Source organism: Janibacter sp. Y6, from assembly GCF_040900765.1.
Lineage (GTDB): Bacteria > Actinomycetota > Actinomycetes > Actinomycetales > Dermatophilaceae > Marihabitans > Marihabitans melonis.
On record NZ_JAKLYZ010000004.1, the window covers coordinates 55548 to 167645 of the forward strand.

General features: G+C 73.2%; 104 protein-coding genes, 1 tRNA gene and 1 pseudogene (2 of these 106 running past the window's edge). 76 read left to right on the forward strand and 30 right to left on the reverse strand.

Annotated features, from left to right (window positions below; all coding sequences use genetic code 11):
* From L6241_RS10550 to L6241_RS10560, 3 genes are all read right to left on the reverse strand, one after another.
* On the reverse strand, positions 1–177 hold the beginning of the coding sequence (locus L6241_RS10550; protein ID WP_368246155.1) for a DUF1304 domain-containing protein. The gene continues 213 nt to the left of window position 1, outside the view; the window shows 177 of its 390 coding nt (coding positions 1–177); the start codon lies at positions 175–177; its stop codon lies off the left edge, out of view.
* A 103-nt stretch (positions 178–280) separates the two neighbouring features.
* Positions 281–3865: a TM0106 family RecB-like putative nuclease gene (locus L6241_RS10555; protein ID WP_368246157.1), complete on the reverse strand. Its 3585-nt coding sequence runs from the start codon at positions 3863–3865 to the stop codon at positions 281–283.
* Between the two features lie 30 nt (positions 3866–3895).
* Positions 3896–5530 (reverse strand): dolichyl-phosphate-mannose--protein mannosyltransferase, encoded by a 1635-nt coding sequence (locus tag L6241_RS10560; RefSeq protein ID WP_368246158.1) that lies wholly within the window; start codon positions 5528–5530, stop codon positions 3896–3898.
* 84 nt (positions 5531–5614) lie between these two features.
* Here L6241_RS10560 and rsmI point away from each other — a divergent pair, with 84 nt between their 5' ends.
* On the forward strand, positions 5615–6439 hold the full coding sequence (gene rsmI / locus L6241_RS10565; RefSeq protein ID WP_368246159.1) for a 16S rRNA (cytidine(1402)-2'-O)-methyltransferase: 825 nt from the start codon (positions 5615–5617) through the stop codon (positions 6437–6439).
* 60 nt (positions 6440–6499) lie between these two features.
* Here the strand turns inward: rsmI and L6241_RS10570 are convergent, their stop codons facing one another.
* Complete coding sequence (locus L6241_RS10570; protein WP_368246160.1) at positions 6500–6943, reverse strand: VOC family protein; 444 nt, start codon at positions 6941–6943, stop codon at positions 6500–6502.
* 198 nt (positions 6944–7141) lie between these two features.
* Here L6241_RS10570 and L6241_RS10575 point away from each other — a divergent pair, with 198 nt between their 5' ends.
* From L6241_RS10575 to L6241_RS10605, 7 genes are all read left to right on the forward strand, one after another.
* Positions 7142–7951, forward strand: a complete 810-nt coding sequence (locus L6241_RS10575; protein ID WP_368246161.1) for a histidine phosphatase family protein — start codon at positions 7142–7144, stop codon at positions 7949–7951.
* Positions 7948–8559, forward strand: coding sequence for a TlpA disulfide reductase family protein (locus L6241_RS10580; protein WP_251718337.1), 612 nt, complete (start codon positions 7948–7950; stop codon positions 8557–8559). Before L6241_RS10575 ends, L6241_RS10580 begins: the two co-directional genes overlap by 4 nt.
* A 7-nt stretch (positions 8560–8566) precedes the next feature.
* Positions 8567–9307: a cytochrome c biogenesis CcdA family protein gene (locus L6241_RS10585; RefSeq protein ID WP_368246162.1), complete on the forward strand. Its 741-nt coding sequence runs from the start codon at positions 8567–8569 to the stop codon at positions 9305–9307.
* On the forward strand, positions 9304–10944 hold the full coding sequence (locus tag L6241_RS10590) for a cytochrome c biogenesis protein ResB (RefSeq protein WP_368246164.1): 1641 nt from the start codon (positions 9304–9306) through the stop codon (positions 10942–10944). Before L6241_RS10585 ends, L6241_RS10590 begins: the two co-directional genes overlap by 4 nt.
* Positions 10941–11981: a c-type cytochrome biogenesis protein CcsB gene (gene ccsB, locus L6241_RS10595; RefSeq protein ID WP_368246165.1), complete on the forward strand. Its 1041-nt coding sequence runs from the start codon at positions 10941–10943 to the stop codon at positions 11979–11981. Before L6241_RS10590 ends, ccsB begins: the two co-directional genes overlap by 4 nt.
* The gene (locus tag L6241_RS10600; protein WP_191563896.1) at positions 11981–12280 is read left to right on the forward strand and encodes a DUF4229 domain-containing protein; all 300 of its coding nucleotides are present in this window, start codon (positions 11981–11983) and stop codon (positions 12278–12280) included. Before ccsB ends, L6241_RS10600 begins: the two co-directional genes overlap by 1 nt.
* 307 nt (positions 12281–12587) lie before the next feature.
* A complete protein-coding gene (locus tag L6241_RS10605; protein WP_368246166.1) occupies positions 12588–13298 on the forward strand; it encodes a DUF6226 family protein in 711 nt (236 codons plus the stop codon).
* 54 nt (positions 13299–13352) lie between these two features.
* Here L6241_RS10605 and L6241_RS10610 read toward each other — a convergent pair whose 3' ends face one another.
* From L6241_RS10610 to menE, 3 genes are read right to left on the reverse strand one after another with little or no spacing between them, the layout of a single operon-like run.
* Positions 13353–14612 carry a sorbosone dehydrogenase family protein gene (locus L6241_RS10610; RefSeq protein WP_368246168.1) on the reverse strand — a complete coding sequence of 420 codons (1260 nt, stop codon included), beginning with the start codon at positions 14610–14612 and terminating at the stop codon, positions 13353–13355.
* An 18-nt stretch (positions 14613–14630) separates the two neighbouring features.
* Complete coding sequence (locus L6241_RS10615; RefSeq protein WP_123092314.1) at positions 14631–15500, reverse strand: 1,4-dihydroxy-2-naphthoate polyprenyltransferase; 870 nt, start codon at positions 15498–15500, stop codon at positions 14631–14633.
* 38 nt (positions 15501–15538) lie between these two features.
* A complete protein-coding gene (menE, locus tag L6241_RS10620; RefSeq protein WP_368246169.1) occupies positions 15539–16723 on the reverse strand; it encodes an o-succinylbenzoate--CoA ligase in 1185 nt (394 codons plus the stop codon).
* Between the two features lie 82 nt (positions 16724–16805).
* Here menE and L6241_RS10625 point away from each other — a divergent pair, with 82 nt between their 5' ends.
* Complete coding sequence (locus L6241_RS10625; RefSeq protein ID WP_368246170.1) at positions 16806–17138, forward strand: DoxX family protein; 333 nt, start codon at positions 16806–16808, stop codon at positions 17136–17138.
* A gap of 64 nt (positions 17139–17202) precedes the next feature.
* Here the strand turns inward: L6241_RS10625 and L6241_RS10630 are convergent, their stop codons facing one another.
* From L6241_RS10630 to L6241_RS10640, 3 genes are all read right to left on the reverse strand, one after another.
* Positions 17203–18615, reverse strand: a complete 1413-nt coding sequence (locus L6241_RS10630; protein ID WP_068276804.1) for a GntP family permease — start codon at positions 18613–18615, stop codon at positions 17203–17205.
* A gap of 67 nt (positions 18616–18682) precedes the next feature.
* Positions 18683–19264: a TMEM165/GDT1 family protein gene (locus L6241_RS10635; RefSeq protein WP_368246171.1), complete on the reverse strand. Its 582-nt coding sequence runs from the start codon at positions 19262–19264 to the stop codon at positions 18683–18685.
* A 285-nt stretch (positions 19265–19549) separates the two neighbouring features.
* A complete protein-coding gene (locus tag L6241_RS10640) occupies positions 19550–20497 on the reverse strand; it encodes a 1,4-dihydroxy-2-naphthoyl-CoA synthase (protein ID WP_368246172.1) in 948 nt (315 codons plus the stop codon).
* Between the two features lie 143 nt (positions 20498–20640).
* On the opposite strand from L6241_RS10640, the gene L6241_RS10645 reads away from it, so the two are divergent.
* Entirely contained in the window at positions 20641–21606 is a 966-nt protein-coding gene (locus tag L6241_RS10645; RefSeq protein WP_368246173.1) for a hypothetical protein, read from the forward strand.
* On the opposite strand, the gene L6241_RS10650 is transcribed toward L6241_RS10645, so the two are convergent.
* A complete protein-coding gene (locus L6241_RS10650) occupies positions 21549–22964 on the reverse strand; it encodes an MFS transporter (RefSeq protein WP_368246174.1) in 1416 nt (471 codons plus the stop codon). The genes L6241_RS10645 and L6241_RS10650 overlap by 58 nt on opposite strands.
* 33 nt (positions 22965–22997) lie before the next feature.
* On the opposite strand from L6241_RS10650, the gene L6241_RS10655 reads away from it, so the two are divergent.
* The 6 genes and pseudogenes from L6241_RS10655 to L6241_RS10680 all read left to right on the forward strand — a co-directional run.
* On the forward strand, positions 22998–23339 hold the full coding sequence (locus L6241_RS10655) for a DUF2200 domain-containing protein (RefSeq protein ID WP_068276815.1): 342 nt from the start codon (positions 22998–23000) through the stop codon (positions 23337–23339).
* Between the two features lie 29 nt (positions 23340–23368).
* On the forward strand, positions 23369–23776 hold the full coding sequence (locus L6241_RS10660) for a VOC family protein (protein ID WP_252974593.1): 408 nt from the start codon (positions 23369–23371) through the stop codon (positions 23774–23776).
* Entirely contained in the window at positions 23773–24762 is a 990-nt protein-coding gene (locus L6241_RS10665; protein ID WP_368246176.1) for an o-succinylbenzoate synthase, read from the forward strand. The genes L6241_RS10660 and L6241_RS10665 overlap by 4 nt, the downstream gene beginning before the upstream one ends.
* 96 nt (positions 24763–24858) lie before the next feature.
* Entirely contained in the window at positions 24859–25200 is a 342-nt protein-coding gene (locus tag L6241_RS10670; RefSeq protein WP_368246177.1) for a hypothetical protein, read from the forward strand.
* Positions 25197–26771, forward strand: coding sequence for a hypothetical protein (locus L6241_RS10675; RefSeq protein WP_368246179.1), 1575 nt, complete (start codon positions 25197–25199; stop codon positions 26769–26771). The genes L6241_RS10670 and L6241_RS10675 overlap by 4 nt, the downstream gene beginning before the upstream one ends.
* A 111-nt stretch (positions 26772–26882) precedes the next feature.
* A pseudogene (locus L6241_RS10680) lies at positions 26883–27332 on the forward strand (DNA-formamidopyrimidine glycosylase family protein); the annotation flags it as partial.
* 201 nt (positions 27333–27533) lie between these two features.
* On the opposite strand, the gene L6241_RS10685 reads toward L6241_RS10680, so the two are convergent.
* Entirely contained in the window at positions 27534–27680 is a 147-nt protein-coding gene (locus L6241_RS10685) for a hypothetical protein (protein ID WP_252974814.1), read from the reverse strand.
* Positions 27681–27700: 20 nt separating this feature from the next.
* Between L6241_RS10685 and menD the strand changes: the two genes are divergently transcribed.
* The 4 genes from menD (at position 27701) to L6241_RS10705 (ending at position 32904) form a co-directional block, all read left to right on the forward strand.
* Positions 27701–29431, forward strand: a complete 1731-nt coding sequence (gene menD / locus L6241_RS10690) for a 2-succinyl-5-enolpyruvyl-6-hydroxy-3-cyclohexene-1-carboxylic-acid synthase (protein WP_368246181.1) — start codon at positions 27701–27703, stop codon at positions 29429–29431.
* Positions 29432–29641: 210 nt separating this feature from the next.
* Positions 29642–30973 (forward strand): ABC transporter substrate-binding protein, encoded by a 1332-nt coding sequence (locus L6241_RS10695; protein WP_368246183.1) that lies wholly within the window; start codon positions 29642–29644, stop codon positions 30971–30973.
* An 87-nt stretch (positions 30974–31060) separates the two neighbouring features.
* A complete protein-coding gene (locus tag L6241_RS10700; protein WP_368246184.1) occupies positions 31061–31981 on the forward strand; it encodes a carbohydrate ABC transporter permease in 921 nt (306 codons plus the stop codon).
* The gene (locus tag L6241_RS10705) at positions 31981–32904 is read left to right on the forward strand and encodes a carbohydrate ABC transporter permease (RefSeq protein ID WP_368246186.1); all 924 of its coding nucleotides are present in this window, start codon (positions 31981–31983) and stop codon (positions 32902–32904) included. Before L6241_RS10700 ends, L6241_RS10705 begins: the two co-directional genes overlap by 1 nt.
* Positions 32905–33074: 170 nt before the next feature.
* Here the strand turns inward: L6241_RS10705 and eis are convergent, their stop codons facing one another.
* Together eis and L6241_RS10715 are read right to left on the reverse strand one after the other, a co-directional pair.
* Positions 33075–34334: an enhanced intracellular survival protein Eis gene (gene eis, locus L6241_RS10710; RefSeq protein WP_368246188.1), complete on the reverse strand. Its 1260-nt coding sequence runs from the start codon at positions 34332–34334 to the stop codon at positions 33075–33077.
* A gap of 47 nt (positions 34335–34381) precedes the next feature.
* Positions 34382–35707 (reverse strand): isochorismate synthase MenF, encoded by a 1326-nt coding sequence (locus tag L6241_RS10715; protein WP_368246190.1) that lies wholly within the window; start codon positions 35705–35707, stop codon positions 34382–34384.
* Between the two features lie 97 nt (positions 35708–35804).
* Between L6241_RS10715 and L6241_RS10720 the strand changes: the two genes are divergently transcribed.
* The 17 genes from L6241_RS10720 (at position 35805) to L6241_RS10800 (ending at position 55135) form a co-directional block, all read left to right on the forward strand.
* Entirely contained in the window at positions 35805–36500 is a 696-nt protein-coding gene (locus L6241_RS10720) for a demethylmenaquinone methyltransferase (RefSeq protein WP_368246191.1), read from the forward strand.
* A gap of 111 nt (positions 36501–36611) precedes the next feature.
* A complete protein-coding gene (locus tag L6241_RS10725; RefSeq protein WP_068276846.1) occupies positions 36612–37937 on the forward strand; it encodes a geranylgeranyl reductase family protein in 1326 nt (441 codons plus the stop codon).
* Between the two features lie 75 nt (positions 37938–38012).
* Complete coding sequence (locus L6241_RS10730; RefSeq protein ID WP_068276849.1) at positions 38013–38372, forward strand: NADH-quinone oxidoreductase subunit A; 360 nt, start codon at positions 38013–38015, stop codon at positions 38370–38372.
* A gap of 19 nt (positions 38373–38391) precedes the next feature.
* Positions 38392–38979, forward strand: a complete 588-nt coding sequence (locus tag L6241_RS10735) for an NADH-quinone oxidoreductase subunit B family protein (RefSeq protein ID WP_123092298.1) — start codon at positions 38392–38394, stop codon at positions 38977–38979.
* Positions 38976–39860: an NADH-quinone oxidoreductase subunit C gene (locus L6241_RS10740; protein ID WP_368246193.1), complete on the forward strand. Its 885-nt coding sequence runs from the start codon at positions 38976–38978 to the stop codon at positions 39858–39860. Before L6241_RS10735 ends, L6241_RS10740 begins: the two co-directional genes overlap by 4 nt.
* Positions 39860–41200 (forward strand): NADH-quinone oxidoreductase subunit D, encoded by a 1341-nt coding sequence (locus tag L6241_RS10745; RefSeq protein WP_068276855.1) that lies wholly within the window; start codon positions 39860–39862, stop codon positions 41198–41200. Before L6241_RS10740 ends, L6241_RS10745 begins: the two co-directional genes overlap by 1 nt.
* On the forward strand, positions 41200–42093 hold the full coding sequence (nuoE, locus tag L6241_RS10750; protein WP_251718360.1) for an NADH-quinone oxidoreductase subunit NuoE: 894 nt from the start codon (positions 41200–41202) through the stop codon (positions 42091–42093). The genes L6241_RS10745 and nuoE overlap by 1 nt, the downstream gene beginning before the upstream one ends.
* A gap of 3 nt (positions 42094–42096) precedes the next feature.
* Positions 42097–43422, forward strand: coding sequence for an NADH-quinone oxidoreductase subunit NuoF (gene nuoF, locus L6241_RS10755; protein ID WP_068276861.1), 1326 nt, complete (start codon positions 42097–42099; stop codon positions 43420–43422).
* Positions 43419–45893 carry an NADH-quinone oxidoreductase subunit G gene (locus L6241_RS10760; protein WP_368246195.1) on the forward strand — a complete coding sequence of 825 codons (2475 nt, stop codon included), beginning with the start codon at positions 43419–43421 and terminating at the stop codon, positions 45891–45893. The genes nuoF and L6241_RS10760 overlap by 4 nt, the downstream gene beginning before the upstream one ends.
* Positions 45890–47296: an NADH-quinone oxidoreductase subunit NuoH gene (nuoH, locus tag L6241_RS10765; RefSeq protein WP_191681622.1), complete on the forward strand. Its 1407-nt coding sequence runs from the start codon at positions 45890–45892 to the stop codon at positions 47294–47296. Before L6241_RS10760 ends, nuoH (L6241_RS10765) begins: the two co-directional genes overlap by 4 nt.
* Positions 47289–47897: an NADH-quinone oxidoreductase subunit NuoI gene (gene nuoI, locus L6241_RS10770; RefSeq protein ID WP_201467669.1), complete on the forward strand. Its 609-nt coding sequence runs from the start codon at positions 47289–47291 to the stop codon at positions 47895–47897. The genes nuoH (L6241_RS10765) and nuoI overlap by 8 nt, the downstream gene beginning before the upstream one ends.
* On the forward strand, positions 47894–48667 hold the full coding sequence (locus tag L6241_RS10775) for an NADH-quinone oxidoreductase subunit J (RefSeq protein WP_251718363.1): 774 nt from the start codon (positions 47894–47896) through the stop codon (positions 48665–48667). Before nuoI ends, L6241_RS10775 begins: the two co-directional genes overlap by 4 nt.
* On the forward strand, positions 48664–48963 hold the full coding sequence (gene nuoK / locus L6241_RS10780) for an NADH-quinone oxidoreductase subunit NuoK (RefSeq protein ID WP_068276877.1): 300 nt from the start codon (positions 48664–48666) through the stop codon (positions 48961–48963). Before L6241_RS10775 ends, nuoK (L6241_RS10780) begins: the two co-directional genes overlap by 4 nt.
* Before the next feature lie 10 nt (positions 48964–48973).
* On the forward strand, positions 48974–50914 hold the full coding sequence (nuoL, locus tag L6241_RS10785) for an NADH-quinone oxidoreductase subunit L (RefSeq protein WP_268884187.1): 1941 nt from the start codon (positions 48974–48976) through the stop codon (positions 50912–50914).
* Entirely contained in the window at positions 50914–52545 is a 1632-nt protein-coding gene (locus tag L6241_RS10790; protein WP_368246197.1) for an NADH-quinone oxidoreductase subunit M, read from the forward strand. The genes nuoL and L6241_RS10790 overlap by 1 nt, the downstream gene beginning before the upstream one ends.
* On the forward strand, positions 52545–54125 hold the full coding sequence (gene nuoN / locus L6241_RS10795; RefSeq protein WP_191564417.1) for an NADH-quinone oxidoreductase subunit NuoN: 1581 nt from the start codon (positions 52545–52547) through the stop codon (positions 54123–54125). Before L6241_RS10790 ends, nuoN begins: the two co-directional genes overlap by 1 nt.
* 5 nt (positions 54126–54130) lie before the next feature.
* Complete coding sequence (locus tag L6241_RS10800) at positions 54131–55135, forward strand: polyprenyl synthetase family protein (RefSeq protein WP_123092388.1); 1005 nt, start codon at positions 54131–54133, stop codon at positions 55133–55135.
* Here the strand turns inward: L6241_RS10800 and rarD are convergent.
* The 4 genes from rarD to L6241_RS10820 form a co-directional block, all read right to left on the reverse strand.
* A complete protein-coding gene (gene rarD / locus L6241_RS10805; RefSeq protein ID WP_068276890.1) occupies positions 55119–56048 on the reverse strand; it encodes an EamA family transporter RarD in 930 nt (309 codons plus the stop codon). The genes L6241_RS10800 and rarD overlap by 17 nt on opposite strands.
* Before the next feature lie 77 nt (positions 56049–56125).
* Positions 56126–58201 carry a PhoX family phosphatase gene (locus L6241_RS10810; protein WP_368246198.1) on the reverse strand — a complete coding sequence of 692 codons (2076 nt, stop codon included), beginning with the start codon at positions 58199–58201 and terminating at the stop codon, positions 56126–56128.
* A 162-nt stretch (positions 58202–58363) separates the two neighbouring features.
* Positions 58364–59515 (reverse strand): 2-oxoacid:ferredoxin oxidoreductase subunit beta, encoded by a 1152-nt coding sequence (locus L6241_RS10815; RefSeq protein ID WP_368246199.1) that lies wholly within the window; start codon positions 59513–59515, stop codon positions 58364–58366.
* Positions 59516–59517: 2 nt separating this feature from the next.
* Positions 59518–61386: a 2-oxoacid:acceptor oxidoreductase subunit alpha gene (locus L6241_RS10820; RefSeq protein WP_368246200.1), complete on the reverse strand. Its 1869-nt coding sequence runs from the start codon at positions 61384–61386 to the stop codon at positions 59518–59520.
* A gap of 209 nt (positions 61387–61595) precedes the next feature.
* Here L6241_RS10820 and L6241_RS10825 point away from each other — a divergent pair, with 209 nt between their 5' ends.
* Positions 61596–62414, forward strand: coding sequence for a crotonase/enoyl-CoA hydratase family protein (locus tag L6241_RS10825; RefSeq protein ID WP_368246202.1), 819 nt, complete (start codon positions 61596–61598; stop codon positions 62412–62414).
* Between the two features lie 65 nt (positions 62415–62479).
* Here the strand turns inward: L6241_RS10825 and L6241_RS10830 are convergent, their stop codons facing one another.
* From L6241_RS10830 to L6241_RS10840, 3 genes are all read right to left on the reverse strand, one after another.
* Positions 62480–64138, reverse strand: a complete 1659-nt coding sequence (locus L6241_RS10830; protein WP_368246204.1) for a hypothetical protein — start codon at positions 64136–64138, stop codon at positions 62480–62482.
* A 785-nt stretch (positions 64139–64923) separates the two neighbouring features.
* Positions 64924–65397 carry a hypothetical protein gene (locus L6241_RS10835; protein WP_251718370.1) on the reverse strand — a complete coding sequence of 158 codons (474 nt, stop codon included), beginning with the start codon at positions 65395–65397 and terminating at the stop codon, positions 64924–64926.
* A gap of 26 nt (positions 65398–65423) precedes the next feature.
* Positions 65424–65978: a DUF4870 domain-containing protein gene (locus L6241_RS10840; RefSeq protein ID WP_368246205.1), complete on the reverse strand. Its 555-nt coding sequence runs from the start codon at positions 65976–65978 to the stop codon at positions 65424–65426.
* Between the two features lie 181 nt (positions 65979–66159).
* On the opposite strand from L6241_RS10840, the gene L6241_RS10845 reads away from it, so the two are divergent.
* Genes L6241_RS10845 through L6241_RS10890 form a run of 10 tightly spaced genes read left to right on the forward strand, consistent with a single transcriptional unit; the run spans position 66160 to position 74730 of the window.
* A complete protein-coding gene (locus L6241_RS10845; protein WP_123092385.1) occupies positions 66160–66516 on the forward strand; it encodes an NADH-quinone oxidoreductase subunit A in 357 nt (118 codons plus the stop codon).
* A complete protein-coding gene (locus tag L6241_RS10850; protein ID WP_368246206.1) occupies positions 66516–67136 on the forward strand; it encodes an NADH-quinone oxidoreductase subunit B in 621 nt (206 codons plus the stop codon). The genes L6241_RS10845 and L6241_RS10850 overlap by 1 nt, the downstream gene beginning before the upstream one ends.
* A complete protein-coding gene (locus L6241_RS10855; RefSeq protein ID WP_368246208.1) occupies positions 67129–67659 on the forward strand; it encodes an NADH-quinone oxidoreductase subunit C in 531 nt (176 codons plus the stop codon). The genes L6241_RS10850 and L6241_RS10855 overlap by 8 nt, the downstream gene beginning before the upstream one ends.
* Positions 67652–68617 (forward strand): NADH-quinone oxidoreductase subunit NuoH, encoded by a 966-nt coding sequence (gene nuoH, locus L6241_RS10860; protein ID WP_368246209.1) that lies wholly within the window; start codon positions 67652–67654, stop codon positions 68615–68617. Before L6241_RS10855 ends, nuoH (L6241_RS10860) begins: the two co-directional genes overlap by 8 nt.
* Positions 68614–69153, forward strand: coding sequence for a 4Fe-4S binding protein (locus L6241_RS10865; RefSeq protein WP_191562904.1), 540 nt, complete (start codon positions 68614–68616; stop codon positions 69151–69153). The genes nuoH (L6241_RS10860) and L6241_RS10865 overlap by 4 nt, the downstream gene beginning before the upstream one ends.
* A complete protein-coding gene (locus L6241_RS10870; protein WP_368246210.1) occupies positions 69146–69661 on the forward strand; it encodes an NADH-quinone oxidoreductase subunit J in 516 nt (171 codons plus the stop codon). Before L6241_RS10865 ends, L6241_RS10870 begins: the two co-directional genes overlap by 8 nt.
* Positions 69658–69966, forward strand: a complete 309-nt coding sequence (nuoK, locus tag L6241_RS10875) for an NADH-quinone oxidoreductase subunit NuoK (RefSeq protein WP_251718375.1) — start codon at positions 69658–69660, stop codon at positions 69964–69966. Before L6241_RS10870 ends, nuoK (L6241_RS10875) begins: the two co-directional genes overlap by 4 nt.
* Positions 69963–71720: an NADH-quinone oxidoreductase subunit L gene (locus tag L6241_RS10880; RefSeq protein ID WP_368246211.1), complete on the forward strand. Its 1758-nt coding sequence runs from the start codon at positions 69963–69965 to the stop codon at positions 71718–71720. The genes nuoK (L6241_RS10875) and L6241_RS10880 overlap by 4 nt, the downstream gene beginning before the upstream one ends.
* Entirely contained in the window at positions 71717–73231 is a 1515-nt protein-coding gene (locus L6241_RS10885) for a NuoM family protein (protein ID WP_252974614.1), read from the forward strand. Before L6241_RS10880 ends, L6241_RS10885 begins: the two co-directional genes overlap by 4 nt.
* Positions 73228–74730, forward strand: a complete 1503-nt coding sequence (locus L6241_RS10890) for a proton-conducting transporter membrane subunit (protein WP_252974615.1) — start codon at positions 73228–73230, stop codon at positions 74728–74730. Before L6241_RS10885 ends, L6241_RS10890 begins: the two co-directional genes overlap by 4 nt.
* Before the next feature lie 68 nt (positions 74731–74798).
* Here L6241_RS10890 and L6241_RS10895 read toward each other — a convergent pair whose 3' ends face one another.
* Positions 74799–76322, reverse strand: a complete 1524-nt coding sequence (locus tag L6241_RS10895; protein ID WP_368246213.1) for a M28 family metallopeptidase — start codon at positions 76320–76322, stop codon at positions 74799–74801.
* A gap of 166 nt (positions 76323–76488) precedes the next feature.
* Here L6241_RS10895 and htpX point away from each other — a divergent pair, with 166 nt between their 5' ends.
* The 3 genes from htpX to pepN are packed head-to-tail and all read left to right on the forward strand — an operon-like array spanning position 76489 to position 80477.
* Entirely contained in the window at positions 76489–77355 is an 867-nt protein-coding gene (gene htpX / locus L6241_RS10900) for a zinc metalloprotease HtpX (RefSeq protein WP_251718380.1), read from the forward strand.
* Complete coding sequence (locus tag L6241_RS10905) at positions 77355–77984, forward strand: class I SAM-dependent methyltransferase (protein ID WP_251718381.1); 630 nt, start codon at positions 77355–77357, stop codon at positions 77982–77984. The genes htpX and L6241_RS10905 overlap by 1 nt, the downstream gene beginning before the upstream one ends.
* 27 nt (positions 77985–78011) lie before the next feature.
* Positions 78012–80477, forward strand: a complete 2466-nt coding sequence (pepN, locus tag L6241_RS10910) for an aminopeptidase N (protein ID WP_368246216.1) — start codon at positions 78012–78014, stop codon at positions 80475–80477.
* A gap of 6 nt (positions 80478–80483) precedes the next feature.
* Here the strand turns inward: pepN and L6241_RS10915 are convergent, their stop codons facing one another.
* A complete protein-coding gene (locus L6241_RS10915; protein ID WP_368246217.1) occupies positions 80484–81473 on the reverse strand; it encodes an NADPH:quinone oxidoreductase family protein in 990 nt (329 codons plus the stop codon).
* A 99-nt stretch (positions 81474–81572) separates the two neighbouring features.
* On the opposite strand from L6241_RS10915, the gene L6241_RS10920 reads away from it, so the two are divergent.
* Genes L6241_RS10920 through L6241_RS10930 form a run of 3 tightly spaced genes read left to right on the forward strand, consistent with a single transcriptional unit; the run spans position 81573 to position 83157 of the window.
* The gene (locus L6241_RS10920; protein ID WP_251718384.1) at positions 81573–82112 is read left to right on the forward strand and encodes a methylated-DNA--[protein]-cysteine S-methyltransferase; all 540 of its coding nucleotides are present in this window, start codon (positions 81573–81575) and stop codon (positions 82110–82112) included.
* A 2-nt stretch (positions 82113–82114) separates the two neighbouring features.
* Positions 82115–82579: an RNA polymerase sigma factor gene (locus L6241_RS10925; protein ID WP_123092274.1), complete on the forward strand. Its 465-nt coding sequence runs from the start codon at positions 82115–82117 to the stop codon at positions 82577–82579.
* Positions 82576–83157, forward strand: coding sequence for a methylated-DNA--[protein]-cysteine S-methyltransferase (locus L6241_RS10930; protein ID WP_368246219.1), 582 nt, complete (start codon positions 82576–82578; stop codon positions 83155–83157). The genes L6241_RS10925 and L6241_RS10930 overlap by 4 nt, the downstream gene beginning before the upstream one ends.
* A gap of 3 nt (positions 83158–83160) precedes the next feature.
* Here the strand turns inward: L6241_RS10930 and L6241_RS10935 are convergent, their stop codons facing one another.
* Complete coding sequence (locus L6241_RS10935) at positions 83161–83976, reverse strand: enoyl-CoA hydratase-related protein (RefSeq protein WP_368246220.1); 816 nt, start codon at positions 83974–83976, stop codon at positions 83161–83163.
* On the reverse strand, positions 83973–85361 hold the full coding sequence (locus L6241_RS10940; RefSeq protein ID WP_318240766.1) for an MFS transporter: 1389 nt from the start codon (positions 85359–85361) through the stop codon (positions 83973–83975). The genes L6241_RS10935 and L6241_RS10940 overlap by 4 nt, the downstream gene beginning before the upstream one ends.
* A 72-nt stretch (positions 85362–85433) precedes the next feature.
* On the opposite strand from L6241_RS10940, the gene L6241_RS10945 reads away from it, so the two are divergent.
* From L6241_RS10945 to L6241_RS10960, 4 genes are read left to right on the forward strand one after another with little or no spacing between them, the layout of a single operon-like run.
* A complete protein-coding gene (locus L6241_RS10945; protein ID WP_368246221.1) occupies positions 85434–86108 on the forward strand; it encodes an HAD family hydrolase in 675 nt (224 codons plus the stop codon).
* A 56-nt stretch (positions 86109–86164) separates the two neighbouring features.
* A complete protein-coding gene (locus tag L6241_RS10950; RefSeq protein ID WP_368246223.1) occupies positions 86165–87388 on the forward strand; it encodes an acyl-CoA dehydrogenase family protein in 1224 nt (407 codons plus the stop codon).
* 22 nt (positions 87389–87410) lie between these two features.
* Positions 87411–88442, forward strand: coding sequence for a phosphotransferase family protein (locus L6241_RS10955; protein WP_368246224.1), 1032 nt, complete (start codon positions 87411–87413; stop codon positions 88440–88442).
* A gap of 10 nt (positions 88443–88452) precedes the next feature.
* On the forward strand, positions 88453–89130 hold the full coding sequence (locus L6241_RS10960) for a TetR/AcrR family transcriptional regulator (RefSeq protein ID WP_191562917.1): 678 nt from the start codon (positions 88453–88455) through the stop codon (positions 89128–89130).
* A gap of 333 nt (positions 89131–89463) precedes the next feature.
* Here the strand turns inward: L6241_RS10960 and L6241_RS10965 are convergent, their stop codons facing one another.
* Positions 89464–90246, reverse strand: a complete 783-nt coding sequence (locus L6241_RS10965; protein ID WP_123092270.1) for an SDR family oxidoreductase — start codon at positions 90244–90246, stop codon at positions 89464–89466.
* 161 nt (positions 90247–90407) lie between these two features.
* Here L6241_RS10965 and L6241_RS10970 point away from each other — a divergent pair, with 161 nt between their 5' ends.
* Genes L6241_RS10970 through L6241_RS10980 form a run of 3 tightly spaced genes read left to right on the forward strand, consistent with a single transcriptional unit; the run spans position 90408 to position 92897 of the window.
* On the forward strand, positions 90408–91409 hold the full coding sequence (locus L6241_RS10970; RefSeq protein WP_368246225.1) for an NADP-dependent oxidoreductase: 1002 nt from the start codon (positions 90408–90410) through the stop codon (positions 91407–91409).
* Positions 91410–91443: 34 nt separating this feature from the next.
* Positions 91444–92394 (forward strand): NADPH:quinone oxidoreductase family protein, encoded by a 951-nt coding sequence (locus tag L6241_RS10975; protein ID WP_368246226.1) that lies wholly within the window; start codon positions 91444–91446, stop codon positions 92392–92394.
* The gene (locus tag L6241_RS10980) at positions 92391–92897 is read left to right on the forward strand and encodes a thioesterase family protein (protein WP_123092267.1); all 507 of its coding nucleotides are present in this window, start codon (positions 92391–92393) and stop codon (positions 92895–92897) included. Before L6241_RS10975 ends, L6241_RS10980 begins: the two co-directional genes overlap by 4 nt.
* Here the strand turns inward: L6241_RS10980 and L6241_RS10985 are convergent.
* Positions 92887–93357 carry a MaoC family dehydratase gene (locus tag L6241_RS10985; protein WP_368246228.1) on the reverse strand — a complete coding sequence of 157 codons (471 nt, stop codon included), beginning with the start codon at positions 93355–93357 and terminating at the stop codon, positions 92887–92889. The genes L6241_RS10980 and L6241_RS10985 overlap by 11 nt on opposite strands.
* Before the next feature lie 114 nt (positions 93358–93471).
* Between L6241_RS10985 and fabG the strand changes: the two genes are divergently transcribed.
* The 11 genes from fabG to L6241_RS11040 all read left to right on the forward strand — a co-directional run bounded on the left by fabG (position 93472) and on the right by L6241_RS11040 (position 108633).
* Positions 93472–94233 carry a 3-oxoacyl-ACP reductase FabG gene (gene fabG / locus L6241_RS10990; RefSeq protein WP_368246229.1) on the forward strand — a complete coding sequence of 254 codons (762 nt, stop codon included), beginning with the start codon at positions 93472–93474 and terminating at the stop codon, positions 94231–94233.
* Positions 94234–94247: 14 nt separating this feature from the next.
* Positions 94248–95066 (forward strand): SDR family NAD(P)-dependent oxidoreductase, encoded by an 819-nt coding sequence (locus L6241_RS10995; protein ID WP_368246230.1) that lies wholly within the window; start codon positions 94248–94250, stop codon positions 95064–95066.
* Positions 95063–96595 carry a class I adenylate-forming enzyme family protein gene (locus tag L6241_RS11000; protein ID WP_368246231.1) on the forward strand — a complete coding sequence of 511 codons (1533 nt, stop codon included), beginning with the start codon at positions 95063–95065 and terminating at the stop codon, positions 96593–96595. Before L6241_RS10995 ends, L6241_RS11000 begins: the two co-directional genes overlap by 4 nt.
* A gap of 19 nt (positions 96596–96614) precedes the next feature.
* Positions 96615–97832, forward strand: coding sequence for an acyl-CoA dehydrogenase family protein (locus L6241_RS11005; protein WP_368246233.1), 1218 nt, complete (start codon positions 96615–96617; stop codon positions 97830–97832).
* Complete coding sequence (locus L6241_RS11010; protein WP_368246234.1) at positions 97825–98994, forward strand: acyl-CoA dehydrogenase family protein; 1170 nt, start codon at positions 97825–97827, stop codon at positions 98992–98994. Before L6241_RS11005 ends, L6241_RS11010 begins: the two co-directional genes overlap by 8 nt.
* Positions 98991–100073: an acyl-CoA dehydrogenase family protein gene (locus L6241_RS11015; protein ID WP_354587215.1), complete on the forward strand. Its 1083-nt coding sequence runs from the start codon at positions 98991–98993 to the stop codon at positions 100071–100073. The genes L6241_RS11010 and L6241_RS11015 overlap by 4 nt, the downstream gene beginning before the upstream one ends.
* Before the next feature lie 45 nt (positions 100074–100118).
* Positions 100119–101315, forward strand: coding sequence for an acetyl-CoA C-acyltransferase (locus tag L6241_RS11020; protein ID WP_191562924.1), 1197 nt, complete (start codon positions 100119–100121; stop codon positions 101313–101315).
* A 29-nt stretch (positions 101316–101344) separates the two neighbouring features.
* The gene (locus L6241_RS11025) at positions 101345–104536 is read left to right on the forward strand and encodes a carboxyl transferase domain-containing protein (RefSeq protein WP_368246236.1); all 3192 of its coding nucleotides are present in this window, start codon (positions 101345–101347) and stop codon (positions 104534–104536) included.
* A 14-nt stretch (positions 104537–104550) separates the two neighbouring features.
* Positions 104551–106221 (forward strand): AMP-binding protein, encoded by a 1671-nt coding sequence (locus L6241_RS11030; protein WP_368246237.1) that lies wholly within the window; start codon positions 104551–104553, stop codon positions 106219–106221.
* Between the two features lie 126 nt (positions 106222–106347).
* The gene (locus L6241_RS11035) at positions 106348–107694 is read left to right on the forward strand and encodes an MFS transporter (RefSeq protein WP_368246239.1); all 1347 of its coding nucleotides are present in this window, start codon (positions 106348–106350) and stop codon (positions 107692–107694) included.
* 117 nt (positions 107695–107811) lie between these two features.
* Entirely contained in the window at positions 107812–108633 is an 822-nt protein-coding gene (locus L6241_RS11040) for a hypothetical protein (protein WP_123092256.1), read from the forward strand.
* Here the strand turns inward: L6241_RS11040 and L6241_RS11045 are convergent.
* Together L6241_RS11045 and gntA are read right to left on the reverse strand one after the other, a co-directional pair.
* Positions 108630–109301 carry a DUF1989 domain-containing protein gene (locus tag L6241_RS11045; protein WP_083968997.1) on the reverse strand — a complete coding sequence of 224 codons (672 nt, stop codon included), beginning with the start codon at positions 109299–109301 and terminating at the stop codon, positions 108630–108632. The two genes, L6241_RS11040 and L6241_RS11045, sit on opposite strands and share 4 nt — an antisense overlap.
* A complete protein-coding gene (gntA, locus tag L6241_RS11050; RefSeq protein ID WP_368246241.1) occupies positions 109301–110026 on the reverse strand; it encodes a guanitoxin biosynthesis heme-dependent pre-guanitoxin N-hydroxylase GntA in 726 nt (241 codons plus the stop codon). Before gntA ends, L6241_RS11045 begins: the two co-directional genes overlap by 1 nt.
* A gap of 99 nt (positions 110027–110125) precedes the next feature.
* Here gntA and L6241_RS11055 point away from each other — a divergent pair, with 99 nt between their 5' ends.
* Positions 110126–110791 carry a hypothetical protein gene (locus L6241_RS11055; RefSeq protein ID WP_368246243.1) on the forward strand — a complete coding sequence of 222 codons (666 nt, stop codon included), beginning with the start codon at positions 110126–110128 and terminating at the stop codon, positions 110789–110791.
* On the opposite strand, the gene L6241_RS11060 is transcribed toward L6241_RS11055, so the two are convergent.
* The gene (locus L6241_RS11060; RefSeq protein WP_068277021.1) at positions 110782–111276 is read right to left on the reverse strand and encodes a YajQ family cyclic di-GMP-binding protein; all 495 of its coding nucleotides are present in this window, start codon (positions 111274–111276) and stop codon (positions 110782–110784) included. The two genes, L6241_RS11055 and L6241_RS11060, sit on opposite strands and share 10 nt — an antisense overlap.
* 89 nt (positions 111277–111365) lie before the next feature.
* Between L6241_RS11060 and L6241_RS11065 the strand changes: the two genes are divergently transcribed.
* The 3 genes from L6241_RS11065 to L6241_RS11075 form a co-directional block, all read left to right on the forward strand.
* Positions 111366–111446 (forward strand) — tRNA-Tyr (locus tag L6241_RS11065).
* An 81-nt stretch (positions 111447–111527) separates the two neighbouring features.
* Complete coding sequence (locus tag L6241_RS11070; protein ID WP_368246245.1) at positions 111528–111959, forward strand: hypothetical protein; 432 nt, start codon at positions 111528–111530, stop codon at positions 111957–111959.
* Positions 111956–112098, forward strand: the 5' end (the start) of a protein-coding gene (locus tag L6241_RS11075) for a DNA-3-methyladenine glycosylase I (protein WP_318183097.1). It continues 466 nt past the right edge of the window; only the first 143 of its 609 coding nucleotides appear in the window; it begins with the start codon at positions 111956–111958; the stop codon falls past the right edge of the window. The genes L6241_RS11070 and L6241_RS11075 overlap by 4 nt, the downstream gene beginning before the upstream one ends.

The following is a 112098-nucleotide window of genomic DNA, read 5'->3' on the forward strand; positions in this document are numbered from 1 at the left end:
GAGGTTGTAGAAGCCCTGGTTGTAGGCCAGCGGCTTGGTGATCTCGGCGACCTGGGGGCTCTCGATGCCGAAGGTGCGCCGCGCTGCGTCACCGGTCCACTGCAGGGACTCGAGGACGAAGATGTAGACGTGGATGAGGGCGGCGACCGCACCGAGCACGAGTCCGATGGCGAGCACGGGGCATCCCTTCGTCGACGGCCCGGCCGGCCCGGGTCCGCTCGAAGCGTCCCACGACCGTCGGTGGACCGCTCCCGGACGCGCGGGCGGCCGAGCCCTGCGCTCAGACGGCGAGCGCTCGGCGGCTGCCGGCCTGCACCAGACCCATGAAGGCTCCGAGCGAGCGCAGCTCGCCTGGTGTGCGCGGCGCGGCGTCGAGCAGGCGCGGCGACAGCACGACGTACGCGGCGTGCTGCCCGCGCGAGATCGCGACGTTGAGGCGGTGCCGGTCGAGCACGAAGCGCAGGCCGCGGCTCACGTCGTGCGCTGACGACGCCGCCATCGACAGCACCGCGACCGGGGCCTCCTGGCCTTGGAACTTGTCGACCGTCCCGACCTCGACCTCGGCCATGCCGGCCGTCTCGAGGGCGCCGCGCAGGGTGCGCACCTGGTGGTTGTAGGGCGTGACGACGATGACGTCGCGCGCGGTGAGCGCCCGGGTGCCGTGCTCGTCGGTCCAGGCCCGCCCGGCGAGGGAGCGGACGAGGTCGACGACCGCCGCGGCCTCCTCGGGCGAGCTCGTGCGGCGCGCGAGGTGGTCGACCTCGACGACGTGGAGACCGGGCTCCACGCCCTCGAGCGAGCGGGCCGTCGTCACCGCCTCGTGGGAGCCGAGCTGGTCGTCGTAGGCGAGCCGCGAGACGTGCTCGGTGAGCTCGGGATGCATCCGCCAGGTCGTCGCGAGGAAGTACCCGTGCTCAGCGGGGATCGTCGCGCGGTCGCCGAGGAGCCAGCCCAGGGCGGAGCGGTCGACCGGCTCGGGGTGCGAGCCCTGGCTGACCTGACCGAGCTGCTGCGGGTCGCCGAGGAGCAGCAGCCGCGCACCGGCTGCCGAGCACGCGATGGTCGGCGCGAGCGCGAACTGCCCGGCCTCGTCGACGACGACGAGGTCGAGCTGGCCGCGCTCGACGCGCTTGGTGTTCGTGAGGTCCCACGTCGTCCCGCCGATGACGTAGCCCCGCCCGGCGGCTGCGTGAGCGGCGGCGAAGGCCGCGTGCCCGTCCTTGGGGAGCGCGGTGTGGCTCGGCTCCTCGCCCTGGGCGGCCCTGCCCCCCTGCGCAGCCTTGCCCACCTGGTCGCGGGGCACCCCCGCGGCGACGACGCAGCCGAGCAGGTGCTCGACCGCGGCATGGCTCTGGGCGACGACCCCGACGCGCCATCCGTGCTCGAGCACGAGGTCGCGCACGACGCGGCTGCCGACGTAGGTCTTGCCGGTGCCGGGAGGGCCCTGGACGGCGAGGTAGGAGTCGTCCATCGCGAGCAGGGCGTCGCGGATGTCGGTGATCGGGGTGCCGCCGGCGGGCAGGGCCGAGCCGTCGCGCAGCCGCGGCGGGCGCCGCAGCAGCAGGTCGAGTGCCGAGCGCCCGAGGGTCGGCGTCGTCGTGTCGTCACCCGCGCCCGTGCCGACGCCGCCGGCGGCGAGCACGCCCTGGCCCACCTCGGCGATCGCCGCGGCGATGGTGGCCGTGCCGGGGGGCGCGGACGGGCCGAGACCGATCGGCAGGTCGTCGTAGGGGTCGGCGTCCTTGGGCAGGACCTCGACGAGGACGAGCTCGAGGAGCACCTCGCCGGTCTCGGGGTCGACCCGCTCGTCCTGGGCGAGCACCGTCATGTCGCGACACCCGTGCGGCAGGTCCTCCTTGGCGAGGCACTCGGGACGGTCCGGCCCGTAGACGGCGAGGACCTTGCTGCCGACCCCGGCGCGCATGCCGCTGCCCTCACCGAGCACGCGGACCGTGCGCCGGGGGTTGCCGCTCGTGCCCTGGGCCCAGCCGGTGACCGTCTCGGCCTCGCGGACGACGACGACGTCGGTGCCACGAGCCCACTGCTCCGGCGGGGACTCGAGCCGGTCGAAGTGGCCCCACCAGTAGGGCTTGTCCTCGCGACGGTGGTACTGGACGGCGGCCGAGAGCATGGCGACGGCCTGCTGCTCCGGCGTGCGCTGCTCGGGCGGGGTGTCGCCGGCGAGCTCGCGGAGCGCGACCTCGAGCGGGTTGACGGGCTGGACCGCGGTGTCCGGGTCGGGCTTCGCACGCCCGGGCTGGGGCTCGACGTGGTGCTCCCGCGCCTGCCGGAGCAGCCAGTCGCGCAGCCGCAACGTCGAGAGGCAGTCGTACTCGTTGTACTGGCGGATGTCCTCGAGCCGGCTCGCGGCGAGCGCGGTGTCGCCGTCGAGGACGGCCTGGGCGTAGCGGTGGTACTCGACGATGGAGTCCGCACCCCCGGTCACGCCCTCGCGGTCGCGGTCCTCGTCGCGCTCCATGTAGAGCGGCTCGAGCCGCTTGATCGAGTAGGACGAGGATCCGACTCGCACGGCGGCACGCACGACCGGGTAGAGGTCGACGAGGACCCCGTCGGCGAGCAGACCGTCGACGACCTCCTGGCCGACGGCATGCCGGGCGGACAGACGCAGCAGGGCTGCCCGCTCGTAGTCGGCGTAGTGGTAGACGTGCAGCTGCGGCCAGGTCCGGCGACGCTCCTGCAGCCAGTCGAGGAAGTCGAGCAGCGCCTGGCGCTCGCTCACGCGGTCGTGGGCCCAGAAGCCGCGGTAGCGCTCGACCCCGTCCTCGACCCACAGGCACCCGAAGAGGTACTCGAGCCCCCAGTCGCCCGACCCGGGGACGTGCCACATCGGGTCGCCCTCGAAGTCGAAGAAGACGTCGCCGTCGCTCTCCGTGCGCAGGGCGGCCAGGCCCTGCGGGTGGTGCACCGCGAAGGGGAGGTCGCCCCCTTCGGCCGCCACCCGCTGCAGCTGCGCCTGCTCGCGCAGGGCGTCGAGACGCTCGGGTCGCATGCCCGGCACGACGGTGCCCTGAGGCAGGTCGGCGAGGTCAGCGACGGTGCGCACACCGGCCGCGAGGAGCCGGCCGTGCTGCTCGACGTGGACCCCGGCGACGAGGAGCACGTCGTCGCGGGCCTCGAGCTCGGCGGTGCAGTGCTCGCAGCGCAGGCAGGCCTCCCAGCGCTCGTCGCCCCACCGCACCGGGCCGTCGTCGCGCAGGTGGGCGCCGACGACGTCCGCGAGCCGCTCGCGCCGTGCACGGACGACGGGCAGCAGGTCGGCGAGCCGGGTGTCGCTCACCTCGTCGTCGCCGAGGACGAGCCGGACGAAGGGGGCCAGCCGCACCCCGTCGAGCGCGGCGACGGCCTCGCCGAGGACCTCGGCGTAGGCGCCGGTCTGGAGCAGGGCGGTGACGGACTCGCTGCGGGCGAGCTTCGCGTCGACGACGACCCAGGACCCGTCGTCCTCACGGATGAGGAAGTCGACGAAGCCGAGGAAGTCGCCGTCGTAGACGCAGGCCTGGTGGATGACGCGCACGGCGGGGTCGGCCATGAGCTGCAGCGTCTGCTGCATCCCGGCGGCGTAGCCGGCGGGGGTGCGCTCCGGGGCGGTCGCGCCCCGCACCGCACCGGGGTGGGCCCGGCTCAGCGCGGCGAGGTGGCGCTGCTCGTGGGCGGTGCCGAGCTCGGCCGCGCGCTCGACGACCGGGTCGACCTCGTGGGGGACCTCGGGGGAGCGGCCGGCGCGCACGTCGAGCTCGGCGAGCAGGGCGTGCTCGCAGGCCGTCGCGGCGCGCAGGTCCGAGGCCGAGAGCACGACGTGCTGCGGGGCGTCGGTGCCGGTGGCGTCACGGTCGATGAGGAGCATGCCGCCAGGCTACGAGCGAGGTCTGACACCTCAGACCCAGCTGGGGAACCACATCCGCCACTGCCAGTGCTCGTAGGGGATGACCTGGGCGGTCCACACCGGCCAGTAGAAGGCGAAGTTCGCGAGCACGAGCAGGGCGTAGGCGCCGACGAGGGCGTACCCGACCTGCCGACGCCGCTCGCTCGCCCCGGCGGGCGGCACGAGCATCGCGAGCAGGTAGACGACCGCGAGCACGACGAAGGGCTCGAAGGAGATCGTGTAGAAGGTGAAGATCGTGCGGTGCTGGATGAAGAACCACGGGAACCAGCCCCCGACGAAGCCCGCGAGGATCGCGCCGGCCCGCCAGTCCCGTCGCATCGCCCAGGCGACGACGAGCACGAGGAGCGCGGCGGTCGCGACCCACCAGATCGAGATGGAGCCGAGCGAGGTGATCGCCTTCGAGCACTTCTCGACCTCGCAGCCGATGTCTCCCGCCCCCTTCGACTCGTAGAAGAAGGAGGTGGGGCGCGACTGCACCATCCACGACCACGGGTTGCTCTCGTACGTGTGCGGAGAGGTGAGCCCGTTGTGGAAGGTGAGGATCTCGTGGTGGTAGTGCAGCAGCGAGCGCAGCGACTCCGGCAGCCACGTCACGCCCTGGCCGGGGTTGTCGGCCGCCCAGTGCCGCCCGTAGCTGACGTCGCTGCGGAACCACCCGACGAAGCTCGCGAGATAGGTCGCGAGGACGACGAGCGTCATCGAGACGCCGGCGAGGACGCCGTCCTTGAGCACCCCGCCGGCCATCCAGTGCCGCACGCCGACGGTGCGGCGGGCGCCGATGTCCCAGAAGAGCGTCATGAGGCCGAAGGCGGCGAAGACGTACAGGCCAGACCACTTCGTGCCGGTCGCCAGGCCGAGCATGAGGGCCGCGACGAGCCGCCACGGGCGCCACCACAGCATCGGCCCCAGCCGCCACCGGGTGCCGGCGGGTGCCGACGCGACCACCCTGGCGAGTCTCTCGCGTGACCAGTCGCGGTCGAGCAGCAGCGCCCCGAAGGCCGCGAGCACGAAGAACATGAGGACGATGTCGAGCAGCGCCGTGCGGCTGTGGACGAAGTGGTGCCCCTCGAAGGCGGTGAGGAAGGCCGCCGCCGTCCCGAGGAAGCTGCTCGCGAAGAGGCGCCGCGCGATCCGCCCGATCATGACGATCGAGATCGTGCCGAGCAGGGCGACGGAGAAGCGCCAGCCCCACGAGCTCGTCGAGCCGAAGATCCACTCGCCGAAGGCGATGACCCACTTGCCCACCGGCGGGTGGACGACCATGTCGCCCTCGGTCGAGCGGAAGACGTCGAGGGTGCCGGCCGTGAAGAGCGGGTCGACGACGTCGCCCTCGCCCTTCCAGCGCATCTCGGTGCCGTACTGCAGCATCGAGACGCCCTGCTTGACGTAGTACGTCTCGTCGAAGACGAGCTGGTGGGGACGGTCGAGCCGCCAGAAGCGCAGGATGCCGCCGAGGACGGCGAAGGTCAGCGGCCCCCACCAGCCGAGCAGCCGCTCGCGGCGCGAGTCCCAGGTGGGCAGCCGGCCGAGCAGGCGGGTGCGCAGGTCCTCGAGACGGGCGGCGTCAGGCCCGGGTCGACCCGCGGAGGAGGCGCGTCGACCCGCGACAGAGCCGACGCGATCCATGGGCCGCATCGTAGGCGAGCCGCCTGCGGTGGTTGAGGTGCGAGCGTGCGAGCCTCGAAACCCCCGGCCTGACACCATGACCGCATGCCCCTGATCCTCGCTGCGACCCCGATCGGCGACCCGCGCGACGCCGCGCCCCGCCTCGCTGAGGAGCTCGCGGGCGCGGACGTCGTCGCCGCGGAGGACACCCGCCGGCTGCGTCGGCTGTGCGCGGCCCTCGACGTCACCCCGCGCGGCCGGGTCGTCAGCTATCACGAGCACAACGAGGCGTCGCGGACCCAGGACCTGCTCGACGCGGTGGCGAAGGGGGAGCGCGTCGTCCTCGTCACCGACGCGGGCATGCCCTCCGTCTCCGACCCCGGGTACCGGGTCGTCGCGGCGTGCGCCGCCGCCGACCTGCCGGTCACCTGCGTCCCCGGGCCGAGCGCGGTCCTCATGGCGCTCGCCGTGTCGGGGCTGCCGGTCGACCGCTTCTGCTTCGAGGGCTTCCTCCCGCGCAAGGAGGGCGAGCGGCGCCGCATGCTCTCCGAGCTGCAGACCGAACGCCGCACGATGGTCTTCTTCGAGGCGCCCCACCGGCTCGCCGCGACCCTGACGACGATGGCTGAGGTGCTCGGGGCGGACCGCCCGGCCGCCGTCTGCCGTGAGCTGACGAAGACCTACGAGGAGGTGCGACGGGGTGGCCTCGCCGACCTCGCGCAGTGGGCTGTCGAGGGCGCCCGCGGCGAGATCACCGTCGTCGTCCAGGGCGTCGACCCCGCAGCGGTGGCGGCGACGATCGAGGACGGCGCAGCCCGGGTCGCCGAGCTCGTCGCCCAGGGGGTGCGCCGCAAGGAGGCGGCCGCCCAGGTGGCCTCCGAGACCGGTCTGAGCAAGAAGGCTCTCTACGACTCGACCCTCGGCGCCTGAGCTGCTCAGCAGTGACGGGACTCCCTGGGCGGTTGCCCCCGGATATGGAGGGCAGAGCCCTCAGGAGTTCCCTTCGCGCAGGTCCTGGGCGAGCATGACGATGATGCCGCTCGGGCCGCGGAGGTAGGTGAGCCGGAAGGCGTCCTCGTAGGTCGCGACGCCGCGCAGCGGGTGGCACCCGTGCCGGGCCGCGACCTCCAGGGACTCGTCGATGTCGTCGACGGTGAAGGCGACACGGTGCATGCCGATCTCGTGCGGCTGCGTCGGCTCGGTCTCGACCGGCTCGGGATGGATGTGCTCGAAGAGCTCGAGCCGCCCCTGGCCGTCGGGGGTCTGCAGCATCGCGATGCGGGCGTGGTTGCCGTCGAGGCCGACCGCGGTGTCGGCCCACTCGCCGCTCACCTCGTCGCGCCCGAGCAGGCTCAGACCGAGGTCGGTGAAGAAGGCGATCGCCGCCTCGAGGTCCCGGACGGCGATCCCGACGTTCTCCAGTGCGATAGGCATGTGACCCACGCTACTGAGCCAGGCGTGCCCCGAAGGGGTCGAAGGATCGGTGCTCAGCAAGACTTTCGTCGGGTTCGCCCGAGTCTCTTACTCCTGCAGAGGCGGGGTTTATCGGGTGACCCGAGAAACCTGGGGCGGGTGAGACGTCGGACCCGGGGCCTCACCGAGCACCCAGGTGCGCCTGCAACAATCCAGGTCATGACCACGCCGCAGGACCCCCGGCCGGCCGGGGGCGTCCCCTTCGACGACCCGGAGGCGACCCCGGAGTCCGGGACCGACGTCCCCGTCCTGCGCGAGAGCGAGCAGCAGGCCGAGGGGGCCGCCGCCGAGGCGGCGGCGGGCGCCGCCGCCGGGCACCGAGCCGGCACCGGGGGCACCGAGCGCACCGTCGTGCACCTCCTGCGCCACGGCGAGGTCCACAACCCGCGCAAGATCCTCTACGGGCGGCTGCCCGACTTCCACCTCTCCGACCTCGGGCACGAGATGGCGCGCGTCGTCGGCGAGCACCTCGCCGGCGCCGACCTCGCACTCGTCGTGCACTCCCCGCTCGTGCGCACTGCGGAGACCGCGGCCCCGACGCTGGAGCGCCACGGCCTCACCGCCGTCGTCGACCCCCGGGTCATCGAGGCGGGCAACAAGTTCGAGGGCCGGCGCTTCCGCAAGCGGCTGCTCCTCGACCCGCGCCGCTGGTGGTGGATGCGCGACCCGACGAAGCCGACGTGGGGCGAGTCCTACAAGGCGATCGCCAAGCGGATGACCGAGGCGATCGAGGACGCCCGCGACCACGCCCGCGGTCGCGAGGTGCTCGTCGTGAGCCACCAGCTGCCGATCTGGACCATCCGCAGCGCGATGCGAGGCGAGCGGCTGTGGCACGACCCGCGCCGCCGCGAGTGCAACCTCGCCTCGCTCACCACCTTGACCTACCGCGGCGACGACCTCGAGTCGGTCACCTACGCTGAGCCCGCCGCCCACCTCTACGTCCACGCCGAGAAGCTGCCAGGAGCATGATGTCCCGCACGACCCGCCGCCTCACCGCGGCCCTGGCCGCCGGCGCCCTCGCCGTGGGCCTGGGCGCCTGCTCCGACGCCGACTCGGTCGCCGAGCAGGCCAAGGCCAACCCCGATGCGGGCTATATCGCCGGCGACGGGTCGATCGTCGTGCGCGCCGAGGGTGACCGCAAGGAGCCCGTCGAGCTCGAGGGCGACACCCTCGACGGCAAGCCCTTCGCCATGGCCGACCACCGCGGCAAGGTCGTCGTCGTCAACCTCTGGGCGAGCTGGTGCGGGCCGTGCGAGCGCGAGGCACCGCACCTCGTCGCCGTCGCCGAGCGCTACAAGAAGGCGAAGAAGCCGGTGCAGATGGTCGGCATCGACTACCGCGAGCCCTCCGTCGAGACGGGCCGGGCCCAGGCCGAGGTCTGGGGCTTCACCTGGCCGTCGGTCTTCGACAAGAGCGGCCGCTCCTCCATCGACATGCAGGGAGTGCTGTCGACCCAGCCCTCGACCGCAGTCCTCGACCGCGAGGGCCGCGTCGCCGCGGTGGTGAACGGCGCGACGACCGAGTCGACCCTCACCGGTCTCGTCGACGACGTCCTCGCCGAGGGCGCGAAGGGGTGACCCCGGCATGAACCCGTCCGGCGCCGTCGAGAGCGGCGCGCTCCCGCTCGCCGCGCTCGTCGCGGCGCTCGCCGGGCTCGTCTCCTTCGCCAGCCCGTGCGTGCTCCCGCTCGTACCGGGCTACCTCGGCTACGTCACGGGCCTGTCAGACGTCTCGCTCGAGCGGCGCTCGTCCCGCCGGATGATGCTCGGCGCGGTCCTCTTCGTCGCCGGCTTCACCGTCGTCTTCGTGCTCACCGCGATGTTCGTCGCGACCGCGGGTCGCGCGCTCGTCGAGAACCGCGAGCTGCTCACCCGCATCGGCGGGGTGGTCGTCATCGCCATGGCGCTCGTCTTCCTCGGCGCGGGCAGCCAGCGCACCGTGCGCCTGCCGATCAAGCCGGCCACGGGCCTGGCCGGCGCCCCGCTCCTCGGCGCGGTCTTCGGTCTCGGGTGGGCGCCCTGCGTCGGTCCGACCCTGGCCGCCGTGCTCACCCTCTCGCTGACCGGCGACGCCGGCACCAGCCGGGCCGTCGTGCTCGCGATCGCCTACTGCGTCGGGCTCGGGCTCCCCTTCGTCCTCGTCGCCGGCGCCTACGAGCGCTGGGGCTCGGTCTCCGCGTGGCTGCGACCGCGGCTGCGCGCCATCCAGGTCGTCGGCGGGCTGCTGCTGCTCGCCGTCGGTGTCCTGCTCGTCACCGGCTGGTGGACGACGATCACCGTGTGGCTCCAGTCCCGGTGGATCAGCGGCTTCGAGGTGATCCTGTGACGACGACCGACCCCACGACCCGCGGCGCGAAGAAGACGCCCGGGCAGCCCGTCACCCAGCCCCGCCTGGGTCCGGTCGGCTGGGCCCGGTGGGCCTGGCGGCAGCTGACGAGCATGAAGACCGCGCTCTTCCTGCTCCTCTTGCTCGCCATCGGCGCCGTGCCCGGCTCGATGTTCCCGCAGCGCTCGCTCGACCCGTCGCAGACCGCGGCGTGGATCCAGCGCCACCCCGAGGCCGGGCCGGTCCTCGACCGCTTCTACGCCTTCGACGTGTACTCCTCGCCGTGGTTCTCGGCGATCTACCTGCTCCTCTTCACCTCGCTCGTCGGCTGCATCGTGCCGCGCACGCTCACCCTCGCCCGGCAGCTGCGCGGCCGCCCGCCGCGCACCCCGCGGCGGCTCGAGCGGCTCGACGCCCACGACGCGCTCGTCGTGCGCGACGAGGACGTGCCCGCCGCGCTCGACGCGGCCGCGAGCGCCCTTCGCCGCCGTCGCTACCGCGTGGCCCGGCACGACGACCAGACGATCTCGGCCGAGTCCGGGTACGTCAAGGAGATCGGCAACCTCGCCTTCCACGGCTCCCTGCTGACCCTCATCGTCGGGCTGGCGATCGGCCACCTCTACGGCTGGCGCGCCGACATCGTCGTGCCCGAGGGCGAGTCCTTCGTGAGCACGGTGACCCGCTACGACACCTGGGCCCCCGGCCCGCTCGTCGACGAGTCCTCGCTCACCCCCTTCGAGCTCACCGTCGACCAGATGTCGGCGCGCTTCGAGGAGGACCACCAGAGCCAGATCGGCATGCCGCGCGCCTTCTCGGCCGAGGTCACCTACGCCGACCGGCTCGGCGGGGCGACGAAGAAGGACACCGTCCAGGTCAACCACCCGCTCGAGCTCGACGAGTCGACCGTCTTCCTCCTCGGCAACGGCTACGCGCCCGTCGTCACCGTCAAGGACGACGACGGCAAGGTCCTCTACCAGGGTGCGACGCCCTTCCTCGCGCAGGACGGCAGCTACCGCTCCACCGGTGCGATCAAGGTCGGCGCGGCCCAGCCCGAGCAGCTCGGCTTCGTCGGGCTCTTCCTGCCGACCGCGGTCGTCGACGACACGAACGGCCCGATCTCGATCTTCCCCGACCTGCGCAACCCGGCGCTCGCGATGAGCCTCTACGAGGGCGAGCTCTTCCCGCAGGGCGGTGCGCAGTCGGTCTTCAGCATCGACACCGAGGCGATGACGCCCGTCGCGCCCGACGACGACAGCGAGGACATCGCGCGGCTGTGGCTGCAGCCCGGCGAGACCGCCCAGCTGCCCGGCGACCGCGGCTCGATCACCTTCGACCGGGTCGACCGCTTCGCGGGCTTCGCCGTGCGGCACGACCCCGGCAAGGGGCTCGTGCTCGGCAGCTCGGTCGTCGCGCTGCTCGGTCTCATCACCTCGCTCACGCTGCGGCGCCGCCGCGTCTTCGCGCGGGTCGTGCCCGCCGGTGACGGGCGCAGCGTGCTCCATCTCGGCGCGATGACGAAGGGGGACGACGACCGGCTGGCCCGGGTCGTCTCCGACCTGGCCGACCAGCTCGGCAGCAGCTTCGACGACGAGGGTGACCGCACCCCGGCGTCGGTGGGAGAATCGAGGACGTCATGACGAACGAAGTGCTGGCCACCTACGCCAACTACGCGCTGTACTCGGCCGTCGGGGTGCTGTCCCTGGCGATGATCGCGTACGCCGTCTACCTCGCCGGGGCGGTCCCCGCCTCCGAGCGTGAGCACGAGACGCTGGACGCCGACGAGCAGGCCGCCGCCGAGCGGGCGCGTGCGCGCGCCGAGCGCGTCGCCGCGGTCTCCGGCGGGTCGGTCGCGACGAGCCCGGCGACCGGGCCCGTGGGTGCGGGCGACGGGACCACGGACGACGGGGCCGCTGCGGGCCCCGTGGGCGACCCCGAGCGGGCCCGCAAGGGCGCCGGCATCGGCGGCACCCTGTCCTACCTCGGCACCGGGCTGCTCCTCGTCTCGCTCGTGCTGCGCGGCATGTCCGTCGACCGGGCGCCGCTGGGCAACCTCTTCGAGTTCTCCGTCGCCGGGGCCTTCTTCGCGATGCTCGTCTACTGCATCGGCCCGCTGCGTCGTGGCATGCACTGGCTGGGGCTCTTCGTCCTCGCGCCGGTGACGCTCCTGCTGTGGCTCGCCGGCACGATCTGGTACACCGAGGCCGCCGAGCTCGTCCCGAGCCTCGACTCCTACTGGCTCGTCATCCACGTCTCCATCGCCACGCTCGCGACCGGCCTGTCGATCGTCGGCGCCGTGCTCGCCGCGCTCTACCTCGTGCGCGACAAGGCCGGCCCCGGCTCCTTCTGGACCAAGCTGCCCGCTGCCGCGCGTCTCGAGCGCCTGTCCTACGGCATGCACGTCGTCGCCTTCCCGATGTGGACCTTCACCCTCATCGCGGGCGCGATCTGGGCCCGCCAGGCGTGGAGCTCGTACTGGAACTGGGACCCCAAGGAGGTGTGGACCTTCGTCATCTGGATCGTCTACGCCGCCTACCTGCACGCCCGGGTGACGAAGGGGTCGAACCGCCGCACCGCCGCGTGGATCGCGCTCGCCGGCTTCGCCTGCATCGTCATCAACTACACGATCGTCAACTTCTACTTCATCGGTCAGCACAGCTACGCGGGCACGAGCTGATGGTCCGCTACACCCTCCTGCGCGCACTTGTCTTCCTCGCCTGCCTGGCCGCCCTGTGGCTGGCCGGGCTGCGCGACCGCTCCGAGCAGCCCTGGCTCGTCGTCGGCGCCGCGCTCCTGTCGATGGTCGTGAGCTTCTTCGTCCTGCGCCCCTTCCGCGAGGACGCGGTGCGCTCCATCGAGGCCCGTCGGGCCGCGAAGGAGACGGGCGAAGGGGAGCCCCGCCCCACCCGCTCCCGTCGCCGCCCCGCGGTGAGCGACGAGGACGCCGAGGACGCGGACAGCGACACCTTCCGCTGACCCCCCTTCGGACGAGCTGCTGCATGCAGCAGCTCGTCACGCCTGCCGCAGTACGGGCTGCTGCTGACGCGTCCAGGTGCTGCTGACTCCCGCGCCGCCGGTCTCCCCTTCGCCGAGCCCACTTGTGGCTCGTGGGGTCGTCCGGGCCGCGAAACCCGTCCATGACCGGGAAGCCCGTCCTTCACCGCGAAGCCCGCCGGCGACCGAGACACGTCCCGGTCCTGCCCGGGTTTCCCGGCCCGTGTCGATCAAGCCGGGCATGAGAGCCGCAGGTGCCCTGCGACCCGCTCTCTGGTGTCATGGGGCGATGGACATCACGGACCTGCGCGCGGTGGTCGACGAGCGGTACGCCCGTCTCGACCTGCCGAGCTGGCCCGACCCGCATCCTGATCTCGCCTCACCGGCGGAGGAGGAGTACTCGCGGGTAAGCGACCCCACGAGATATCGCGTCGTGGTCCACCGCGCCTGGCTGTGGGTCGAGGTCATCGCTGGTCTCGACGGCGTGACGAGCGGGGCGTTGACGAGTCGCGAGCTGGATGGCTGCGACGAGGAGGGGCGCCACGTACGGGGTGCCCGACTCGTCTCGACGCGTGCGGGCACGCTCCCGCTGCTGGTCATCGAGCACGCGACGCCGTCCGACCCGGGCCTCCCCCCGATGCCCGGGGTGCGGGTCGCCGTGGGCAGGGCCACCTCCGTGGTCGGCTCGGTCCCGGCGTGCGGGTGCGATGCCTGCGACGACGGTTCGCAGGCCGTCCTCGACGAGGTCGACGCGGCGTTCGCCCGTGTCCTCCAGGGGCCGTACGTCTCGGTCACCGGCCGCGGGTGGAACGCCGAGTGGCATCCGACGGGCATGAGCTACGGGTCCGAGTCAGGAGCGGATGAGCCGCCTGGGCTGGACGACCTCCTCGGGCAGTTGCGCGAAGGGGACGAGGTCGAGCTGCCCGAGGGCGCCACAGCTGTGGTGAGCCGAGGCTGGCTGGACGGTGACGAGGCCGTGATCTCGAGGCTCGGGCGCTGAGCGCCCGTCGCACCTCGACCAGCGAGCGCCCGTCGCACCTCGACCAGCGAGCCCTCAGGACTCCGGGGTGATGCGCAGGACCTTGTCGTCCTCGCCGTTGCTCGTCGTCACGTACAGCGCGCCGTCGGGGGCGGTGCGCGCGGCTCGAAGTCTCCCGAAGTCGTCGACGAGGTCCTGCGGGATCTCGACCTCGTCGACCGAGCCGTCGTCGCCGATGCTCAGCAGGAGCAGCTTCGCGCCCCGCAGCGCGGTGATCGCGAGCAGGCCCTCGCGCTCGCCCCACTGCTCGCCCTCGAGGAAGGCGGCGCCGCAGATCGCCTCGGTCGTCTCGCCCGAGCTCCACGCGGCGGCGACGGCGTCGGGGTAGCGCTCGGTGTCGGTCATCGGCACGGACTCGTCGTAGCTGTCGACGGAGCCGCCCTGCGCCGGGTCCCACCCGAAGTTCGCCCCCGCCTCGATGCGGTTGACCTCGTCGTCGAAGGACGGCCCGTGCTCCGCCGTCCAGATCTCCTCGGTACCGGGCCGCTGCGCGACGCCCTGCACGTTGCGGTGCCCGTAGGAGTAGACGTAGCGCTCGGCCTCGTCGGCGGCGTCGGCGAAGGGGTTGCCCTGCGCCGGCTCGCCCGTCGCCGGGTCGAGCCGCAGGACCTTGCCGCCGAGGTTCGTGCGGTCCTGGGGGGCCGCGGGGTCGGCGGTGTCGCCCGTCCCGACGTAGAGCAGGCCGTCCTCGCCCACCGTCGGGCGGCAGCCGGAGTGGCGCCCGCCGTCGGCCACCGGGAGCCCGGTGAGCAGGTCGCGGTCGCGGGTCGCGCGCGAGTTCTCGACGTCGACGGTGAGCTCGACGAGACGGACGTCGACCGGCTCGCCGTCTTCGGCGTGCGCGAGGCAGGCGACGAGCTTCGGCTGGTCCCAGCCCTGCGCGGGCTCGGGCAGCAGGGCCAGACCCATGAGGCCCCCTTCGCCCTGCGCGTAGACGTCGTCGAGCGGCGCGGAGATCGCGACCGGCTCGGTGCCCGGCTCGAGGCTCGGCAGATAGCTCAGCTCGCCGGAGCGCTGGGTGACGACCGCGCCCCCGTCGGGCAGGAAGGCGATGTCCCACGGGTTGGCCAGGCCCTCGGCGACGACGTCGACCTGCAGACCTCCGCCGCCCCCTTCGGACCCGGACCCAGACCCCGACCCGCCGGAGCCCGACGAGGCCGTCGGGACGGTCGTCGAGCCCGACCCGCCCCGCGACGGCGTGTCCGAGGAGCAGCCCGCGAGGCCGGCGGAGGCGAGCAGGGCGGCGGCGGCCAGGGCGGCGGGGCGAGGGGACATGCCCCTAGCCTGCCGTCCTCAGCGCGCCAGCGGGTAGGCGAGCAGCACCGACCATGCGAGCAGCGCGAGCCCGGTCGTGCCGATGGCGGGCACGAGCGCGCGGCCCGTCGCACCGCCGGTGATCGCCCGGATGCCGGGCAGCAGGACGAGGAAGCCGAGCAGCGCGACCGGGGCGAAGACGTGCCAGATCGCCATCGCGAGCGTGCAGACCGCCGCGACGCCGACGAGGGCGAGGTAGAGCACGCGGGTGCCGTCGTCGCCGAGGCGCACGGCGAGCGTGCGCTTGCCCGACTCGATGTCGGTGGGGATGTCGCGCAGGTTGTTCGCGACGAGGATCGCGCTCGACAGCGAGCCCGCCGCGACGGCGCCGAGCACCCCGACGACGGTGATCTCGTGGGCCTGCGTGTACTGCGTGCCGAGCGTGGCCATGAGCCCGAAGAAGACGAAGACGTAGATCTCGCCGAGCCCGCGGTAACCGTACGGGTTGTCGCCCCCGGTGTACCGCCACGCGGCGAGGATCGCGAGCGCGCCGAGCGGGATGAGGACCCACGTCTGGGCGAGCGCGACGAGCGCGAGCCCGGCCAGCGCCCCGCAGCCGAAGAAGGCGAAGGCCATGAGCTTGACGTTCTCCGGGTCCGCCAGACGCTGCCCGACGAGCCGCACCGGCCCGACCCGCTCCTCGTCCGTGCCGCGGATCCCGTCGCTGTAGTCGTTGGCGTAGTTGACGCCGATCTGCAGGCTGAGCGCGACGACGAGCGCGAGGACGGCCAGCGCGAGGTCGCTCTCGCCGATGGCGGCAGCGGCCGCCGTGCCGACGATCACGGGGGCGGTGGCGGCGGGCAGGGTGCGCGGGCGGGCGCCAGCGACCCACTGTGCGAGGGAGGCCATCGAGCTCGATTCAGCGAAGGGGAGTGTGCCGCCCCATCCTACGAAGGCCCCGGGGCCCCGCCGAGCAGGTCCCTCGCCGCGGCGCGGTCGGGCTTGCCCGGTCCGCGGGTGGGCAGCTCGGCGACGACCCGCACCCGGTGGGGCAGCGCGTGCGCGGGCAGGTGGGGGCGCAGCATCTCGCGGATCTGCCCGACCCCCTCGTGCGGCACCTCGCCGACCGGCGGGCCTCCGGGCGAGGTGACGACGAGGAGGGCCACCCCTTCGCCCCACCGCTCGTGCGGCACGCCGACCGCGAGGGCGGCGGTGATCGCCGGGACGTGCGCGAGGACGCCCTCCTCGACGACGCGCGGGGCGACCTTGAGGCCGCCGGAGTTGATGAGGTCGTCGGCCCGGCCGAGCACGCTGACGACGCCGCGCTCGTCGACCGAGCCGAGGTCGCTCGTGACGAACCACCGCATGCCGTCGCGCTGGACGAACTGCTCGGCGGTGAGCTCGGGCATCCCGAGGTAGCCGTGGGCGACGACCGGCCCGCCGAGCAGGAGCGTGCCGCTCGGGCCGACGTCGACGGCCACCCCGCTCAGGGCACGCCCGTCGTAGACGCAGCCGCCGCACGTCTCGCTCATCCCGTAGGTGAGCACGACGCGCACCCCGTCCTCGCGGGCCCGGGCGACGACCTGGGGGTCGGCGGCGGCCCCGCCGACGAGCACGGCGTCGAGCCGGCGCAGCCCCTCGATGCCGACCGGGTCGGTGGCCATGGCTGTCAGCTGGGCGGGGACGAGCGAGGCGTAGCGGCGCTCGCCGCTCATCGCGGCGACGGCCTGGACGAGGGCGAAGGGGGTGAGCGCCGGGTCCGTGAGGACGGGCCGCGTGCCGGCGTGGACGGAGCGCAGGAGGACCTGCAGACCGGCGACGTGGTGCGGGGGGAGGGCGAGGAGCCACTGGCCGGGCCCGCCGAGCCGGTCGTGGGTGGCGGCGGCGCTCGCGGCGAGGGCCTGGGTCCCGAGCATCGCGGGCTTCGGGGTGCCGGTGGAGCCCGACGTGCTCACGACGACGGCGAGGTCGTCGGGCAGGAGGCCGTCGTGCGCGGGGAGCGGTGCCGGGGGCGCGTCGGGGGCGTGCGGCCGCACGGCGGCCCCGCCGGCGAGGGCACGCTCGAGCGCGGGCAGCGCCTCGAGGGCTCCGTCCCCGGGCGGGATCGGCAGGTCGGTGATCACGGTGGGCACCGGTCCATCCTGGCCGACGGCAGCCCGGGCTTAGCAGGTGGACCGTCCAGGGGATGCTCAGGTGGGGGTGCGACGGCCTCGGTTGTCCTTACAACTGACACGACGGAGCCTCTCCACGAACCGCGTCCTGCTCGACCCCGCGCTGCTCGTGCTGCGTGCCGTCCTCGGCGTGACGATGTTCGCCCACGGCTGGCAGAAGCTCACCGGCCCCGGCCTCGAGGGCGTCGGCGGCATGTTCGACCAGATGGGTGTGCCGCTGGCTTCTACGCCGCCGACGGAGGGTACGAGCTCGTCCTCGTGCTCGCCGCCATGGCGCTCACCCTCGTCCTCACCGGACCGGGCGCGTGGTCGCTCGACGCCCCCCTTCGCCCGTCGTCGCTCCCCGGAGCGGGCCCGGGAGATGGTCTCGGCCTGACCGGCACGACGACGCCCCCTGCTCCGATGCGGAGCAGGGGGCGTCGGTGCGTCCGGGGCGGTCCTTACAGGACGAGGCCGAGGACGAGGACGACCGGCAGCGAGACGACCGCGCCGAGGGAGGTCGCCATCGTCAGGGTCTTCAGCGCCCCCTTCGTCGACAGGCCGAGCAGCGACTTGAACATCCAGAAGAAGTTGCTGTTGACGTGCAGCGCGAACATCGCGCCCGAGGCGATCGCCAGCGCGATGACGACCGGGTCGACCCCGGTGCTCGCGACGACCGGGCCGATGATGCCGGCCGCCGTGATCGCGCCGACCGACACCGAGCCGATGGCGAAGTGCAGCACCGCGGCGACGAACCACGCGAGGAGGATGCTCACGAGGGCCGGGGCGCCGGAGTCGGCGGAGAAGAGCTCCTTGAGCGTGTCGCCCAGGCCGGTCTCGGTGATGATCGCGCCGAGCGAGCCGCCGATGCCGGTGATGAGCAGGATCTCGCCGGTGGTGCGGAAGCCGGAGGACAGCGCCTCGCCGGTCTCGTCGGTGCCCAGGGCCCAGCGGGCGAGGACGAAGGCGATGACGAGCCCGATGAAGAGGGCGATGTTCGCGTCGCCGAGGAAGGCGATGACGCCGTTGGAGAACTCGAGCAGGTCCGCGAAGGCGCCGAAGGCGATGAGGACGAGGGGGACGAGGATCGGCAGGAGCCGGACCCCGAGGGGCAGGCCGGCCGCGCGGGCGGGGATGGCGTGCTCGTCACCCTCGGCGCTCGCGGCCTGGCGGTCGTCGACGGTGCGGCTGGCGAGGAACTCCTCGTGCCGCGGGTGGTCCGGGTGCTCGAGCTCGTCCTCGTCGATGTCGGTGTAGGGGTCCCAGTACCGGGTGCGCGTCAGCAGCTGGCGGAAGAGCCAGGCCGTGACGAGCGCCGTGAGGATGCCCAGCGGCAGGCCGAAGACGAGGTAGCGGCCCAGCGGCAGCTTGAGCAGGCCGGCGACGGCGACCGCGGCGAGGCCGGGGACGACGAAGACGTACCCGGCGAAGATGCCGATGCCGATCGACCCGGCGAGCCAGGGCAGGCCCTTCGTCCGGTCGACGACGGGGGCGGCCTGGCGCGCCATCGGCGAGGCGAGGACGACCTGCACGTCGACGTAGATGCTCGGGAAGATCGTCGACAGCACGCCCGCCATGGCGTACGGCAGCTTGCCGCCGACCCGGCGCGCGATGATCTCGACGAGGGTGCGGAAGGTGCCGGTCGCCGAGAGCAACGACCCGATGAGGACGCCGAAGCCGATGAGCAGTCCGACCTCGGCCATGATCTCGCCGAAGCCCCCGGTGATGCCGGCGACCGTCCCCTCGAGCCCGACCCCGGCCGCGAGGCCGAGGTAGAGCGAGGACAGCACCAGCGAGATCACCGGGTCGACCTTGAAGCGGATGATGAGGAGGATCGCCAGCGCGATGGCGATGGCTGCGTGCAGGACGTCCATCCGTGCAGCCTAGAAGGGCGTGACCGCGATCACGCGGCGGCACCCGCGGGGACGGGGCGGGCCTGGCTCACCCGATCCAGCCCAGGCCCTCGGCGATGAGGATCGCGCCGAAGAGGAAGAAGAGGACGGCCGCGCCGATCTTGATGGTGCGCTCGGGCAGCCTGCGGCCGAGGACCGCGCCGACGCCGATCGCCAGGGCGTCCGCCGCGACCATGCCGAGGGTCGAGCCGATCCACGTGCCGAACCAGCCGTGCTGGGTGGCCAGGGTGATCGTCGCGAGCATCGTCTTGTCGCCGAGCTCGGCGAGGAAGAATGCCATGCCGACGGCGAGGATCGCTGCGCCCTTGGCCTTGCGGGCCTTGGCGGCCTCCTCGTCGGTGAGCTCGTCGCCGCGCAGGGTCCACAGGCCGAAGATCACGAAGGCGATGCCGGCGATGATCGCGATCCAGTCCTGGTAGTCGGCGAAGGCGGTGCCGACCCAGAAGCCGATGGCGACAGAGGCGAGGTGGACGATCGCCGTCGCGGCGGTGATGGCGAGGATGACGTCCCGGGCGCGGTAGCGGGTGGCGAAGGTCATCGCCATGAGCTGGGACTTGTCACCGAGCTCGGCGACGAAGATCACCGCGGTGGAGAGGAGGAAGGCGTACACGAGGGAAGGACCTGTCTGGCTCAGGTGCCCGGACGACCGGCTCGGGGGAGGACGGCTCGACCAGGCACGGTGGCGGCGCGCACCCGGGGCGGGCGCACGACTCGTGCTGGTCGAAAGTCTCGTCCGCCACGGTGACCTGTGGCCTGCCGTGCCGGTCGCTCAGCGGTGAGGCTGGGCGGCAGTGTGTCGACACGACCGTTGAGGACTACTCCCTCTCGATGGCCACCAGTGTAGACGGGACGACGGACAGCCCCGACCGACCGTCTCGCTCGGTGGTCCTTCGGCTCAGAAGTACCAGGGGAAGGGCGACCAGTCGGGCTCGCGCTTCTCCAGGAACTGGTCGCGGCCCTCGACGGCCTCGTCGGTCATGTACGCCAGCCGCGTCGTCTCGCCGGCGAAGACCTGCTGGCCCATGAGCCCGTCGTCGGGCAGGTTGAAGGCGAACTTGAGCATCCGGATCGCCTGCGGGCTCTTGCCCATGATCGTCCGGGCGACGCCCAGCGCCTCGCGCTCGAGGTCGGCGTGGTCGTAGACGCGGTTGACCGCGCCCATCTCGTGCATCTCCTGCGCGGTGTACGCCTCGCCGAGGAAGAAGACCTCGCGGGCCCGCTTCTGACCGATCTGGCGCGCGAGGTAGGCGCTGCCGTAGCCGCCGTCGAAGGAACCGACGTCGGCGTCGGTCTGCTTGAAGCGCGCGTGCTCGCGGCTGGCCAGGGTCATGTCGCACACGACGTGCAGCGAGTGCCCGCCGCCGGCGGCCCACCCGTTGACGAGCGCGATGACGACCTTGGGCATCGTGCGGATGAGGCGCTGCACCTCGAGGATGTGCAGGCGTCCCCCTTCGGCCTTGACCCGACGCTCGTCGACGCTCTCGGCGCTCTCGCCGTCGGCGTACTGGTACCCCGACCGCCCGCGGATGCGCTGGTCGCCCCCGGTGCAGAAGGACCAGCCCTGCGTCGTCTCGCTGCTGCCCTCACGCGGGGTGGGGCCGTTGCCGGTGAGCAGGACGACGCCGACGTCGGCGGAGCGGCGCGCGTGGTCGAGGGTGCGGTAGAGCTCGTCGACGGTGTGCGGGCGGAATGCGTTGAGCACCTCGGGCCGGTCGAAGGCGATGCGCACGCACCCGAGGTCGCGGGCCCGGTGGTAGGTGACGTCGGTGAGGTCCTCGAAGCCCTCGACCTCCTGCCACGCCTGCGGGTCGAAGGTCTGACTCACGCCGTCCAGTGCACTCACGGGGGTGAGCCTACGTGCGTCGTCCACACCCCCGGCGTCACCTCGGCCCGCGTCCACACCCCGGGCGAAGGGGGTGCCGCCCCCTCCTCGTCCGCGGTGTCCTGGGTCGGCGGGGACGGACCCCGGGGGAGCGAGGAGGAGAGATGGGACAGCGGTGGTTGCGGGCCGTGGGCGGCGACGAGGGCGACGGGGGCGAGGTGCGGGCGAGCGACGGCTGGCTGGGTGACGGGTGGGGCGGGCCGCCGGGTGGGGTCGGAGGAGAGGGCGGGGGCGGTGACCGGTGCCTGTGCGACGACTGCCTCTCCGGGATCGTCGGCTACCCGCTCGCCGAGCAGTACGGCGGCGGGGGAGGCTTCGGCGACGACCGCGGCATGATCACCGAGGTCGTCCTGCTCGACGGCCACCTGATCGACGTGCGCAAGGGGCCGGTAGGGGGCAGCGGCTACGAGTGCGCGGCGCACGAGCTGCAGGCCCGCGGGGTGCTGCGTCGCGAGCCGCCGCGCACAGTCGTGGTCCGGGAGGAGCCCGAGCAGGCGATGCTCGACTGGCTCGCCCGGGTCGTCGGCGGCGAGGCCGCGCTCGCCGCTCTCGACGACGAGCCGCTGCCCGTCGAGGACCTCGACCTCGGCGCCGTGCCCGGCTGGGCGCGCGAGCGGGCACGTCTCGTCGACGAGCACGTGCAGGGCGCCTTCGGCCACCAGCTCGTCGGGCCGGAGCTGCTCACGGCCTGCCGCCGGCTGCTCGTGCGGGCGGCAGGAGCGGGAGCCTTCGAGGCGTGGCACGGCGCGCTGCCCGAGCAGGTCGCCGCCGCGGTCGTGCACTGCGCGGCGAAGGCGAGCGCGCTCGGCGCGCCGACCCTCGGCCACCCGATGCGCAGCATCCTGCGCGGTGTCGGCGTCTCCGGCTACCCCTCCGACCGGTCACGCCGGCTGGCGACGCTCGTCGGCGGGTCGGGGTGGCCGCACGGCCGACGACCGACGGAGGTGCCGGACGTGTACGTCCTCGGCGACCCCGCGCTGCTGCTGTCCTGCTTCCGCAGCGATCTCGTCGTCTACCGCGACCGGGCGGTGCGGCTCGCCGCGGGGTCGGGCGCGACCGGCGCGCGGTAGCCGGTCCGGCGGGCGACCACGGCCGCTCCCACGGCGAGGAGGACCGCGAGGGCGAAGACCGCCGAGAAGGGGTCGCTGTCGCCGCGCTCCGCCGCGGCGAAGATCGCGCCGCTGATCGACAGCGCGACGGCCCCGCCGAGCGAGTCCGAGATCGTCAGCGCGGAGGAGTTGAAGCCGCGGTCGGCGTCGGAGGACGCCGCGAGCGTGGCGACACCGGTGCGGGGGTAGGCGAAGCCCATGCCCGCCCCGCCGAGCGCGTAGCCCGCGGCCGCGAGCACGGGGTGCACGTCGAGGACGACGGCGAGGAGCAGGACGAGGACGCCAGCGAGGAGCACTGCCGAGCCGATCGACATGACCGTCGTGTCGTCGAGCCGCGCCCGCAGCCGGGCCTGCACCTGGCTGGCCGTCGCCCACACGACCCCGACGACCGTGAGCGCGAGGCCCGCGCGCACGGCCGTGACCTGCCACTGCTCCTGCAGGACGAAGACGATGTAGGACTCGGCGCAGAAGAAGGAGGCCGACAGCAGCCCGCGGACGGCGATGACCGACGGCAGCCCACGGCGTCCGGTGAGGGAGCCGCCCGGCAGGAGCGGGCGCAGGGCGAGGACGAGGACGACGAGAGGCACCGCCGCCAGCGCCGCGCGCAGCCCCGGCAGCGAGCCGAGCAGCTCGAGCGCCAGCGCGGCGACGGCGGCGACCGTCGCCCAGAGCAGCAGACCGCGCCGGGCCGGCGCGGCGGCAGCGGCCTCGACCTCGGCGGCCGAGCGGGGTCGCAGCATGCGCAGCGCGGGCACGACGAAGACCGCCGCGAGCGCGACGAGGACGATGACGGACAAGAAGACCCAGCGCCACCCCGCGAGGTCGGCGACGACCGCGGCCAGAGCCGGGCCGAAGAGCGCGGGCAGCACCCATGCGGCGGCGAAGCTCGCGAAGAGCGAGGGCTGCAGGTCGGCGGGGTAGACCTCGCCGACGACGACGTACAGCGCGGCGATGAGCGCCCCGCTGCCCAGCCCCTGCAGCAGCCGACCGACGACGAAGAGCTCCATCGCCGGCGCCAGCCCGCACACGAGCAGACCGAGCGAGAAGGTGAGGATCGCGACCTCGAGCGCCCGGCGCGGTCCGTGACGGTCGCTCCACTGCCCGGCGGCCACCATGCCGATGACGCCGGACGCCAGGGGCGCCGAGAAGGCGAGGGCGTACAGCGAGAGGCCGTCGAGCTCGCGGGCGAGCGTCGGCATCACCGTGGTGACGGCGAGGGCCTCGAAGGCGGCGATGGCGATGAGCGCGAAGGCGCCGATGCTGCTCGTGCGGTACGTGGTGCCGAAGATCCCCTCGGCAGGAGCGGGAGAGACGGGCACGACAGACAGTGTGCGCCGTCCTACCCTGGGGGTGTGCACCGGATCTACACGACGAGCGTGGCGTCGGTCTACCCGCACTACGTGACGAAGGCCGAGCGCAAGGGCCGGACCCAGGCCGAGGTCGACGAGGTCATCCGCTGGCTGACCGGCTTCGACGACGCCCAGCTGCGCGCGCACCTCGAGGGCGGCACGACCTTCGAGGACTTCTTCGCCCAGGCCGAGCTCAACCCGGGCGTAGCCCTCATCACCGGCTCCGTCTGCGGGGTCAAGGTGCAGGAGGTCGAGGACCCGCTGATGCGCCAGGTCCGCTACCTCGACAAGCTCGTCGACGAGCTCGCCAAGGGACGCCCGATGGAGAAGGTCCTGCGGAGCTGAGGCGCCCCGGCCGCCGCTAGCGTGCTGGCATGACCCTCGCCTGGTACACCCTCGTCGTCGACGCCACCGACATCGCCTCGCTCTCGCGCTGGTGGGCCCAGACCCTCGACTGGCACGTCGTCTACGAGGACGAGCACGAGGTCGCGATCGCCGCGGACCCCGAGGACGAGGAGCACCCGGTCGAGGACCTCGACGCCTGGCTGGCCCAGCGTCCCTCCCTCGTCTTCGTGCCGGTGCCGGAGGCGAAGACGGTGAAGAACCGCCTGCACATCGACCTCGCACCGCACCTCAGCCAGGACCGGGACGCCGAGATCGCGGCACTCGTCGAGCGGGGCGCGACCCAGGTCGACGTCGGCCAGACCGGTGACGTCACGTGGACCGTCCTCGCCGACCCCGAGGGCAACGAGTTCTGCGTCCTCTCCCGCCGCGACCGGTGAGCCCGCAGACCCCCGGGGTCGACGAGCTCCTCGAGGGGATGCGCGTCGTCTCGATCCCGATGCGCGTGCGCTTCCGGGGCGTCGACGAGCGCGAGGCCGCGCTGCTGCGGGGGCCGAAGGGGTGGGCCGAGCTCTCCCCCTTCGTCGAGTACGGCCCCCAGGAGACGTCACGCTGGCTGGCCGCCGCGGTCGAGGCGGGCTGGCGGGGCTGGCCCCCGCCGGTCCGTGACGAGGTGCCGTGCAACGCGACCGTGCCCGCCGTCGGGCCCGAGCGGGTGCCCGAGGTGCTCGCCCGCTTCGACGGGTGCACGACCGCGAAGATCAAGGTCGCCGAGCGCGGGCAGACCCTCGCCGACGACGTCGAGCGGGTCGCCGCGGTCCGCGACGCGATGGGCCCGGTCGCCGCCGTGCGGGTCGACGCCAACGGCGGGTGGTCGGTGGACCAGGCGCTCGACGCCGTCGCCGCGCTCGCCCCCTTCGGTCTCGAGTACGTCGAGCAGCCGTGCGCCGACGTCGAGGGCCTGAGGGCCGTCCGTCTCGGGCTCGCCCGCGCCGGGGTCGACGTCCGGGTCGCCGCCGACGAGTCCATCCGCAAGGCCGAGGACCCCCTGCGGGTCGCGCGCGAGGAGGCCGCCGACGTCGTCGTCGTCAAGGTCGCACCCCTGGGCGGCGTCGCCCGCGCGCTCGAGGTCGTCGACGCGTGCGGCCTGCCCGCGGTGGTCTCCTCCGCCCTCGACACGAGCGTCGGGATCAGCGCGGGCGTCGCCCTCGCGGCAGCGCTGCCCGATCTGCCCCACGCCTGCGGGCTCGGCACCGTCGGCCTGCTCGCAGGTGACATCACGAGAGACCCCCTCGTCCCCGTCGCCGGCGACGTGCCGGTGCGCCCTGTCGAGGTCGACGAGGCCCTGCTCGACGAGCACGAGGCGCCCGCAGAGCGGGTGCAGTGGTGGCGCGAGCGGCTGCGCGCCGCGCACGCCCACCTCTGAGGAGCCCGTCCACACCCCGGCTGCGGACCGGGCCCGCCTCCACAACCGGCCCGTTCGCCACCTCGCTCGCCCGTCGCGCGGGATGTGCTGGGCCGCATGGAGATCGACCTGCCTCACCTCGACGACGGCGCGCTCGCCGGGCTGCTCCGTGCCGACGTCCCCGGTGCCCTCCTGGGTCTCGCGCGCCGGGTCGCCGACGCGGGCACCGGTCTCGAGGCGGCGGTCCTCGTGGTGCGCCGGTGCGGCGAGCTCGAGTGGCGCTCCGGTGCTGCTGACCTCTACGAGCGCGAGGTGGACGAGGTCCTCGCCGAGCTCGCGGTCGTCGGGCAGGACCTCGGCGCGCTCGCCCTCGACCTCGAGACGCTGTCGACCACGGTCTCGCACCGGCTCGACCTCGTCCGCGCGGCCCGCCTGCCCGTCATCGGCCTGCTGCCATGAGCGAGCCGGGGATCGAGGTCTCCGGCGGCGCGGGCGGCATCGCCGTGGCCCTCGACGCGCTCGACGTCGCCGCCCCGGCACTGCGTGCCGTCGCCGCAGACCTCGCCGACAGCGCCGCCGACCTCGCCCTCGTCCTCGCCGACCCGGCGCTCGTCGCGGCGGCGCTCGTCGCGCCCGGCCGCACCGCGCGGACGGGGGCGGACCTGCTGGCGGTCGCCGGCCCGAGCGGTCTGCTCGGCACCTCGCTGCACCTGCGGGTGCTCGCCGGCTCCGTGGCCGCGGCCGCGGAGCTCTACCGCGCGGGCGAGAGCGGGGCGCGCCAGGCGGTCGAAGGGGTCGACCGCACCGCCGGCCTCGTCCTCGGCGTCGCGGTGCCCACCGTCGTCCTGCCCGTCTCGGCCGCGACGGTGCTCGGTGCGGCCGCCCTGCGCACCCGGCCGTCGCCGGTCTGGCTCGGTGCCTACGTCGGCTCGGTCATCGGCGTCGTGCGCGAGCTCCCGTCACGAGCCGGGCCGCGCGTGGACCGCGTCCTCGGCGAGCACCCCTGGCTCCTCGAGCACTCCGTCGCCGGCGCGGAGGGGCTCGTCGTCGGCCTCGGGCTCGGCTTCCCGCCGCTGGGCCTCTACCTCGCCGACCGGGCAGACCGCGCCGGGCTGCGCTACCCGCCCCGAACGCAGGCCGAGGCGGTCGCCGTCGTCACCGCTGCCGGGGGTGGGCACGTGCTCGACGAGTCGGGCTTCGAGGTCGAGGTGCGGGCGCACCCCGTGAGCACGGCCGGCTGGCGCCCGCCCCGTGGGGTGTCCGACCTCGTCGCAGCGGACGGCCCCGTCTCGGGCGGTGACCACGTGCGGGTCACCGGCATCCCGCTGACGGACGGCCGGTACGCCTGGGTCGTCGACGTGCCCGGCACCCAGACCTTCTCGCCTCGGCCTGGCACGAACCCGTGGGACCAGACGAGCAACCAGCTGCTCGAGGCCCACGAGCGCACCCTGACGATGACCGCGGTGACCGCCGCCCTGAGCGACGCGCGGGCGCGCACCGGTCGAGGGGCGAAGGGGGTGGCCGACCCCGTCCTGCTCGGCGGGCACAGCCAGGGCGGGATCACGGCGGCGGCGCTCGCCGCCGACCCGGTCTTCCGCGCGCAGCACCCCGGGCTGAGCCACGTCGTGACGACCGGGGCGCCGATCGGCGGCGTGCCCGTGCCGGAGGGGGTCTCGGTCCTCTCGGTCGAGCACGTGCAGGACCTCGTCCCCGCGCTCGACGGGGCGCGCAACCCCGATCGGGCCGCCTGGGTGACGGTGCGCCGCGACCTGAGGGGTGACCTCCGCGGCGCCTCGGACGCCGCGCCCACCGCGACGGGGGCGCACTCCGCTCGTCTCTACGAGAGCACGGGTGCCCTCGTCGACGAGCGCATGGTCACCGACCCGTCGCTGCTCCGGTGGCGGGAGGGCGCCGGTGACTTCCTCGACGCCGGGCGCGTCGACGCCCAGCACGGCGACCCGCAGCCCGCCGCCGGGGCGCGTCCGGTCGTCGTCGACTACGAGGTGCGCCGGGTCCGCCGGGACGGATGAGGCCGACGTCCTCTCTCGGCCCCGGACGCTGTCGGTCGTGCCTGCGAGGCTGACCCGGTGCCCGAGGGAGACAGCGTCTTCAGGCTCGCCCGGCGGCTGGACCGCCAGCTGGTGGGCAGCACGGTGCTGCGCTCGGACTTCCGCACGCCCTCTCTCGCGACGCGCGACCTGTCCGGGCGCGAGGTGCTCGAGCACGTCACCCACGGCAAGCACCTGCTGACCCGCTTCTCCGGTCTCGACGGCTCCCCGGCGGCGACCCTGCACAGCCACCTGCGGATGGACGGGTCGTGGTCGACGCTGCGCCCGGGCAAGCACCTGCCCCGTGACATCAGGCCTCACGTCCGTCTGGTCCTCGGGCTCGACGACGGCCGAGCCGTCCACGGCATCCGGCTGCACGACCTCGCCCTCGTGCCCACCGCGCGCGAGCACGACGTCGTCGGGCATCTCGGGCCGGACCCGCTGCGTGACGACTGGGACCCTGCCGAGGCGGTCCGACGGCTGGGCGCCCGGCCGGGCACGCCGCTCGTCAGCGCCCTGCTCGACCAGCGCGCCATGGCGGGCCTGGGCAACCTGTGGGCCAACGAGCTCGCCTTCCTCACCGGCGTCAGCCCGTGGACGGGGGTCGGCGAGGTCGACCTGCCCCGGCTCGTCGACCGGGCTGCGCGGATGCTGCGCCAGTCGGCGACGGCGCGAGGGCGCCTACCAGGTGACGACCGGCTCGCGCGCCAGGGGAGACACCCACTGGGTGACCGGCCGGCAGCGTCAGGGCTGCCGGCGCTGCCGCGGCCCGGTGAGCGTCAGCGCCGAGATCCCCGGCGACGCCGCGAACCGGCGCACGTGGTGGTGCCGGTCCTGCCAGCCGGGGCCGGGCCCCGAGGCGAGGGTGCGGGCCGCCGTGCCCTGACCCACCGGGATGGCACCATCGACCCGTGCAGCCGACACCTCCCGCGACCGTCGCCGCCCGGGCACTGCTCGACGAGCTCGTCCGGCTCGGGCTGCGTCACCTCGTCCTGTCGCCGGGGTCCCGGTCGGCTCCGCTGGCCTACGCCGCGCAGCAGCTCGACCGCGAGGGACGCCTGCGGCTGCACGTCCGGGTCGACGAGCGGGCCGCGGGGTTCCTCGCCCTCGGGCTGGCGAAGGTCAGCCGGGTGCCGGCCGCCGTGGTCACGACGAGCGGCACGGCGGTGGCCAACCTCCACCCCGCGGTGCTCGAGGCCCACCACGGTGAGGTGCCCCTCCTCGTGCTGAGCGCCGACCGGCCGCCCGAGCTGCGCGGGGTCGGGGCCAACCAGGCGACCGACCAGCCCGGTCTGCTCGACCACCGTCACTGCCGGCTCGTCGTCGACGTCGAGACCCCGTCCGCCGACCGGCTCGCCGCCCAGGTCCGCGCGCTGCGCTCGACCGCCGCCCGAGCCGTCGCCGCCGCCACCGGGGCTCTCGGGGGAGACCCCGGGCCGGTCCACCTCGACCTGCCCTACCGCGACCCGCTCGCCCCGCCGGTGGGCGGGCCGTGGCTGCCCGACGACTGCGCCGGGCGCCCGGACGGACGACCGTGGGTCGTCCTGCCGACCGCGGCCGCACCTGGGGGTGCAGAGGGGGGCACCGCCGACCTCGTCGCGCCTCGCACCCTCGCCGTCGTCGGCGACCTCGCCACCCGTGGCCAGCGCGACGCGGCGCTCGCCTGGGCCGGGGCGCACGACGTGCCGGTGCTCGCCGAGACCGGGCCCGGCGCTGCGGACGCGCCGACCCTCCTGCCGCACGGAGCCCTCGCCCTGGCCGCCGCCGACTGGGTCGAGGCGCACCGTCCCCAGCGTCTCGTGCTCGTCGGGCGCACGACGCTCGGCCGGTCCGTCGCGGCCCTGGCCCGCGACCCCCGCACCGAGGTGCACGTCGTCTCGACCGGCCCACGGTGGGCCGACCCGACGCACGAGGCGGCGGGGGTCCACCCCTTCGCCGCTCTCGCCGAGCGCACCGGGCCTCGCGCCGACCCCACGTGGGCCCGCGACTGGGCCGATCTCGGCCGTCTCGTCGAGGAGGCCCTCGTCGAGCTGCCCGGCGGGTCGCACGACCGCCTCACCACGGGTGCCGAGGTCGTCCGCGTCGTCGACAAGGCCCTGCCGGCGGGTGCCCGGCTCTTCCTCGGCAGCAGCTCGGTCGCCCGCGACCACCAGCTCGTCGCCCGCCCCCGCGTCGACGTCGACGTCGTCGTCAGCCGTGGGCTGGCCGGCATCGACGGGTGCGTCTCGACCGCGGCCGGTCTCGCCCTCGCCGACCCGGGCGTCGCGACCTACGCGGCCGTGGGCGACCTCACCTTCCTCCACGACTCCGGCGCGCTCCTCGTCGGGCCGAGCGAGCCGGTGCCCGACCTCACGGTCGTCGTGCTCGACGACCGCGGGGGCAGCATCTTCGCCACGCTCGAGTACGGCGCGAAGGAGCTCGAGGACGACTTCGAGCGGGTCTTCGCCACCCCGACGGGCACCGACGTCGCCGCGCTCGCCCGGGCCCACGGGTGGCCGGCGACGACCGTCACGACCCCCGACGAGCTGCGCGCCGCGCTCGCCCCCGCCCCGGGGCTGCGGGTCGTCGTCGTGCCGCTCGACCTCGGTGACCGACGGGCCACCGGTCTGGCGGTCGCAGAGCGCCTGCGCGCGCTCGGCTGACCTCTGGCGCGGACGGGCGGTCGGCGTCCCGGGACGAGCGGTCGGCTGGGAGCGCCGAGCGGTCACGCGGGTACCGGCATGGTCACGGATACGTGACGACCTGCCCAGATCCTCGGCACCGCGGGTCCGTACTTCTCGGGCCGCGCCGCCCCCGGGCCGCGCTGCTCCAGCGTCGGGGCGACCGCTCCGACCCCCGCGGGAAGGAACGACATGCAACGCACCACCTCCAGGGCCGCCGCCCTGCTCGCCGTGGGGGCGCTGGGCCTGGGCGCCTGCGCGACCGGCGGCGGCGAGACCACAGAGGGCTCGAGCAGCGGCTCGGGCAGCAGCAGCTCGGCCGCCGAGGCCTACCAGCCGAAGGAGGGGGGCGCGGGCGGTGACGTCGGCGTCTTCACCTGGTGGGCGGCCGGCTCGGAGAAGAAGGGCCTCGACGCCCTCGTCGCCGAGTACAAGAAGCAGTACCCGAACGACACCTTCGTCAACCTCGCCGTCGCCGGTGGCGCCGGCTCGAACGCGAAGGCCAAGCTCGCCTCCGACCTCAAGAACGACCAGCCCCCGGGCTCCTTCCAGGGTCACGCCGGCGCCGAGCTCACCGACTACATCGCCGCCGGCCAGATCGAGCCGGTCAACGACGTCGTCGACGCCCTCGGCGGGGACGAGGTCTTCCCGAAGGACCTCCTCGACCGGCTGAGCGTCGAGGGCAGCATCTACTCGGTGCCGAGCAACATCCACCGCGCGAACGTCGTGTGGGCCAACCCGCAGGTGCTCAAGGAGGCCGGCATCAACGAGACGCCCAAGGACATGAAGGCGTGGATCGCCGACATGGAGAAGGTCAAGAAGTCCGGCGTCGAGAACCCGCTGTCCATCGGCGGCACGTGGACCCAGGTCCAGCTCTTCGAGACCGTGCTCCTGTCCGACCTCGGCGCCGACGGCTACTCCGGTCTCTTCGACGGCACGACGAAGTGGGACTCCGACGAGGTCAAGACCGCGGTCTCCGACTTCAAGACCCTGCTGTCCTACGCGAACACCGCCTCGGACGGCGACGACTGGCCGCCGGCCACCGACGCCGTCGTCGACGGCAAGGCCGCCTACAACGTCATGGGCGACTGGGCGGTCGCGCAGTTCGACGACCGCGGCGCGAAGGAGGGCGAGGACTACACCTACTTCCCCGTCCCCGGGACCGACGGCGTCTTCGACTTCCTCGCGGACTCCTTCACCCTGCCCCGCGGCACGGAGAACCCCGACGGCACCAAGGACTGGCTGATGACGGTCGGCTCCGCCGACGGCCAGAAGGCCTTCAACCTCGCCAAGGGCTCCATCCCCGCACGCACCGACGTGGCCATGGACGACTTCCCGGCCTACCAGCAGAGCGCGATGGAGGACTTCACCTCCGACACCATCATCAGCTCGATCGCGCACGGCGCCGCCGTGCCGCTGGCGTGGAGCACCGACATCTCCACCGCGGTCGCGAAGTTCTCCTCCAGCAAGGACGAGGCGACCCTCGTCAAGGAGCTCTCGGCCGCGGCCGAGAAGAACGCCTGAGCCGACCGGCTCATCGCCCCGCGGCCGGGACGCACCCGTCCCGGCCGTGGGGCCCCCTTCGCCATCTCCCTCACCCCTGGAGGACCCGTGCGCCGCGCCAAGAACTGGCTGCCCGGACTGCTCATGGTCACGCCGTCGATCCTGCTCATCGGCGTCTTCGTCTACTGGCTCCTCGCGCAGAACGTGTGGACCTCGCTCAACGTCTCGACCAAGCGCGCCGTCGTCGGCGGGAAGTTCGTCGAGAAGGTCCAGCACACCGGCGGGTACAGCAACTACACCGAGCTGCTCGGCAGCGACGGCTACCAGCACGCGCTGTGGAACCTCCTCGTCCTCACCGTCGTCTTCATGGTCGGCACGATGCTCATGGGTCTGCTGTGGGCCGTGCTGCTCGAGAAGGGCGTCTCCGCCGAGGGCTTCTTCCGCTCGACCTACCTCTTCCCCATGGCCGTGAGCTTCATCGCCGCCGGTGTCGTGTGGCGCTGGCTGCTCAGCCCGGCGAAGGGGGAGGGCGCGGTCGGCCTCAACCAGCTCTTCAGCAAGCTCGAGCTGGACTCGCTGCAGTCGAGCTGGTGGTCCGGTGACGGCCGCTTCACCATGGCCGCCATGGCCCTGCCCGCGATCTGGCAGCTCTCCGGCTACGTCATGGCGCTCTTCCTCGCCGGCTTCCGCGGGATCTCCGAGGACCAGCGCGAGGCGGCCCGGATCGACGGCGCGAGCGAGTGGCAGGTCTACCGCCACGTGCTCTTCCCGCAGCTCTCGCCGATCGCGCTGTCGGCCCTGATCATCCTCGGGCACATGTCGATGAAGATGTTCGACCTCATCTACGTCATCGCCGGGCCGAGCTCGTACACGGCCTCGGTCCCCGCGACGCTCATGTGGACCCAGCTCTTCGCGCAGGACGACCCGGTCGCCGCCGCGGTCAACGCGACGATCCTGCTCGTCATCGTCGCGGTGGTCGTCGTGCCCTACCTCGTCTACACCGTCAAGGCAGAGAGCGAGCGCGACTGATGGCCGCCGACGTCACCTTCCCCGCCGAGAGCGTCAGCACCTCCGGAGTCGTCCGCGGTGGCCCCCGCCGCGACCTCGGCGCACCGGGCACCCGCAGCACCGGCCGGGCCAAGGCCGTGCGCATCGGGCTGCTCGTGCTCTTCGCCGTCCTCGTCCTCGTGCCGCTCTACGTCGTCGTCGTCACGAGCCTCAAGGGGCGCGGCGCGGTCAACCCGTCCTCCGCGTGGTCGTTGCCGACCGACCTCTCCCTCGAGGGGTGGCGCGGCGCGATCGAGCGCCTCGCCCCGGCGATGGGCCGCACCGCCGTCATGGCGGTCGTCGCGGCCGTGCTGTCCTCGGCGCTGGGCTCGATGAACGGCTTCGTCTTCGCGCGCTGGCGCTTCCCGGGCGCGCAGACCGTCTTCACCCTCTTCCTCTTCGGGATGTTCATCCCGTACCAGGCGGTGATGATCCCGCTCCAGGCGATGCTCCTCGACGTCCAGGCGGTCGCGCCGTGGTTCGACGGCATCGTCAAGCTCATCGCGGTGCACACGATCTTCGGGATCCCGATCTGCACGCTGATCTTCCGCAACTACTACGCGACGGCCGTGCCCAAGGAGATCCTCGAGGCGGCGAAGATCGACGGCGCGGGCATGTGGCGGATCTTCCGCTCGGTCGTGCTGCCCGTCTCGGCGCCGGCCTTCGTCGTCACGCTCATCTGGCAGTTCACGAGCGCGTGGAACGACTTCCTCATCGCGCTCTTCCTCACCAACCGCAACAACGGGCCGGTCACCTACGCGCTCAACGAGCTCGCCGGCGGCCAGAACCCCGACTACGCGCAGATCATGGCCGGTGTCCTGCTCGCCTCGCTGCCCACCCTGCTCGTCTACGTCCTGCTCGGCCGTTACTTCATCGGCGGTCTGATGTCGGGCTCGGTGAAGTAGACCCGACCACGCGCGAAGGGGGGCGTCCCACCCACCGGTGGGGCGCCCCCTTCGTCGTGGGTCGGCTCAGCAGGACAAACCCCCGCTTCGCACGAGTCTCTTACCCATGCTGAGCCGGGGTTTATCGGGTGACCCGAGAAACTTGGGGAGGTGAGGTCCGAGGCGCGGGGTCAGAAGCTCACGGGTGGGACGGGGAGGGTGGGGGTGGCCAGGGCTGCGTCGAGGGCTCGCAGGGCCGCGGGGTCGTGGACCTCGACGAGGCCCTGGCGGGCGAGGGCGGCGAGGCGGCGGCCGCCGAGGTAGGTCGCCCCGAGCACCCCGACGTCGAGCCCGAGGTCGGCGGGGTCGTCGGTGCGCGTCACCTCGGCGCGCCCGTCGCGGGCCGTCACCCGCCAGCGGCCGGCCTGGTCCTCGAAGAGCCCGTCCCGTACCTCGAGCACGACGTCGCAGTCGGCCGACCAGCCCCGGGCGGACAGCGCTGCGGGCAGGTCGAGCACGCGCAGCCAGAGCTCGTCGCCGGTCTTGTGCACGACGGTGCGCGGCCCGCCGCACCACCACAGCAGGGCGTCGTCGGCGGTGACCCGCAGGCTCGTGCGCGTCACGAGGTCGACGGAGGTGAGCCGACGAGCCAGGGCGAGCTGGGCCGCGCTGTCCGCCCAGGCCCACTCCTCGCAGTCGAGCGTGGCGGCGCTGCGCCCGTCCTCCCACTTGGGGCGGCGCCGCAGGATCGCGTAGCCGACGTCCTGACCGTCGCGCGCGGCGATGACGACGCGGCGCCGCTCGGTGCCCCGCAGCCGTGACGCGGGGTCGGCGTAGACGCGGGTGGCCAGCTCGAGGGTGCGGGTGACCGAGCCGACGCGCCCGGCGGCAAGGGTCTGGTGCGCGGCGTGCACCCGGGCGAGCACGTGCTCGTCGGAGAGGTCGTGCATCGAGGTCGTGATGCCCTCGGTGCTCACCCCCGGTGCGTCGAAGGTCGCGCCATGGCCGAGCGACATCTCACCGGCCGTCGAGGCGACGGCGTAGCCGAAGCGGCCGTAGATCGTCACGTCCGAGGCGTGCAGCGCGGCGAGCGTCAGGCCCTGCTCGCGGCACCAGCTGAGGTGGGCGTCCATGAGGGCGGTGAGCACGCCGGTGCGCCGGTGGTCGGGGTGCACCCCCACCCAGGTCAGCCCCGACACGGGCAGCTGCGTCGGCTCGCCGCCCGGCGCCCCGGGCACGGTGAGCTCCATCTCGAGGGCTCCCGCGATGCCGCGGTACGGCGACCCGTCGTCACCACCGGCGGCGGTGGCGGCCCACCGGTGGGGGACCGCCCGCGCGTGCGAGACGACCTCCTCCCACCCCATGTCGTCGAACCACACGAGGTCGTCGATCGCGGCGAAGCGCTCGACGTCGGGGTCGGCGGTGACGGTGTGCTGCGGGTGGGTGCTCACCCGTCCACCCTGCCCGCGCCGGGCGCGGGTGTCACGCGAGTTACGGGTCAGGCGGGAGGGGTGAGCGCCTGGCGCATCGGGAGGAACTTCGCGTCCGACTCCGCCACCTCGCTCGCGGCGTCGGACCCGGCGACGATCCCGCAGCCTGCGTAGAGGCGCAGCGAGGTCGGCGAGGTCTGCGCGCCGCAGCGCAGCGCGATGCCCCACTCGCCGTCGCCGGTCGCGTCCATCCAGCCCACCGGTCCGGCGTAGCGGCCGCGGTCCATCTGCTCGAGCTCGCCGATGAGCCCGTCGGCGACGGGGGTCGGCGTGCCGCAGACGGCGGCGGAGGGGTGCAGCGAGGCCGCGAGCGCGAGCGAGGTCGACGTGTCGTCGACGACCCCGGCGACATCGGTCGCGAGGTGCATGACGTTCGTCAGGTGCAGGACGAAGGGGGACTCCGGCACGTTGATCGAGGAGGTGTGCGCGGCGAGGGCGTCGGCGACCGAGCGCACGGCGTACTCGTGCTCCTCGAGGTCCTTGCTGCTGCGCGCGAGCGAGCCCGCGAGCGCGAGGTCGTGGCTGTCGTCGCCGGTGCGCCGGATCGTGCCGGCGAGCACCCGCGAGGTGACGAGCCCGCGCTCGAGGCGCACGAGCATCTCCGGGGTCGCGCCGACGAGACCGGCGACGGAGAAGACCCACGTCGTGTCGTAGTCCTGCGCGAGGCGCTGCAGCACCCATCGGGGGTCGATGCGCGAGTCGGCCTCGACGTCGAGGCTGCGGGCGAGGACGACCTTGTCGAGCTCGCCGGCGCTGATCCGCGCGACGGCCTGCTCGACGATCCCGGCCCACGAGCCGGCCGAGAGGTCGCCGTCGCTGAAGCGGATCGACTCCGGCGCGCGCGGCGCCGGGGAGGGGCGAAGGGAGGTCTCGACCGCGTCGTCCGCGGGGGAGGGCTCCTCGCCCGCGAGCCAGGTCGTCGTCACCCAGGCGTCGCGGCCCCGGCGACCGACGACGACGGCGGGGACGACGAGGCGGGAGGGGGTCTGCGAGCGGGCGGAGTAGGCCATCGAGCCGAAGCAGATCGGTCCGGTGCCGGGCACCTCGACCTCGTCCTCGACGTCGGCGACCGCGGTGATCTCGCGCCACCAGTCCTGCGCCCGCCCGAAGCGGTCCTCACCGGTGACCGACAGCCCGGCCACCTCGCCCCAGCCGACGAGCCCCTCGCCGCGTCGCACCCACGAGAGCACCTGCGAGGTGTCGTCGGGCAGGAGGGCCAGGAGGTCACCGACCCGGGTCGCGGGCACCCGCACGGTCCGGCAGACCAGGCGCGGGGACGACGAGGGGGAGGTGCGGGCGTCGAGGCGCGCCAGGGCGGGGTCGAGGGTGGTCATCGCCCGATCAGCGTACGCCTGCCCCCGGGCGTGGCCGTCCTCACGGCCGTCCTCCTGCCCGTCCGTGCGGCAGGGTCCCGGGTGCGAGGATGGGCCCATGATCCGCGCCTCCCTCGAGAAGGACCCCAAGGACGTCGCGACGATGTTCGACGACGTCGCGAAGCGCTACGACCTCACCAACGACGTCCTCTCCCTCGGCCAGGACCGCGCGTGGCGCACGGCCGTCGTGGAGGCCGTCGACGCGCAGACCGGCGAGCGGGTCCTCGACATCGCGGCGGGCACCGCCACCTCGAGCGAGCCCTTCGCGGCCCGCGGGGTCGACGTCGTCCCCGCCGACTTCTCCCTGGGGATGCTGCGCGAGGGTCGCCGGCGCAACCCCGCGCTCGCCCTCACCGCGGCCGACGCGATGCGCCTCCCCTTCGCCGACGACACCTTCGACGCCGTGACGATGTCCTTCGGGCTGCGCAACGTCGCCGACCGGCACGTCGCGCTCGCGGAGTTCCGCCGGGTCACCCGTCCGGGGGGCCGGCTCGTCGTCTGCGAGTTCAGCGACCCCGTCGTCCCGGGCTTCCGCACGATCTACAAGCGCTACCTCATGGGCGCGCTGCCCGCCGTGGCCCGCCGGATCTCCTCGAACCCCGACTCCTACGTCTACCTCGCCGAGTCGATCCAGGCCTGGCCCGGCCAGCGCGAGCTGGCGAGCGACCTCGCCACCGCCGGCTGGCGCGACGTCGAGTGGACCAACCTCTCGGCCGGGATCGTCGCCCTCCACCGCGGGATCAACCCGGCCTGACCCGACCCGGGCCCGACGGGCCAGGTTAGGACAACCTCACTGCACCCCTTCGCGACCGGCACGTACCCTGTCGTAGTTCGTGAATCCCTTCACAAGCACCCGAGGACGAGCGTGACCACCCCTGCTGACGCCCCCACCCCGCGGCTCGACGGCGACGTCGTGCACGCGGACGTCGTCGTCGTCGGTGCCGGTCCGGGGGGCAGCGCGACCGCCGCCTGGCTGGCCAAGGCCGGCCGCCGCGTCGTCCTGCTCGAGAAGACCTCCTTCCCCCGCGACAAGATCTGCGGCGACGGGCTCACCCCGCGCGCGGTCCGCCAGCTCATCCACCTCGAGGTCCCCACCGCCGAGACCGACGGTTGGGCCCACAACAAGGGCCTGCGCATCATCGGCGGCGGCATGCGCCTCCAGCTCGACTGGCCCGAGGTCGACTCCTTCCCCTCCTTCGGCATGGCCCGCGGCCGCGAGGACCTCGACGAGTACCTCGCCCGGCACGCCGAGCGCTGCGGCGCCGAGCTGGTCGAGCGGCGCAACGTCACCGAGCCCGTCCTCGACGACGACGGCCGCGTCGTCGGCGTCGTCGCCAAGGTCATGTCCGAGACCGGGCGCGCGACGGGGGAGCGGGTCACCTACCGGGCGCCCGTCGTCGTCGCCGCCGACGGCGTGAGCTCGCGCCTGGCCGTGGCCCTCGGCCGCGAGAAGCGCGAGGACCGCCCGATGGGCGTCGCGGTGCGCGCCTACTACGAGACGCCGCGCCACACGGACGACTACATGGAGTCCCACCTCGAGCTGTGGACGAAGGGGGAGGACGGCCGCGACATCCTCATGCCCGGCTACGGCTGGCTCTTCGGTCTCGGCGACGGGCGCAGCAACATCGGCCTGGGCATCCTCAACACCTCCGAGGCCTTCGGGCGCACGGACTACAAGGACGTCATGCGCCGCTGGGTGGCCTCGATGCCCGACGAGTGGGGCATCTCCGAGGCGACAATCACCGGCCCGATCAAGTCCGCGGCCCTGCCGATGGCCTTCAACCGCCAGCCGCTGTACGACCGGGGCCTGCTCCTCGTCGGCGACTCCGGCGGCATGGTCAACCCCTTCAACGGCGAGGGCATCGACTACGCCCTCGAGGCCGCCTTCGTCGCCGCAGAGGTCATCGACGAGGCGCTGCGCGCGAGCAGCCTGGCGGCCCGCGAGGCCGTGCTGCAGCGCTACGTCCTGCGGATGAAGCAGATGCACGGCGGCTACTTCCGGATCGGTGCCGAGTTCGCCAAGCTCATCGGCAAGCCGGAGATCATGCGCCTGGCGACGAAGTACGGTCTCCCCCGGACGACGCTCATGCGCTTCATGCTCAAGCTCATGGCCAACCTGCCGCAGGAGAGCGGCGGCGGCCTCGACGACCGCGTCATCCAGGCGATGACGCGCCTGGCGCCGAGCGCCTGAGGAGGCTTCGATGACGACCCCTAGGATGAATGACATGCGTCACAGCGTGCTGACGGAAAGCGAGGTCATGACGCGATGAACCCCTACATCCCGCTCGGCATCCTGCTGGCCCTGGGTCTGGGCTTCGCCCTCCTGTCGGTGGGCACCAGCCTGGTCGTCGGCCCGGCCCGGTACAACTCCGCCAAGGCCCAGGCCTACGAGTGCGGCATCCAGCCCACCCCCCAGGCCGCCGAGGGCGGCCGCTTCCCGGTGAAGTACTACCTCACCGCGATGCTCTTCATCATCTTCGACGTCGAGACGCTTTTCCTGCTGCCTTTCGCCGTCGCCTTCGACAACCTCGGCCTCTTCGCACTCGTCGAGATGGTGCTCTTCATGATCACCATCTTCGTCGCCTACGCCTACGTGTGGCGTCGCGGCGGCCTCGAGTGGGACTGACGCGAAAGGGAGCACACTGATGGGACTTGAGGAGAAGCTGCCGGCAGGGATCGCCCTGACGACGCTCGAGAACGTCGCCGGCTACATGCGCAAGGCCTCGATCTGGCCGGCGACCTTCGGCCTGGCCTGCTGCGCCATCGAGATGATGGCCGTCGGCACCCCGCACTACGACCTCGCCCGCTTCGGCATGGAGCGCTTCGCCGCGACCCCGCGCCAGGCCGACCTCATGATCGTCGCCGGCCGGGTGAGCCAGAAGATGGCCCCCGTCGTGCGCCAGGTCTACGACCAGATGGCCAACCCGAAGTGGGTCATCTCGATGGGCGTCTGCGCGAGCTCGGGCGGGATGTTCAACAACTACGCCATCGTCCAGGGCGTCGACCACATCATCCCCGTCGACATCTACCTGCCCGGCTGCCCGCCGCGCCCGGAGATGCTGCTCAACGCGATCATCGAGCTGCACGGCCAGATCCAGGGCAGCAAGCTCGGCGTCAACCGCGTCGCCGCCGCCCGCGCGGCCGAGCAGGCCGCGCTCGGCGCGACCCCGACCGAGCTGCTCGCGCCCACGCACGACCACGAGGGCCTCGTCGGAAGGAATCTCCTCGCATGAGCGAGCAGGACAAGGACACCCCGGGCACGACGGGCGACCCCGTGCGCCCCGAGGGCGCGGGCCTGACCGGCACCGGCAACCCCGACCTGCCGCCCGTGAGCGGGCTGCAGGGCGAGCAGCGCCCCGTCGAACGGACCAACGTCGTCGCCGACGCGCCGTCGGCCACCCCGCAGCAGAGCTCGGGCCAGGGCCCCGGCGACGCCTCGACCCGCTCGACCGCGGGCGACCCCGCCGGCGCGGTCGTCGTCGGCGAGCGCACCGGCATGTTCGGCGCGGCGAAGGGGGGAGACACCTCCGGCTACGGCGGCCTGCGCTCCCCGATCCTCTTCCCGGGCGCCGCCGAGCGGCCCTACGGCAGCTACTTCGACGAGGTCGTCGACCACCTGCAGGACGCGACCGGCGGCACGCCGGTGCGCAGCGTCGTCGTCGACCGCGGCGAGCTGACCCTGCACGTCGCACCGGCCGAGCTGCCGTCGGTCATGCAGGCGCTGCGCGACGACCCCCGGCTGCGCTTCGAGATGTGCGTGTCGGTCTCCGGCGTGCACCACCCCCAGCAGGTCGGCGAGGAGCTCCACGCCGTCTACCACCTGCTCTCCATCACCCACGGCGGTCGCCGGGTGCGCGTCGAGGTGGCCGTGCCCGACGCCGACCCGCGGATCCCGAGCATCGTCCACGTCTACCCCGCCGCCGACTGGCACGAGCGCGAGACGTGGGACATGTTCGGCATCGTCTTCGAGGGCCGACCGGACCTCACCCGGATCCTCATGCCGGACGACTGGCCCGGTCACCCCCAGCGCAAGGACTACCCGCTCGGCGGCGTGCCCGTCGAGTACAAGGGCGGCACCGTGCCGCCGCCGGACCAGCGGAGGTCGTACAGCTGATGAGCGCTCAAACCTTCCACGCGACCGGCGCCGCCGACGAGGCGACGCAGGGCTACGTCGTCGACGTCTCCGGCGGAGACTGGGACGAGCAGATCGGCGAGCTCGGGATGCACCCCGAGGAGCGGATCGTCGTCAACATGGGCCCGCAGCACCCGTCGACCCACGGCGTGCTCCGGCTCATCCTCGAGCTCGACGGCGAGACGGTGACCGAGACCCGCGCGGGCATCGGCTACCTCCACACGGGCATCGAGAAGAACATGGAGTTCCGCACCTGGACCCAGGGCGTGACCTTCTGCACCCGCATGGACTACCTCACCCCGATGTTCCAGGAGGCGGCCTACTGCCTGGCCATCGAGCGCCTCCTCGGCATCGAGGAGCAGATCCCCGAGCGCGCGAGCGCGATCCGGGTGCTCATGATGGAGCTCACCCGCATCTCCTCCCACCTCATCGCCATGGGCACCGGCGGCATGGAGATGGGCGCGACGACGGTCATGACGATCGGCTTCCGCGAGCGCGAGCGGATCCTGTCGATCATCGAGAACATCACCGGTCTGCGGATGAACAACGCCTACATCCGTCCCGGCGGCGTCGCCCAGGACCTGCCGCACGGCGCGATCGACAAGATCCGCGAGAACGTGCCGCTCATCCGCCAGGGCATCCACGAGCTGGAGAAGCTCCTCCTCGAGGCCCCGATCCTCAAGGGCCGCACGAAGGGGGTCGGCTACCTCAGCCTCACCGGCTGCATGGCGCTCGGCATCACCGGTCCCGTGCTGCGCTCGGCGGGCCTGCCGCACGACCTGCGCAAGCTCAGCCCCTACTGCGGGTACGAGAAGTACGACTTCGACGTCATCACCCGCACCGGCGCCGACTCCTACGACCGGCTGTGCATCCGTCTCGACGAGATCCACCAGAGCCTGCGGATCATCGAGCAGGTCACCGACGAGCTCCAGGCCAACCCCGGCCCGGTCATGGTCGAGGACAAGAAGATCGCGTGGCCCTCGCAGCTCGCGGTCGGCGGCGACGGCATGGGCAACAGCCTCGAGCACATCCGCACGATCATGGGCACCTCGATGGAGGCGCTCATCCACCACTTCAAGCTCGTCACCGAGGGCTTCCGGGTCCCGCCGGGCCAGGCGTACGTCGCCGTCGAGTCGCCGAAGGGCGAGCTCGGCTGCCACCTCGTCTCCGACGGCGGCACCCGCCCCTACCGGGCGCACTTCCGCGACCCGAGCTTCAACAACCTGCAGGCCACCGCGGCGATGTGCGAGGGCGGCAACCTCGCCGACGTCATCGTCGCCGTCGCCTCGCTCGACCCCGTCATGGGAGGCGTGGACCGCTGATGTCCGGCAACTTCGCAGAGCAGACCGCCTCGGGGCACCTCCACGTCCCGAGCGAGAGCAAGGAGCCCTACCCGGCCGAGGTGCTCGAGCAGCTGGCCGCCGAGGCCGAGCTCGTCGTCGCGCGCTACCCGCAGAAGCGCTCCGCGCTGCTGCCGCTGCTCCACCTCGTCCAGTCCGTCGACGGCTACATCACCGGTCGTGGCATCGAGTTCTGCGCCGAGACCCTCGAGCTCACCACGGCCGAGGTCTCCGGCGTCGCGACCTTCTACACCCAGTACAAGCGCCACCCCAACGGCGAGTACACCGTCGGCGTCTGCACGAACACCCTGTGCGCGATCATGGGCGGCGACCAGATCTGGGACGAGGTCTCCGAGCACCTCGGCATCGGCCACGACGAGACGACCGCCGACGGCAAGATCACCCTCGAGCGCGTCGAGTGCAACGCGGCGTGCGACTACGCGCCCGTCGTCATGGCGAACTGGGAGTTCTTCGACAACCAGACCCCCGCCTCGACCGTCGAGCTCGTCGACGCCCTGCGCGCCGGCGAGAGCGTCGCCCCGAGCCGTGGGCCCTCGCGCGTGTGCACCTTCAAGCAGGTCTCCCGCGTCCTCGCCGGCTTCTCCGACGGTCTCGCCGACGAGGGCGTCGGGGCCGGGCCGGCCTCCCTTCGCGGTGTCGAGATCGCCCGGCGCGAGGGCTGGACCGCCCCCGGCGGGTCCGACGCCACGAGCACCTCCGCCAGCGCGGACGCGCCGGGCGGCATGGCGCAGGGCGCCTACGGCTCGGTCAACGCGCCGGCCAACGAGCCCGACGAGAAGCCGGGCGGCGAGGACGCTCGCTCGGCGGAGGCGACGAAGATCGCCGACGACGACAACAAGGCCGAGGGGGAGTAGACGATGAGCACTCAGCTGACCCCGATCCTCACGAAGTTCTGGGACGACCCGCAGTCCTGGACGCTGGAGACCTACGAGCGCAACGAGGGCTACCAGGCCCTGCGCACCGCGCTCACCATGGACCCGGCCGACCTCGTGCAGATGACGAAGGACTCCGGTCTGCGCGGCCGTGGCGGCGCCGGCTTCCCCACGGGCATGAAGTGGGGCTTCCTGCCCCCGCCGGACGGCGGCCCCCGCTACCTCGTCGTCAACGCCGACGAGTCCGAGCCGGGCACGTGCAAGGACATCCCGCTCATGATGGCGGCGCCGCAGTTCCTCATCGAAGGGGTGGCCATCACCTCCTTCGCCATCGGCTGCAACCACGCCTTCATCTACCTGCGCGGCGAGGTCGTCCACGTCTACCGCCGACTGCTGCGCGCGGTCGAGGAGGCGTACGCCGCGGGCTACCTCGGCAAGGACATCCTCGGCTCGGGCTTCGACCTCGACGTCACCGTGCACGCCGGCGCCGGCGCGTACATCTGCGGCGAGGAGACCGCGCTGCTCGACAGCCTCGAGGGCCGTCGCGGGCAGCCGCGCCTCAAGCCCCCCTTCCCGGCCGTCGCGGGCCTCTACGCCCGCCCGACGGTCGTCAACAACGTCGAGTCCATCGCCTCCGTGCCGCCGATCCTGCTCCACGGCGCCGAGTGGTTCTCCGACATGGGCACCGAGAAGTCGCAGGGCTTCGGCATCTTCAGCCTCTCCGGCCACGTGAAGAACCCCGGCCAGTACGAGGCCCCGCTGGGCATCACCCTGCGCGAGCTCATCGACATGGCCGGCGGCATGAGGGACCCGAGCAAGAAGCTGAAGTTCTGGACCCCGGGCGGGTCCTCGACGCCGATCTTCACCGACGAGCACCTCGACGTGCCGCTGGACTTCGAGTCCGTCGCCGCGGCCGGCTCGATGCTCGGCACGCGCGCGCTGCAGATCTTCGACGAGACGGTCTCCGTCGTGCGCGCGGTCTCGCGCTGGATCGACTTCTACCGGCACGAGTCCTGCGGCAAGTGCACCCCGTGCCGTGAGGGCACGTGGTGGCTCGCCCAGATCCTCGAGCGCATCGAGCACGGCCAGGGCACCCCGGAGGACATCGACAAGCTCGTCGACATCTGCGACAACATCCTCGGCCGTAGCTTCTGCGCGCTCGGGGACGGCGCGACGAGCCCGGTGACCTCGGCGGTCCAGTACTTCCGCGAGGAGTTCGAGGCCGGCTGCCACACGCCGGCCGCCGAGCTCTTCCCCCCGGCCGCGTCCGTGCTCTTCTCCCAGAACGACACTGCGAAGGTGACCGCATGACCGTCACGAGCGACAAGAGCTCGGCCGCCGCGAAGCCGGCGGTCGAGACCGTCGAGCTCACCATCGACGGGGTCGAGGTCTCTGTCCCCAAGGACACCCTCATCATCCGTGCCGCCGAGCAGGTCGGCATCGAGATCCCGCGCTTCTGCGACCACCCGGGCCTGGACCCGGTCGGGGCCTGCCGGCAGTGCCTCGTCGAGGTCGCGATGCCCGACCGCGAGGGCAACGTCAAGCCGATGCCCAAGCCGCAGGCGTCGTGCACGATGACCGTCGCGCCGGGCATGGAGGTCAAGACCCAGCTCACCTCGCCCGTCGCCGACAAGGCGCAGCAGGGCGTCATGGAGCTGCTCCTCGTCAACCACCCGCTCGACTGCCCGGTGTGCGACAAGGGCGGCGAGTGCCCCCTGCAGAACCAGGCGATGAGCCACGGCCGGGCGACGTCTCGCTTCGAGGACGTCAAGCGCACCTACCCCAAGCCGATCAACATCTCCAGCCAGGTGCTGCTCGACCGCGAGCGCTGCGTCCTGTGCGCCCGGTGCACCCGCTTCTCCGACCAGGTCGCCGGTGACCCCTTCATCGCCCTCGTCGAGCGCGGCGCGCTGCAGCAGGTCGGCATCTACGAGGAGCAGCCCTTCGAGAGCTACTTCTCGGGCAACACCGTGCAGATCTGCCCGGTCGGCGCGCTCACCGGGGCGGCCTACCGCTTCCGCTCGCGCCCCTTCGACCTCGTCTCCACCCCGACGACCTGCGAGCACTGCGCCAGCGGCTGCTCGCTGCGCACCGACCACCGCCGCGGCACCGTGCTGCGCCGGATGGCCGCCGCGGACCCGGCCGTCAACGAGGAGTGGAACTGCGACAAGGGTCGCTGGGCCTTCACCTACGCCACGACCGGCGACCGCATCGAGCTGCCGATGATCCGCGAGGACGGCGAGCTGCGGGTCGCGTCGTGGCGCGAGGCCCTCGCGGCCGCGGCCGACGGCCTGCGTGCCGCCCGCGGCGCCGGCGTCCTCGTCGGTGGTCGTGTGAGCACCGAGGACGCCTACTCGTACGCGAAGTTCGCCCGGGTCGTCCTCGGCACGAACGACGTCGACTTCCGCGCCCGGCCGCACTCGGCCGAGGAGGCCGACTTCCTCGCCGCGCACGTCATCGGCTCCACGCCGCAGACCGGCGGGGTCACCTACGACGACCTCGGCTCGGCCTCCTCGGTCGTCCTCGTCGGGCTCGAGCCCGAGGAGGAGAGCCCCATCGTCTTCCTGCGGCTGCGCCGCGGGTACCGCAAGGCCAAGACGTCGGTCTACTCCGTCGCCCCCCTGGCCACCCGCGGTCTCGACAAGCTCGGCGGCACGCTCATCCCGAGCGCCCCGGGCACCGAGACCGAGGTGCTGCGCGCCCTCGCGGGCGAGGGCACGACCGAGCAGATGGGCGGGGACGCCTTCGCCGCGGCCCGCACGGCGCTGCGCGAGCCGGGGACGGTCGTCCTCGTCGGCGAGCGCCTGGCCACCGTGCCCGGTGCCCTCTCCGCCGCGGCCGAGCTGGCCGAGGCCTCCGGAGCCCGTCTGGCCTGGGTGCCGCGTCGCGCCGGTGAGCGCGGTGCGCTCGAGGCCGGCGCCCTCCCTGGCCTGCTGCCCGGTGGCCGCGCCGCCACCTCCGCTGCCGACCGCGCCGAGGTCGCCGCCGCCTGGCAGACCGAGCGCGAGCTGCCCGACACCTCCGGCCGCGACACCGCCGGCATGCTCGAGGCCGCCGCGATCGGCCGTCTCGACGCGCTGCTCGTCGCGGGCGTCGACGTCGACGACATCGGTCACGCCGACGGCCGGGCCGCGCTGGAGCGCGCCTTCGTCGTCTCGCTCGAGATGCGTCCGAGCACGGTGACCGAGCACGCCGACGTCGTCCTGCCGATCGCGCCCCACGCCGAGAGCGAGGGGACCTTCCTGGACTGGGAGGGCCGCGAGCGCTCCTTCGCCGCCGCGCTGGACACGACCGCGATGGGCGACCACCGCGTGCTGTCGATGCTCGCCGACGAGATGGGCGTCTTCCTCGGCACCCGCACCGTGGGCGAGGTGCGCCGCGAGCTCGCGACGCTGCCGGCCCGCACGACGGCCCCGACCTCGGCGTCCGCGCCGGCCGTGCCGGTCTCCGTCCCGCAGCCGGGACCGGGCCAGTTCGTCCTCGCGACCTGGCACCACCTGCTCGACCGCGGCTCGCTGCAGGACGGGGAGCCCTTCCTCGCCGGCACCGCGCCGACGCCGCGAGCCCTCATGTCGCCGGTGAGCGCGCAGTCCCTCGGCGTCGTGCCGGGCGATCTCGTCACCGTCACCGGTGACGGCGTGCGGGCCACCGCACCGGTCCACGTCACGGAGATGGTCGACCACGTCGTGTGGCTGCCGACCCGCTCCGAGGGCTGCGACCTCCGATCCCTGGCTGCCCGCTCGGGCGCCGTCGTCACTGTGACCCCAGGTGGTGCCGCATGATCGACCTCGCCTACCTCGTCACCGAGGTCAACCCCTCGGTGCCGCGGGCCGACTTCAGCGACACCCCGGTGTGGCTCTCGCTCGTCAAGGCGCTCTTCCTCTTCGTCTACCTGCTGCTCTCGGTGCTGCTCGTCATCTGGTTCGAGCGCCGCGTCATCGGCCGGATGCAGCAGCGTCCCGGCCCGAACCGCAACGGCCCCTTCGGCCTGCTGCAGACGTTGGCCGACGGCATGAAGTCGATGCTCAAGGAGGACGTGCGGCCCAAGGCCGCCGACGCCCTGATCTTCACGATCGCGCCGATCATCTTCGCGACGATGGCCTTCGTCTCCTTCGCGATCATGCCCATGGGCGGCGACGTGAGCCTCTTCGGCCACCGCACCCCGCTGCAGCTGACCGACCTGCCGGTCGCGAGCCTGCTCGTCCTCGCCGTCGCCGGCGTCGCCGCGTACGGCATCGTCCTCGCGGGCTGGTCCTCCGGCTCGACCTACCCGCTCCTCGGCGGGCTGCGCGCGACGGCGCAGATCATCTCCTACGAGATCGCCATGGGCCTCTCGCTCGTCGCCGTCTTCCTCTACGCGGGGTCGATGAGCACGAGCCAGATCGTCTACGCGCAGCGCGACCTGTGGTTCATCATCCCGGCGTGCGTCTCCTTCGTCATCTACGTCATCACGATGGTCGGCGAGACCAACCGTCTGCCGGTCGACCTCGCCGAGGGCGAGGGCGAGATCGTCGGCGGCTACTTCACCGAGTACTCGGGCATGCGCTTCGCGATGTTCTTCCTCGGCGAGTACATCAACATGTTCACCGTCTCCGCGCTGGCGACGACGCTCTTCCTCGGCGGCCCCGCGGCCCCTCCCGGCATCGCGGCGATCGGCGACGGCATGCTCGACCAGGGCTGGTGGGGCGTGCTGTGGTTCACCGCCAAGCTGTGGGTCTTCATGTTCTTCTTCGTCTGGCTGCGCGGCTCGCTGCCCCGCACCCGGTACGACCAGTTCATGCGCTTCGGCTGGAAGTTCCTCATCCCCGTCGCGCTCGTCTGGGTCATCGCGGTCGCCTTCATGCGTGCCGCGAGCCCCGAGCTGGGCTACTTCGGCGACGGGACCGTGAGCCTGCTCGGCCGCGAGATCTCCATCGCCTCGCTCGTCGTCGTCGGCTTCATCGCCGTCCTCGTCCTCGGCGGGACCTGGCTGTGGGAGACCCGCGTCGAGAAGCGCACGGCCGCGGAGCAGGAGGCGGCGCACGTCCCCGACGAGGTCGACCCCTTCGCCGGCGGCTACCCCGTGCCGCCGCTGCCCGGCCAGCGGCTCGTCGAGCCCGACCGTCGCGGCGCGACGGCCCTGGCCGACGCCCCCGCGAGCACCGACACCACCACGAGCACCGAGAAGGAGCAGCACCGTGGCTGACGAGAGCAAGGGCGGGTTCTTCTCGGACCTCTTCGCACCGGTCGCCGGCTTCGGCGTGACCTTCGCGACGATGTTCCGCAAGGTCGCCACCCAGGAGTACCCCGAGGTCAAGTGGCCCACCCAGCCGCGCTTCCACGGCCGTCACCAGCTCAACCGTCACCCCGACGGTCTCGAGAAGTGCATCGGCTGCGAGCTGTGCGCGTGGGCCTGCCCGGCCGACGCGATCATGGTCGAGGGCGCGAGCAACGACGACGCGTCGGGCCTGCGCTTCAGCCCCGGCGAGCGCTACGGGCGGATCTACCAGATCAACTACCTGCGCTGCATCTTCTGCGGGCTGTGCATCGAGGCCTGCCCGACGCGCGCGCTGACGATGACCAACGAGTACGAGCTCGCGGACAACAACCGCGCCGACCTCATCTTCACCAAGGAGCAGCTGCTCGCGCCGATCCAGCAAGGGATGGTGCCCGCACCGCACCCCATGGTCGAGGGCCTCGAGGAGCGCGACTACTACCAGGGCAAGGTCACGGCGGCGACGCCGGAGCAGACCCGGTGGGCGCAGGAGCACCACGCCGCCGCGACGGCGCAGGAGGGCCAGTCATGATGTCCACGGGCGAAGGGGTGACCTTCTGGGTCCTCGCCGTCATCGCCACCGTCGCCGCGTGCGGGCTGCTCTTCGCCCGCAAGGCCGTCCACGCCGCTCTCGGCATGGTCGTGACGATGATCTGCCTCGGCATGCTCTACCTCGTCACCCTCGAGGCGCCGCTCCTCGGCGTCGTGCACATCTTCGTGTACACGGGCGCGGTGATGATGCTCTTCCTCTTCGTCGTCATGCTCGTCGGCGTCGACCACTCCGACAGCGTCGTCGAGACGCTCAAGGGCCACCGCCTGGCGACCGTCGTGCTCACCCTCGGCATCGTCGGCCTGCTCGTCTCCGCCGTGAGCCGCGTCAGCTACACCGCGACGCCGAGCCTGGCCGAGGTCAACGCCGACCCGGGCAACGTCAACGCCATGGCGAACTACATCTTCGGCCGGTACGTGTGGGTCTTCGAGACCACCTCCGCGCTGCTCATCACCGCCGCGCTCGGCGCGATGGTCCTCGCCTACCGCGAGCGTCTCGCCCCCAAGCCGACGCAGCGCGCGTGGAGCGAGCGTCGCTTCAAGGAGGGCAAGCACCTCGCCGGTCTGCCCGTGCCCGGCGTCTACGCCCGGCACAACGCCGTCGACACCCCGGCGCTGCTGCCCGACGGCAGCATCTCCGAGCTGTCCATCAACAAGGTCCTCGCGGCCCGCGACCAGGTCACCGTGCCCACCCGGTACACCGAGCTCGAGGCGCGCACCGAGGACGAGATCGAGGAGGGCGGCCGCCGATGACCTACATGGCCTACATCTACCTCGCGTCGGTCCTCTTCGCCATCGGCGGGGCCACGGTGCTGCTGCGCCGCAACGCGATCATCGTCTTCATGGGCGTCGAGCTCATGCTCAACGCCGCCAACCTCGTCTTCGTCACCTTCGCGCGCATGCACGGGACGGTCGAGGGGCAGGCCATCGCCCTCTTCGTCATGGTCGTCGCCGCCTGCGAGGTCGTCGTCGGCCTGGCGATCATCATGGCGATCTTCCGTGCCCGCCGGTCGGCCTCGGTCGACGACGCCAACCTGCTGAAGCTGTAAGGAGCCCTTGGTGCCCAACCAGATCCTGGTCTCCCTCACGACCGAAGGGTCGGCCGCTGCCCACGCAGCGACCGGTCTGACGGCCTGGGGCTGGCTGCTCGTCGCGATGCCGCTCGCCGGCGCAGCCCTGCTGCTGCTCGGCGGACGCGCGACGGACGCCGTCGGCCCCTACCTGGCCACCGCCCTGTCCTGGGCGTCCTTCCTCCTCGGTGCCGCGCTGCTCGTCGCGATGCTCGGCGTCGACGCGGGGGAGCGGGCCTCTCACCTCGACCTCTACGAGTGGATCCCCGCCGGGGCCTTCCAGCTCTCGGCCGGCATGCTCGTCGACCCGCTGTCGATCAGCTTCGTCCTGCTCATCACCTTCGTCGGGTCGCTCATCCACGTGTACTCGCTCGGGTACATGGAGCACGACCCCGACCGCCGGCGCTTCTTCGCCTACCTCAACCTCTTCGTCGCCTCGATGCTGCTGCTCGTCCTCGCGGACAGCTACCTGCTGCTCTTCGTCGGCTGGGAGGGCGTGGGTCTGGCGTCCTGGCTGCTCATCGGCTTCTGGAACCACCGCGCCGCCTACGCGACCGCCGCGAACAAGGCCTTCGTCGCCAACCGCGTCGGCGACCTCGGCATGGCCCTGGCCATCGCGCTGATGTTCGCCACCTTCGGCGCGGTCGACTTCGCCAGCGTCGACTCCGCGGTCGGGGGCGCCTCGACCGGCGCGCTGACCGCGATCGGCCTGCTGCTGCTCCTCGGCGCCTGCGGCAAGTCCGCGCAGTTCCCGCTGCAGAGCTGGCTCGGCGACGCGATGGCCGGCCCGACGCCGGTCTCGGCGCTCATCCACGCCGCGACGATGGTCACCGCCGGTGTCTACCTCGTCGTGCGCAGCCACACGATCTTCGACGCGGCGCCGGACGCGCAGCTCGTCGTCGCGATCGTCGGTGCGATCACGCTCGTCTACGGCGCGGTCGTCGGCTGCGCGAAGGACGACATCAAGAAGGCCCTCGCGGCCTCGACGATGAGCCAGATCGGCTACATGATGCTCGCCGCGGGTCTGGGCCCGGTCGGCTACGCCTTCGCGATCTTCCACCTCATCACCCACGGCTTCTTCAAGGCCGGGATGTTCCTCGGCGCCGGCTCGGTCATGCACGGCATGGGCGACCAGGTCGACATGCGCCGCTTCGGCGGGCTGTCGCGCGCCATGAAGATCACCTGGGTCACCTTCGCCCTCGGCTGGCTGGCGATCCTCGGTCTGCCGCCCTTCTCCGGCTTCTGGAGCAAGGACAAGATCATCGAGGCCGCTTTCGTGGGCGAGGGCTGGCGCCCGTGGGTCTTCGGGCTCGTCGCGCTCCTCGGCGCCGGCGTCACGGCCTTCTACATGTCGCGCCTGTTCTTCATGACCTTCCACGGCAAGCGCCGGTGGACCGACGACGTGCACCCGCACGAGTCGCCCGCGGTGATGACGATCCCGATGATGGTCCTCGCCGTCGGCTCCGCCGCCCTGGGTGGCGCGATGGTCCTCTTCGACTTCCCGACCTTCCTCGAGCCGGTCTTCGGCCACCACGAGCACGAGGAGCCGGTCCTGCCGATCCCCGTCCTCATGGCCGCGACGATCGTCCTCGTCCTCGCCGGGGCTGCGCTGGCCTACCTGCGCTACGTGCGCGAGGAGGTGCCGCAGGTCGCACCGCGGGGCTCCGTCGCCACGCGCGCCGCCCGCGACGACCTCTACCAGGACCAGCTCAACGCGAACTTCCTGCAGTGGCCCGGGATCCACCTGACCCGCAGCCTCGCCTTCACCGACAAGGCCGGTGTCGACGGGGTCTTCAGCGGGCTGGCCGCCGCCGTCGGCGGCTCCTCGTCTCGCCTGCGTCGCGTGCAGTCCGGCTACGCGCGCAGCTATGCCCTGACGATGCTCACGGGCGTCGTCGTCCTCCTCGGTGCACTGTGGGTGATGAACTGATGACCGACCTCCCCTGGCTGTCGCTGCTCGTGGCGCTGCCCCTCGTCGGGGCCGCGGTCACGGCTGCCCTGCCGGCCGCCCTCGCCAAGCGCTTCGCGCTCGGCACCTCGCTGCTCACGCTCGCCGTGGGCATCGCGGCGGCCTCGCAGTTCGTCATCGGGTCCTCGGAGCAGTTCCAGCTCACCGAGCAGTACTCGTGGATCCCCCAGCTCGGCGTCTCGTGGGCCCTCGGGGTCGACGGCATCTCGCTGGCCCTCGTCCTCATGGCCCTCGTGCTCGCGCCCGTGTGCATGGTGGCCGCCTGGGACGACGTGCCCGGCGGGCGCTCGGAGAGCACGTACTTCGCGCTGCTGCTCTCGCTCGTGCCCTTCATGGTCGGCGTCTTCGCCGCCACGGACGTCTTCCTCTTCTACGTCTTCTTCGAGGCGATGCTCATCCCGGTGTACTTCCTCATCGGGATGTACGGCGGGGAGCGCCGCCAGTACGCGGCCGTGAAGTTCCTCCTGTATTCGCTGGCCGGCGGGCTCATCATGCTCGTCGCGGTCATCGGCCTGTACGTCGTCGGCCCCGGTGGCACGGACGGCTTCATGATCGAGCGCCTCACCGGTCTCGACATCGCGCAGGACACCGAGCGCTGGCTCTTCCTCGGCTTCTTCATCGCCTTCGCGATCAAGGCGCCGATGTGGCCGCTGCACACGTGGCTGCCCGACGCCGCGGCCGAGTCGCGGCCCGCGGTCGCGACCCTGCTCGTCGGCGTGCTCGACAAGGTCGGCACCTACGGGATGATCCGCTTCTGCCTCCAGCTCTTCCCGGAGGCCAGCCAGTGGGCGACGCCGGTCGTCGTCGTGCTCGCGCTCGTCTCGATCGTCTACGGCGCGATCCTCGCGATCGGCCAGTCCGACATGATGCGCCTCATCGCCTTCACGTCGGTGAGCCACTTCGGCTTCATCGTCCTGGGCATCTTCGCCTTCACCTCGACGGCGCACGCCGGGTCGAACCTCTACATGATCAACCACGGCTTCTCGACGGCGGCGCTCTTCCTCGTCGCGGGCATGCTCATCGCCCGCCGGGGCAGCCGTCGCATCGACGCCTACGGCGGCTGGCAGCGGGTGACCCCGGCCCTGGCCGGCGTCTTCCTCGTCGCCGGTCTGTCCGCGCTGTCGCTGCCCGGCCTGTCGACCTTCGTCTCGGAGTTCCTCGTCATCACCGGCACCTTCCAGCGTTACCCGGCAGCCGGTGTCGTCGCCTCGCTCGGCCTCGTCCTGTCCGCGCTGTACGTGCTGCTCATGTACAAGCGCGTCATGACCGGCCCCGCGCCGGTCGTCGTCGAGGGCGCGGTCACGCGTCTCGAGGGCCCGGACACCGGCGGTCAGGACCTGCCGTACGTGCGTGCCGACCTCGACGAAGGGGTGACCCCGGCCCAGATCGGCCCGGTGCGCGACCTCGGGCTGCGCGAGAAGGTCGTCGTCGCACCGCTGCTCGCCGCCCTCCTCGTCATCGGCTTCTTCCCCAAGCCCGTGCTCGACGTCCTCGACCCGGCGGTGCAGCGCACGCTGCAGGTCGTCGGGGTCAGCGACCCGGCACACGACGCCCCGGCGGACACCGCCTCGACCCACGGGAGTGACCACTGATGCCCGCCGTGCTCACCAGCCTGCCGATGGCAGGCGACTTCGAGATGGCCGACATCGCGTACGCCGCGGTCGCGCCGATGGTCGTCGTCTTCGCCGGCGCCATCCTCGGGGTGCTCGTCGAGGCCTTCGCGCCCCGTCGGCTGCGCTACCCGCTCCAGCTGGGCATCTCCGTCGTCGCCCTCCTCGGCGCGCTCGTCGCGCTCGTCGTGCCCTCGGGCGACGACGTCACCGGGGCCACCGTCGACGGCACCCTCGCGATCGACGGGCCGAGCCGCTACCTCATGGGCGCGCTGCTCGTCCTCGGTCTCGTCGGGCTGCTCGCCATGGCCGAGCGCTTCGGCGGCGACGGCCCGGACGCCTTCACGCCGATGGGCTCGGCGACCCCGGGCTCGCAGATGGAGAGCGCCGCGGCGCGCGCCGGCTGGGCGACGACCGAGGTCTTCCCGCTGACGCTCTTCTCCCTCGCCGGCATGATGATGTTCACCGCCGCGAACGACCTGCTGTCGATGTTCATCGCCCTCGAGGTCCTCTCGCTGCCGCTCTACCTCATCACCGGGCTGGGCCGCCGCCGCCGGCTGCTCTCGCAGGAGGCGGCGCTGAAGTACTTCCTCCTCGGCGCCTTCAGCTCGGCCTTCTTCCTCTTCGGCGCGGGCCTGCTCTACGGCTACGCCGGCTCGGTGCGCCTCAGCGCCATCGCGCAGGCCGCGAGCACCTCGACCGGTGAGATGGAGGGCCTGCTCCTGCCGGGCGTCGTCTTCCTCCTCGTCGGCCTCCTCTTCAAGGTCGGCGCCGTGCCCTTCCACTCGTGGACGCCGGACGTCTACCAGGGCGCCCCGACCGCCGTCACGGGCTTCATGGCCGCGTGCACGAAGATCGCCGCCTTCGGCGCCCTGCTGCGGCTCGTCTACGTCGGTCTCGAGACCACCCGCTGGGAGTGGCACATCGGGGTCGTGGCGATCGCCGCCCTGACGATGGTCGTCGGCGCCGTGCTGTCGGTCACCCAGACCGACATCAAGCGCCTCCTTGCCTACAGCTCGGTCGCGCACGCGGGCTTCATCCTCGTCGGCGTCCTCGCCTTCGACCAGACCGCGATCTCCGGCGTGCTCTTCTACCTCGTCGCCTACGGCGCCTCGACGATCGCCGCCTTCGCCCTCGTGGCCATGGTGCGCGAGCGCGGCGCGGAGGCCACCCACCTCTCCCAGTGGGCGGGGCTCGGGCGCAGCCACCCCTTCGTCGCCGCGGCGATGACGCTCATGCTGCTCGCCTTCGCGGGCATCCCGCTGACGTCGGGCTTCACGGCGAAGGTCGCGGCCTTCGTGCCCGCGGTCCAGCACGGCGGCCTGTCGGGCATCGTGCTCGTCGTCATCGGCGTGCTCGCCAGCGCGGTCACCGCCTTCGTCTACGTGCGGATCATCGTCCTCATGTACTTCACCGAGCCCGCGGGCGAGGTCACGCTCGCCCAGCCGGCGCTGCTCTCCGTCGTCGCGATCGCCGTCGGCGTCGTCCTCACGGTCCTGCTCGGCGTCTTCCCCGGCCCGCTCCTCGACCTCGCGGCGTCCTCGAGCGTCTTCGTCCGGTGACCTCGGTGACGAGCTCGACGCCTGGCATCATCGCGGTCCCCGGGGCCAGCGACGACCTCACCGCACGGCTGCTCGACGGTCTCGAGCGGGTCGAGCGGGTCATCCTCGAGCGCACGCGCCACGAGGACGACTTCATCAGCGAGGCCAACCTCCACCTCGCGCAGGCGGGGGGCAAGCGCTTCCGCCCGATGCTCACGATGCTCGTCGCCGAGCTCGGCGACGGCATCACCGACGAGGTCGTCGCCGCGGCGGCGGGGGTCGAGCTGACTCATCTCGCGAGCCTGTACCACGACGACGTCATGGACGAGGCGGACATGCGGCGCGGGGCGCCGAGCGCCAACGCGAAGTACGACAACTCCACGGCGATCCTCGTCGGCGACCTGCTCTTCGGCAGCGCGTCGGACATCATCGCCGACCTCGGCCCGCAGGCCGTGAAGATCCAGGCGCAGACCTTCATCCGGCTGTGCACGGGTCAGATCCGCGACGACCGGCCCTGCCCCGAGGGCGAGGACCCGCAGGCGTACTACCGCAGCGTGCTCGCCGACAAGACGGGCGTCCTCGTCGCGACGGCGGCGCGCTACGGCGCGATGTTCAGCGGGGCGACCCCCGAGGTCGTCGCCATGGCCACGGAGTACGGCGAGCGCCTCGGCGTCGCCTTCCAGCTCGCCGACGACCTCATCGACGTCGCGTCGCTCTCGGGCGAGAGCGGCAAGACGCCGGGCACCGACCTGCGCGAGGGCAAGCGCACCCTCCCGGTGCTCCACGCGCTCGCGTCGGACGACCCGGCCGACGCCGAGCTGCAGCGCCTCCTGCTCTCCGACCTCGACGACGACGCCGACCTCGCCCGCGCCCTGGAGCTGCTGCGCGCCCACCGCGCGATGGACCTGGCCCGCGAGGAGACCCTCGCGGTCGGTCGCGGTGCGAGCGAGGTGCTCGCCCCGCTGCCGGACAGCGACGCGAAGGCTGCGCTCCTCGCGCTCGCCGAGAGCGTCGTCACCCGCGCCGGCTGACCCGGCTGCGCCTCGCGGCGAGCACCGAGTCGACCGACAGGACGACGAGGGCGACCCAGACGATCCCGAAGCCGACCCACCGGCTGCTCGGCATGTGCTCGCCGAGCAGCGCCAGCCCGATGACGAGCTGGGCGACGGGGGTGATGAACTGGATGAGCCCGATCGTCACGAGCGGGATCCGCCGGGCCGACTCCGCGAAGAGGACGAGCGGCACGGCGGTGACGACGCCGGACAGGACGAGCAGGGCCGGGTGGAGCGGCGCGTCGAGGGTGAAGGTCGAGACCCCCGTCAGCCCGAGCCACAGCAGCACGCCCGCGGCCAGCGGGGCGAGGGCCACGGTCTCGGCGCTCAACGACTGCAGGGCGGGCAGCGAGGCGCCGAGGCGCTTCTTGATGAGGCCGTAAGTGGCGAAGGACGCCGCGAGGACGAGTGAGATCCACGGCACCGTGCCGGCGACGACGGCGAGGTAGATCCCCGCGCTGGCGCCGATGGCCACGGCGACCCACTGGAGCGGCCGCAGCGTCTCGCGCAGCACGAGGACGCCGAGCGCGATGGTGACGATGGGGTTGAGGAAGTAGCCCAGCGCCGCCTCGTGGGTGCGGCCCTGGGTCACCGCGTAGACGTACACGCCCCAGTTGACGGCGATGACGTAGGCGGCGAGCGCGACGGCGAGCGCCAGCCGTGGGCGGCTGCGCAGCAGCCGCGCCAGCCCGACGAGCTCGCCGCGCACCAGCAGCACGCCGAGGCACACGACGAGGGTCCACACGATGCGGTGGGCGAGGATCTCCCACGCGCCCGAGGGCTCGAGCGCGTGGAAGTACAGCGGGAAGAGCCCCCAGATGAGGTAGGCCGACCAGGCGGCCAGCAGACCGAGTCGGTGCGATCGCTGCTGGTCGGGGGAGGGTGGCGTCACGACGTGAGGATACGACCGCACGCGACGGGGGACCGACCCGCCTGGTGCGGGTCGGTCCCCCTTCGTGGTGGTCCGGCTCAGCGCTTGGGGTGGCCGTGGCCCTCGCCGTTCTGCGGCCCCTTGCCGCGGTTCTTCGGCCACACCATGATCACCGCGGGGCGCGGCTGCGTGTTGCCCTGGTACGGGAAGGTCGAGAGCACGTTCGTCGTGCTCGCGCCGGTGTCCTCGCCCGGGTGCTGCACGGCGGCGAAGACCACTCGGTCGTCCCACTGGATCAGCGGGCCGCAGCACTCGGAGTACGCGGGCACCGAGAGCAGCTGCTGGAGATGACCGGCCTCACGGCCCTCGAGCGGGTAGAGGTACATCCCGTCGCAGTGGCCGAGCGCGTTGCCGTCGGTGGAGATCCACAGGTTGCCGTCGCCGTCGAAAGCGAGGTTGTCCGGGCACGAGATCGGGCTGACCTCGCTCTTGTCGTAGCCCAGGAAGTAGGTCTGCGGGTCCTGCGGGTCGCCGCACACGAGCACGAGGCGCCACGCGAAACGGGTGCCCGTGTGGTCGCCGCGCCGCTCGGTGATCTCGAGGACCTGGCCGTGCTTGTTGCTCGGCCGGGGGTTGGGGCCGTCGACCTCGGCGGCCGTGCGGCGGCTGTTGTTCGTCAGCGCGGCGTAGATCTTGCCGGTGACGAGGTTGGGCTCGACGTCCTCGGGGCGGTCCATCTTCGTCGCGCCGACGGCATCGGCCGCGAGGCGCGTGTAGACGAGGACCTCCTCGTGGGTGAAGCCGGGGACGGCGGAGCGACCGCCCTGGGTGAGCGGGACCCAGCGGCCCTGGCCGTCGTGGGTGCCGTCGGCCTCGCCGTCGAAGGTCGCGACGTAGAGGTCGCCCTCGTGGAGGAGGGTCGCGTTGTGCCGGCGGTCGCCCTTGCGGTAGCGCTTCGCGCTGACGAACTTGTACATGTAGTCGTAGCGCTCGTCGTCACCCATGTAGGCGACGACGTGGCCGCTGTCGCTGATGATGACGTTGGCGCCCTCGTGCTTCATCCGGCCGAGCGCGGTGAGCTTCTTCGGCGTCGACGTGGGGTCGAGCGGGTCGACCTCGATGATCCACCCGAAGCGGTTGGCCTCCTGCGGCTCACGGGTGAGGTCGAAGCGGGGCTCGACCCGGTCCCACGCGTGCTGGGCGGTGCTGCCGGAGGCGAGGCCGTAGCGCTTCAGGGCCTGACCGGCGCGGTCGGAGCCGGCGCTCGCGGGCTGGGTGAAGTAGCCGTTGAAGTTCTCCTCGCCCGACAGGACGGTGTCCCACGGGGTCGTGCCGCCGGCGCAGTTGCCGAAGGTGCCGAGCGCCCGGACGCCGCGGGGGTCGGCGGAGGTGCGCACGAGCTCGCTGCCGCGGACCGGGCCGACGATGTCGAAGGGGGTGACCGCGGTGATCCGTCGGTTGAGCGGGGCGGCCTTGCGGTAGGTCCAGCGCGAGTGCTTGTCGCGGCGTCGCATCTCGACCACGGACATGCCGTGGGCCATCATCGTGATCCGCACCTGGTCGTCGGTGAGCGAGGACGCACCCGCGTACCCGGCGAACATCAGCTCGTTGTTCGTGTACTCGTTGTTCGCGACGAGCACGGCCTCCTTGCCGTTGCGGTTCGTCGGGATGACCCCCACGTAGTCGCAGTTGTAGCCGAACTGGCCGGCCTGGGCGGCCGAGGTCTGGCGGTCGAAGTCGAAGGCCGGCGCGCCGGGGAGGATCGGGTCGCCCCACGCGATGATCGGCGCCCACTGGAAGCCCTTGGGCACGACGACCTCGTCGGTGCCGGCGGGGACGGGGTCGATGCCCTCGAAGCCGAAGGGGGAGGTCGGGCGGGGGAGGTGCGGACGCCCCTTCGTCCCGGGCCCGAGGGCCGCGGCGGCGGGCTGCGCCCCCGCGACGCCGGCGAGGCCGACGAGGGTGGCGGCGGTGGCGCTCAGCGCGCCGGCGCGCAGCACGGAGCGGCGCGAGGAGGCGACGACGTCGCCGAAGTAGGCGTTCTCGCTCGTGTTCGGGACCGGCTGCGAGCACGCGTCGGCGCACTTCCACGTGCAGGTCATCGGGGAGCGGCTGCCGTCGCGGTGGGCGACGGCGAGGGGGAGCTGGGTGCGCGGTCCGGCGTGCGGGCTCATGGCTGTCCTAGGTCTCGACGAGGGGGTGCTCTCGCAACCTAGGGACGGCTCGCGCACACGGGGTGTCGGCCGGGTGAGCAGGAGGCAAACGTCGGGCGACCCCCGCCGGTCGGGCCGGCAGGGGTCGCCCTGGGGGTGTCGGGTGGTCCCGAAGGGGGAGCCTCAGCTCTCCTCCGGGTCACCGTCCTCGGCCTCGGTGACGGAGGGGTCGACGAGGACCGACCACGTGTCGTGGCCGTGGAGCAGCTCGGTGAGCGCGGCGTCGTCCGCCGGGCCGCCGGCGACCTCGACGGCCGAGGAGACCTGGGCTCGGACCTGGTCGTCGTACGTCGGGCGCTCGACGGCGCGGAAGATGCCCATCGGCACGTGGGTCATCGCCGTCGAGTCGAGGCGGCTGATGGCGAAGGCCTGGCTCGGGTCCGGCGCGGCGGGGTCGTGGACGACGACGCGGTCGGCCCACCCCTTCGTGCTGATCTCGCCCTCCGGCACGAACTCGACGCCGCCGGACTCGCCGCGCACGAGGACCTGACGGGCCTCGGCGTCGCCGGCCGTCACGGGCTCGCCGTCGACGAGGTGGACCAGACGCGCCTGCTGCTGGTCGCGGTCCTTGATGAGCTCGAAGGCGCCGTCGTTGAAGATCGGGCAGTTCTGGTAGATCTCGACGAGCGAGGTGCCACGGTGCTGCGCGGCGGCCTTGAGCACCGAGGTGAGGTGCTTGCGGTCGCTGTCCATCGTGCGCGCGACGAAGGTCGCCTCGGCGCCGAGCGCGAGCGAGACGGGGTTGAAGGGGGCGTCGAGGCTGCCCATCGGGCTCGACTTCGTCACCGTGCCCGGGTCCGACGTGGGGGAGTACTGGCCCTTCGTCAGCCCGTAGATCTTGTTGTTGAAGAGCAGGATCGTCATGTTGACGTTGCGGCGCAGCGCGTGGATGAGGTGGTTGCCGCCGATGGACAGCGCGTCGCCGTCACCGGTGACGACCCACACCGACAGGTCCTCGCGGCTCGTCGCCAGACCCGTCGCGATCGCCGGCGCGCGGCCGTGGATCGAGTGCATGCCGTACGTGTCGAGGTAGTACGGGAAGCGCGACGAGCAGCCGATGCCCGAGACGAAGACGATGTTCTCGCGACGCAGGCCGAGCTCGGGCAGGAAGCCCTGGACGGCCGCGAGGATCGCGTAGTCGCCGCAGCCGGGGCACCAGCGCACCTCCTGGTCGGAGGTGAAGTCGCGCTTGGTCTGGCGCGCGTCGTCCTCGCCGAGGGCGGGGACGCCGTCGGTGCCGCGGGCCGTCGTGGGGATGCCGAGATCGATCGACATGGTCAGACCTCCTTCGCCGCGGAGGTGATGACCTCTGCGAGCTCGGTCGTGGTGAAGGGCAGCCCGCGCACCGAGGTGTGGGAGCGGACGTCGACGAGGTACTCCGCGCGCAGCAGCATCGCGAGCTGGCCGAGGTTCATCTCGGGCACGACGACGCGGTCGTAGGCGCGCAGCACGTCACCGGTGTTGGCGGGGAAGGGGTTGAGGTGACGCAGGTGGGCGTGGGCGACGGGGGTGCCCGCGTCGCGGACCTGGCGCACCGCCGCGGCGCACGGGCCGTAGGTCGAGCCCCAGCCGAGGACGAGGACCTTCGCCTCGCCGCTGGGGTCGTCGACCTCGAGCTGCGGGCTCGTCGCGGCGACGCCGGCGACCTTGGCCGCACGGGTGCGGACCATGAAGTCGTGGTTGTCCGGGTCGTAGCTGATGTTGCCCGTGCCGTCGGCCTTCTCGATGCCGCCGATGCGGTGCTCGAGACCGGGCGTGCCGGGCACGGCCCAGGGGCGGGCGAGGGTCTCGGGGTCGCGCAGGTAGGGCAGGAAGATCTCCTCGCCCGACTCGTCGGTGGCGTTCGGGCCGGTCGCCAGCTCGACGGTGAGGTCGGGCAGGTCGGCGACGTCGGGGATGCGCCAGGGCTCGGAGCCGTTGGCGAGGTAGCCGTCGGACAGGAGCATGACGGGCGTGCGGTAGGTCGTCGCGATGCGCACGGCCTCCACGGCGGCGTCGAAGCAGTCGGCCGGGGTCTGCGGCGCGATGACGGGCACGGGCGACTCGCCGTTGCGCCCGTAGAGCGCCTGGAGGAGGTCGGACTGCTCGGTCTTCGTCGGCAGGCCGGTGCTCGGGCCGCCGCGCTGGACGTCGATGACGACGAGCGGCAGCTCCAGGCTCACGGCCAGGCCGATGGTCTCGGCCTTGAGCGCGACACCCGGGCCGGAGGTCGTCGTCACGCCGATCGCCCCGCCGAAGGAGGCACCGAGCGCGATGCCGATGCCGGCGATCTCGTCCTCGGCCTGGATCGTCGTCACGCCGTGGCGCTTGTAGCCCGACAGCGCGTGGAGGATGTCGCTCGCCGGGGTGATCGGGTAGGACCCGAGGACGAGCGGGCGGCCGGCGCGGTGCGAGGCCGCGACGAGACCCAGCGCGAGCGCGGCGTTGCCGGTGATGTTGCGGTATGTGCCGTGGGCGGCGGTCGCCGGGGCGACCTCGTAGGAGACGGCGAAGTCCTCGGTCGTCTCGCCGTAGTTCCAGCCTGCCTTCAGGGCGGCGAGGTTGGCCGCGAGGATGTCGGGCTTCGCGCCGAACTTGCGGGCGAGGAAGTCCTCGGTGCCCTTCGTGGGCCGCGAGTACATCCACGACAGCAGGCCGAGGGCGAACATGTTCTTCGCCCGCTCCTTCTCCTTGCGGGTGAGGGAGTCGTGCTCGGCGAGGGCCTCGACGGTGATGCTCGTCAGCGGCACGGCGTGCACGTGCCAGGACTCGAGGGTGTCGTCCTCGAGCGGCGAGGTCTCGTAGCCGACCTTCTTGAGGTTGCGCTTGGAGAACTCGTCGGTGTCGACGATGATCGTCGCCCCGCGGGGCACGTCGCGCAGGTTGGCTTTGAGCGCGGCCGGGTTCATCGCGACGAGCACGTCGGGCGCGTCACCGGGGGTGAGCACCGCGTGGTCGGCGAAGTGGAGCTGGAAGGAGCTCACGCCGGGGAGCGTGCCCTGGGGCGCGCGGATCTCGGCGGGGAAGTTCGGCAGGGTCGAGAGGTCGTTGCCGAGCAGGGCGGTGTCCGCGGTGAAGCGGTCTCCCGTCAGCTGCATCCCGTCGCCGGAGTCGCCGGCGAAGCGGATGATGACCTGGCTCTTGGTCTCGACGGTCTTGGTGCTCATGGTTGGCGCTGCTGCCCCTGACGTGTCCGGGTCGAGCCCCCGACGGAGATGACCGAGAGCCATCTTCGATGGTAAGTCTGACCTCACCTCTGCACCGAATCGTCTGCCTTATGAGATGCATAACGCAGCGTTATGCATCCTTCGGGGTGGGAGAGGGCGAAGGGGGAGGTGCGGGCATCATGGGCGCACCCGAGCGAAGGAGCCCGACGATGAGCGAGACGACCGCCCCGCTGCGGGTCGAGGACGACGGCCACGTGCGGCTGTGGACCCTCGACCGGCCCGATCAGCGCAACCCCGTGACCGGCGCCGACATGATCGAGGCGATCGAGGTCGCGGTCGACGCGGCGAACGACGACGCCCAGGACGGCTCGCTGCGTGTCGTCGTCCTCACCGGCGCCGGCTCGGCCTTCAGCAGCGGTGGCGACGTCAAGGCGATGCGGCGCGGCGATCCCCCCTTCGGCGGCCCGGTGAGCGGGAGCCGCGAGGGCTACCGGCGCGGGGTGCAGCGCATCCCGACGGCGATGGCGCGGCTCGACGTGCCCGTGGTCGCCGCCGTCAATGGCCCGGCCGTCGGCGCCGGCTGCGACCTCGCGCTCATGTGCGACCTGCGGGTTGCCTCGACCTCGGCCTTCTTCGCCGAGTCCTTCGTCCAGCTCGGGATCGTCCCCGGCGACGGGGGTGCGTGGCTGCTCAGCCGTCTTCTCGGCCCGACGCGGGCGTCGGAGATGGTGCTCACCGGCGACCGGGTCGACGCGCAGCAGGCGCTCGACTGGGGGCTCGTCAACGCCGTCGCCGAGCCCGACGAGCTGCTCGACGTCGCCCGCGCGCTCGCCGGGCGGGTTGCGAAGAACCCTCCGTCCGCCGTGCGGATGGCGAAGTCCCTGCTGCGTGACGCGCCCGAGGTCTCGCTGCGTGCGTCGCTCGAGACGGCGGCGGCGATGCAGGCGGTCGCCCACACGACGCAGGACCACCGCGAGGCGGTCGACGCCCTGCTCGAGCGACGTCCTGGGACATACACGGGCCGCTGACCGCGCGCGTCGGCGGCGTCGCACCACGCGTCGACCGCACCGCGTCACGGGTCGACGGCACCGCATCAGAAGGGTGGGGCGGTCGCGACGGCGCCGTGGTCGACGGTGTCGTGGCGGGCAACGACGCCGGACGTCGTGGGCTGCGTCGGTGTCGACGGATCGGGTGCGCCCGTGGTTTCGTGCGAGGCCGCCTCTGCAGGTGCCTGAGCGGGTGCCTCCGCGGGTGCGTACGCGGTCGGCCAGGTGAGCCGCTGGGTACCGGCTGGTGAGACCCACTCCGCGCTCCCGTCGGCGTGCAGGACGTAGCTCCACGCGGGTGCGTGCTTGACGCGGTGGTGGTGCCGGCACAGGGCCGACAGGTTGGCGCCGCAGGTCGGCCCGCCGGGCCAGGCCGTCGCGTGGTCGAGGTCGCACGCGACCGCCGGTCGGTCGCAGCCCCACATGCGGCACCGGGTGTCGCGCAGCTCGACGAGTCGCCTCACCGAGGGCGGGGGGACATATCCCGTCGTCGAGGTCTCGAGCACGGTGCCGGTCTCCGGGTCGAGCAGGGCGCGAGTGACGCGGCTGTCGAGGCGCTCGACGACCTGCTGGACGACGAAGCCCGGCACCCAGCCGATGCGGGGGATCTCGACTCCACCGACCCAGGGCTCCACGGTCGCGCCGACGTCGATCAGCCGGCCCTCCGCGGCGCTGACGGCCCGTGCACCACCCGCGGTCCTCGTCTCGCCAGCAGGCCTCGTCTCGCCGGCAGGCCTCGTCTCGCCAGCAGGCCTCGTCTCACCCGCGGTCCTCGTCTCGCCAGCAGGCCTCGTCTCACCCGCGGTCCTCATCTCACCCGCAGTCTTGACGTCGCCCGGGCCCTCCGCCTCGCCCGCCTCGCTCGGCCCGCGCACGAGCGCCAGCCCGAGCGTGACGTGGGTGCTCACCTCGACCCCGCGCAGGGCGAGGTCGGCGAGCGCCAGCGCACGCGCAGGCCCCACGCGCAGGTCGGGGTCCTCGCGCTGACGCTCGCGAGCGATCTCGCAGACCCCGGCCATGAGGACGTGAGCGGTCTCGCTCGGGAGGCACGCGACGAGCTCCGTGGTGCCGAGCGGGCCGGGATAGGTGCGCACATCGGTCCGCTCGCGCCGGTTGACCTCGGCCCGGGACTCGCGCCAGCCGGGGTCGGTGCGGTCCAGCACACGCCGGCAGGCCTGGGCGAGGTCGTGCCGGTCGAGGGCCTCGATCCGGGGCACGTCGGTGCCGCGCATCGGCGCGAGCACGTGGGCCACGACGGCCGCCGCCGCGTCGCGGGAGGCGTCCTGCGTCTCGTCGGCGACGAGGCGCAGGGTGCGTTCGGTGACCGCACCGTCCATGAGCGGGCGGATGAGGGGGTCGAGGTCGTCGCCGAGGCGCACGGCCAGCCGGCTGCGCGTCCGGGCGTCGTGATCGCTGCAGCCGAGCGCGAGGGCGATCGTGTCGCTCGCCAGCTCGGCCACCTCGCCCGCAGGGGCACGCGTCTCCAGCGTCGAGCCGTCCGGTCCGGTCTCGAACCCGCGCCGGGCGAGCTCGGCGAGGATCGCCAGCTGCGCCGCGTCGGCCGAGCGTCGGACACGCTCGACCGCGACGGCAGCGGCGGTCAGCATGGCGACGTCCTGGGACGGCGCCAGGGTGGCGGCGGTCATCGTCGTCACCTGCATCCCGGAGACGACCTTGTCGCAGAGGCCCTCGATCTTGTCGAACATGTGTTCGATCATGGTCGAGGGGTCTGACAACGTCCTCCAGGGCGAGGAGACAGAGACAGGAGCCAGGGAGAGAGGGGCAGGGAGAGAGGGGCAGGGAGAGAGGGCACGGAGAGAGGGGGCAGAAGGGGGACGGGGGTGGCGGGAGGTCTGGACCCAGGAGCGCACAGCAGGGTGCGGCCCTACGGCCGAGGTGCTCGAGGAGGGCCGTCGTCTGCCGGCTCTGCGCGTCGCGCTCCTGCCGGTGCTCGTGCCGGTCGTCAGGCGGGCGCCGGGGTAGTCCCCGTGGGTGGGAACGAGTGCCGTCCGCCCGCTCGCCGCGCGGTCACGGGGTGAGACCGGCCAGGGACCTGTCGTCCCCGGGCCCAGGACACGTCCGGACGAGGAGCCGTCCGAGGGCTCGATCGGCCGGACCGGCGGGGAGGCGCGTTCGTCCCCCTGAGCGGGGACGAGCAAGGGCGAGGGTGTGCCGAAGGGGTCCGATCGGCCAGGTCGGCGGGAAGGCGCGTTCGTCCCCCTGGGCGGGGACGAGCAAGTGCGAGGGCGTGCCGAAGGGTCCGATCGGCGAGGTCGGCGGGAAGGTGCGTCCGTCCCCCCGGGCAGGAGCGACCGCTGACGGGGACTCGAGCGAGGGCCCGACCGGCCGGGTCGGCGGGGTGTGGGCTCGTTCCCCTCGGCGGGGGCGAGGGCCGCGGGGGGCCGTCGGTCGGGGCCGTCGACGTCCGCCCGACCCTCGGCGTCCGACCGACCCTCGGCGTCCGACCGACCCTCAGCGTCCGACCGACCGCCTACGCCGGCTGACCCTCGACCAGCTCGGCCTGGCCGCGAACGGGCGTGAAGCCCAGCCTGTCGCCGTACCCGAGCCCGGGCAGCAGGGGCGCGAGCAGCTCGACGACGGTTGCCGGCTGGTGGTGCATCGGCTTGGTCTCGGGGTGCGGGTGGTAGACCAGCGCGGCGACCTCACGCCCCTCGTGCGTCACCGTGCACTCGACGAAGGAGAAGGTCTCAGCCCCGTGCACGTCGGTCCACTCGACCCCTTCGACGGTCCACCGCGGCGCGAGGAGGTGCAGCGCGAAGGGTGAGATGTCGAGGTTGATCGTCGCGGTGTGGAAGCCGGACAGGTCGACCCCGCGGGCGGCGAGATGGGGAGCCTGCAGCTCGATCGTCCCCGCGGCGAAGGGGGAGGCCGCCCCGGTCCCCGAGGCGACCCCGTGGCCGCGGACGACGACCCCTTCGACCCGCTGGACGCTGCTCGTGCTCATCGCCCCAGTGTGCGGGGAGCGGGCCTTCAGCGCACGAAGGCGGGGGTGAGCGGCGGGCTCCACAGCTCGCCGTTGCGGGCCTTCGAGGCGCCGATGACGTGGATGACGACCGCGACGACACAGATGAGCGGGTAGGTGATGAACCCGATGAGGATGACCATGAGCAGCGTCGACAGGATGAGACCGATCGCCGTGACGATCTGGACGTTGAGGCTGTTCACGGCGTGCGCCCGGACGAAGTCGCCGCGGTCCTTGTACATGAGGTAGACGACGAGGCTCGCGACGAAGCCGAGCGTGCCGGCCGACAGCGGGATCGCGATCGCCGGGGCGAGGTGGGCGAGCATCCCGTAGTTGCGCTGGTCCTGTGGTGAGAGCACCTGCTGCTGCTGCCACGGCTGGGGCACGCCCTGCTGCGGCACGCCCTGGTAGCCCTGCTGCGGCACGCCCTGGTAGCCCTGCTGGCCGGTGCCCTGGTAGCCCTGCGGGTCACCGCCACCCGGGGGCGGGGGCGCCTGGCCGTGCGGGTCCCGGGGGTCCTGCGGCTGCGTGTCGTGCTGGTCGTGGTCGTGGGGCTGCGTCATCGTGAGCTCCTTCGTCGTGCCTGCGTCGAGGCTCCAACCTCCCATCCTCACCGCTCCTCGCACCATGGCGGGCCCACCCCGACGTGCGGTGGGGCTGTCCCCACCCCGTCGCCCTCCTGTCCCCGCCGCGCCCCCACGTGTCGGCCCAGGAGGCGGCGGACCGGTGACTAGGGTGTGGAAGGTGGAGGGCTATGTCGTCGTCGCCGGGACGCTGCTCGCGGGCATCGCGCTCGTGGTCGCGGCGTGGACCGCGCGCCGTCTCCTCGCCCCCTCGGCCCCCACGCCGGCGAAGACGACCACCTACGAGTCCGGCGTCGACCCCCTCGGCGACGGGTGGACCCAGGGGCAGGTGCGCTACCTTGCCTACGCCTACCTCTACGTGATCTTCGCCGTCGACGCCGTCTACCTCTTCCCGTGGGCGCTCGTCCTGCGCACCGACCTCGGGGTCGCGAGCCTGATCGAGGTCGCCATCTTCATCGGGGTCGTCCTCGTCGGCCTGCTCCACGCCGCCCGTCGCGGTCTGCTGAGGTGGGCGTGATGACGACCGACCTGCCCATGCCCCGCCCCCGCGAGCACGAGCCGCGCGTCGGTGTCGTCGGGGGCCACGCGCCCCGCCCGATGAAGGTCGTCCTCTCGTGGGGACGCCGGTACAGCCTGTGGGTCTTCAACTTCGGGCTCGCGTGCTGCGCGATCGAGTTCATCGCCGCGTCGATGTCCCGGCACGACTTCATGCGGCTCGGTGTCATCCCCTTCGCCCCCGGCCCCCGTCAGGCCGACCTCATGGTCGTCTCCGGCACGGTGACCGACAAGATGGCGCCGGCCGTGCGTCGGCTCTACGACCAGATGCCCGAGCCGAAGTACGTCATCTCCTTCGGCGCGTGCAGCAACTCCGGCGGGCCGTACTGGGACAGCTACTCGGTGACGAAGGGGGTCGACCAGGTCGTGCCCGTCGACGTCTACGTGCCCGGGTGCCCGCCGCGCCCCGAGGCGCTGCTCCACGGCATCATGCGGCTCCAGGAGCGGATCGCCGCCGAGGAGCTGAGCACCCAGGGGCTGCGTCGCAAGTACGCCGGCCACCGTCTCGCCGACGCCGCCGAGGTGCAGCGCGGGCTCGTCTCGCCGCCGCCGGCCCGACCGGGCGGGGCGAGCGATGCCTGAGGTGCGTCTCACCGCCGCCCTCGAGGAGTGGGTGCGCGCCGTCGGCGACGCCCGCGACCAGGGCTACGTCTTCTTCGACTGGCTGAGCGCCGTCGACCAGCACGACGACGCCGAGCAGCCCGGCCTCGACGTCCTGTGCCACCTGCTCGACCCGACCCCGTCGCCCGAGCGCGACCAGCGCACCCTCCTGCTGCGCACCCGCGTCGCCGACGGCGCGGCGCTGCCGAGCATCACCGGCGTCTTCGCCGGCGCGGCCTGGCACGAGCGCGAGACCCACGAGATGTTCGGCGTCGAGGTCGAGGGCTTCGACGACGGGTCCGGGCTCGGGATGCGGCCGCTGCTCCTGCCCACCGGCTTCGAGGGGCACCCCCTGCGCAAGTCCTTCGTCCTCGCCTCCCGCGCGACGAAGCCCTGGCCCGGCGGCAAGGAGCCCGGCGAGGGCCACTCGACGCGCTCGCCGTCGCGGCGCCGCGTCCAGGCGCCCGGGGTGCCCGGGCCCGAGTGGGGGAGCGAGGATGAGTGAGCTCGAGGTGCTCGCGCGCAGCCTCGGCGCGCTGCTCGCCGTCCTCGTCCTGCCGCTCGTCGTCGGCTACGGCGAGCACAAGGTCATGGCGCACATGCAGGGCCGGCTCGGCCCGATGTACGCCGGTGGCTTCCACGGCTGGGCCCAGCTCGTCGCCGACGGGGTGAAGTTCGTCCAGAAGGAGGACATCACCCCCGCCGCCGCCGACCGCCGTGTCTTCCGGCTCGCCCCCGCCGTCGCCCTCGTCCCCTACGTCCTCGCCATCGCCCTGCTCCCCATGCACCCCGCCGGCGCGCTCGCCGAGGTGCCCGGCTCGGTCCTCGCCGTGCTCGCCGTCACCGGTGTCGGCGCGCTCGGGACCCTCATGGCCGGCTGGGCCTCGGCGAACAAGTACGCCCTCATCGGCGCGATGCGCTCGGCCGCCCAGCTCATCTCCTACGAGCTGCCGATCGTCCTCGCCGTCGCCTCCGTCGCCATGGCGGCGGGCAGCCTCTCGCTGAGCGGGGTCGTCCTCGCGTGGCACCCGGCGTGGCTGCTGTGGCAGGTCGTCGGCGCGGTCGTCTTCCTCGTCGCCGCGGTCGCCGAGCTGCAGCGGCCCCCCTTCGACGCCCCGATCGCCGACTCCGAGGTCGTCATGGGGCCGTGGACCGAGTACTCCGGGCTGCGCTTCGCCTTCTTCATGCTCGCCGAGTACGCCGGCATCGTCGTCATGTCCGTGCTCTTCGCCGTGCTCTACCTCGGCGGCTGGCGCGGCGTCGGCGTCGACGCGGTGCCCGCGCTCGGCGTCCTGTGGGTGCTCGCGAAGGCCGGCGTCGTCGCCTTCGTGCTCATCTGGGTCCGTGTCAGCTGGCCGCGCCTGCGCGAGGACCAGCTGCAGCACCTCGCCTGGGCGCGCCTCGTCCCGCTCGCCCTGCTCCAGATCGCCGTCACGGCCGTCGGGGTGGTGGTCACCGCATGAGCCCGAAGGGGGACCGCAGCATCGTGCCCGGCCTCGTCACCGGCATGGTGACGACGGCCAGGCAGATGCTCGCGCCCGTGCGCACGGCCGAGTACCCCGACGTCGCGCCGGACCTGCCGGCCCGCTCGCGCGGGGTCATCGCGCTCGTCGAGCAGAACTGCACCTCGTGCATGCTCTGCGCCCGAGAGTGCCCCGACTGGTGCATCTACATCGACTCGCACAAGGAGACCGTCGAGGCCCCGGCCGGCGGCGGTCGCGCCCGTCAGCGCAACGTCCTCGACCGCTTCGCCATCGACTTCTCGCTGTGCATGTACTGCGGCATCTGCGTCGAGGTCTGCCCCTTCGACGCGCTGCTGTGGAGCCCGGCCTTCGAGTACGCCGAGGGCGACATCCGCGACCTGCTCCACGAGAAGGAGCGGCTCGGCCAGTGGGTCGAGACCGCCCCCGCGCCGCCGCCGCTCGACCCCGGCGCCGAGCCCGCGTCCGAGGTGAGCGCCGCGAGCAAGCCCGCGCGGGGAGGTCGCGCACGTGGCTGAGAGCGCCCTCGTCGTCCTCGGTCTTGTCACCGTGCTCGCCGCCGTCCGCGCCGTCACCTCGGCCCGGCTGCTGCGCGCCGTCCTCTGGCTCGTCGTCGCCCTCCTCGGCGGCGCGGGCATCTACCTCGCGCTCGGTGCCGAGCTCGTCGCGCTCGTGCAGGTCCTCGTCTACGTCGGGGCCGTCGTCGTCCTCTTCGTCCTCGCGCTCATGGTGACGCGCTCACCCCTTCGCCCCCTCGCCGAGCACAGCGGCCCGCCCGCGCGGCGCGTCGTCGCCGCCCTCGCCGGGCTCGGGACCACCGGTCTGCTCCTCCTCGTGCTGCTGCCGCTCGCCCGGTCGTGGGAGGAGGGCGAGCCGCGGGCCGCCTCGAGCGAAGGGATCGCCAGCCAGGTCTTCGGGACGTGGGTGTGGCCCTTCGAGCTGCTCTCGCTGCTGCTGCTCGTCGCCCTCGTCGACGCGCTCGCGATCACCCGGGAGCGCGGCACCTCGACGCGTGGTCGGCGATGAGCGCTCAGGTCGCCGTCGTCGTCGCGTCCGTCCTCGCCGGGGTCGGGGTCTACGGGGTGCTCGCCCGGCGCAACGCGATGCTCGTCCTCGTCGCCCTCGAGCTCGTGCTCCTCGCCGCCGGGGTCCTCCTCGTCACCGCCGGCGCCCACGGGCCGGACACGACCGCGAGCGGCAACGTCCTCACCCTCTTCGTCATCACCGTCGCGGCGGCCGAGGTCGTCCTCGCGCTCGCCGTCCTCGTCGCCGCCTACCGCGCCCGCGGCCACGTCGACCTCGACCGTCCCGCCGACGAGGACGCCCGGTGAGGGCCGCGCTCGCGGGACGCGAGATCCCCCTGCCCGGCGCCGAGATCGGCAGCGTCTCCTTCGACCCCTCGCTCTCGCTCACGGCGACGACGCTGACCATCGCGGCCGTCGTCCTGCTCGTCACGCTCTGCGTCCAGGTGTACTCGCTGTGGTACCTGCGCGACGACCCGCGCCGCCGCTCCTTCCAGAGCACGGTCACGCTCTTCGGCGCGGCGATGCTCCTCCTCGTGCTCTCCGGAGACCTCGTCCTCAGTCTCGTCGGCTGGGAGGTCATGGGCTGGTGCTCCTACCTGCTCGTCGGGCACGACTCCGCCCGGCCCGCCGCCCGCCGGGCGGCGCACAAGGCCTACCTCGTCACCCGGGCCGCCGACATCGCGCTCGTCAGCGGTGTCGCGCTGCTCGTCGCGGGCGCGGGCACGACCTCGCTGGTGGGCATCACCGAGCACTGGCAGAGCACCGGGGCACGCCTGCTCGGCGCCCCGCTCGTCACCTGGGCGCTGCTCATGGTCGTCGTCGGCGTGCTCGGCAAGGCCGCGCAGCTGCCCTTCTCGGACTGGCTGCCCGACGCGATGGAGGGCCCGACCCCGGCCTCGGCCCTCATCCACGCCGCGACGATGGTGGCCGCCGGCACCGTGCTCCTCGCCCAGCTCGCCCCGCTGCTCGCGTCGGCCACCGGCGCGCGGGTCCTGCTCGGCCTCAGCGTGTCGGCGACGATGGTCCTCGGCGCGCTCCTCGCGGCCCTGCAGGCCGACGTCAAGCGCCTCCTCGCGTGGTCGACGGTGAGCCAGGTCGCGATCATGCTCTCCCCCTTCGCCCTCGTCGGCGCCGGTCCCCAGGACCACGGCGCGGTCGGCGCGGGCCTGGCCCACATGTACGGCCACGCGCTCTTCAAGGCGCTGCTCTTCCTCACCCTCGGCTGGCTCGCGACGACGGCCGGCGGGACCGCGGCGACGCGTCTGACCGGGGCGGCGCGACGCCACCCCGTCGCGCTCGTGTCGTGGGCCCTCGGGCTCGCCGCCCTCGCCGGGGTGCCCGTGCTCGTCGGCGGGGTGAGCAAGGAGCACGTCGTCGCCGTCGCCCTCGCCTCCACCCGTGACGCGGGACGGTCCGGCGAGCCCGCGTGGCTGCCGGTCCTCGTCCTCGGCGCGCTCCTGCTCACCGTCGTGCTCACCGCCGCCTACAGCGCGCGGGCGTTCGTCGTCCTCGCGGTCGGCCGGCGCGACGAGGTGGCGCGCACCCGGGCGGTCATGCCGCCGGCGATCGTCGCCGTCCTCGTCGTCCTCGCCGCCGGCACGACGCTGGGCGCGATCGCCATCTGGCTCGGCGCCTTCGACCCCGCGGGGCACGCCTCGCTGCTCCTGCTCCTCCTCGTCACCCTGCTCGTCCTGCTCGGCGGGGCCGCCGGCGCGTGGGCCTGCCTCGACCGGGACCCCGTCGGCGACGGCACGGGCCGCGCCTCCCGCCTCGCCGCCGCCGGGCTGCACGCCGACCGGGTCTACGTCGCGGGGGTCGTCGTACCGGTGCTCGCGCTCGCCCGGCTCGTGCGCTTCGTCGACGACGCCGTCATCGGCACCTACGTGCGCGGCGCCGGGTGGCTCGGCGCCGGGCTCGGCGGGGCCGGAGAGGTCGCGCACCGGCGCAGCCGGCCCGGCAGCGCCACCCTGCTCGTCGCGCTGGCGCTCCTGCTCCTCCTCGGGGCCACCCTCGTCGTCCTGCTCACCGAGCCCGCCGCGTCGCCGGGGGTGCTCGGATGAGCCTCGTCCTCGCACTGGCGCTCGCCCTGCCCGTCGTCGCCGCCGTCGCCCTCATCGGCGGCGCGGGCCGCGGCCGGTCTGCCCAGGTCGTCGTCGTCACCTCGCTCGTCTCGCTCGTGCTCCTCGTCGTGGCGTGGGCCGGCGGCGGGGCCGTCGACCTGCCGTGGCTGCCGGCCCTCGGGCTGCGCCTCGCGCTCGCGGTCGACGGGCTCTCCGGGCCGCTCATGGCGCTCACGCTGCTCGTCACGGCGCTCGCCGCGCTCGTCCACCGCTCGCGCCCGGCGGACGCGGGCGACGGCAGCGAGGGCCAGGAGGCGAGCGAGGGGACCTTCGCCGCCTGCCTGCTGCTCACCGCGGCCGCCGCGCTGCTCACCTTCACCGCGCGCGACGCGATCCTCTTCGTCGTCGGGCTCGAGTGCGTGCTCGTGCCGATGTGGGTGCTCATCACCCGCTACGGCGACCCGCGCTCGCGCCGCGAGGCGGGCTGGCTCTTCGTGCTCGCCACCGGGCTCGGCTCGGTCGTGCTGCTGCTCGGCGTGCTCCTGCTCGTCCGGCTGTCCGGCACCTCCGACCTCGAGACGCTCGCGGCGACGGCCGGCAGCGGGCTGACGAGCGGCCAGCAGCTGCTCGTCGCCGGTCTGCTCACCGCGGGGCTGGCGATCAAGGTGCCCGTCTGGCCGCTGCACTCCTGGCTGCCCGTCGCCCACTCGAGCGCACCGACCGCCGGGTCGATGCTGCTCGCGGCGGTGCTGCTCAAGCTCGGCACCTACGGGCTCATCCGGCTGCCCCTGGCGAGCGTGCCCGACGGCTTCGCGCAGATCGCCCCGGTGCTCGGCGTGCTCGGTGTCGTCGGCATCCTCTGGGGCGGGCTCGTCTGCCTCGTCGAGCTCGAGCTCAAGCGGCTCGTCGCCTGGTCCTCCGTCGCGCACATGGGCTTCGTCGTCCTCGCGCTGTCGACCGGCACCCGGACCGGCGTCGTCGCCGCGGTGCTCGGGAACCTCGCCCACGGCGTCGTGTCTGCGCTGCTCTTCGCCGTCGTGGGTGTGCTGCGCTCGGGGTGGGGGAGCGGCCTGCTGCGCGACCGGGCCGCCCTGCGCGACACCCACCCCCGGCTCGGGGTGCTCCTCCTCGTCGGGCTCGCCGCCGGTGCCGGCCTGCCGGGGCTCGCGCCCTTCTGGGGCGAGCTCGGGGCACTCGTCTCCGCGTGGCAGCCCGCGACCGACCGGCCCCAGGCCGCCTACGACGTGCTCGCCGTCCTCGCCGCTGCGGGGGCCGCCCTCGGCGGCGCCTACGCCGTGCGCGTCGTGCGCGCCGTGTGGCTCGGCGACGCGAGCCACGGCGCGAGCGCGACCGGGAGCGACCCGGAGGGCGCGGGCGTCGTCGTGCCGCGCGCCGACCTGCTCGTGCTCGTCGTCCTCGCCGTGCTCACCGTCGTGCTCGGCGTGGCGCCCGGCGTCGTCACTTCGCTCACCACGCCCGTCCTCGACGCGCTGCCCGGGGTGGTCCGATGAGCGTCGAGATCTCCTGGCTGCCACTCCTGCCGGTCCTCGGGCCGGCGCTGGCCGCCGTCCTCGTCCTCGTCGTCGACCTCGTCCTGCCCGGCCGGCGCGGCCCGCTCGGCGCGGTCGCGGGCCTCGGTCTGCTCGTCGGGGTCGCGGGCGCCGTCGTGGGCCGGCTCGCCGACGACGCCCGCAGCCTCTGCCCGCCACCGGGCGCGAGCGCTGCAGGCAGCACGTGCCTCGTCGACGTCAGCCCGGCGGGGAGCACCCTCCAGGCGGTGACCCTGCTCGCCGCCGGAGCCGCGCTCGCGCTCCTGCTGGCAGCGCGGGGGGCGGGGGACAGCCTGAGCGACGACGCGAGCGACGACGCGAGCGACGACGTCGCGGTCGTCGCCGGGATGCTCGCCGGCGCCGCCGGTGCGGCCGTCACCCTCGGGGCCCGCGACCTCGGCAGCTGGCTCGTCGGTCTCGAGCTCGCCACCCTCCCCTTCGTCGCCGTCCTCGCCCTGCGCTCCGTGCGAGCGCGCGGCTCGGCGGCGCTCGACCTGCTCGTCACCGCGGTCCTGTCCTTCGCCCTCGCGGCGCTGGGTGCCGGTCTGTGGGTCGTGAGCACCGGCACCCTGCTCCTCGACGGCACGACCTCCGACGGGACGGCGCTCGGCGCTCTCGCCGAGCCCGAGCGCGCTGCGCTCACGGCGGCGAGCGTGCTGCTCGTCCTCGCCGCCGGCTTCAAGCTCGCGCTCGTGCCCGTGCACCTGTGGGCGCCGCTGTCCTACGAGCGCGGCGGACCCGCCGTCGCGACCGCGCTCACCGGGGTCTCCGTGACCGGTGGTCTCGGCGCGATCCTCGTCGTCGTCGAGGCGGTCGGACGGGCGGGGCTGCCGGGCCCGCGCCTGGCCCTCGGGGTGCTCGCCGCGGTGAGCCTCGTGCTCGGCGCCGTCATGGCGTGGCGGCAGGACGACCTCCTGCGCCTCGTCGCGTGGTCCGGCGTCACCCAGGGCGGGTGGGTCGCCGCCGCCGCGTCGGTCGGCGGGAGCGCCCCGGCGGCGGGGTACCTCGCCGTCTACGTCGTCGCGGTCGTCGCCGTGCTCGCCGCGGTCGCCGCCACGGGCACCCGTCTCGTCGACCACACGGGCCTGCTGCGCCGTGACCCCCTCGTCGGTCTCTCCCTCGCCGCCGGGCTGCTCGCCCTCGCCGGTCTGCCGCCCGCGCTCGTCGGCCTGCTCGCGAAGGTCGTCGTCCTCGACGCCGTCGTCACCGCCGGGTCCTGGTGGCTCGCGGGCGCCGCGGTCGTCGGTGCCGTCGTCGCCCTGGCCATCTACCTGCGCTGGCTCGCGGTCGCCCTTCGTCCGGTGCCGACCGCTCTCGTGCAGCCCGACGGCCCCGAGGACGACCTCTCCGACGACGCGGTCGAGGTCGTCACCGGCCGGCGCGGTGCCGCGCCGGTCGTCGCGCTCGTCGCGGCGGCACTCGTCGTCGTCACCTCGCTCGCCCCCGCGCTGCTTCTCTAGCCACCCCACGCACGACGACGCCCCGGGCCACCTGGCCCGGGGCGTCGCGCGTGCTGGGTCGTCCGCGGTCAGGCCGCGGTGCGACCCTCCGGCAGGACGCTCGGCGCCGGCTTCGCGGGCTTGCCCGACTTGCCGTTGCTGCGCTTGCCGTTGATCTTCTCCGTCGACTGGGCGAGCGTGATCGCGGAGTGCGCGATCGCGTCGCTCATGATGTCGAGCGCGCGCCGGTTGACGTTGGTGATGTCGTCGGCGGGCGTGTGGTAGTTCGGGTCGTAGATGACGCCGGCCGTGCCGCCGAACTTCTCGACCTCGGCCGGGGTCTTCGTGCCGTCGGCACCGGTGAAGAGGCCCGAGGCGGGGATGCCCGCGTCGATGAAGGCCTTGTAGTCGCTGCGGCCCGAGAACTCGGTGTCCACCCACGGCTGCTTGACGCTGTCGAAGTAGTCGGTGAGGACGTCCTCGGTCTCGATCGAGCCCGGAGGCACGACGCCCGGCGCGGGGTAGGTCGACTGGTCCGCGTCGTACACGCCGATGATGTAGTTCGGCGAGCCGATCATGTCGAAGTTGAGGTACGTCGCGATGTTCTTCAGCTCCGCGGGGTCGTTCTCCTGCAGGTCGGCGACGTACTCCGTCGAGCCGAGCAGCCCGAGCTCCTCCGCGCCCCAGAAGGCGACGCGCACCTTGTTGTTGAGCTTGTTGACCTTGCCGAGCTGGATGGCGGTCTCGAGGACGCCGGCCGTGCCGGAGCCGTTGTCGTTGATGCCCGGGCCGTCCTCGACGCTGTCGAGGTGCGCGCCCATCATGACGACGTTGTCGTCGCGACCGGTCGGGGTCTCGGCGATGACGTTGAAGGTCTGACGCTCCTCGATCGTCTTGTCGAGGACGAAGCGCATGGTCACCGGACCGCGCGCCATCTTCGCCAGGATCGCCTGGCCCTCGGCCTGGGTGACACCGGTCGCCGGGGCCGTCGTCGGGTCGATCCCGCCGAGCGTGCCGTTGAGCGCGCCCGTCGTGTTGTTGTAGATGATGATCGCGCTCGCGTTGACGCTCTTGGCGACCTGCGCCTTCTGCGCGAAGGAGCACCCGGCGCCGCGGCTCACGATCGCGATCTTGCCCGTGAGGTCGGCCCCGGCGTAGTCGCCGACGACGCACCCGGTGGCCACCGAGGGAGCCGCGAGCTGACCGGTGACGCCGCCGACCGGGGTGGGCTGGCTGTACGACATCGGGATGTTCTCGACGGTGCGGGCGTCGGGCGAGATCTCCGTCAGGCTCGTGCTGCGGGCCTGCTCGTAGACGAAGGGGAAGTACTGGCGCTCGGTGGTCCAGCCGGCCGCGCGGAGCTTCTGCTCCACGTACCGACCGCTCGCCTCGTAGCCCGACGTGCCGGCGCCGCGGTTGCCGCCGTTGGCGTCTGCGATGTCCTGGAAGGCCTGGAGATGACGCATCACGCCGTCGACGGTGACGGCCTGGCGCATCTTCGCGGAGTTGTTCGGGTTCGCCGCGCCCTGGGCCGGTGAGGCCGCGAAGCTCGAGACGGCGAGTGCCGCAGTCGCGGCGGCCGCGGTGACGGCTGCCTGTCGTGCTGATCTCACGATGATCTACCTCTCGGTGGGTCGACCGGACCACGCTGACCGGTCGTGGCTCGGAAGGTAGTGGCGCACGAGGAGGACCACCACGCCGGTCGGCGATCGTGACCTCCTCGTGACCTGACGGCGGGGACAGGGGAACTATCCGCAGGTCGAGCGGCGTTGACCGGGTATGCACAAGCACTACAACGGGCTGAAGACCGCCGCTCTCTTCGGCGTGATCTGGGCGCTGCTGCTGCTCATGGGCGGGCTCATCGGGAACGGCCGTTTCATCTGGCTCTTCGCGATGATCGGTGTCGTCACGACCTTCGTCGGGTACTGGAACTCCGACAAGATCGCCATCCGCTCGATGCGCGCCCGGCAGGTCTCGCCGCAGGAGGCCCCGGAGATGCACCGCATCGTCGCCGAGCTCTCGCAGCGGGCGAACCAGCCGATGCCGCGCCTGTACATCTCGCCGACGGCCGCGCCGAACGCCTTCGCCACCGGCCGCAACCCCAAGAACGCCGCCGTGTGCTGCACCGAGGGGATCCTGCACCTCCTCGACGAGCGCGAGCTGCGCGGCGTCCTCGGCCACGAGCTCATGCACGTGTACAACCGCGACATCCTCACCGGCTCGGTCGCCGCGGCGCTCGCCGGTGTCATCTCCTCGGTCGCCCAGTTCGCCCTCTTCTTCGGCGCGGGCGGCAGCGACGAGGACCGGCCCAACCCGATCGCGATGATCGCGATGGCGCTGCTCGCCCCCTTCGCCGCGATGCTCATCCAGATGGCGATCACCCGCACCCGCGAGTACGACGCCGACGAGGACGGCGCGCGTCTCACCGGAGACCCGCTCGCGCTCGCCTCGGCGCTGCGCAAGCTCGAGTCGGGCGTCGCGCAGGCCCCGCTCCAGCCGACCCCGCAGCTGCAGAGCAGCAGCCACCTCATGATCGCCAACCCCTTCCGCGCCGGTGACGTCTCGCGCTTCTTCGCCACCCACCCCCCGATGAAGGACCGCATCGCGCGCCTCGAGGCCATGGCCTACGGGCACGACATCCGCTGATGGCCTACGACAGCGCGTACTTCGACGAGCAGGCCGCGCAGTGGGACCAGCCCGACAAGGTGGCCCGCGCGCAGCGGGTCGCCGAGGCCGTCGTCACGGCGGTGCCGCTGCGCGGGGACGAACGGCTGCTCGACTACGGCGCCGGCACCGGGCTGCTCGGCCGCGCCCTGGCCGACCGGGTCGCCTCGATCACCCTCGCCGACGCCTCCGAGGGCATGACGCGGCTCACCCAGGAGCGGGTCGCGACGGGCGAGATCACCGGTGACGTCCGCGCCGTGCGGCTCGACCTGCTCACCGACCCCGTGCCGCACGAGCGCTACGACGTCGTCGTCAGCCTCCAGGCCCTGCACCACGTGAGCGACGTGCCGGCCGTGCTCCGCGCGCTGCGCGAGCTCACCGTGCCCGGCGGGTGGCTCGCCGTGTCCGACCTCGACCGCGAGGACGGCAGCTTCCACGGCGAGGGCTTCGCCGGTCACACCGGCTTCGAGCGCGCCGAGCTCGAGGCGACGGTCCGCGAGGCCGGCTTCGTCGAGGTCTCGACGAGCACCGCGACGACGATGACGAAGGGGGAACCGGGCCACGAGCGCAAGTACCCGCTCTTCCTCCTCGTGGCGCGCGCGCCCGCCTGACCCGTGCCCGCCTGACACGATGGGCCCGTGCCCTCGCTGACCCTCGCCGAAGCCCGAGCCCGCGCCGACCTGCTGCAGGTCACGGACATGGAGGTCGACCTCGACCTCGACCAGGGGGCCGAGCACTTCGGGTCGGTCACCCGGCTGCACCTGCGGGCGAGCGGCGACGGGCAGACCTTCGTCGACGTCGACCCGGTGAGCCTGCACGCGATCCGCCTCGACGGCGTCGAGCTCGACGTCGCGCTCCAGGCCGAGCGCCGCTACCCGCTGACCCTCACCGCCGGCGACCACGTCGTCGAGGTCGAGGCGACGATGGCCTTCAGCCACGACGGCGAGGGCCTGCACCGCGCGACCGACCCGGCGGACGGGCAGGACTACGTCTACGGACACCTCTTCCTCGACGCGGCGCCGACGGTCTTCGCGTGCGTCGACCAGCCCGACCTCAAGGCTCCGTACACGATGACGGTGCGCGCCCCGCAGGGCTGGAGCGTCATCGGCAACGGCCGGGCGACGCTCGTCGAGGGGGTGTGGCACCTGCGTCGCACCCAGCCGCTCGCGACGTACTTCGTCTCCGTGTGCGCCGGGCCCTACGCCAGCGTCACGGCCGAGCACGACGGCATCCGGCTCGGCCTGCACGGCCGCGCCTCGCTGCGCGCCGAGCTCGAGCGGCACGCCCCGCAGATGCTCGAGGTGACCCGCGCGAGCTTCGACTACTTCCACTCGATCTTCGGCATCCGCTACCCCTTCGACGACTACGACCAGGTCTTCGCGCCGGAGTTCAACGCCGGGGCGATGGAGAACCCGGGGTGCGTCGTCTTCCGCGACTCCTACCTCTTCCGGGGCGCCGCGAGCCGCAGCGAGGTCCTCACCCGCTCGAACACCATCAGCCACGAGATGGCGCACATGTGGTTCGGCGACCTCGTGACGATGCGGTGGTGGGACGACCTGTGGCTCAACGAGTCCTTCGCCGAGTACATGGCGCACCGCTGCCTCGTCGCCGCGACCGACTTCGAGGACGCCTGGGTCGACTCGACCGCCACCCGCAAGGCGTGGGGCTACGCCGCCGAGCGCTCCCCGTCGACCCACCCGGTCGCCGGCTCGCCCGCCCCTGACGCCCGCTCCGCGCTCGCCAACTTCGACGGCATCTCCTACGCGAAGGGGGCCGCCGTCATCCGTCAGCTCATCGCCTACATCGGCGACGACGCCTTCCTCGCGGGGATCCGCGACTACCTCGGTGCCCACGCCTTCGGCAACGGCGAGCTCGCCGACTTCCTCGCCGCGATGGAGCGCGCGTCCGGCCGCTCGCTCGCCGACTGGGCGCAGGCCTGGCTGAGCACCGCCGGGGTCGACGCGCTCGCCGTCGACCGGGCCACCGCGCAGCTCGTGCGCACGCCGCCCGCCGAGCAGCCGGCGCAGCGCCCGCACGCCCTCGACGTCGCGACGTGGAGCGGTGGGTCGCTCACCTCGCGCGTCGAGCTCACGGCGACCGACGACGCGACCCCGCTGCCCGGTCTCGACACGACGGCGCCGCTCGTCGTGCCCAACGCCGCCGACCTCACCTGGGCGACCGGCCTGCTCGACGAGCGCAGCCTGGCGGCGCTGACGAGCGAGCTGCCGGCCGTCACCGACGCGCAGACCCGCGCGGTCGTCTGGGTCGGGCTGCGCGACCAGCTCGCGCTCGGCCTCGTCGACCCGCGCCTGCTCGTCGACCTCGCCGAGGTCGCCCTGCCGCACGAGAGCGACGACTCGGTCCTCGCCTCGGTGGGCATGCACCTCACCGGCACGGTCGTGCGCTCCTACCTGCAGCCGGCCGAGGAGGCCCCGGCCCGCGCCCGCATGGCCGCTCTCGGCGAGCGCATCCTCGCCGACGCCGAGCCGGGCAGCAGCCGCGCCCTGCACGCGGCCCGGCTCGTCGCCCGCACCACCGACGACGTCGAGGGCCGGCTGCGCCCGTGGGCCGACGGCGAGGGCCTGCCGCAGGGGCTCGAGGACGACGCCGACCTGCGCTGGGTGGTCCTCGGCCAGCTCGCCCGCCGCGGCCTGCTCGACGCCGACGGCGTCGCGGCGGCACAGGAGCAGGACCGCACGATGGCGGGCAACCTCGGTGCACTCACGGCGCGTGCGGCGATCCCGACCCCGGAGGCGAAGGCGCAGGCCTGGGCGTCCCTGACGACCGACCGCTCGCTGAGCAACTACGAGCTCGTCGCGGTCGCGTCCGGCTTCTGGGGGCCGGCGGACCGCTCCCTCGTCGAGCCCTACGTCGCGCGGTACTTCGAGGACGTGCCGGCGATGGCCGGCCACCTCGGCGACAGCGCGCTCGCCCGGGTCGCCTCGATCGCCTACCCCTCGCGCTTCGGCACGCCCGAGACCCTCGCCCTCTCGCAGGCCTGCCTCGCGCGCGACGACCTCGACCCGACGGTGCGGCGCGCGGTCGTCGACCAGCAGTCGCAGCTCGAGGAGGTTGTGCGCTCCCGGGCGCGCTACGGCGCCTGAGCCGGCTCAGGGCACGACGACGGGGCGTCCGCTCGTCGTGCCGCCGGCGATCGCGGCGAGCGCCTGCGGCACCTCGGCGAAGGGGTGAGCCGTCCCGACGAGCGGGTCGAGGTGCCCCGCGTCGGCGATCTCGACGAGGGCGGCGTGGCACGCGCGCACGACGTCGGGCAGCTCCTCGCGGTAGCGACCGATGTTGAGCCCGAGGACCGAGTACCCCTTGACGAGGGCGTGGTCGAGCCGTGCCCGCTGACGCGTGCCGGAGGCGAAGCCCACGACGAGGATCCTGCCCTCGAGCGCCACGCAGTGCGTGCTCGCCTCGAAGGCCGGCCCGCCGACCGGGTCGTAGACGACGTCGGCGCCGTGCCCGCCGGTCGCCTCGAGCACGGCGGCCGCGACGTCCTCGCTGCGCCGGTCGACGACGACGTCGCACCCGACCCGCCGGGCGAGATCGGCCTTCTGCGGCCCGCCGACGACCCCGATGACGTGCGCGCCGGCCGCCCGCCCGAGCTGGACCGCGGCCGACCCGACGCCCCCGGTCGCGGCGTGCACGAGCAGGTGCTCGCCGGGTCGGATCGCCGCGCGCCGGTGCAGCGCGAGCCACCCGGTGTGATGGCTGATGACGAAGGCTGCCGCCTGGGCGTCGGTGAGCGAGGCCGGGGCCGGGTACGCGGTCGCCGCGTCCATGAGCGCCTCGTCGGCGAAGCCCCCGTGCGGCAGCGCGGTCATGCCGAGGACGCGGTCGCCGACGGCGGGGGTGCTCACCCCTTCGCCCACCGCCGTGACGACGCCGCTCACCTCCAGGCCCGGCACGAAGGGCAGCTCGGGGCGCACCTGGTACTCGCCCGAGCACAGGAGGGTGTCGGCGAAGTTCACCGCCGCGGCACGCACCGCGACCCGCACCTGACCCGGACCGGGGTCGGGCACGGCCACCTCGCCGAGGCGCAGCGCCTCCGCCGGGCTGCCGTGCCGGACGACCTGCCACGCGCGCATCCTCATGGGCCGCGACGCTAGCCGCGGCGACCCCGCCGACGCCCCCGGGCGCGGTCGATCTCACACATCCGGGCCGACGGACGTCCTGGGGGCATGATCACCTCCATGACCACGACGGGGCAGGTGCGCCACGAGCTCGTCCGGACCGGTCTCGGCGAGCTGACCGTCGTCGTCGGCACGGTCGCCGACGGCGACGCGGGGGAGCGCGACGTGCTGCTCGGCATCTACTTCCCGGGGCACTGGACCCTGCCCGACGTCGCGACCTTCGGGCCGCGCCGCACGGGCGAGCCGCTCGTCGCCGAGACGGCCCGCCAGCTGCAGGAGTACCTCGCCGGGGAGCGGCGCGACTTCGACCTGCCGGTCGAGCTGCGCGGCGGCGACTTCTCCCAGCGGGTCTGGGCGGTGCTGCGCGAGATCGGCTACGGCGAGCGGACGACCTACGGGCGGATCGCCGCCCGGCTGGGCACCTCGGCGCAACCGGTCGGCCGGGCCGTCGGGGCCAACCCGGTCTCCGTCGTCGTCCCGTGCCATCGCGTCGTCGGCAGCGACGGCAGCCTCACCGGGTACGCGGGCGGCATCGAGCGCAAGCGGGCGCTCCTCGAGCTCGAGGAGCCGGGCCCCGCCTCGCGTGGGGCACTCTTCTGACCATGGCGACCACCCCCTTCGAGGCCGTCGTGCGCGAGCACGGCCCCCACGTCCTGCACGTCTGCGCCGCGATCGTCGGCGGCAGCGAGGCCGAGGACGCGTGGAGCGAGACCTTCCTCGCGGCCCTGCGGGCCTGGCCCGACCTGCCCGACGACCTCGACCCCCGGGCCTGGCTCACCGTCGTCGCTCGCCGCAAGTGCCTCGACCAGCTGCGCGCCCGGGCCCGCCGGGCGGCGCCCTCCGAGCGGCTGCCCGAGATCGCGCTGCCGCCCGTGGAGCCGCGGGACGAAGGGGTGTGGCGTCACGTCGCCGAGCTGCCGACCAAGCAGCGCCAGGTCATCACCTACCGCTACCTCGGCGGTCTCGCCTTCGCGCAGATCGCCTCTCTCACCGGCGGCACAGAGGCCGCGGCCCGACGGGCCGCCTCCGACGGGCTGCGCTCGCTGCGAGCCAAGGAGATCCGATGAGCACCACCCCGCACGTCGACGCCGAGACGATGGACCGGCTCCACTCGCGCCTCGTCACCCGGGCCGGCCGCACCGGTGACCTCGACGTCGCCTACCGCGTCGTCGACAGCCGGCTCGGCCCGCTCGTCCTCGCGGCGACCCCGCGCGGCCTCGTGCGGGTCGGCTTCGGCGCGACGGAGGGGGAGGAGGCCGTGCTCGCCGACGTCTCCGCCCGGGTCAGCCCCCGGGTGCTGCGCAGCCCCGGCCGGCTCGACATCGCCGCCCAGCAGGTCGAGGAGTACCTCGACGGCCGGCGCGAGGTCTTCGAGCTCGCGCTCGACCTCTCGCTCGCGACCGGCTTCCGCGGCGAGGTCGTCACGGCCCTGCCGCGGATCGGGTACGGCCGCACCGCCTCGTACGGCAAGGTGGCCGCCCTCGTCGGCCGGCCGCGAGCGGTGCGCGCGGTCGGCACGGCGTGCGCGACGAACCCCCTGCCGCTCGTCCTGCCCTGCCACCGGGTGGTGCGCTCCGACGGCGGCATCGGTCGCTACCGCGGCGGCGAGCAGGCCAAGCGCGACCTGCTCGCCCTCGAGGCCTGAGCCTCACCGCCCGAAGACCGGGGGACGCTTCTCGACGAAGGCGCGGGCCGCCTCGACGTGGTCGGCGGTCAGCCCCGTCTCCTTGTGCCGGCGCACCTCGGTGCGCATGGCCTCGGTGAGGGTCTGGGTCGGCACCTCGCGCAGGTTGCTGCGGATGTGGGCGAGGGCGAGCGCCGGCCCGTCGGCGAGCCGCCGGGCGAGCTGCGCCGTCGCGGCCTCGAGCTCGTCCTCGGGCACGATCTGGGTGAGCAGCCCGAGGTCGGAGCAGGCCTGGGCGTCCAGGCGCGGGTTGAGCAGCATGAGCTCGCGGGCGTGCGCGGGGCCGACGAGCCGGTCGAGCAGCCACGCGACCCCGAAGTCGCCCGAGAGCGCGACGGTGGCGAAGGCGGTCGCCATGACGGTGCGCGGGGTGCCGATGCGCAGGTCGGCGGCCAGCGCCAGACCCAGTCCCGCGCCGGCGGCCGCGCCCGGCAGCGAGGCGACGACGGGCTTCGCGTAGGCGTGGATGCGCCCGACGGTGGCCTCCTGGTGGCGGATCTGCGCCGCGACGGCCTCCTCGTCGACCTCGCTCGCGCCGCCCCCTTCGCCGCCGTCCTCGTCGAACTGCTGGACGTCGCCGCCCGCGCAGAAGGCGCGCCCGGCGCCGGTGAGGACGACGACACGCACGGCGGGGTCGGACTCGGCGTGGTCGAGCAGCTCGCCGAGGCGCTCGATCATCGCCGTCGACATCGCGTTGCGCCGGTCGGGCCGGTTGAGGGTGATCGTCGCGACCCCGTCGGCGAGGTCGAGCAGGACGTGGTCGGTGTCGGTCTGGGTCACGAGATCTCCTGGGTCGGGGAGGGGTCGGCGCGCGGCGGGTCCGCGGGCCGGTCGGGTCGGGTGGTGGGCAGGGTGGCGAAGGCGAGGGCGGCGCTCAGCGGCAGGACGGTGACGACGAGCAGGGCCCAGGTGAGCCCGATCGCGTCGCCGAGCCCGCCGACGGCGGCCGCGCCGAGGCTGCCGCCCATGAGGAAGACGAGGGTGAGCAGCCCGAGAGCGCCACCGCGAGAGGCGAGCGGGACGGCGTCGGCGACAAGTGTCGTCATCGCGGGCTGGCCCAGGCCGAAGGACACGATGAGCACGACGGTCGCGGCGACGAGCGGTGCGGGGGAGACGAGGCCGACGCCGAGCGTGGCGAGGAGCAGCGCGAGGGCGGTGCCGAGGGTCGCGACGAGCTGGCCCCGCGCCGGGCCGAGACGCACGAGCGCCGGCCCGGTGATCCGCGGGGCGACGAGGCCGGCAGCCGCGCACGGCACGAGGAGCAGTCCGACGGAGACGCCGGACCACCCCTCGCCGACGAGCGTCGTCGGGACCGCGACGAGCATGCCGAACCACGCCGACGACAGGCTGATCGCGGTGATGAGGCTGCGCCGCGAGGCGGGGTCGGCGATCATCACGGCCGGGACGATGCCGTCCGGGCGCCGCCGCGAGCGCAGGACGACGACCGGCAGGGCGACGACGAGGCAGACCAGGCCGACGAGGGCGACGACGACGCCGAGGGTCGCGGCCTGGAGCGCGAGCACGGCCCCGACGGCGGCGACGGCGACGAGCGCGGCCCCTGCGGCGTCGAGGGTGGCGCCGGGCTGGCGGCGGGTCGGCAGGTCGCGCCAGACGACGGGGAGCAGGAGCAGGGTGGCGACGGGGATCGCGACGACCGGCCGCCAGCCGAGCGGCTCGACGAGCATCGCGCCGACGACCGGCCCGAGCGCGTTGACCGTCGCCCCGACGGCCGCGTAGGTCGCCATCGCGCGGGCCCGCGAGTCCCCCTCGAAGACCGCCTGCACCGCGGCGAGCGTCAGCGCCGGGACCGCGGCGGCGCCCAGGCCCTGCAGCGCCCGGGCCGCGACGAGGGCGGGCAGCGAGTCGGTGAGGGCCCCGGCGCACGCGGCGGTGACCATGATCGCGATGCCGACGACGAGCGGCCCGCGGATGCCGAGGATGTCGCCGAGCCGGCCGTACACGGCGCTGCCCACGGCGAGGGCGAGGGAGTAGCAGCTGACGACGAGGGTCGCCCGGCCCGGGGTGAGGTCGAGGTCCGCGGCGAGGACCGGCAGGACGACGGCGACGGCCGCGCTGCCCAGGCCGGTGACGCCGAAGAGCACGGCGAGGGCCGTCGCCAGGCCGTCGCGGCGCGTCGGCACCGACGTCGAGGGCTCGACGCTCACCGCACCTCCCGCAGTTGAATCTGAATCAGAGTTCAAGTATACCTTGAGTCACCTCACCGCGAAGGAGACACGATGACGAGCGCCGCGACCACCCCAGGCGCCCTCGACGAGAGCGTGACCCGCACCGCCCTGCTCGTCGACTTCGGCGGCGTGCTCACCAGCCCCGTCCTCGACGCCTTCGCCGCGCTCAGCCAGGAGTGCGGGCTGGCGAAGGGGGAGGCCCTGCGCCTGCTCACGCAGGACGAGCAGGCGCGCAGCGCGCTCGTCGAGCACGAGGAGGGCCGGCTCGACGACGCCGGCTTCGAGGAGGCGCTCGGCGCCGCGGTCGTGCGCGCCGGCGGGCACCTGCCCGACCGCAGTCTGCTCGCCACCCTCGACGCCCACATGGAGCTCGACACCGCGATGATCGACCTCGTCCGCGAGGTCCGGGCCGCCGGCATCCCCGTCGCGCTCGTGTCGAACTCGCTGGGCAGCGGCTGCTACGACCGCGTCGACCTCGACGAGCTCTTCGACGTCGCCGTGATCTCCAGCCGGGTCGGCGTGCGCAAGCCCTCGCGGCGGATCTACGCCATCGCCTGCGAGCGGCTCGGCGTCGCGCCGCAGGAGTGCGTGCTCGTCGACGACCTCGAGCACAACCTCGCCGGCGCGGCCCGCCTCGGCGTCCTCGGCGTCCACCACCGCGACGCCGCGCTCTCCGCCCCGCAGGTGCGGCGCAGCCTCGGGCTGCCCGACCCGGCGACCCCCTGACCACGCGACACCCCTTCGACGCCCCCTTCGACCCACCACACCCAAGGACGGTCACGATGTTCGAACTCAGCGAGCGCGGCCAGGAGTACCGCGACAAGCTGCTCGCCTTCATGGACGAGCACGTCTACCCGGCCGAGCCGGTCTACCGCGAGCAGATGGCCGCGTCCGGCGACGCCAACCACCACCCGCAGGTCCTCGAGGACCTCAAGGCCGAGGCGCGCAGCCGGGGGCTGTGGAACCTCTTCCACCCCCACCCCGAGTGGGGCCCGGGCCTGACCAACCTCGAGTACGCGCACCTCGCCGAGATCACCGGTCGCAGCCTCGAGATCGCGCCCGAGGCGATCAACTGCAACGCGCCCGACACGGGCAACATGGAGGTGCTCACCCTCTTCGGCACCGACGAGCACAAGGAGCGCTGGCTGCGCCCGCTCCTCGACGGCAAGATCGCCTCGGCCTTCGCGATGACAGAGCCGGCCGTCGCGAGCTCGGACGCGACGAACATCGAGACCTCGATGGTCCGCGACGGCGACGAGTACGTCATCAACGGCCGCAAGTGGTGGACCTCGAACGCCCTGCACAAGAACTGCAAGGTGCTCATCGTCATGGGCAAGACCGACCCGGACGCGCCGACCCACCGTCAGCAGTCGATGATGGTCGTCCCGCTCGACACCCCGGGCGTGCGCGTCGTGCGCGGGCTGCCCGTCTTCGGCTACATGGACCGCGAGGGTCACGCCGAGGTCGTCTTCGAGGACGTCCGCGTGCCCCGCGAGGCGCTGCTCGCCGGCGAGGGCGACGGCTTCATGATCAGCCAGGCCCGTCTCGGTCCCGGCCGGATCCACCACTGCATGCGCGCCATCGGCGTCGCCGAGCGCGCGCTCGACATGATGATCGACCGCGCCCAGTCGCGCGTCACCTTCGGCCAGCCGGTCGCCGACCGCGGCAACGTCCAGGACTGGGTCGCCGAGTCGCGCATCGACATCGAGATGGTCCGCCTGCTGACGCTCAAGACGGCCTACCTCATGGACACGGTCGGCAACCAGCAGGCCCGCACCGAGATCGCCGCGATCAAGGTCGCCGCCCCCAACGTCGCGCTCAAGGTCCTCGACCGGGCGATCCAGGTGCACGGCGGCGGTGGCGTGAGCGACGACTTCCCGCTGGCCATGTGGTACGCCCACATGCGTACGCTGCGTCTGGCCGACGGGCCGGACGAGGTGCACAAGATGACCATCGCGCGGCGCGAGTACCGCCGGCGCAGCCCCGAGCGGGGTCGGAAGCGCTGAGGCGCAGGACGAGAGGGACGCGATGAGCGAGCACGCCGAGGTCGAGGGTCTCGACGCCGAGGCCGTCGGACGGTGGCTGCAGGAGCGGGCGGGGGTGACCCCGCCGCTGGAGGTGGCGCGGGTCGGTCTCGGCCAGTCCAACCTCACCTTCCTCGTCACCGACGCGACGGGGGAGCGGGTCGTCCTGCGGCGCCCGCCCCTCGGCGAGCTGCTCGCCTCGGCCCACGACGTGGCCCGTGAGCACCGGATCCTCTCGGCGCTGCAGGGCACCGACGTGCCCGTGCCCGTCGTGCACGGGCTGTGCGAGGACCCGACCGTCGCCGACGTGCCGGTGCTCGCCGTGTCCTTCGTCGACGGGGCGGTCCTCGACGACCGCTCCGACGCCGAGCTGCTCTCGCCGCAGGCGCGTCACCGGGTCGGTCTCAGCCTCGTCGAGACGCTCGTGAGCATCCACGAGGTCGACCTCGAGGCCGTCGGCCTGGCCGACCTGGCCAGCCACAAGCCGTACGGGGCGCGTCAGCTGCGCCGCTGGTCGCAGCAGTGGGAGCTCTCGCGCACCCGCGAGCTGCCCGAGCTCGAGTCGCTCACGCAGCGGCTGGTCGAGCGCGACCCCGGCCCGGGCGAGGTGGCGCTCGTCCACGGCGACAGCCACCTGCGCAACGTCATCATCGACCCGCAGGACGCCGCCGTCCGCGCGATCCTCGACTGGGAGCTGTGCACGCTCGGCGACCCGCTCGCCGACCTCGGCACGCTGCTCGCGTACTGGCCGATGCCGGGCGACCCGCCGACGATGCGTTTCGACGCCTCAACGGTGCCGGGCTTCGCCACCCGTGACGAGCTCGTCGAGCACTACGCGGCGCGCAGCGGGCGCGACGTGAGCGCGGTGACCTTCTGGCACGGGCTCGGGCTGTGGAAGCTCGCGATCATCCTCGAGGGCGTGCGCCGCCGTCAGCAGGACGACCCGCGCAACCTCACCGCGGCCGGGGCGATCCCCGCCCAGACCGTCGACGAGCTCGTCAGCTACGCCCACCTCGTGCTCGACGAGGAGCACTAGGGTGGTCGCCATGCCCGCCGACAGCGACACCGGCACCGAGGTGCCCGACCTCGTCGACCCGCAGCGCCTGGGCACCCAGCCGCAGACCGCGCGTGGGCAGCGCACCCGCGACAACCTCGTGCGGGCGGCGCGCACGGTCTTCGAGCGCGACGGCTACGTCGACTCGCGCCTCGTCGACATCGTCGCCGAGGCGAAGTGCTCGATCGGCAGCTTCTACACGTGGTTCGACAGCAAGGACGAGGTCTTCGCGGCGGTCCTGCACGAGGCGCAGAGCGACATGCTCCACCCGGGCACCGGACGGATCGAGACGAGCGACGACCCCGTCGCGATCATCGGGGCGAGCAACCGCGCCTACTTCGAGGCCTACCGCCGCAACGCCCGGCTCAACCAGCTGCTGCAGCAGGTCTCGGCCGTCGACCCCCGCTTCCGCGAGATGCGCCGGGCCCGGTCTGCGGCCTTCGTCACCCGCAACGCCCGCGCCATCTCCGACCTCCAGGCCCGCGGCCTCGCCGACCGCCAGGTCGACCCGGAGATGGCGGCCAAGGCCCTCTCGGGCATGATCGCCCGCCTCGCCTACGACGTCTTCGTCATCGACGACGAGGAGCGGGTCGACGACCTCGTCGAGACCGCCACCCGCCTGTGGACCAACGCCCTCGGCCTCACCTCCCCGGAGCTGCGCGCCGACTGAGACCTCACCTGTCCCAAGTTTCTCGGGTCACCCGATAAACCCCGGGTCCGCATGAGTAAGAAACTCGTGCGGAGCCGGGGTTTCTCTTGCTGAGCGGTCACGCAGACGCGCGAAGGGGGGTCTGCCGAGCCGGCGGACCCCCCTTCGTCGTCGTCCGCAGACCTCGAGCCCCAGGCCAGGCCTCACCTTTCTCAAGTTTCTCGGGTCACCCGATAAACCCCGGGTCAGCATGAGAAAGAAACCCGTGCGGAGCCGGGGTTTCTCTTGCTGAGCGGCCACCGGGACGCGCGAAGGGGGGTCCGCCGGGCCGGCGGACCCCCCTTCGTCTCGTCGTCAGCGGTTGATCGTCACGCCGCCGTCGACGGTGAGGGTCTCGCCGACGACGTAGTCGCCGGCGTCGGAGGCGAGGTAGACGGCGGCTGCCGCCATGTCCTCGGGGCGGCCGATGCGGCCCGAGGGGATCTGGCCGGCGACCTCGTCGCCGTGGTCGCGCGCCTCCTTGTTCATCGAGGACGCGAAGGCGCCGGGCGCGATGGCGCTGACGACGATGCCCTCCGGGGCGAGGCGCACGGCCATCCGGCGGGTGAGGTGGATCAGGCCGGCCTTGCTGGCGTGGTACGAGTACGTCTCGAGCGGGTTGAGCGACTGGCCGTCGATCGAGGCGATGTTGACGACCTTCGCGAGATGGCCGCGGGCGTGCCCGGCGAGGAGCAGGTCCTTGGCCGCCTGGGTGAGGAAGAAGGGCGTGCGGACGTTGAGGTCCATGACCTTGTCCCAGCCGCTCTCGGGGAACTCGTCGAAGGGCTCGGCCCAGGCCGCCCCGGCGTTGTTGACGAGGACGTCGAGGTGGTCCTCGTGCTCGCGCAGCTGTGCGAGCAGACCGGCGATGCCCTCGGTCGTCGAGACGTCGGCGGGCAGCGCGACGCACCGGCCCTCGCCGTGCTCGGCGCTCAGCTCCTGCGCGGCGGCCTGCGCCGCCTCGGCCTTGCGGGCGGTGATGTAGACGGTCGCACCCTGCGAGAGCAGGCCCTGGGTGATCATCAGGCCGATGCCGCGCGAGCCGCCGGTGACGAGGGCGACGCGACCGTCGAGGGAGAAGAGCGAGGAGAGGTCCATGGGCGTCCTTGGGGCTGGGCAGGTGCGCGTGCGCGCCGGTCACGGGGACCGTAACTCAACCTGAATCGGGGTTCAAGGATCAGTTGAACTCGGGTTCAGATTCTGCGAGGGTGAGCGCGGGCCGCCGTCCGGCGCCCGTCCGACGCATCGCAGGAGCCGACATGACCTGGTCCTCGCAGGAGGTCCGCCTCGCCCAGCGCCCCGCCGGGCGGCCCGACGACAGCACGTGGGAGATCGCGACCACCGAAGTCCCCGACCCCGGCCCCGGCGAGCTCGTCGTGCGTCTCGAGCTCATCTCGCTCGACCCCGCGATGCGCGGGTGGCTCAACGACGTGCGCTCCTACATCCCGCCCGTCGGCATCGGCGAGGTCATGCGGGCCTTCGCCGGGGGCACGGTCGTCGCCAGCCAGCACGAGGACTTCGCCGTCGGCGACACGGTGACGGGCACCTTCGGCGTGCGCGAGCACGCGCTCTCGGACGGCCGCGGCGTGACGAAGGTCGACCTCGACGTCGCGCCGCTCGCCACCTGGCTCGGCGCGCTCGGCATGCCGGGCATGACCGCCTACTTCGGGCTCGAGGACGTCGGCCGGGCCCAGCCCGGCGAGACCGTCCTCGTCTCGGCCGCCGCGGGGGCGGTCGGCAGCGTCGTCGCCCAGCTCGCCCTGGCGAAGGGGTGTCGCGTCATCGGTGTCGCCGGCGGACCGGACAAGGTCGCCTGGCTGCGCGAGCTCGGCCTGCACGAGGTCATCGACCGTCGCGACGGCGACCTGCTGCGCCAGGTGCGCCGCGCCGCCCCGGACGGGGTCGACGTCTACTTCGACAACGTCGGCGGCGAGCTGCTCGACGCCGCCCTGGCCAACCTCGCCCGCGGCGCACGGATCGCAATCTGCGGCGCGATCTCGACGTACAACGAGGAGCGCCTGCCCGAGGGCCCGCGGCGCTACATATCACTGCTCGTCTTCCGCGCGACGATGCAGGGCTTCCTCGTCATGGACTACCTCGAGCGCTACCCCGAGGGCGTCGCCGCGATCTCCGAGCTCATCCGCGAGGGTCGGCTCGTCGCGACGGAGACCACCCTCGACGGGGGAGTGGCCGGCTTCCCGCAGGCCCTCCTCGGCCTCTTCGACGGGGTCAACACCGGCAAGCTGCTGCTCGCCGTCTGACACCCGCCCGACCGACCGACGACAGGACACCCCCATGCGCGCAATCCACATCTCCACCCTCGAGGGCCCCGACGCGATCGAGGTCGTCGAGCTGCCCGAGCCGCACGACGAGTCGATGGTGCGCATCCGCGTCCACGCGGCCGGCGTCGCCTTCCCCGAGCTGCTCCAGACCCGAGGTCTCTACCAGGTCAAGCCCGACCTCCCCTTCGTCCCCGGGGCAGAGGTCTCCGGCACGGTGATCTCCGCCCCCGAGGGCAGCGGGCTGCGCGAGGGCGACCGGGTCGCCGCGCTCACCCTGCTCGGTGGCTTCGCGCAGGAGGTGCTCGCGCGTCCCGACCTCACCTTCGTCCTGCCCGACGAGGTCGAGCTCGACGCCGGGGCGGCCTTCCTCTTCAACTACTGCACGGCCTACTTCGCGCTCGTCGAGCGCGGACGCCTGGCGAAGGGGGAGGGCGTCCTCGTCCACGGCGCCGCCGGGGGCATCGGCACCGCGGCGATCCAGGTCGCCAAGGCCTTCGGGGCCGGCCGCGTCGTCGCCGTCGTCTCCACCGCCGAGAAGGGCGAGGTCGCGACCCGCGCCGGCGCCGACGAGGTCGTCCTCGCCGACGCCTTCCGCGAGGCGGTCGGCCGCACCGTCGACGTCGTCGTCGACCCGGTGGGCGGCGACCGCTTCACCGACTCGCTGCGGGTGCTGCGCGAGCAGGGTCGGCTGCTCGTCATCGGCTTCACCGCCGGCGAGATCCCCACCGTCAAGGTCAACCGCCTGCTGCTCAACAACGTCGACACCGTCGGCGTCGGGTGGGGCGCCTACGCCCTGGCCCGTCCCGGCCACGTCGCGACGGAGTGGGAGGCGATGCTCCCGCACCTGCGCAGCGGCACCCTCGCCCCCCTCGTCGGCTCGACCCACCCGCTCGACGACGCCTCCGCCGCGCTGCGCTCGCTCGAGACGCGCCAGGTCGTCGGCAAGGTCCTCCTGCGGCCATGAGCGTCGTCGCCCGGCCCGCCGTCGAGGACGTCCTCGCCCTGCCGGCCGCCCTCGTCGAGGTCGCGCCCCCGGAGTGGCAGGACGGCAACGGCCACGTCAACGTGCGCCGCTTCTACGACCTGCACATGCGCGGCGCCCACGCGGCGCTCACCGCCATCGGGCTCGACGACGACTACCGGACCTCCACGGGCCAGAGCGTTTTCAGCGTCGAGCAGCACATCCGCTACCTCGACGAGGTCCACGTCGGCGACGAGGTGAGCGTGCACCTGCGCTGGGTCGCCCGCGGCGACAAGGTGCTCCACGCGATGTCCTTCGTCGTCGACCGCACGACCGGACGGGTGGTCAACGTCCTCGAGATGCTCGAGGCCCACGTCGACCTGACGACCCGCCGGGCGTGCTCGTGGGCCCCCACCCTCGCCGCCAGGATCGACGACGCGGTGAGGGCCCACGAGGAGCTGCCCTGGCCGGCCCCGACGAGCGGGGCCGTCGGGGTCAGGCGCTGAAGCGACCGATCGACTCGGCGACGAGGATCGGCTTGTCGATGCCCTCGGCCTCGACGGTCAGCGTCGTCACGACGTTGACCTGACCGGGCTTGGTCTCCTCCACCTTCGTCAGCTCGGCGTGCAGCCGGATCCGCGAGCCGACGGGCAGCGGGTGGATGAAGCGCACCCGGTCGTAGCCGTAGTTGAGGCTGTGCGCAAAGCCGTCGAAGGCCATGAGCTCCTCGAGGAAGGCCGGGGTGCGCGCCAGGCTGTAGAGCCCGTGCGCGATCGTCGAGCCGAAGGGGCTGTCGGCCGCGCGCTCGGGGTCCACGTGGATCCACTGGTGGTCGCCGGTGAGCTCGGCGAAGGCGTCGATCTTCGCCTGGTCGACCGTGTGCCACTGCGTCGGGCCGAGGGTGACGCCGAGGAGGTCCTTGAGGTCCTGCACGGACGTCGGGCGGCGCTGGGCGATGTCGGTCATGGGTGCTCCTTGAGGGGGTCGAGATGCCGATGGGTGATGACGCCAACGTAATTGAACATGAAGACGGGTTCAAGTATGGTGCGAGAGCAGCAGTCGTCGATCGAAGGAGCTCGTATGACCACCCCGCAGCAGCGCGTCGCCGTCGTCACCGGTGCGGCGCGAGGCATCGGCGCCGGCATCGCCCGCCGTCTGGCCTCCGACGGCCTGGCCGTCGCCGTCCTCGACCTCGACGAGTCCGCCTGCCAGGGCGTCGTCGAGCAGATCGAGGCCGACGGGGGACGGGCGCTGGCCGTCGGTGCCGACGTCAGCGACCCCGAGCAGGTCGAGGTCGCCGTGCGCCGCGTCGCCGAGGAGCTCGGCGCCCCGACGGTGCTCGTCAACAACGCGGGCATCATCCGCGACAACCTCATCTTCAAGATGGAGCTCTCCGACTGGGACTCCGTCATGGCGGTCCACCTGCGCGGCGCCTTCCTCATGACCAAGGCCTGCCAGGGCTACATGACCCAGGCGAGATTCGGCCGCGTCGTCAACCTCTCCTCGACCTCCGCCCAGGGCAACCGCGGCCAGGTCAACTACTCCGCGGCGAAGGCGGGTCTGCAGGGCTTCACCAAGACCCTCGCCATCGAGCTCGGCAAGTTCGGCGTCACCGCCAACGCGATCGCCCCCGGCTTCATCGAGACCGAGATGACCGCCGAGACCGCGGCGCGCATCGGCATGGACTTCGAGGACCTCAAGAAGGCCGCCGCCTCGCAGGCCGCCGTGGCCCGCACCGGCCGGCCCGAGGACATCGCCCACGCCGCCTCCTTCTTCGTCAGCGAGGGCGCCGGCTTCACGACCGGTCAGGTGCTCTACGTCGCCGGCGGACCCTGCGACTGAGGGGAGAGGACGACATGGAGATCTCCGGCACGAGCGCCGTCGTCACCGGCGCCGCGGGCGGCATCGGTGCCGCCCTCGCGCAGCGCCTCCTCGAAGGGGGAGCCGCCGTCATGATCACCGACCTCGACGCGAGCCGTCTCGAGGCGAGCGCGCAGCGCCTGCGTGACCTCGGCCACGAGCAGGTGATCGCCGTCGCCGGCGACGCCTCGTCCGAGGACGACATCGCGGCGAGCATCGCCGCCGCCGAGGAGGCCCACGGGCCCGTCGACATCTACGCGGCGAACGCCGGGGTCGGCGACGGCTCCGGTCTGTCGGCCACCGAGGCGCAGTGGGACCTCGCCCTCGACGTCAACGTCCGCGCGCACGTGCGCGCCGCCCGCCAGCTCGTGCCCGGGTGGGTCGAGCGCGGGCAGGGCTGCTTCGTGAGCACCGCCTCGGCCGCCGGCCTGCTCACCCAGCTCGGGTCGGCGACCTACTCCGTGAGCAAGCACGGAGCCGTCGCCTTCGCCGAGTGGCTCGCCATCACGTACGGCGACCAGGGCGTGCACGTCAGCTGCCTGTGCCCGATGGGCGTCGACACCGAGATGCTGCGCACCGGCATGTCGCCCGACGCCGGCGACGGGGGAGCCCTCGCCGCCGCGGCCGTCACCGGTGCCGGCGACGTGCTCGACCCGCTCGTCGTCGCCGACGCGGTCGTCGCCGCGCTCACGGACGAGACCTTCTTCGTCCTCCCGCACGCGGAGGTCGCCGAGTACCAGCGGCGCAAGGTCGACGACCACGACCGCTGGATCCGTGGCATGCAGCGCTACAACCGCACCCTGGAGGGCCGATGAGCACGCAGAACGCCGCCTCGCTCGTGTGGGCCGGGGCGCAGGAGCGCCCCGACGCCGTCGCCCTGCGCGAGGGCGAGAGGTCGTGGACCTTCGCCCAGCTGCGCGAAGGGGTCCGCGGCGCGGCCGCCGAGCTCGCCCGTCGCGGGGTCCGCCCCGGCGACCGGGTGCTCGTCGTCGTGCCGACGAGCGCCGAGTTCGTCCTCACCTACCACGCGCTCCTCGCGCTCGGCGCGACCGCGGTGACGGTCAACCCGCTGTGCACGCCGCGCGAGCTCGAGCACTTCGTGCGCGACGCCGGGTGCACCTACGCCCTCGGCTGGCACGAGGGCGCCGAGGCCGTGACCCGCACCGCCGCCGACACCGACATCCCGCTGTGGGTCCTCGAGCCCGGTGCCGTCCCGGCCGAGGGGCCGGCGATCGACCCGGCCGCCGCCGGCGTCGACGACGCCGCGGTCCTGCTCTACACCTCGGGCACGACCGGCACGCCGAAGGGCGCGGTCCTCACCCACGGCAACCTCCTGTCCTGCGGCGCCGCCCTCGCGGAGGCGCTCGACCTCACGGCCGATGACCGGATGGGCACGGCGCTGCCGCTCTTCCACGTCTTCGGCCAGGCCGCGGTGATGTTCACGACGTGGACCGCCGGCGGCAGCCTGTCGCTGCTGCGCCCCTTCGACCCGAGGGCCCTGCTGCGGATGGCCGCCGACCAGCGCCTCACCGGGGTGGCCGGGGTGCCGACGATGTGGAACGCGATGCTCCACGCCGACACCGACGTCACCGCGGACGACCTCGCCGACCTGCGCCTGGCCTGCTCCGGCGGCGCCGCCCTGCCGCTCGAGGTTGCCAAGGCCTTCCGCGACCGCTTCGGCGCGATGGTCCTCGACGGCTACGGGCTGAGCGAGACGACGGGCGCGGCCACCTTCAACCGGGCCGAGCACCCGCGCAAGGAGATGAGCGTCGGCCGGGCCCTGCCCGGGTGCGCGCTCGCGGTCCTCGACGACGACCGTCGCCCGCTGCCGCCCGGCGAGACCGGTGAGGTCGCCATCAGCGGCCCGGTCGTCATGCGCGAGTACTGGGGCCGGCCGGAGGCGACCGACGAGGTGCGCTCCGGCGAGTGGTTCCTCACCGGCGACATCGGCCGGATGGACGAGGACGGCGACCTGTGGATCGTCGACCGCAAGAAGGACCTCGTCATCCGCGGCGGATACAACGTCTACCCCCGCGAGGTCGAGGAGGTCCTCTACGGCCACCCCGGCATCCGCGAGGCCACCGTCATCGGGGTGCCCGACGAGCGGCTCGGCGAGGAGCTCGCCGCCGTCATCTCCCCGCAGGACGGCACGACCCTCGACCCCGCCGAGCTGCGGGCCTGGCTCGAGGAGCGGCTCGCCGCCTACAAGGTGCCGCGCATCTACCAGCTCGTCGAGGAGCTCCCGAAGGGGGCCACCGGCAAGATCCTCAAGCGCGACATCGACCGGACCGACATCGCCCGGAGCGGCCAGCGCCCCTCCCGCGCGAGCACACCCACCGCCTGACCGACCGAAGGGAGCCGTCGTGGACTTCGCCCTCGACGAGACCACCACGAGCCTGCGCGAGCGGCTCGTCGACTTCATGGACGAGCACGTCTACCCGTCCGAGGCCACCTACCAGGAGCAGCTCGACGCGGCCCCGGACCGGTGGTCGCCCCCGCCGGTCGTCGACGGGCTCAGGGGGGAGGCGCGCAGCCGGGGGCTGTGGAACCTCTTCCTGCCCGGGCAGGAAGGAGCGGGGCTGACCAACCTCCAGTACGCCCCGCTGTGCGAGGTGCTCGGCCGCAGCCTGCACATCGCGCCGGTCGCGACGAACTGCGCCGCGCCCGACACGGGCAACATGGAGGTGCTGCACATGTTCGGCACCGACGAGCAGAAGGAGCAGTGGCTGCGCCCGCTCCTCGACGGGGAGATCCGCTCCGCCTTCGCGATGACCGAGCCGCGGGTCGCGAGCTCGGACGCGACGAACGTCGAGACCTCGATCGTGCGCGACGGCGACGAGTACGTCATCACCGGGCGCAAGTGGTACATCTCCGGCGCGATGAACCCCGACGCCAAGGTCTTCATCCTCATGGGCAAGACCGACCCGGACGCCGACCGGCACCGCCAGCAGTCGATGATCCTCGTCCCGCGCGACACCCCCGGGGTCGACGTCCGGCGTGGCATGAAGGTCTTCGGCTACGACGACCGCGACCACGGCGGCCACGCCGAGATCGACTTCGCCGAGGTGCGGGTGCCGGCGAGCAACCTCATCGGCGGCGAGGGCGAGGGCTTCGCCATCGCGCAGGCCCGTCTCGGCCCCGGCCGCATCCACCACTGCATGCGCCTCATCGGCATCGCCGAGCGCTCGCTGGAGCTGATGATCGACCGCGCTGCCGAGCGGGTCGCCTTCGGCAAGCCGCTCTCCGACCAGGGCGTCATCCGCGAGTGGATCGCCGAGTCGCGGGTGCGCATCGAGCAGCTGCGCCTGCTCACGCTCAAGGCCGCATGGCTCATGGACACCGTCGGCAACAAGGGCGCGCACACCGAGATCCAGGCGATCAAGATCGCCGCGCCCAGCACCGTCGAGTGGATCGTCGACAAGGCCGTCCAGGTCCACGGCGCCGGCGGGCTGAGCCAGGACTTCCCCGTCGCCGAGTGGTTCGCCCAGGTGCGCACGCTGCGCTTCGCCGACGGGCCCGACGAGGTCCACAAGAACGCCCTGGCCCGTCACGAGATCCGTCGCAGGAGCGCCCGTGCCTGATCTGCAGCAGCGCGTCGAGGAGCTCCTCGCCGCGCACGACCCGAGCACGACCGACACCACGACCTTCCTCGGCGCGCGCTTCGACGCCGGGCTGGCGTGGGTGCACTTCCCCGAGGGCCTCGGCGGTCTCGGGCTCCCGCGCGGCCAGCAGGTCGAGGTCGACGCGATGCTCTCCGCCGCCGGCGCCCCCGAGCCCGACCTCGGCCGCAACAGCATCGGGCTGGGCATGGCCGCGCCGACGATCCTCGCCTTCGGCACGCAGGAGATGCAGCAGCGCTACCTGCGCCCGCTCTTCACCTGCGAGGAGATCTGGTGCCAGCTCTTCAGCGAGCCCGGCGCCGGCTCCGACCTCGCCGCGGTCGCCACCCGGGCGGTCCGTGACGGCGACGGCTGGGTCGTCGACGGGCAGAAGGTGTGGACGTCGGGCGCCCACAACGCCGAGCACGCCATCCTCCTCGCGCGCACCGACACCTCCGTGCCCAAGCACGCGGGCATGACGTACTTCGTGCTCGACATGAGCGACCCGGGCGTCGACGTGCGCCCGCTGCGCCAGATCACCGGCGAGGCGGAGTTCAACGAGGTCTTCCTCACCGGGGTCCGGGTGCCCGACCACGACCGCGTCGGCGCGGTCGGCGAGGGCTGGCGGGTCGCGACGACGACGCTCAACAACGAGCGCGTCGCCATCGGCGCCGGCGCCGAGCGCGAGGCCGGGCAGATCGGCGTCGTCACCCGCCGCTGGCGCGAGGACCCCGAGGTCCGCACGCCCGAGGCGCAGAGCGAGCTGCTGCACTGGTGGGTCGAGTGCGAGGTGACCCGCCTGGCCGGCGAGCGCCTGCGCCAGCAGCTCGAGGCCGGTCAGCCCGGCCCGGAGAGCTCGGCGATGAAGCTCGCCTTCGCCCAGCAGGCGCAGCAGGTGAGCGGGCTCGCCCTCGAGATCGCCCCGGAGGAGGGGCTGACCTACGACGACTGGACGATGCGCCGGTCCGGCTCGGCCTCCTTCCTCGGCCGCGGCCCGGGCTTCCGGTACCTGCGTGCGAAGGGCAACTCCATCGAGGGCGGCACGAGCGAGGTCATGCGCAACGTCGTCGCCGAGCGCGTCCTCGGCCTGCCCCCGGACCACCGCCCCGACAAGGGCATCCCCTTCAAGGACGTGCCGCGATGACCGACCTGCTCTACACCGACGTCGAGGAGTCGCTGCGCGACAGCCTGCGCTCGACGCTGCGACGGGCGCTGCCCGACGACCTGCCCGCCCGGGTCTACGACGAGCCCGGCACCGACGTGTCGGCGCTGTGGCGGGCCGTCGCCTCCGACCTCGGCCTCGCCGGCCTGCTCGTCCCCGAGGAGCACGGCGGTCTCGGCGCCGGGCCCCGCGAGGTCGCCGTCGTGCTCGAGGAGCTCGGCCGCACCGTCGCCCCGCTGCCCTACCTCACGAGCGCCGTCGTCGCGACGACCGCGCTCGTGCGCGTCGGCGACACCGAGAGCCTGCCGGCCCTGGCCGACGGCGAGCAGGTGGCCGCCCTCGTCCTGCCGTGGACCGCCCGCCGCGGTGCGTGGCACGCGGTCGACCCGAGCACCCCCGTCGAGCCGGTCGCGGGCGCCCTCGTCGGCGGGCGGACGGCCGACCTCTTCGTCGTCCCCGTGCTGCGCGACGGGGCGACCTCCCTTCGCCTGCTCTCCCGCGACGACGTCGAGGTCGAGGCGATCACCTCGCTCGACATGACCCGTCCGCTCGCCCGCGTCCGTGCCACCGGCGAGGGCCGCGAGATCGCCCGCGGCGTCGAGGCGGACGCCGCCGTCGACGCCGCGCTCGGCGCCGGGCAGGCGCTGCTCGCCTCCGAGCAGCTCGGGCTGGCCCAGTGGTGCCTCGAGACGACCGTCGAGTACGCGAAGACCCGCGTGCAGTTCGCCCGTCCGATCGGCTCCTTCCAGGCGATCAAGCACCGCCTCGCCGACCTCTACCTCGTCGTCGTCGGCGCCCAGGCCGCGGCCCGCTACGCCGCCGCGACGCTCGCGCAGGACGACCCGGACGAGCACGTCGCCCAGGCCCTCGCCCAGGTGAGCTGCTCCGACGCCGCGGTCCGCGCGGCGGAGGAGGCGCTGCAGCTGCACGGCGGCATCGGCATGACGTGGGAGCACCCCGTGCACACCCGCCTCAAGCGGGCGAAGTCCGACCAGCTCGCCCTGGGCACCCCGCAGCGCCACCGCGCCGATCTCGCGGTGCTGCTCGACCTCACCCTCTGACGACCCGACCACCCCGACACCCCGCACAGACCAGGAGATCCACCCATGCGCGAAGCCGTCATCGTCTCCACCGCCCGCACGCCGATCGGGCGCGCCTACCGCGGAGCCTTCAACGACACCCAGCCCCAGGAGCTCGTCGGCCACGCCGTGCGCCACGCGGTCGAGAGGGCCGGCGTCGAGGGCGCCCAGGTCGAGGACGTCGTCATCGGCGCTGCCCTCCAGCAGGGCGCGGGCTCGATGAACATCGGCCGCCAGGCGGCCCTGCGCGCCGGCCTGCCCGTGAGCGTCGCCGGCATGTCGGTCGACCGCCAGTGCGCGAGCGGGCTCATGGCCATCGCGACCGCCGCGCGCCAGGTCGTCCACGACGGCATGGACGTCGCCGTCGGCGGCGGCGTCGACTCGATCTCGCTCGTGCAGAACGAGCACATGAACACCTACCGGATGAAGGACCCGTGGCTCGTCGAGCACGTGCCCGCCACGTACATGTCGATGCTCGAGACCGCCGAGGTCGTCGCGAACCGCTACGGCGTCTCGCGCGAGGCGCAGGACGAGTACGCCCTGGAGTCGCAGCGCCGCACCGCGGCCGCGCAGGAGGCCGGCCGCCTCGACGAGGAGATCGTCGCGCTGCCCTCGGTGATGAAGGTCGCCGACAAGGCCACCGGTGAGGTGAGCTCGCGCGAGACGACCCTCACCCGCGACGAGGGCAACCGCCCCGGCACGGCCATCGAGGACCTCCAGCGGCTGCGCCCGGTGCTCGCCGGCGAGGCGACCGAGGGCTTCTCGATCACCGCGGGCAACGCCTCGCAGCTCTCCGACGGGGCCTCCGCAGTCGTCGTCATGGAGGCCGCCGAGGCCTCGCGCCGCGGACTGACCCCGCTCGGCGCCTTCCGCGGCATGGCGGTCGCCGGCTGCGAGCCCGACGAGATGGGCATCGGCCCGGTCTTCGCGGTGCCGAAGCTGCTCGAGCAGCACGGGCTCACCGTCGACGACATCGACCTGTGGGAGCTCAACGAGGCCTTCGCCGTGCAGGCGCTGTACTGCCGTGACCGCCTCGGCATCGACCCCGAGCGCTACAACGTCGACGGCGGCGCGATCTCCATCGGCCACCCGTACGGCATGAGCGGGGCCCGCATGACCGGTCACGTCCTGCTCGAGGGTCGTCGTCGCGGCGCCCGCTACGGCGTCGTGACGATGTGCGTCGGCGGCGGCATGGGGGCGGCCGGCCTCTTCGAGATCTACTGACCCGTATCGACGAAGGGAGGGCGAGCCCGATGTCGGTCCTCGTCGCCAACCGTGGGGAGATCGCGGTGCGTGTCGTGCGGGCCGCCCAGGAGGCCGGCCTGCCCGCCGTCGTCGCGGTGACCCGCGACGAGACGGACTCGCTCGCCGCGCGCCTGGCCGGCACCGTGCACGTCCTGCCCGGAGAGGGGCCCGGGGCCTACCTCGACGCCGCCGCGCTCGTCGCGGCGGCGTGCGAGCACGGCTGCACGCTGCTCCACCCGGGCTACGGCTTCCTCAGCGAGCACCCCGACCTGGCCCGCGCGTGCGAGGAGGCCGGGGTGACCTTCGTCGGCCCGGCGTCGCACCTGCTCGCCCTCTTCGGCGACAAGGGCGCCGCGCGCCGCGCGGCCCAGGAGGTCGGCGTGCCGGTCCTGCCCGCCACCGCGGTGGGGATCGGGCAGGACGAGGCCGTCGCCTTCGCCGCCGCGCAGCACCCCGCGGGCGTCATGGTCAAGGCGGCCGCGGGCGGCGGCGGGCGCGGCATGCGGGCCGTGCCCGCGGGCGAGGACGTCGCCGAGGCCTGGCGGCGGGCGGGGTCCGAGGCCGAGCGCAGCTCGGGCTCCGCGGCCCTCTTCGCCGAGCTCTACCTCGAGCGGGCCCGGCACGTCGAGGTACAGGTCGTCGGCGACGGCACCGGTGCCGTGACGACCCTCGGCGAACGCGACTGCACCCTGCAGCGGCGCTTCCAGAAGGTGCTCGAGGTCGCCCCAGCCCCGGACCTGCCGGAGCAGGTGCGCACGCATCTCGCCGAGGCCTCCGCGGCGCTGCTGCGCGGCCGCGGTTACCGCGGGCTGGCCACCGTCGAGCTCCTCCTCGACGCTGACGACCCGACCCGCTGGTGGTTCATCGAGGTCAACCCCCGCCTCCAGGTCGAGCACCCCGTGACCGAGATGGTCACGGGGGTCGACCTCGTCCTCGCCCAGCTGCGCCTCGCGCAGGGCGCGAGCCTGGCCGAGATCGGTCTGGAGACCTCGCCGGCCGTGCGCGGCAGCGCCGTCGAGCTGCGCGTCGCGGCCGAGCGCGTCGGCGCCGGAGGCGAGTCCTTCGCCGCGCAGGGCGTCGTCGACGAGCTCGTCCTGCCCGCCGGGCCGGGCACGCGCGTCGACACCCACCTCGTGCCCGGGACCCGTCTCGAGGGCACCTTCGACTCCCTCGTCGCGAAGGTCGTCACCCACAGCCAGGTCGACCTCGCCGCCGCGCTGGGCAAGGCCCGGCAGGCCGCCGAGCAGATGGTCGTCGGCGGGGTCGAGACCAACCTGCCCGTCCTGCGCGCCGTGCTCGACCACGACGACCTCGCCGCGTGGCGGGTGACGACCCGCTGGATCGAGGGCAGCGGGGTCCTCGACGGCCTCGGCGGCACGCACGAGTCCGGGGACGGCCGGGTGCTCGCGGAGACGACCGGCACGGTCGTCGACCTCCTCGTCGCCCCCGGCGACCGCGTCGAGCCGGGAGCCCCCCTCCTCGTCCTCGAGGCGATGAAGATGGAGCACGTCGTCACCGCGCCCGCCGGGGGCGTCGTCACCACGGTGCGTCCCGACCGCGGGACGACGACCGCGGCCGGCGACCTGCTCGTCGAGATCGCCGTCGACGACCTCGGGGGTGGAGAGCGCACCGAGCAGGAGGTGCTCGACCTCGACGCCGAGCGCGACGACCTGCGCCGGCTGCGCGAGCGCGCCGAGCGCCGTCTCGACGCGGCCCGGCCCGACGCCGTCGCCCGACGGCACGAGCGCGGTCAGCGCACCGCGCGGGAGAACGTCGCCGACCTGTGCGACGAGGACAGCTTCGTCGAGTACGGCGGGCTGGCCCGCGCCGCCCAGCGCGCGCGCCGCAGCGAGGAGGACCTCATCGCCTTGACGCCCGCCGACGGCATCGTCACCGGCATCGGCCGGGTGAGCGCGTCCTCGGGCGCGCAGGACACCCGCTGCGCCGTCCTGGCCTACGACTACACCGTGCTCGCCGGCACCCAGGGCTACCTCAACCACAAGAAGACCGACCGCGTCCTCGAGATCGCCCGGGCGCAGCGCCTGCCGGTCGTCCTCTTCGCCGAAGGGGGAGGCGGTCGCCCCGGCGACACCGACACGACCGTCGCGAGCGGTCTCGACGTCGGCACCTTCGCGACGATGGGCAGCCTCAGCGGGCTCGTCCCGACGGTCGGCATCGCCGCCGGACGCTGCTTCGCCGGCAACGCCGCGCTGCTCGGGTGCTGCGACGTCGTCATCGCCACCCGTGACTCGACGATCGGCATGGGCGGGCCGGCGATGATCGAGGGCGGCGGTCTTGGCGTGCACCGCCCCGAGGACGTCGGCCCGATCGAGGTGCAGGGCAGCAACGGCGTCGTCGACGTCGTCGTCGAGGACGAGGAGGAGGCCGTCGACGTCGCCCGGCGCTACCTCGGGTACTTCCAGGGCACCCACGCCACGTGGTCCGCCCCCGACCAGCGCCTGCTGCGCCACGTCGTGCCCGAGAACCGCGTGCGCGTGTACGACGTGCGCCGGGCCGTCGAGGCGCTCGCCGACGAGGGCTCGGTGCTCGAGCTGCGAGCCGGCTTCGCGCCCGGCATGGTCACCGCGCTCGTGCGCGTCGAGGGCCGGCCGATGGGGCTCGTCGCCAACAACCCGGCGCACCTCGGCGGGGCGATCGACACCCCGGCGGCGGACAAGCTCGCGCGCTTCCTCCAGCTGTGCGACGCCCACGGCCTGCCGGTCGTCTCGTTGTGCGACACCCCGGGCTTCATGGTCGGGCCGGAGCACGAGCGCACGGCGGCGGTCCGGCACTTCGCGCGCCTCTTCGTCATCGGCGCCCACCTGCGGGTCCCGATGATCACCGTCGTCCTGCGCAAGGGCTACGGGCTCGGCGCCCAGGCGATGGCAGCCGGCGGCTTCCACCGCCCCGCGGCGACGATCGCCTGGCCGACCGGCGAGATCGGGGGCATGGGGCTCGAGGGGGCCGTGCGCCTGGGCTACCGGCGCGAGCTCGAGGCGATCGCTGACCCGGACGAGCGGGCCGCCCGTGAGCAGGCCCTCCTCGACGACCTCTACGAGCGCGGGCGGGCCGTCGCGGCGGCCTCCGTCGTCGAGCTCGACGACGTCGTCGACCCCGCGGACACGAGGCGGTGGGTCCTCACCGCCCTCGCGTCCGCACCCGTCCCCGACGTGCCGGGCCGGTACGTCGACACCTGGTGAGCGAAGGAGCCGTCGTGGACTACGACGAGGCACTGGTCGAGATCCGTCGTCGGCAGGAGCGGGTGCGACCCCCGGGCGTGCCCCGTGACGTCGTGCACCCCCTCGGCGAGCTCACCGTCCCCGAGCACGTCGACGCCTGGGCGAGGACGAAGGGGGAGCAGCCCGCCGTCGTCCTCGACGAGCGCGTCCTCACCTACGCCGAGCTCGCCGACGAGCACGCGCGGTGGGCCGGCTGGCTGCGCTCGGCCGGGGTGGACCCCGGCGAGCGCGTGGCGGTGCACCTGGGCAACGTGCCGGACTTCGTCGTCGCGATGCTCGGCACGCTGCGCGCCGGGTGCGTGCACGTGCCGGTCAACCCGATGTTCCAGCACGCCGAGCTCGTCCACGAGCTCGGCGACTCCGGCGCGGCGGTCGTCGTGACGAGCGCCGACCTCGCGCAGCGGGCCGCGACGGCAGCGGCGGAGTCCGGCGTCGGCGCGCTCGTCGTCGTCGGCGACGGCCCGCTGCCGCAGGAGCCGGGCCTGAGGGTCCTGCGCTGGTCCGAGGCGGTGGCGGCGGACCCCCTTCGCGACCCGGCCCGTGATCTCGACGCACTCGCCGCCCTCAACTACACCGGGGGCACGACCGGGGTGCCGAAGGGGTGCGAGCACACCCAGCGGCACATGGTCTACACGGCGGTGAGCGCGGCGGGGGCCAACGGCTTCCTCGGCACCCACGTCGTGTCGTTGTGCTTCATCCCGGTCTTCTGGATCGCGGGGGAGGACCTCGGCATCCTCATCCCGCTCGTCATGGGCGGGACGTCGGTGCTCCTGCAGCGGTGGGACGCCGCGCGCGTCGTCGACCTCGTCGAGCAGCACGGCGTGACGACGACGGCTGCCACGGTCGAGAGCTATTTGGAGATCCTCGAGGTGCCCGGGGTGGCCGAGCGCGACCTCAGCAGCCTCACGGCCCCGATGACGATGTCCTTCATCCGCAAGCTGACGCCCGAGGTGCGCCGGCGGTGGGCCGAGGTCGTCGGTGCCGGCTCGGTGCTGCGCGAGGGCTCCTACGGCATGACGGAGAGCCACACCGTCGACGTCGTGCCGTACGGCTTCCACGAGGGCGACCACGACCTGCTCGCCGAGCCGGTCTTCTGCGGGCTGCCCGTGCCCGGCACCGACGTCCTTGTCGTCGACCCCGTGAGCGCACGGCCCCTCGACGTCGGCGAGCACGGCGAGATCCTCCTGCGCAGCCCCTCGATCATGACCGGCTACTGGCGCAACCCGCAGGCGAGCGCCGAGCAGCTGCGCGACGGCTGGCTGCACACGGGGGACACCGGCTACCTCGACGAGGACGGCTGCCTGCACTACCTCGCGCGCACGAAGGACATGATCAAGGTCAAGGGGATGAGCGTCTTCCCCGCCGAGGTCGAGATGCTCCTCGTGCGCCACCCCGACCTCGCCTCGGTAGCCGTCGTGCCCGCCGACGACCCGCGGACCGGCCAGCGTCCGGTCGCCTTCGTCACCGCGCGCGAGGGGTGCTCCGTCGACGCCGAGGACCTGCAGCGCTGGGCGGGGGAGCAGATGTCGTCCTACAAGGTCCCCGTGGTCCACGTGCTCGACACCTTCCCCCTCACCGACACCGGCAAGATCCGCAAGGGCGAGCTGCTGGGCCGCGCCCAGGACCTGCTCGACGCCCGGGGCTGACCGCCTTCGCGGGGTCACCGCCCACAGGTCGGGCCGGCGACGTCCACGGCGGTGCCCGAGGTGTTGACAAGACCTGAATCCGGGTTCAACACGAACTCGAATGTTCATTCACCTAAGGAGCGGGCAATGACATCACCGACAGCGTCGTCGGACCTGATCCACGAGCGGGCCACGAAGAAGGCGCTCACGCGCCTCGTGCCGCTGCTCATGGCGGCGTACTTCATGGCCTTCGTCGACCGGACGAACGTCGGCCTGGCCAAGACCTCGCTCGAGGTGGACGCCGGCATCGACGCCGCCGCCTACGGGCTCGGCGCCGGGCTGTTCTTCATCACCTACGCCTTCCTCGAGGTGCCGAGCAACCTCATCCTCCACCGGGTCGGGGCGAAGGTCTGGATCAGCCGGATCGCGGTGACGTGGGGCCTGCTGACGATGTCGATGATGTTCATCTCCAACCCGACCGTCTTCTACGTCCTGCGCCTCCTCCTCGGCGCCGCCGAGGCCGGTCTCTACCCCGGGATCATGTACCTCATCACGATGTGGTTCGCGCAGAAGGACCGCGCGAAGGTCGTCGGTCTCATCCTCACCGCGTCCTCGGTCGCCTTCATCGTCGCCAACCCCATCGGCGGCGCGATCATGACGCTCGACGGCCTCGGCGGGCTGCACGGCTGGCAGTGGCTCTTCGTCCTCGAGGGCATCCCGACGGTCCTGCTCGGCGTCTACATCTTCTTCCGCCTGCCGAACTCGCCGCAGACGGCGACCTGGCTCGAGCCGGAGGAGGCCGCCGAGCTCACCCGGCGCGCCGTCGGCGACGAGGGCCACGTCGTGGAGACCCCCGGCGCGATCATCCGCAACGCGATGTCCAAGCCCTTCCTGCTCACCATCGCGGCGATCTACTTCATGAACCAGATCGCGACCTACGGCGTCGTCTTCTTCGTCCCCTCGATCGTCGAGTCGATGAACGTGTCCGACCCCTTCATGATCGGTCTCATCGCCGGCTCGGTCGGCATCGGCGCCGTCGTGGGCGTCATCGCGATCCCGCGGGTGCTCGCCCGCACCGGCAACGAGGTCGTGCTCATCGCGATCGCGACGGCCGCGGCGATCGTCATGGCGCTGGTCTTCGTCGCGGTCGACCAGCCCGTGGCCCGCATGGTCATCCTCAGCGCGACGATGCTCTTCATCGTCGGCGTGCAGCCGCTCTACTGGTCGGTCCTCATGGCCCGTCTCGGCGGCGTCGCCGCGGCGGCTGGTCTGGCCTTCGTCAACACCATCGGTCTCACCGGCGCCTTCGTCGGGCCGTACGCGTTCGGTCTCACCGAGAAGGCGACCGGCTCGCCGTCCTCGGGGCTGTGGGTCCTCATCGCCGCGACCTGCGTCGGCCTGCTGTGCGTGCCGCTGCTGCGCGTCCTGCTCACCCGCCACGACCGCACCCACGCGGTGCGCCCGGTCGAGGAGTCGGTCCCGAGCGCGATCTGACCACCCGCGCCGGACGCGACGGCCACGACCCCACCGGGTCGTGGCCGTCGTGCGTGCCGGGGTGCCGGGCCGGCCGTGACCTGCGATGCTGCTCGCTCAGCAGCAGGGGAGCACGTCATGAGCATCGAGACCCGGGACCCGCACGTCCCGCAGCCCGCCGCACCCGAGGGCGAAGGGGGTGCCCGCCCGGCGCCCACCCGGTGGGGCCGCCGGATCGGGCGGGCCTTCGTCGTCCTGTGGGTGGTCGTCGCCGCGTACGCCTGGCTGGCCGGGTCGCAGGTCGTCTCTCTCGACCGCCTCGAGTCAGATCTCAGGGACGGCTCGATCGGGGAGATCGCGCGTGACCAGCGCGTACCCGTCTCCTCGTGGTGGGACGGCGCCCCCGGCGAGAGCGCGTCCGACCCCGCCTCCGGCGCGATCGTCTACACGAGGGCCGACGACCTCTTCCCTCGCAGCTACGTCGTCGTGCCCACGTCCTCGGGCACGGACGCACCGTGGGCCTGGGGGACCTTCTCCGGCGGGTGGGTCGACTGGTACGGCGAGGAGCTCAGCCACCGGGACGCGTTGCTCGAGCGCGTCGACGCCGAGATCCCCCAGGCCCGCGTCGACGCGGCGCCCGAGCCCTGGGTCGACGGGGTGGGTTGGGACGTGGGCTTCGCCGTGGTGCCGATGCTCGTGACTCTCGCTGCGCTGGGGGTCCTCGTCAACGCCCGGCCGACGTACGGCAACCGGTGGTACTGGCTCTGGGTGATCATCATCGTGCCGGGAGGTCTGGGGTGGCTGGCCTACGCGCGCCGTGAGCACCTCGCCCCGCGACCGAGGGCGAGGCGGGACGGCGGGGTCGCGGGGCTCTTCACCGCCCTCGTCGCGAGCTTCCTGCTCGGCCTCGTCGCCCTCCTCGTGGGCAACGCGACCGGCATGACCGTCATCCCGCGCTAGGCGTCGACGCGCAGGTCGATCGGGGTGCACCGCCCGTTGTTCGACTTCTCCGCGGAGCAGGCGGTGACGCCGACGAGCAGGTCCATCTCGGCGCGCACGACGAAGCGGTCGCCGGGCACCGTCGGCGGCGGGTCGATGTGCAGCTCGCCGTCGAGATCGGTCCACACGTCCATGAAGACGTTGAGCGTCGTCGAGATCCGGTCCGGCGAGATGCCGTGCGGCGCGAAGGCCCCGGCGAGGTTGGCGAAGCAGCTCGGGTGCTCGGCCCCGCCGAGGTCGGGGTAGAGGATGTCGAAGGTGTCCTGGCTGCACGGCGTGAGCGTGAGGTCGTGCACCCCGACGCTGTCCTCGACGACGGTCGCCATGACGCGCGAGCGGTTGCTGTAGAGGCTGCTGCCCGGCCCGACGTAGATCGTGTTCGCGTAGTCGGTCGTGCGCCCGCTGGAGAACCACTCGTCGTGGTCGTCGGCGGCGAAGAGGAAGAGGTCGCTCACCTGCTCCCCGCACGGGTCGACGACGGTGAGGGTCGCCCCCTTCGGCAGCCGCACGGCGGTGCCCGTCTGCGGCGCGAGACGGGTGAAGCCCTCGGCCGGTGCGTCCTCGCCGCCGGCGTAGGCGCGGCGGGCGTCGGGCGCGGGCGTGCGGGGGTGCTGCGAAGGGGGAGTCATCACGGCTCTCTCGGGGTGAAGGGGGCGTGCCAGTCCTCGTCGACCCTACGACCGGAGTACTGGCGTGCCTCCGAGGACGACCCGTGGTCGGCGACCATCGGGTTGGTCGTGCCCTGCACGGCGATGTCCCGGCGTCGGATCGTGTCGCGCATGCGCTCGTAGGAGCCCTGGCTGCGCAGGGTCTCGAACTGCTCGTGGAGGTTGAAGACGAGCATCGGCAGCGGCGCACGGCGGGCGACGCGCGAGGCCTGCGGGTGCAGCCCGACGATGAAGTACGCGACCCCCGCCTGGCTGAAGGCGAAGTGCGCCTGGTCGGGCTCCTGGTCCACGCCCGACGCCCACGGCACCTCGTCCTCGTCGTGCAGCGTCTGCAGCACCTGCCACAGCATCTGCTCGAAGTGGCGCTCGTCCTCGACGGCCGGGCCGCGGAAGACGGCGACGAAGGAGACGAAGGGCCCCGCGGGGTCGGCGCTGCGGCCGTACTCCGCCAGCGCCCGGGCGAGCTCGTGGACGTCGTGCGGCGAGGACATGTCGTCGAGGACGACGACGGTCGCGTCGTCGCGGCGGAAGACCGAGCGCGCGCCGAGGCACGGGTACTCCGGGTGGGCGATCATCGCGCCGACCGCGGCGACGACGTCGTCCCTGCCCGCCTCGGCCAGACCGGCGTCGGCCTGCTCCTGGAGGTGGTGCTCGAGAGAGCGGGCAGCGGTCTCGGGCACAGTCATGGCCTCGACGCTAGGTCGGCGGGGAGGCCGACGATGCCTCCTTGCGGGTGTGAGCCCCATCTGCCCCACGAGCCCCGGCAGGCCCTAGGATCGCCCGCCGTGAGCGATCGATCCCAGACGCAGCCCGCCGTCACGGTCAACCCCGAGGCCGGGGAGCACCGCGTCGTCGCCGACCCCGAGCTGCTCGCCGCGTGCGAGCGCGCCATCGAGGTGACCTACGAGCGCCACCCGTACTACGCGGCGCGGTACTCCGAGCGGGGCCGACGCTTCTCCTCCAGCGACTCGGGCTGGCTCGCCCGGCTCGGCACGGCGGACCCCGACCACGCGTGGGGCCAGGTGTCGTGGCTGGCGCAGGTCCTCGCGGCGCGGGGGATGCCCACGGTCCTGCTCGAGGAGCACCTCGCGCTGCTCGCGGACCAGATCCGGACGGTCGAGGGAGAGCAGGTCCGCGCGGACGGGCTCGCCGGCCTCTCGCGGCGGCTGCGCCGGGCGCGGCTCGGTGCGCTCGACCACGACACCTTCGTCGAGCTCGAGCGCGACCTCGAGATGCGGACGGCGGGGGAGAGCACCCAGCTGCCCCGGGCCGGTCTGCTCGTCGTGTCCGCCGTCGCGGACGAGCTGCGCGGGCTCGAAGGGGTGGAGTCCTCGCTCCTCCAGTGGCTGGCCGACCCCGAGGTCTTCTCACCCACCTGGGCCCGCGCGGTGCGGACCACCGCAGACCGGGCCCGCGCGGCGGCGAGCCCGGTCGGGGTCGGTCAGCGGTAGTTCGTGTACTGCAGGGCGACCTCGAGGTCCTTGCCCTTGAGCAGCTGCTGCACCGCCTGGAGGTCGTCGCGCGACTTGCCCGAGACGCGCAGCTCGTCGCCCTGGATCTGGGCCTTGATCCCCTTCGGGCCCTCGTCGCGGATGATCTTGGAGATCTTCTTCGCGTTCTCCTGGTCGATGCCCTCCTTGAGCGGGCCGGCGAGGACGTGCTCCTTGCCCGAGGGCTTGGGCTCCTTGTCGCCGAAGTCGATGTTCTTCAGCGAGACGCCGCGCCGCACGAGCTTGGTCTCGAAGACGTCGAGCACCGCGAGGACGCGCTCGGCGGTGTTCGCCTTGATCGTCACCGACTCGCCGCTCCACTCGATGGAGGCGCCGACGCCCTTGAAGTCGTAGCGCTGGGCGACCTCCTTGGCGGCCTGGTTGAGGGCGTTGTCGACCTCCTGCTTGTCGACCTTGCTGACGATGTCGAAGCTGCTGTCGGCCATGCTGGGTGCTCCTGGGGTGCGGGTCGGGGACGGGGTGCACGCGCACGATTTAGCCTGCGTGCCGCGGCTTGCTATCCTTCCACGCGCACGGCGGGTTGCCCGAGCGGCCAATGGGAGCGGACTGTAAATCCGTCGCGAAAGCTTCGAAGGTTCGAATCCTTCACCCGCCACCCGTGCAGCGAAGGCCTCGGACCGACACCGGTCCGAGGCCTTCGTCGTCCGGCCGTGACCGCCTCCTGGAGGGACCGCTGATGACCGACCGACCGATGATCACCCGGGGCGGGGTCGCGCTCGCGGCCGCGTCCGGCCTGGTCACCGCCGCCCTGAGCGCGCAGGAGCACCCCCGTCTGCTGCGCGGGGTCACCCTCGTCGTCGCGGCCGGCGCCGGGGTCGCCGTCGCGACCGGTGCGGCGGCCGGGTGGCGCGAGGGCAGCCCCGAGCCCGCCGACGGGCCCCGGCAGCGCGTGCCCCTCCCCGTCTCGCTCGGCCTCGGGACCCTCGCCGCGGTGACCTTCGCCGCCGGCGGCGAGCTCGGGCTGCGCGGTCAGGCTGCCGTCGAGCGCTGGGCGCAGCGCACGACCCGGCACCCCCGGCTCGTCCTCGGCCTCGGCGGCGCCGCGATCTCGCTGCTCGCCACGGCGCTCGACCCCACCCCGCAGGACGCGGGCGAGGACCCCCGGTGAGCGACCTCGTCGTCGGCGAGGACGGGCTGGCCCGCCCGCCCTGGGCGAGCACCGACCCGCTGCTGCGTGCCTACTACGACACCGAGTGGGGCATGCCGGTGCGCGACGAGCGCGGCCTCTTCGAGCGGCTGAGCCTCGA

What these genes read in the sequence shown, in the direction of transcription:
- L6241_RS10555 (WP_368246157.1), bottom strand. Translation starts at nt 3,865, where the DNA reads ATGCTCCTCATCGACCGTGACGCCACCGGCACCGACGCCCCGCAGCAC.
- L6241_RS10560 (WP_368246158.1), bottom strand. Translation starts at nt 5,530, where the DNA reads ATGGATCGCGTCGGCTCTGTCGCGGGTCGACGCGCCTCCTCCGCGGGT.
- rsmI (WP_368246159.1), top strand. Translation starts at nt 5,615, where the DNA reads ATGCCCCTGATCCTCGCTGCGACCCCGATCGGCGACCCGCGCGACGCC.
- L6241_RS10570 (WP_368246160.1), bottom strand. Translation starts at nt 6,943, where the DNA reads ATGCCTATCGCACTGGAGAACGTCGGGATCGCCGTCCGGGACCTCGAG.
- L6241_RS10575 (WP_368246161.1), top strand. Translation starts at nt 7,142, where the DNA reads ATGACCACGCCGCAGGACCCCCGGCCGGCCGGGGGCGTCCCCTTCGAC.
- L6241_RS10580 (WP_251718337.1), top strand. Translation starts at nt 7,948, where the DNA reads ATGATGTCCCGCACGACCCGCCGCCTCACCGCGGCCCTGGCCGCCGGC.
- L6241_RS10585 (WP_368246162.1), top strand. Translation starts at nt 8,567, where the DNA reads ATGAACCCGTCCGGCGCCGTCGAGAGCGGCGCGCTCCCGCTCGCCGCG.
- ccsB (WP_368246165.1), top strand. Translation starts at nt 10,941, where the DNA reads ATGACGAACGAAGTGCTGGCCACCTACGCCAACTACGCGCTGTACTCG.
- L6241_RS10600 (WP_191563896.1), top strand. Translation starts at nt 11,981, where the DNA reads ATGGTCCGCTACACCCTCCTGCGCGCACTTGTCTTCCTCGCCTGCCTG.
- L6241_RS10605 (WP_368246166.1), top strand. Translation starts at nt 12,588, where the DNA reads ATGGACATCACGGACCTGCGCGCGGTGGTCGACGAGCGGTACGCCCGT.
- L6241_RS10610 (WP_368246168.1), bottom strand. Translation starts at nt 14,612, where the DNA reads ATGTCCCCTCGCCCCGCCGCCCTGGCCGCCGCCGCCCTGCTCGCCTCC.
- L6241_RS10615 (WP_123092314.1), bottom strand. Translation starts at nt 15,500, where the DNA reads ATGGCCTCCCTCGCACAGTGGGTCGCTGGCGCCCGCCCGCGCACCCTG.
- L6241_RS10630 (WP_068276804.1), bottom strand. Translation starts at nt 18,615, where the DNA reads ATGGACGTCCTGCACGCAGCCATCGCCATCGCGCTGGCGATCCTCCTC.
- L6241_RS10645 (WP_368246173.1), top strand. Translation starts at nt 20,641, where the DNA reads ATGGGACAGCGGTGGTTGCGGGCCGTGGGCGGCGACGAGGGCGACGGG.
- L6241_RS10660 (WP_252974593.1), top strand. Translation starts at nt 23,369, where the DNA reads ATGACCCTCGCCTGGTACACCCTCGTCGTCGACGCCACCGACATCGCC.
- L6241_RS10670 (WP_368246177.1), top strand. Translation starts at nt 24,859, where the DNA reads ATGGAGATCGACCTGCCTCACCTCGACGACGGCGCGCTCGCCGGGCTG.
- L6241_RS10675 (WP_368246179.1), top strand. Translation starts at nt 25,197, where the DNA reads ATGAGCGAGCCGGGGATCGAGGTCTCCGGCGGCGCGGGCGGCATCGCC.
- L6241_RS10695 (WP_368246183.1), top strand. Translation starts at nt 29,642, where the DNA reads ATGCAACGCACCACCTCCAGGGCCGCCGCCCTGCTCGCCGTGGGGGCG.
- L6241_RS10705 (WP_368246186.1), top strand. Translation starts at nt 31,981, where the DNA reads ATGGCCGCCGACGTCACCTTCCCCGCCGAGAGCGTCAGCACCTCCGGA.
- L6241_RS10715 (WP_368246190.1), bottom strand. Translation starts at nt 35,707, where the DNA reads ATGACCACCCTCGACCCCGCCCTGGCGCGCCTCGACGCCCGCACCTCC.
- L6241_RS10720 (WP_368246191.1), top strand. Translation starts at nt 35,805, where the DNA reads ATGATCCGCGCCTCCCTCGAGAAGGACCCCAAGGACGTCGCGACGATG.
- L6241_RS10730 (WP_068276849.1), top strand. Translation starts at nt 38,013, where the DNA reads ATGAACCCCTACATCCCGCTCGGCATCCTGCTGGCCCTGGGTCTGGGC.
- L6241_RS10735 (WP_123092298.1), top strand. Translation starts at nt 38,392, where the DNA reads ATGGGACTTGAGGAGAAGCTGCCGGCAGGGATCGCCCTGACGACGCTC.
- L6241_RS10740 (WP_368246193.1), top strand. Translation starts at nt 38,976, where the DNA reads ATGAGCGAGCAGGACAAGGACACCCCGGGCACGACGGGCGACCCCGTG.
- L6241_RS10745 (WP_068276855.1), top strand. Translation starts at nt 39,860, where the DNA reads ATGAGCGCTCAAACCTTCCACGCGACCGGCGCCGCCGACGAGGCGACG.
- nuoE (WP_251718360.1), top strand. Translation starts at nt 41,200, where the DNA reads ATGTCCGGCAACTTCGCAGAGCAGACCGCCTCGGGGCACCTCCACGTC.
- nuoF (WP_068276861.1), top strand. Translation starts at nt 42,097, where the DNA reads ATGAGCACTCAGCTGACCCCGATCCTCACGAAGTTCTGGGACGACCCG.
- L6241_RS10760 (WP_368246195.1), top strand. Translation starts at nt 43,419, where the DNA reads ATGACCGTCACGAGCGACAAGAGCTCGGCCGCCGCGAAGCCGGCGGTC.
- nuoH (WP_191681622.1), top strand. Translation starts at nt 45,890, where the DNA reads ATGATCGACCTCGCCTACCTCGTCACCGAGGTCAACCCCTCGGTGCCG.
- L6241_RS10775 (WP_251718363.1), top strand. Translation starts at nt 47,894, where the DNA reads ATGATGTCCACGGGCGAAGGGGTGACCTTCTGGGTCCTCGCCGTCATC.
- nuoK (WP_068276877.1), top strand. Translation starts at nt 48,664, where the DNA reads ATGACCTACATGGCCTACATCTACCTCGCGTCGGTCCTCTTCGCCATC.
- L6241_RS10790 (WP_368246197.1), top strand. Translation starts at nt 50,914, where the DNA reads ATGACCGACCTCCCCTGGCTGTCGCTGCTCGTGGCGCTGCCCCTCGTC.
- nuoN (WP_191564417.1), top strand. Translation starts at nt 52,545, where the DNA reads ATGCCCGCCGTGCTCACCAGCCTGCCGATGGCAGGCGACTTCGAGATG.
- L6241_RS10810 (WP_368246198.1), bottom strand. Translation starts at nt 58,201, where the DNA reads ATGAGCCCGCACGCCGGACCGCGCACCCAGCTCCCCCTCGCCGTCGCC.
- L6241_RS10815 (WP_368246199.1), bottom strand. Translation starts at nt 59,515, where the DNA reads ATGTCGATCGATCTCGGCATCCCCACGACGGCCCGCGGCACCGACGGC.
- L6241_RS10820 (WP_368246200.1), bottom strand. Translation starts at nt 61,386, where the DNA reads ATGAGCACCAAGACCGTCGAGACCAAGAGCCAGGTCATCATCCGCTTC.
- L6241_RS10825 (WP_368246202.1), top strand. Translation starts at nt 61,596, where the DNA reads ATGAGCGAGACGACCGCCCCGCTGCGGGTCGAGGACGACGGCCACGTG.
- L6241_RS10830 (WP_368246204.1), bottom strand. Translation starts at nt 64,138, where the DNA reads ATGTTCGACAAGATCGAGGGCCTCTGCGACAAGGTCGTCTCCGGGATG.
- L6241_RS10835 (WP_251718370.1), bottom strand. Translation starts at nt 65,397, where the DNA reads ATGAGCACGAGCAGCGTCCAGCGGGTCGAAGGGGTCGTCGTCCGCGGC.
- L6241_RS10840 (WP_368246205.1), bottom strand. Translation starts at nt 65,978, where the DNA reads ATGACGCAGCCCCACGACCACGACCAGCACGACACGCAGCCGCAGGAC.
- L6241_RS10850 (WP_368246206.1), top strand. Translation starts at nt 66,516, where the DNA reads ATGACGACCGACCTGCCCATGCCCCGCCCCCGCGAGCACGAGCCGCGC.
- L6241_RS10855 (WP_368246208.1), top strand. Translation starts at nt 67,129, where the DNA reads ATGCCTGAGGTGCGTCTCACCGCCGCCCTCGAGGAGTGGGTGCGCGCC.
- nuoH (WP_368246209.1), top strand. Translation starts at nt 67,652, where the DNA reads ATGAGTGAGCTCGAGGTGCTCGCGCGCAGCCTCGGCGCGCTGCTCGCC.
- L6241_RS10865 (WP_191562904.1), top strand. Translation starts at nt 68,614, where the DNA reads ATGAGCCCGAAGGGGGACCGCAGCATCGTGCCCGGCCTCGTCACCGGC.
- nuoK (WP_251718375.1), top strand. Translation starts at nt 69,658, where the DNA reads ATGAGCGCTCAGGTCGCCGTCGTCGTCGCGTCCGTCCTCGCCGGGGTC.
- L6241_RS10885 (WP_252974614.1), top strand. Translation starts at nt 71,717, where the DNA reads ATGAGCCTCGTCCTCGCACTGGCGCTCGCCCTGCCCGTCGTCGCCGCC.
- L6241_RS10890 (WP_252974615.1), top strand. Translation starts at nt 73,228, where the DNA reads ATGAGCGTCGAGATCTCCTGGCTGCCACTCCTGCCGGTCCTCGGGCCG.
- htpX (WP_251718380.1), top strand. Translation starts at nt 76,489, where the DNA reads ATGCACAAGCACTACAACGGGCTGAAGACCGCCGCTCTCTTCGGCGTG.
- L6241_RS10905 (WP_251718381.1), top strand. Translation starts at nt 77,355, where the DNA reads ATGGCCTACGACAGCGCGTACTTCGACGAGCAGGCCGCGCAGTGGGAC.
- L6241_RS10915 (WP_368246217.1), bottom strand. Translation starts at nt 81,473, where the DNA reads ATGAGGATGCGCGCGTGGCAGGTCGTCCGGCACGGCAGCCCGGCGGAG.
- L6241_RS10920 (WP_251718384.1), top strand. Translation starts at nt 81,573, where the DNA reads ATGACCACGACGGGGCAGGTGCGCCACGAGCTCGTCCGGACCGGTCTC.
- L6241_RS10925 (WP_123092274.1), top strand. Translation starts at nt 82,115, where the DNA reads ATGGCGACCACCCCCTTCGAGGCCGTCGTGCGCGAGCACGGCCCCCAC.
- L6241_RS10930 (WP_368246219.1), top strand. Translation starts at nt 82,576, where the DNA reads ATGAGCACCACCCCGCACGTCGACGCCGAGACGATGGACCGGCTCCAC.
- L6241_RS10945 (WP_368246221.1), top strand. Translation starts at nt 85,434, where the DNA reads ATGACGAGCGCCGCGACCACCCCAGGCGCCCTCGACGAGAGCGTGACC.
- L6241_RS10950 (WP_368246223.1), top strand. Translation starts at nt 86,165, where the DNA reads ATGTTCGAACTCAGCGAGCGCGGCCAGGAGTACCGCGACAAGCTGCTC.
- L6241_RS10955 (WP_368246224.1), top strand. Translation starts at nt 87,411, where the DNA reads ATGAGCGAGCACGCCGAGGTCGAGGGTCTCGACGCCGAGGCCGTCGGA.
- L6241_RS10960 (WP_191562917.1), top strand. Translation starts at nt 88,453, where the DNA reads ATGCCCGCCGACAGCGACACCGGCACCGAGGTGCCCGACCTCGTCGAC.
- L6241_RS10965 (WP_123092270.1), bottom strand. Translation starts at nt 90,246, where the DNA reads ATGGACCTCTCCTCGCTCTTCTCCCTCGACGGTCGCGTCGCCCTCGTC.
- L6241_RS10970 (WP_368246225.1), top strand. Translation starts at nt 90,408, where the DNA reads ATGACCTGGTCCTCGCAGGAGGTCCGCCTCGCCCAGCGCCCCGCCGGG.
- L6241_RS10975 (WP_368246226.1), top strand. Translation starts at nt 91,444, where the DNA reads ATGCGCGCAATCCACATCTCCACCCTCGAGGGCCCCGACGCGATCGAG.
- L6241_RS10980 (WP_123092267.1), top strand. Translation starts at nt 92,391, where the DNA reads ATGAGCGTCGTCGCCCGGCCCGCCGTCGAGGACGTCCTCGCCCTGCCG.
- L6241_RS10985 (WP_368246228.1), bottom strand. Translation starts at nt 93,357, where the DNA reads ATGACCGACATCGCCCAGCGCCGCCCGACGTCCGTGCAGGACCTCAAG.
- fabG (WP_368246229.1), top strand. Translation starts at nt 93,472, where the DNA reads ATGACCACCCCGCAGCAGCGCGTCGCCGTCGTCACCGGTGCGGCGCGA.
- L6241_RS10995 (WP_368246230.1), top strand. Translation starts at nt 94,248, where the DNA reads ATGGAGATCTCCGGCACGAGCGCCGTCGTCACCGGCGCCGCGGGCGGC.
- L6241_RS11000 (WP_368246231.1), top strand. Translation starts at nt 95,063, where the DNA reads ATGAGCACGCAGAACGCCGCCTCGCTCGTGTGGGCCGGGGCGCAGGAG.
- L6241_RS11015 (WP_354587215.1), top strand. Translation starts at nt 98,991, where the DNA reads ATGACCGACCTGCTCTACACCGACGTCGAGGAGTCGCTGCGCGACAGC.
- L6241_RS11020 (WP_191562924.1), top strand. Translation starts at nt 100,119, where the DNA reads ATGCGCGAAGCCGTCATCGTCTCCACCGCCCGCACGCCGATCGGGCGC.
- L6241_RS11025 (WP_368246236.1), top strand. Translation starts at nt 101,345, where the DNA reads ATGTCGGTCCTCGTCGCCAACCGTGGGGAGATCGCGGTGCGTGTCGTG.
- L6241_RS11035 (WP_368246239.1), top strand. Translation starts at nt 106,348, where the DNA reads ATGACATCACCGACAGCGTCGTCGGACCTGATCCACGAGCGGGCCACG.
- L6241_RS11040 (WP_123092256.1), top strand. Translation starts at nt 107,812, where the DNA reads ATGAGCATCGAGACCCGGGACCCGCACGTCCCGCAGCCCGCCGCACCC.
- L6241_RS11045 (WP_083968997.1), bottom strand. Translation starts at nt 109,301, where the DNA reads ATGACTCCCCCTTCGCAGCACCCCCGCACGCCCGCGCCCGACGCCCGC.
- gntA (WP_368246241.1), bottom strand. Translation starts at nt 110,026, where the DNA reads ATGACTGTGCCCGAGACCGCTGCCCGCTCTCTCGAGCACCACCTCCAG.
- L6241_RS11060 (WP_068277021.1), bottom strand. Translation starts at nt 111,276, where the DNA reads ATGGCCGACAGCAGCTTCGACATCGTCAGCAAGGTCGACAAGCAGGAG.
- L6241_RS11070 (WP_368246245.1), top strand. Translation starts at nt 111,528, where the DNA reads ATGACCGACCGACCGATGATCACCCGGGGCGGGGTCGCGCTCGCGGCC.